The organism is Caloramator quimbayensis (genome assembly GCF_900167605.1).
Classification (GTDB): Bacteria; Bacillota; Clostridia; order Clostridiales; family Caloramatoraceae; genus Caloramator_B; species Caloramator_B quimbayensis.
The window spans coordinates 57,672-172,198 of record NZ_FUYH01000006.1; the positions used below are offsets into that span (position 1 = coordinate 57,672).

Annotated in this window: 111 protein-coding genes and 1 riboswitch (1 of these 112 only partly in view); of the genes, 78 read left to right on the top strand and 33 right to left on the bottom strand. The window is 31.0% G+C overall.

Annotated elements, in window-relative coordinates:
• Nucleotides 1–500: the 5' portion of a sulfite exporter TauE/SafE family protein gene (locus B5D15_RS05095; protein ID WP_078696043.1), read on the bottom strand. 403 nt of this gene lie to the left of the window's left edge; the window shows 500 of its 903 coding nt (coding positions 1–500); it begins with the start codon at nt 498–500; its stop codon lies off the left edge, out of view.
• 207 nt (nt 501–707) lie between these two features.
• Between B5D15_RS05095 and B5D15_RS05100 the strand changes: the two genes are divergently transcribed.
• Nucleotides 708–1,826 carry a DUF362 domain-containing protein gene (locus B5D15_RS05100; RefSeq protein ID WP_078696044.1) on the top strand — a complete coding sequence of 373 codons (1,119 nt, stop codon included), beginning with the start codon at nt 708–710 and terminating at the stop codon, nt 1,824–1,826.
• Between the two features lie 81 nt (nt 1,827–1,907).
• Here the strand turns inward: B5D15_RS05100 and B5D15_RS05105 are convergent, their stop codons facing one another.
• From B5D15_RS05105 to B5D15_RS05115, 3 genes are all read right to left on the bottom strand, one after another.
• Nucleotides 1,908–10,103 carry a GH36-type glycosyl hydrolase domain-containing protein gene (locus B5D15_RS05105; protein WP_078696045.1) on the bottom strand — a complete coding sequence of 2,732 codons (8,196 nt, stop codon included), beginning with the start codon at nt 10,101–10,103 and terminating at the stop codon, nt 1,908–1,910.
• 24 nt (nt 10,104–10,127) lie between these two features.
• Nucleotides 10,128–12,590 (bottom strand): sugar phosphate nucleotidyltransferase, encoded by a 2,463-nt coding sequence (locus tag B5D15_RS05110; RefSeq protein WP_078696046.1) that lies wholly within the window; start codon nt 12,588–12,590, stop codon nt 10,128–10,130.
• A 121-nt stretch (nt 12,591–12,711) separates the two neighbouring features.
• On the bottom strand, nt 12,712–13,143 hold the full coding sequence (locus B5D15_RS05115) for a DMT family transporter (RefSeq protein WP_078696149.1): 432 nt from the start codon (nt 13,141–13,143) through the stop codon (nt 12,712–12,714).
• Nucleotides 13,144–13,262: 119 nt separating this feature from the next.
• Between B5D15_RS05115 and B5D15_RS05120 the strand changes: the two genes are divergently transcribed.
• Nucleotides 13,263–13,835 carry a M15 family metallopeptidase gene (locus B5D15_RS05120; RefSeq protein ID WP_078696047.1) on the top strand — a complete coding sequence of 191 codons (573 nt, stop codon included), beginning with the start codon at nt 13,263–13,265 and terminating at the stop codon, nt 13,833–13,835.
• A gap of 37 nt (nt 13,836–13,872) precedes the next feature.
• Here the strand turns inward: B5D15_RS05120 and B5D15_RS05125 are convergent, their stop codons facing one another.
• The 5 genes from B5D15_RS05125 to B5D15_RS05145 all read right to left on the bottom strand — a co-directional run bounded on the left by B5D15_RS05125 (nt 13,873) and on the right by B5D15_RS05145 (nt 18,032).
• Nucleotides 13,873–14,049, bottom strand: coding sequence for a zinc-ribbon domain-containing protein (locus B5D15_RS05125; RefSeq protein WP_078696048.1), 177 nt, complete (start codon nt 14,047–14,049; stop codon nt 13,873–13,875).
• Nucleotides 14,050–14,218: 169 nt separating this feature from the next.
• Nucleotides 14,219–15,253, bottom strand: a complete 1,035-nt coding sequence (locus B5D15_RS05130) for a M42 family metallopeptidase (protein WP_078696049.1) — start codon at nt 15,251–15,253, stop codon at nt 14,219–14,221.
• 55 nt (nt 15,254–15,308) lie between these two features.
• Nucleotides 15,309–15,560: a hypothetical protein gene (locus tag B5D15_RS05135; RefSeq protein WP_078696050.1), complete on the bottom strand. Its 252-nt coding sequence runs from the start codon at nt 15,558–15,560 to the stop codon at nt 15,309–15,311.
• Between the two features lie 9 nt (nt 15,561–15,569).
• Nucleotides 15,570–16,787, bottom strand: a complete 1,218-nt coding sequence (gene tyrS / locus B5D15_RS05140) for a tyrosine--tRNA ligase (protein WP_078696051.1) — start codon at nt 16,785–16,787, stop codon at nt 15,570–15,572.
• An 81-nt stretch (nt 16,788–16,868) separates the two neighbouring features.
• Nucleotides 16,869–18,032, bottom strand: coding sequence for a cation diffusion facilitator family transporter (locus B5D15_RS05145; protein ID WP_078696052.1), 1,164 nt, complete (start codon nt 18,030–18,032; stop codon nt 16,869–16,871).
• Between the two features lie 136 nt (nt 18,033–18,168).
• On the opposite strand from B5D15_RS05145, the gene B5D15_RS05150 reads away from it, so the two are divergent.
• The 5 genes from B5D15_RS05150 (at nt 18,169) to B5D15_RS05170 (ending at nt 24,312) form a co-directional block, all read left to right on the top strand.
• Nucleotides 18,169–18,678, top strand: coding sequence for a flavin reductase family protein (locus B5D15_RS05150; protein WP_078696053.1), 510 nt, complete (start codon nt 18,169–18,171; stop codon nt 18,676–18,678).
• A 19-nt stretch (nt 18,679–18,697) separates the two neighbouring features.
• Nucleotides 18,698–19,966: a D-serine ammonia-lyase gene (locus B5D15_RS05155; RefSeq protein WP_078696054.1), complete on the top strand. Its 1,269-nt coding sequence runs from the start codon at nt 18,698–18,700 to the stop codon at nt 19,964–19,966.
• Nucleotides 19,967–20,015: 49 nt separating this feature from the next.
• Nucleotides 20,016–20,179, top strand: a riboswitch (Lysine riboswitch).
• 63 nt (nt 20,180–20,242) lie between these two features.
• A complete protein-coding gene (locus B5D15_RS05160) occupies nt 20,243–21,433 on the top strand; it encodes an aspartate kinase (RefSeq protein WP_078696055.1) in 1,191 nt (396 codons plus the stop codon).
• Nucleotides 21,434–21,508: 75 nt separating this feature from the next.
• On the top strand, nt 21,509–22,582 hold the full coding sequence (locus B5D15_RS05165; protein WP_078696056.1) for a polysaccharide deacetylase family protein: 1,074 nt from the start codon (nt 21,509–21,511) through the stop codon (nt 22,580–22,582).
• 254 nt (nt 22,583–22,836) lie between these two features.
• Nucleotides 22,837–24,312, top strand: a complete 1,476-nt coding sequence (locus B5D15_RS05170; RefSeq protein ID WP_078696057.1) for a DUF445 family protein — start codon at nt 22,837–22,839, stop codon at nt 24,310–24,312.
• A gap of 209 nt (nt 24,313–24,521) precedes the next feature.
• Here the strand turns inward: B5D15_RS05170 and B5D15_RS05175 are convergent, their stop codons facing one another.
• Entirely contained in the window at nt 24,522–25,604 is a 1,083-nt protein-coding gene (locus B5D15_RS05175) for a C40 family peptidase (protein ID WP_078696058.1), read from the bottom strand.
• Between the two features lie 172 nt (nt 25,605–25,776).
• On the opposite strand from B5D15_RS05175, the gene B5D15_RS05180 reads away from it, so the two are divergent.
• From B5D15_RS05180 to B5D15_RS05190, 3 genes are all read left to right on the top strand, one after another.
• On the top strand, nt 25,777–27,588 hold the full coding sequence (locus B5D15_RS05180) for a sigma 54-interacting transcriptional regulator (protein ID WP_078696059.1): 1,812 nt from the start codon (nt 25,777–25,779) through the stop codon (nt 27,586–27,588).
• A 210-nt stretch (nt 27,589–27,798) separates the two neighbouring features.
• On the top strand, nt 27,799–29,091 hold the full coding sequence (lysA, locus tag B5D15_RS05185; protein WP_078696060.1) for a diaminopimelate decarboxylase: 1,293 nt from the start codon (nt 27,799–27,801) through the stop codon (nt 29,089–29,091).
• A 336-nt stretch (nt 29,092–29,427) separates the two neighbouring features.
• Nucleotides 29,428–30,795: an alanine/glycine:cation symporter family protein gene (locus B5D15_RS05190; RefSeq protein WP_078696061.1), complete on the top strand. Its 1,368-nt coding sequence runs from the start codon at nt 29,428–29,430 to the stop codon at nt 30,793–30,795.
• Nucleotides 30,796–30,819: 24 nt separating this feature from the next.
• Here B5D15_RS05190 and B5D15_RS05195 read toward each other — a convergent pair whose 3' ends face one another.
• On the bottom strand, nt 30,820–31,854 hold the full coding sequence (locus B5D15_RS05195; RefSeq protein WP_078696062.1) for a GerMN domain-containing protein: 1,035 nt from the start codon (nt 31,852–31,854) through the stop codon (nt 30,820–30,822).
• A gap of 139 nt (nt 31,855–31,993) precedes the next feature.
• A complete protein-coding gene (locus tag B5D15_RS05200; protein ID WP_078696063.1) occupies nt 31,994–33,037 on the bottom strand; it encodes a GerMN domain-containing protein in 1,044 nt (347 codons plus the stop codon).
• A gap of 198 nt (nt 33,038–33,235) precedes the next feature.
• On the opposite strand from B5D15_RS05200, the gene B5D15_RS05205 reads away from it, so the two are divergent.
• Together B5D15_RS05205 and B5D15_RS05210 are read left to right on the top strand one after the other, a co-directional pair.
• Nucleotides 33,236–33,418, top strand: coding sequence for a hypothetical protein (locus tag B5D15_RS05205; RefSeq protein ID WP_078696064.1), 183 nt, complete (start codon nt 33,236–33,238; stop codon nt 33,416–33,418).
• 86 nt (nt 33,419–33,504) lie between these two features.
• The gene (locus B5D15_RS05210; protein ID WP_078696065.1) at nt 33,505–33,987 is read left to right on the top strand and encodes a LiaI-LiaF-like domain-containing protein; all 483 of its coding nucleotides are present in this window, start codon (nt 33,505–33,507) and stop codon (nt 33,985–33,987) included.
• An 87-nt stretch (nt 33,988–34,074) separates the two neighbouring features.
• On the opposite strand, the gene B5D15_RS05215 is transcribed toward B5D15_RS05210, so the two are convergent.
• From B5D15_RS05215 to B5D15_RS05225, 3 genes are read right to left on the bottom strand one after another with little or no spacing between them, the layout of a single operon-like run.
• Complete coding sequence (locus tag B5D15_RS05215; protein ID WP_078696066.1) at nt 34,075–35,076, bottom strand: isocitrate/isopropylmalate dehydrogenase family protein; 1,002 nt, start codon at nt 35,074–35,076, stop codon at nt 34,075–34,077.
• A gap of 10 nt (nt 35,077–35,086) precedes the next feature.
• Nucleotides 35,087–37,021, bottom strand: coding sequence for an aconitate hydratase (locus B5D15_RS05220; protein WP_078696067.1), 1,935 nt, complete (start codon nt 37,019–37,021; stop codon nt 35,087–35,089).
• 14 nt (nt 37,022–37,035) lie between these two features.
• Complete coding sequence (locus tag B5D15_RS05225) at nt 37,036–38,454, bottom strand: beta/alpha barrel domain-containing protein (protein WP_078696150.1); 1,419 nt, start codon at nt 38,452–38,454, stop codon at nt 37,036–37,038.
• A 234-nt stretch (nt 38,455–38,688) separates the two neighbouring features.
• Here B5D15_RS05225 and B5D15_RS05230 point away from each other — a divergent pair, with 234 nt between their 5' ends.
• Nucleotides 38,689–39,069, top strand: a complete 381-nt coding sequence (locus B5D15_RS05230; protein ID WP_078696068.1) for a desulfoferrodoxin — start codon at nt 38,689–38,691, stop codon at nt 39,067–39,069.
• An 11-nt stretch (nt 39,070–39,080) separates the two neighbouring features.
• On the opposite strand, the gene B5D15_RS05235 is transcribed toward B5D15_RS05230, so the two are convergent.
• The 3 genes from B5D15_RS05235 to B5D15_RS05245 all read right to left on the bottom strand — a co-directional run bounded on the left by B5D15_RS05235 (nt 39,081) and on the right by B5D15_RS05245 (nt 40,961).
• Complete coding sequence (locus tag B5D15_RS05235) at nt 39,081–39,899, bottom strand: aminotransferase class IV (RefSeq protein WP_078696069.1); 819 nt, start codon at nt 39,897–39,899, stop codon at nt 39,081–39,083.
• 75 nt (nt 39,900–39,974) lie between these two features.
• A complete protein-coding gene (locus B5D15_RS05240; protein ID WP_078696070.1) occupies nt 39,975–40,502 on the bottom strand; it encodes a hypothetical protein in 528 nt (175 codons plus the stop codon).
• 15 nt (nt 40,503–40,517) lie between these two features.
• Entirely contained in the window at nt 40,518–40,961 is a 444-nt protein-coding gene (locus B5D15_RS05245; RefSeq protein ID WP_078696071.1) for a cell wall hydrolase, read from the bottom strand.
• Between the two features lie 175 nt (nt 40,962–41,136).
• Between B5D15_RS05245 and B5D15_RS05250 the strand changes: the two genes are divergently transcribed.
• From B5D15_RS05250 to B5D15_RS05330, 17 genes are all read left to right on the top strand, one after another.
• Complete coding sequence (locus B5D15_RS05250; RefSeq protein WP_078696072.1) at nt 41,137–42,057, top strand: acyl-CoA dehydratase activase-related protein; 921 nt, start codon at nt 41,137–41,139, stop codon at nt 42,055–42,057.
• Nucleotides 42,029–43,126, top strand: coding sequence for an acyl-CoA dehydratase activase-related protein (locus B5D15_RS05255; protein ID WP_078696073.1), 1,098 nt, complete (start codon nt 42,029–42,031; stop codon nt 43,124–43,126). Before B5D15_RS05250 ends, B5D15_RS05255 begins: the two co-directional genes overlap by 29 nt.
• On the top strand, nt 43,107–44,063 hold the full coding sequence (locus B5D15_RS05260; protein WP_078696074.1) for an acyl-CoA dehydratase activase: 957 nt from the start codon (nt 43,107–43,109) through the stop codon (nt 44,061–44,063). Before B5D15_RS05255 ends, B5D15_RS05260 begins: the two co-directional genes overlap by 20 nt.
• Nucleotides 44,064–44,115: 52 nt before the next feature.
• Entirely contained in the window at nt 44,116–44,805 is a 690-nt protein-coding gene (locus B5D15_RS05265; protein WP_078696075.1) for a heparan-alpha-glucosaminide N-acetyltransferase, read from the top strand.
• 158 nt (nt 44,806–44,963) lie between these two features.
• On the top strand, nt 44,964–47,093 hold the full coding sequence (locus B5D15_RS05270) for a glutamine synthetase III family protein (protein WP_078696076.1): 2,130 nt from the start codon (nt 44,964–44,966) through the stop codon (nt 47,091–47,093).
• 161 nt (nt 47,094–47,254) lie between these two features.
• Nucleotides 47,255–48,526, top strand: a complete 1,272-nt coding sequence (gene hisZ / locus B5D15_RS05275; protein WP_179122202.1) for an ATP phosphoribosyltransferase regulatory subunit — start codon at nt 47,255–47,257, stop codon at nt 48,524–48,526.
• A gap of 14 nt (nt 48,527–48,540) precedes the next feature.
• A complete protein-coding gene (gene hisG / locus B5D15_RS05280) occupies nt 48,541–49,179 on the top strand; it encodes an ATP phosphoribosyltransferase (RefSeq protein WP_078696078.1) in 639 nt (212 codons plus the stop codon).
• Complete coding sequence (gene hisD / locus B5D15_RS05285; RefSeq protein ID WP_078696079.1) at nt 49,160–50,458, top strand: histidinol dehydrogenase; 1,299 nt, start codon at nt 49,160–49,162, stop codon at nt 50,456–50,458. The genes hisG and hisD overlap by 20 nt, the downstream gene beginning before the upstream one ends.
• Complete coding sequence (hisC, locus tag B5D15_RS05290; protein ID WP_078696080.1) at nt 50,442–51,500, top strand: histidinol-phosphate transaminase; 1,059 nt, start codon at nt 50,442–50,444, stop codon at nt 51,498–51,500. Before hisD ends, hisC begins: the two co-directional genes overlap by 17 nt.
• Nucleotides 51,493–52,080, top strand: coding sequence for an imidazoleglycerol-phosphate dehydratase HisB (gene hisB / locus B5D15_RS05295; RefSeq protein WP_078696081.1), 588 nt, complete (start codon nt 51,493–51,495; stop codon nt 52,078–52,080). Before hisC ends, hisB begins: the two co-directional genes overlap by 8 nt.
• Before the next feature lie 14 nt (nt 52,081–52,094).
• A complete protein-coding gene (hisH, locus tag B5D15_RS05300) occupies nt 52,095–52,700 on the top strand; it encodes an imidazole glycerol phosphate synthase subunit HisH (protein WP_078696082.1) in 606 nt (201 codons plus the stop codon).
• The gene (gene hisA / locus B5D15_RS05305; protein ID WP_078696083.1) at nt 52,697–53,431 is read left to right on the top strand and encodes a 1-(5-phosphoribosyl)-5-[(5-phosphoribosylamino)methylideneamino]imidazole-4-carboxamide isomerase; all 735 of its coding nucleotides are present in this window, start codon (nt 52,697–52,699) and stop codon (nt 53,429–53,431) included. The genes hisH and hisA overlap by 4 nt, the downstream gene beginning before the upstream one ends.
• Nucleotides 53,400–54,161: an imidazole glycerol phosphate synthase subunit HisF gene (gene hisF, locus B5D15_RS05310; protein ID WP_078696084.1), complete on the top strand. Its 762-nt coding sequence runs from the start codon at nt 53,400–53,402 to the stop codon at nt 54,159–54,161. The genes hisA and hisF overlap by 32 nt, the downstream gene beginning before the upstream one ends.
• A gap of 7 nt (nt 54,162–54,168) precedes the next feature.
• Nucleotides 54,169–54,783 carry a bifunctional phosphoribosyl-AMP cyclohydrolase/phosphoribosyl-ATP diphosphatase HisIE gene (gene hisIE / locus B5D15_RS05315; protein ID WP_207651451.1) on the top strand — a complete coding sequence of 205 codons (615 nt, stop codon included), beginning with the start codon at nt 54,169–54,171 and terminating at the stop codon, nt 54,781–54,783.
• A gap of 130 nt (nt 54,784–54,913) precedes the next feature.
• Nucleotides 54,914–55,096 carry a hypothetical protein gene (locus B5D15_RS05320; RefSeq protein ID WP_078696086.1) on the top strand — a complete coding sequence of 61 codons (183 nt, stop codon included), beginning with the start codon at nt 54,914–54,916 and terminating at the stop codon, nt 55,094–55,096.
• Nucleotides 55,097–55,118: 22 nt separating this feature from the next.
• Nucleotides 55,119–55,874, top strand: coding sequence for an EFR1 family ferrodoxin (locus B5D15_RS05325; RefSeq protein WP_078696087.1), 756 nt, complete (start codon nt 55,119–55,121; stop codon nt 55,872–55,874).
• Nucleotides 55,875–55,885: 11 nt separating this feature from the next.
• On the top strand, nt 55,886–56,839 hold the full coding sequence (locus B5D15_RS05330) for a flavodoxin domain-containing protein (RefSeq protein WP_078696088.1): 954 nt from the start codon (nt 55,886–55,888) through the stop codon (nt 56,837–56,839).
• 27 nt (nt 56,840–56,866) lie between these two features.
• Here the strand turns inward: B5D15_RS05330 and B5D15_RS05335 are convergent, their stop codons facing one another.
• Nucleotides 56,867–57,064, bottom strand: a complete 198-nt coding sequence (locus tag B5D15_RS05335; RefSeq protein WP_078696089.1) for a DUF378 domain-containing protein — start codon at nt 57,062–57,064, stop codon at nt 56,867–56,869.
• Between the two features lie 152 nt (nt 57,065–57,216).
• Between B5D15_RS05335 and B5D15_RS05340 the strand changes: the two genes are divergently transcribed.
• The 18 genes from B5D15_RS05340 to B5D15_RS05425 all read left to right on the top strand — a co-directional run bounded on the left by B5D15_RS05340 (nt 57,217) and on the right by B5D15_RS05425 (nt 74,907).
• Nucleotides 57,217–57,765: a hypothetical protein gene (locus B5D15_RS05340; protein WP_078696090.1), complete on the top strand. Its 549-nt coding sequence runs from the start codon at nt 57,217–57,219 to the stop codon at nt 57,763–57,765.
• 169 nt (nt 57,766–57,934) lie between these two features.
• The gene (gene pyrB / locus B5D15_RS05345; RefSeq protein WP_078696091.1) at nt 57,935–58,867 is read left to right on the top strand and encodes an aspartate carbamoyltransferase; all 933 of its coding nucleotides are present in this window, start codon (nt 57,935–57,937) and stop codon (nt 58,865–58,867) included.
• The gene (locus tag B5D15_RS05350) at nt 58,861–59,298 is read left to right on the top strand and encodes an aspartate carbamoyltransferase regulatory subunit (protein WP_078696092.1); all 438 of its coding nucleotides are present in this window, start codon (nt 58,861–58,863) and stop codon (nt 59,296–59,298) included. The genes pyrB and B5D15_RS05350 overlap by 7 nt, the downstream gene beginning before the upstream one ends.
• Nucleotides 59,295–60,497, top strand: a complete 1,203-nt coding sequence (locus B5D15_RS05355; RefSeq protein WP_078696093.1) for a dihydroorotase — start codon at nt 59,295–59,297, stop codon at nt 60,495–60,497. The genes B5D15_RS05350 and B5D15_RS05355 overlap by 4 nt, the downstream gene beginning before the upstream one ends.
• Nucleotides 60,484–61,350, top strand: coding sequence for an orotidine-5'-phosphate decarboxylase (pyrF, locus tag B5D15_RS05360; RefSeq protein WP_078696094.1), 867 nt, complete (start codon nt 60,484–60,486; stop codon nt 61,348–61,350). The genes B5D15_RS05355 and pyrF overlap by 14 nt, the downstream gene beginning before the upstream one ends.
• On the top strand, nt 61,334–62,074 hold the full coding sequence (locus tag B5D15_RS05365; RefSeq protein WP_078696095.1) for a dihydroorotate dehydrogenase electron transfer subunit: 741 nt from the start codon (nt 61,334–61,336) through the stop codon (nt 62,072–62,074). Before pyrF ends, B5D15_RS05365 begins: the two co-directional genes overlap by 17 nt.
• Nucleotides 62,067–62,969: a dihydroorotate dehydrogenase gene (locus B5D15_RS05370; protein ID WP_078696096.1), complete on the top strand. Its 903-nt coding sequence runs from the start codon at nt 62,067–62,069 to the stop codon at nt 62,967–62,969. The genes B5D15_RS05365 and B5D15_RS05370 overlap by 8 nt, the downstream gene beginning before the upstream one ends.
• Nucleotides 62,970–62,973: 4 nt before the next feature.
• Nucleotides 62,974–63,531 (top strand): orotate phosphoribosyltransferase, encoded by a 558-nt coding sequence (gene pyrE / locus B5D15_RS05375; protein ID WP_078696097.1) that lies wholly within the window; start codon nt 62,974–62,976, stop codon nt 63,529–63,531.
• A 131-nt stretch (nt 63,532–63,662) separates the two neighbouring features.
• Nucleotides 63,663–65,111 carry a MocR-like pyridoxine biosynthesis transcription factor PdxR gene (gene pdxR / locus B5D15_RS05380; RefSeq protein ID WP_078696098.1) on the top strand — a complete coding sequence of 483 codons (1,449 nt, stop codon included), beginning with the start codon at nt 63,663–63,665 and terminating at the stop codon, nt 65,109–65,111.
• A complete protein-coding gene (locus B5D15_RS05385; protein WP_078696099.1) occupies nt 65,112–65,873 on the top strand; it encodes an alpha/beta fold hydrolase in 762 nt (253 codons plus the stop codon). It begins immediately after the preceding gene.
• A gap of 1 nt (nt 65,874) precedes the next feature.
• Complete coding sequence (locus tag B5D15_RS05390; RefSeq protein ID WP_207651448.1) at nt 65,875–67,476, top strand: UDP-N-acetylmuramoyl-tripeptide--D-alanyl-D-alanine ligase; 1,602 nt, start codon at nt 65,875–65,877, stop codon at nt 67,474–67,476.
• Between the two features lie 13 nt (nt 67,477–67,489).
• Nucleotides 67,490–68,683: a D-alanine--D-alanine ligase family protein gene (locus B5D15_RS05395; RefSeq protein ID WP_078696100.1), complete on the top strand. Its 1,194-nt coding sequence runs from the start codon at nt 67,490–67,492 to the stop codon at nt 68,681–68,683.
• Nucleotides 68,684–68,700: 17 nt separating this feature from the next.
• Complete coding sequence (locus B5D15_RS05400; RefSeq protein WP_078696101.1) at nt 68,701–69,243, top strand: cupin domain-containing protein; 543 nt, start codon at nt 68,701–68,703, stop codon at nt 69,241–69,243.
• 332 nt (nt 69,244–69,575) lie between these two features.
• Nucleotides 69,576–70,787 (top strand): DUF819 family protein, encoded by a 1,212-nt coding sequence (locus tag B5D15_RS05405; RefSeq protein WP_078696102.1) that lies wholly within the window; start codon nt 69,576–69,578, stop codon nt 70,785–70,787.
• Between the two features lie 57 nt (nt 70,788–70,844).
• Entirely contained in the window at nt 70,845–71,819 is a 975-nt protein-coding gene (locus B5D15_RS05410; RefSeq protein WP_078696103.1) for a dipeptidase, read from the top strand.
• 80 nt (nt 71,820–71,899) lie between these two features.
• Nucleotides 71,900–72,934, top strand: coding sequence for a M20/M25/M40 family metallo-hydrolase (locus B5D15_RS05415; RefSeq protein WP_078696104.1), 1,035 nt, complete (start codon nt 71,900–71,902; stop codon nt 72,932–72,934).
• Entirely contained in the window at nt 72,927–73,922 is a 996-nt protein-coding gene (locus B5D15_RS05420; protein ID WP_078696105.1) for a M42 family metallopeptidase, read from the top strand. Before B5D15_RS05415 ends, B5D15_RS05420 begins: the two co-directional genes overlap by 8 nt.
• Nucleotide 73,923: 1 nt before the next feature.
• Entirely contained in the window at nt 73,924–74,907 is a 984-nt protein-coding gene (locus B5D15_RS05425; RefSeq protein WP_078696106.1) for a M42 family metallopeptidase, read from the top strand.
• Between the two features lie 74 nt (nt 74,908–74,981).
• On the opposite strand, the gene B5D15_RS05430 is transcribed toward B5D15_RS05425, so the two are convergent.
• Complete coding sequence (locus B5D15_RS05430; RefSeq protein WP_078696107.1) at nt 74,982–75,854, bottom strand: DMT family transporter; 873 nt, start codon at nt 75,852–75,854, stop codon at nt 74,982–74,984.
• Nucleotides 75,855–76,017: 163 nt separating this feature from the next.
• Here B5D15_RS05430 and B5D15_RS05435 point away from each other — a divergent pair, with 163 nt between their 5' ends.
• The gene (locus tag B5D15_RS05435; RefSeq protein ID WP_078696108.1) at nt 76,018–76,284 is read left to right on the top strand and encodes a DUF1294 domain-containing protein; all 267 of its coding nucleotides are present in this window, start codon (nt 76,018–76,020) and stop codon (nt 76,282–76,284) included.
• A gap of 80 nt (nt 76,285–76,364) precedes the next feature.
• Nucleotides 76,365–77,717, top strand: a complete 1,353-nt coding sequence (locus B5D15_RS05440) for a glucose-6-phosphate isomerase (protein WP_078696109.1) — start codon at nt 76,365–76,367, stop codon at nt 77,715–77,717.
• Nucleotides 77,718–77,726: 9 nt separating this feature from the next.
• Here the strand turns inward: B5D15_RS05440 and B5D15_RS05445 are convergent, their stop codons facing one another.
• On the bottom strand, nt 77,727–77,993 hold the full coding sequence (locus B5D15_RS05445; RefSeq protein ID WP_078696110.1) for a hypothetical protein: 267 nt from the start codon (nt 77,991–77,993) through the stop codon (nt 77,727–77,729).
• 368 nt (nt 77,994–78,361) lie between these two features.
• Here B5D15_RS05445 and B5D15_RS05450 point away from each other — a divergent pair, with 368 nt between their 5' ends.
• Together B5D15_RS05450 and B5D15_RS05455 are read left to right on the top strand one after the other, a co-directional pair.
• Nucleotides 78,362–79,753: a glycine--tRNA ligase gene (locus B5D15_RS05450; protein WP_078696111.1), complete on the top strand. Its 1,392-nt coding sequence runs from the start codon at nt 78,362–78,364 to the stop codon at nt 79,751–79,753.
• Nucleotides 79,754–79,770: 17 nt separating this feature from the next.
• Nucleotides 79,771–80,154: a DUF6762 family protein gene (locus tag B5D15_RS05455; protein WP_078696112.1), complete on the top strand. Its 384-nt coding sequence runs from the start codon at nt 79,771–79,773 to the stop codon at nt 80,152–80,154.
• Here the strand turns inward: B5D15_RS05455 and B5D15_RS05460 are convergent.
• A complete protein-coding gene (locus B5D15_RS05460; RefSeq protein ID WP_179122203.1) occupies nt 80,141–81,283 on the bottom strand; it encodes an AlbA family DNA-binding domain-containing protein in 1,143 nt (380 codons plus the stop codon). The genes B5D15_RS05455 and B5D15_RS05460 overlap by 14 nt on opposite strands.
• 298 nt (nt 81,284–81,581) lie before the next feature.
• Here B5D15_RS05460 and B5D15_RS05465 point away from each other — a divergent pair, with 298 nt between their 5' ends.
• From B5D15_RS05465 to B5D15_RS05475, 3 genes are all read left to right on the top strand, one after another.
• On the top strand, nt 81,582–81,983 hold the full coding sequence (locus B5D15_RS05465; RefSeq protein ID WP_242948693.1) for an adenine nucleotide alpha hydrolase family protein: 402 nt from the start codon (nt 81,582–81,584) through the stop codon (nt 81,981–81,983).
• Between the two features lie 232 nt (nt 81,984–82,215).
• Nucleotides 82,216–82,629: a hypothetical protein gene (locus B5D15_RS05470; RefSeq protein ID WP_078696114.1), complete on the top strand. Its 414-nt coding sequence runs from the start codon at nt 82,216–82,218 to the stop codon at nt 82,627–82,629.
• A gap of 74 nt (nt 82,630–82,703) precedes the next feature.
• Nucleotides 82,704–83,858: a class I SAM-dependent methyltransferase gene (locus B5D15_RS05475; protein WP_078696115.1), complete on the top strand. Its 1,155-nt coding sequence runs from the start codon at nt 82,704–82,706 to the stop codon at nt 83,856–83,858.
• Between the two features lie 17 nt (nt 83,859–83,875).
• Here the strand turns inward: B5D15_RS05475 and B5D15_RS05480 are convergent, their stop codons facing one another.
• The gene (locus tag B5D15_RS05480) at nt 83,876–84,538 is read right to left on the bottom strand and encodes an HAD family hydrolase (protein ID WP_078696116.1); all 663 of its coding nucleotides are present in this window, start codon (nt 84,536–84,538) and stop codon (nt 83,876–83,878) included.
• Between the two features lie 173 nt (nt 84,539–84,711).
• On the opposite strand from B5D15_RS05480, the gene B5D15_RS05485 reads away from it, so the two are divergent.
• Nucleotides 84,712–87,165, top strand: a complete 2,454-nt coding sequence (locus tag B5D15_RS05485) for a DsrE/DsrF/DrsH-like family protein (protein WP_078696117.1) — start codon at nt 84,712–84,714, stop codon at nt 87,163–87,165.
• Nucleotides 87,166–87,191: 26 nt separating this feature from the next.
• On the opposite strand, the gene B5D15_RS05490 is transcribed toward B5D15_RS05485, so the two are convergent.
• From B5D15_RS05490 to B5D15_RS05500, 3 genes are read right to left on the bottom strand one after another with little or no spacing between them, the layout of a single operon-like run.
• Nucleotides 87,192–87,968: a DUF2225 domain-containing protein gene (locus tag B5D15_RS05490; RefSeq protein ID WP_078696118.1), complete on the bottom strand. Its 777-nt coding sequence runs from the start codon at nt 87,966–87,968 to the stop codon at nt 87,192–87,194.
• A 46-nt stretch (nt 87,969–88,014) separates the two neighbouring features.
• Nucleotides 88,015–88,275 (bottom strand): EscU/YscU/HrcU family type III secretion system export apparatus switch protein, encoded by a 261-nt coding sequence (locus B5D15_RS05495; protein WP_078696119.1) that lies wholly within the window; start codon nt 88,273–88,275, stop codon nt 88,015–88,017.
• The gene (locus tag B5D15_RS05500; RefSeq protein WP_078696120.1) at nt 88,272–89,687 is read right to left on the bottom strand and encodes a hypothetical protein; all 1,416 of its coding nucleotides are present in this window, start codon (nt 89,685–89,687) and stop codon (nt 88,272–88,274) included. Before B5D15_RS05500 ends, B5D15_RS05495 begins: the two co-directional genes overlap by 4 nt.
• A gap of 76 nt (nt 89,688–89,763) precedes the next feature.
• Between B5D15_RS05500 and B5D15_RS05505 the strand changes: the two genes are divergently transcribed.
• From B5D15_RS05505 to B5D15_RS05520, 4 genes are all read left to right on the top strand, one after another.
• On the top strand, nt 89,764–90,441 hold the full coding sequence (locus B5D15_RS05505) for a metallophosphoesterase (RefSeq protein ID WP_078696121.1): 678 nt from the start codon (nt 89,764–89,766) through the stop codon (nt 90,439–90,441).
• A 36-nt stretch (nt 90,442–90,477) separates the two neighbouring features.
• Entirely contained in the window at nt 90,478–90,690 is a 213-nt protein-coding gene (locus B5D15_RS05510; RefSeq protein WP_078696122.1) for a heavy-metal-associated domain-containing protein, read from the top strand.
• 95 nt (nt 90,691–90,785) lie between these two features.
• Nucleotides 90,786–91,697: an AEC family transporter gene (locus tag B5D15_RS05515; protein ID WP_078696123.1), complete on the top strand. Its 912-nt coding sequence runs from the start codon at nt 90,786–90,788 to the stop codon at nt 91,695–91,697.
• Nucleotides 91,698–91,707: 10 nt separating this feature from the next.
• On the top strand, nt 91,708–93,051 hold the full coding sequence (locus B5D15_RS05520; protein WP_078696124.1) for a [Fe-Fe] hydrogenase large subunit C-terminal domain-containing protein: 1,344 nt from the start codon (nt 91,708–91,710) through the stop codon (nt 93,049–93,051).
• 8 nt (nt 93,052–93,059) lie between these two features.
• Here B5D15_RS05520 and B5D15_RS05525 read toward each other — a convergent pair whose 3' ends face one another.
• Nucleotides 93,060–93,596 (bottom strand): class IV adenylate cyclase, encoded by a 537-nt coding sequence (locus B5D15_RS05525; RefSeq protein WP_078696125.1) that lies wholly within the window; start codon nt 93,594–93,596, stop codon nt 93,060–93,062.
• A gap of 145 nt (nt 93,597–93,741) precedes the next feature.
• Here B5D15_RS05525 and B5D15_RS05530 point away from each other — a divergent pair, with 145 nt between their 5' ends.
• From B5D15_RS05530 to B5D15_RS05575, 10 genes are all read left to right on the top strand, one after another.
• Nucleotides 93,742–94,602: a DUF5685 family protein gene (locus tag B5D15_RS05530; RefSeq protein WP_078696126.1), complete on the top strand. Its 861-nt coding sequence runs from the start codon at nt 93,742–93,744 to the stop codon at nt 94,600–94,602.
• A complete protein-coding gene (locus B5D15_RS05535; RefSeq protein WP_078696127.1) occupies nt 94,586–95,194 on the top strand; it encodes a J domain-containing protein in 609 nt (202 codons plus the stop codon). The genes B5D15_RS05530 and B5D15_RS05535 overlap by 17 nt, the downstream gene beginning before the upstream one ends.
• Before the next feature lie 11 nt (nt 95,195–95,205).
• On the top strand, nt 95,206–95,712 hold the full coding sequence (locus B5D15_RS05540) for a hypothetical protein (protein WP_078696128.1): 507 nt from the start codon (nt 95,206–95,208) through the stop codon (nt 95,710–95,712).
• A 4-nt stretch (nt 95,713–95,716) separates the two neighbouring features.
• Nucleotides 95,717–95,965 (top strand): CPF_0552 family protein, encoded by a 249-nt coding sequence (locus B5D15_RS05545; RefSeq protein WP_078696129.1) that lies wholly within the window; start codon nt 95,717–95,719, stop codon nt 95,963–95,965.
• Between the two features lie 28 nt (nt 95,966–95,993).
• Entirely contained in the window at nt 95,994–96,491 is a 498-nt protein-coding gene (locus B5D15_RS05550) for a hypothetical protein (RefSeq protein ID WP_078696130.1), read from the top strand.
• Nucleotides 96,492–96,541: 50 nt separating this feature from the next.
• Nucleotides 96,542–97,714, top strand: a complete 1,173-nt coding sequence (locus tag B5D15_RS05555; RefSeq protein WP_078696131.1) for an LCP family protein — start codon at nt 96,542–96,544, stop codon at nt 97,712–97,714.
• A 28-nt stretch (nt 97,715–97,742) separates the two neighbouring features.
• Nucleotides 97,743–98,672, top strand: a complete 930-nt coding sequence (locus B5D15_RS05560) for a diguanylate cyclase (RefSeq protein WP_078696132.1) — start codon at nt 97,743–97,745, stop codon at nt 98,670–98,672.
• 134 nt (nt 98,673–98,806) lie between these two features.
• Entirely contained in the window at nt 98,807–99,163 is a 357-nt protein-coding gene (locus B5D15_RS05565; RefSeq protein ID WP_078696133.1) for a NifB/NifX family molybdenum-iron cluster-binding protein, read from the top strand.
• Nucleotides 99,164–99,179: 16 nt separating this feature from the next.
• Nucleotides 99,180–99,653, top strand: coding sequence for a Fur family transcriptional regulator (locus B5D15_RS05570; RefSeq protein WP_078696134.1), 474 nt, complete (start codon nt 99,180–99,182; stop codon nt 99,651–99,653).
• Nucleotides 99,623–100,063: a DUF134 domain-containing protein gene (locus B5D15_RS05575; RefSeq protein ID WP_078696135.1), complete on the top strand. Its 441-nt coding sequence runs from the start codon at nt 99,623–99,625 to the stop codon at nt 100,061–100,063. Before B5D15_RS05570 ends, B5D15_RS05575 begins: the two co-directional genes overlap by 31 nt.
• 38 nt (nt 100,064–100,101) lie before the next feature.
• Here the strand turns inward: B5D15_RS05575 and fba are convergent, their stop codons facing one another.
• The 3 genes from fba to B5D15_RS05590 form a co-directional block, all read right to left on the bottom strand.
• Complete coding sequence (gene fba / locus B5D15_RS05580; protein ID WP_078696136.1) at nt 100,102–101,034, bottom strand: class II fructose-1,6-bisphosphate aldolase; 933 nt, start codon at nt 101,032–101,034, stop codon at nt 100,102–100,104.
• Nucleotides 101,035–101,167: 133 nt separating this feature from the next.
• A complete protein-coding gene (locus B5D15_RS05585; protein ID WP_078696137.1) occupies nt 101,168–101,560 on the bottom strand; it encodes a DUF4363 family protein in 393 nt (130 codons plus the stop codon).
• A complete protein-coding gene (locus tag B5D15_RS05590) occupies nt 101,550–102,230 on the bottom strand; it encodes a DUF421 domain-containing protein (RefSeq protein ID WP_078696138.1) in 681 nt (226 codons plus the stop codon). The genes B5D15_RS05585 and B5D15_RS05590 overlap by 11 nt, the downstream gene beginning before the upstream one ends.
• Before the next feature lie 146 nt (nt 102,231–102,376).
• Here B5D15_RS05590 and B5D15_RS05595 point away from each other — a divergent pair, with 146 nt between their 5' ends.
• The 5 genes from B5D15_RS05595 to B5D15_RS05615 all read left to right on the top strand — a co-directional run bounded on the left by B5D15_RS05595 (nt 102,377) and on the right by B5D15_RS05615 (nt 108,540).
• Nucleotides 102,377–103,447: an SMI1/KNR4 family protein gene (locus B5D15_RS05595; protein ID WP_078696139.1), complete on the top strand. Its 1,071-nt coding sequence runs from the start codon at nt 102,377–102,379 to the stop codon at nt 103,445–103,447.
• On the top strand, nt 103,425–104,933 hold the full coding sequence (gene gltX / locus B5D15_RS05600; RefSeq protein WP_078696140.1) for a glutamate--tRNA ligase: 1,509 nt from the start codon (nt 103,425–103,427) through the stop codon (nt 104,931–104,933). Before B5D15_RS05595 ends, gltX begins: the two co-directional genes overlap by 23 nt.
• Before the next feature lie 96 nt (nt 104,934–105,029).
• A complete protein-coding gene (locus B5D15_RS05605; RefSeq protein ID WP_078696141.1) occupies nt 105,030–106,688 on the top strand; it encodes a nucleoside kinase in 1,659 nt (552 codons plus the stop codon).
• A 168-nt stretch (nt 106,689–106,856) separates the two neighbouring features.
• Nucleotides 106,857–107,663 carry a carbon-nitrogen hydrolase family protein gene (locus B5D15_RS05610; protein ID WP_078696142.1) on the top strand — a complete coding sequence of 269 codons (807 nt, stop codon included), beginning with the start codon at nt 106,857–106,859 and terminating at the stop codon, nt 107,661–107,663.
• A 25-nt stretch (nt 107,664–107,688) separates the two neighbouring features.
• Complete coding sequence (locus B5D15_RS05615; protein ID WP_242948694.1) at nt 107,689–108,540, top strand: YitT family protein; 852 nt, start codon at nt 107,689–107,691, stop codon at nt 108,538–108,540.
• Nucleotides 108,541–108,562: 22 nt separating this feature from the next.
• On the opposite strand, the gene pssA is transcribed toward B5D15_RS05615, so the two are convergent.
• On the bottom strand, nt 108,563–109,072 hold the full coding sequence (pssA, locus tag B5D15_RS05620; protein WP_078696143.1) for a CDP-diacylglycerol--serine O-phosphatidyltransferase: 510 nt from the start codon (nt 109,070–109,072) through the stop codon (nt 108,563–108,565).
• A 400-nt stretch (nt 109,073–109,472) separates the two neighbouring features.
• Between pssA and B5D15_RS05625 the strand changes: the two genes are divergently transcribed.
• Together B5D15_RS05625 and B5D15_RS05630 are read left to right on the top strand one after the other, a co-directional pair.
• Nucleotides 109,473–109,904, top strand: a complete 432-nt coding sequence (locus B5D15_RS05625; RefSeq protein WP_078696144.1) for a CBS domain-containing protein — start codon at nt 109,473–109,475, stop codon at nt 109,902–109,904.
• A gap of 65 nt (nt 109,905–109,969) precedes the next feature.
• Nucleotides 109,970–110,854, top strand: a complete 885-nt coding sequence (locus tag B5D15_RS05630) for a YegS/Rv2252/BmrU family lipid kinase (protein ID WP_078696145.1) — start codon at nt 109,970–109,972, stop codon at nt 110,852–110,854.
• A gap of 12 nt (nt 110,855–110,866) precedes the next feature.
• Here the strand turns inward: B5D15_RS05630 and B5D15_RS05635 are convergent, their stop codons facing one another.
• Nucleotides 110,867–111,496 (bottom strand): DedA family protein, encoded by a 630-nt coding sequence (locus B5D15_RS05635; protein ID WP_179122204.1) that lies wholly within the window; start codon nt 111,494–111,496, stop codon nt 110,867–110,869.
• Between the two features lie 5 nt (nt 111,497–111,501).
• The gene (locus B5D15_RS05640; protein ID WP_278305565.1) at nt 111,502–113,319 is read right to left on the bottom strand and encodes a YgiQ family radical SAM protein; all 1,818 of its coding nucleotides are present in this window, start codon (nt 113,317–113,319) and stop codon (nt 111,502–111,504) included.
• Nucleotides 113,320–113,486: 167 nt separating this feature from the next.
• Here B5D15_RS05640 and sleB point away from each other — a divergent pair, with 167 nt between their 5' ends.
• Entirely contained in the window at nt 113,487–114,158 is a 672-nt protein-coding gene (gene sleB / locus B5D15_RS05645) for a spore cortex-lytic enzyme (RefSeq protein WP_078696147.1), read from the top strand.
• Nucleotides 114,159–114,527: the final 369 nt, after the last annotated feature.

The window sequence follows — 114,527 nt, forward strand, 5'->3', positions numbered from 1 at the left end:
CCTGTGAGACCTTTTAGGTTTCCTCCTGCTGGGAAAAGATGCAATAGTCCGCCAAGAATAAAAATAGCAACAAAAATCAGTGCAAATCCCATGGAGATTTGAATAGCTCTTTTATTAAGTTTAGATACTATAGCAGCACCAAATATTGCTCCTAATACTGATGAAAAAATCATTGAAAATAAAGTAATAGGCTCAACTTTAATTGCAGTTAGAAAAATTAAAGCCTCAACAATTGTAGGTATTGTTGCTCCAACATTTAATGTTCCAGGAATAAGCCTATCATCAACAAGTTTAAAGTTTTTAAAGAAACCTGTCTCAATAGCAAAGCTTCCTATTCCTAAAGTATCGAAAAAGTTTGCTATAATACCAATAAAACTTAGAGCTAATGGGCTGCCTTTCTCTAAAGTATTATTTTTTAATTTTTTAGAGAGGTCTTTTGAAAGCATAAAAAGAATTATAAGGCCCAAAACTATCATTAAAATTTGTACTACTTTTAACATGTTAACCTCCTTAAAAGAATATATAATCGACAAAATAATACAATATTTTATCTTAATTTTCAATAATATTGAAGAAAAAATAACAATGTATTATTTGTAAAAAGATACATATGATGTTTTTATAAATTAGAAATAGTGGTATAATTTAATAGAATGATTTAATATTAAAAATTTTTAAAAGAAATTTTCTAATATGAGGTGGTTTATATGGAAAAATCAAAGGTTTATTTTACAGATTTAAGAACAAGGCCCGGACTTAATATGCTCGATAAGTTAGAAAAACTGATTAGAGCAGCTAAAATTGATAATATAGATTTTAAAAACAAGTATGTTGCAATAAAAATACATTTTGGAGAACCAGGAAACCTTGCCTATATTAGACCAAACTATGCAGCAAGAATTGTAAAAGTCATAAAAGACCTTGGAGGTAAACCGTTTTTAACAGATGCAAATACTTTATATACAGGCAGAAGGCATAATGCTCTTGATCATCTTGAAGCTGCATATGAAAATGGTTTTAATCCTTTAACAGTAGGATGTCATGTTATAATCGCTGACGGGCTTAAAGGAACGGAGGTAAGGGAGATAGAGGTTGATTTAAAACATACTAAATCTGCCAAAATAGGCTCAGCAATTGCTGATGCTGATATAATTATTTCAATGAATCATTTTAAAGGCCATGAAATGACAGGGTTTGGAGGAGCAATAAAAAATCTTGGAATGGGCAGCGGCTCGAGGGGAGGAAAGCTTTTTATGCATTCTTCCTCAAAACCCAAAATACAAATTAAAAATTGTGTTGGATGCATGATGTGTATTAAAAGCTGTGCTCATGATGCTATTAAGCTGAATGAAAGCAAAAAGGCAGTTATAGACTACGAAAAGTGTGTAGGATGCGGGCAGTGTATTGCAGTTTGTCAATTTAATGCAGCGCAGGTTAATTGGGATGAGGCAGCTTCTGTTGCAAGTGAAAAGATTAGCGAATATGCCTATGCAGTTATTAAGGATAAGCCAAACTTTCATATAAATTTCATAATGGATGTTTCACCAAACTGCGACTGCTGGTCAAACAATGATATGCCTATAGTACCGAATATTGGTATAATGGCTTCCTTTGATCCTGTTGCTCTTGATAAAGCAAGCGTTGATATGGTGAATGAGGCCCCAACTATTAAGGGTTGCGCTTATGAAGAGGTAGAACATATACATATTTGCGGGCAGGAAGATAAATTTATGAGTATACATGGTAAAACTGATTGGAGAGCTGCATTAGAACATGGCGAGAGAATAGGTCTTGGAAAGATGGAGTATGAGCTTATAAAAGTTTGACATAAGAGGTACATATAAAATTATAGAAAATAATGAAAAGAGCTGCTTAAATTTGAATAAGCAGCTCTTTCTTAAATTAAATTAAAGTATTATTGAGTTTTCAGAAATGCCCATTATTATTCTAATGTCATGAGCAGCGTTATCATCAATCAATTGGATTCTATTATCCCTCATTGTTCTGCCGTCAATTATAATTTGCTGAACACCAGAATTTAAGCTATATGGGTTTTGCACCTTAATATTGTAAACTGTATTTTTATATTTATATTTTATTGAAAACTCCTTCCAATCGGAGGGAATACATGGATCTATAAAGAGAATATCACCTTTTTTATTAAATCCAAGTATTTTTTCAAGCCCAACCTTATACATCCAGCTTGATGAACCAGTATACCATGTCCAGCCGCCTCTTCCTGTATGGGGCTTTACTGCATATACATCTGCAGCCATAACATAGGGTTCAACTTTATATTTATTGCATTCAAGCTGTGTTCTTGTATGATTTATAGGATTTATAAGGCTGTAAAGGTAGTGAGCAGTATCGCCGTCTTTAAGTTTTGCATAGGCATAGATTACCCAAGTGGATGCATGAGTATATTGACCTCCGTTCTCCCTGACACCTGGAACATAGCCTCTTATATAACCTGGATTTAAATCTCCTTTATCAAAGGGAGGAGTAAATAGCAGTATTAAGCCTTCCTCTTCTTTCACAAGATAGTCGTAAACCGATTTCATAGCTCTTTTAGCTCTTTCACTTAATGCAGCACCGGATATTACAGCCCATGATTGAGCAATCGAATCTATTTTACATTCAGAATTTATTGAAGAACCAAGGGGAGTACCATCATCAAAGTAGGAGCGTCTATACCACTGACCATCCCATGCGTTCTTTTCTATTGATGATGCAATCTGTATTGACATTTCTTCATAATACTTTGCTTTTATAGGATCTTCCATAAACCTGCAAAGAGGTATAAATTTTTTCAGGGTATCGTAAAGGAAGAAACCAAGCCAAATGCTTTCTCCTCTTCCTTTTCTGCCGACAGCATTCATACCATCGTTCCAATCTCCGCTTCCCATAAGCGGAATGCCGTTTGGTCCGAATTTAAGTGCTCTATCTATAGCTCTTACGCAGTGCTCATATATAGTTGATTTTTCATCAGATACTCGCGGTACTCCATACCTTTCATCTTCATCTTCTTTTAAAGGAGCATCTTCAACATAGCCTTCCACTACATTCAATATATCATAATCTCCTGTCTTTTCAACATATTCAGCAGTAACGTAGGGGAGCCATAATAAATCATCTGAAAATTTGGTTCTTATGCCTCTGTCAAATGCTCCTGAATGCCACCAATGCAGTACATCTCCTTCAATGAATTGATGAGAGGCATGAAGAAGAATCTGATGCTTTGCGGCTTCGGGCAGTGCATAAAGGATGCTTAACGAATCTTGAAGCTGATCTCTAAAACCAAAAGCTCCTCCCGACTGATAAAAGGCTGAGCGCGCATAGAGCCTGCATGCAATGGTCTGGTAGAGAAGATAATTATTAAGCATTATATTCATGGCTTCATCCGGTGTATCAACTTTTATTATATCTAATGTTTCCTTCCAGAAAGATATTGCCTTTTTAAATGCTTCATTACAATTAGATATTTTTTTATAATGTTGATATAACTTAAAAGCTTCATTTTTGTTAGAGCACTGACCAAGAAGAATAACAAATTCTTTTTCATTAAATGGAGAAATCTCTAAATTGTATTGGAGTACACAACATGTGTTAAATCCGCATCCAATTCTGTTAGAAAGCTTATCGTACATCATAGCTCTTGGACAATTAAGGCTTCCGTAAGGTCCTAAAAACTCCATTCTGTCAGTAGTACAGCCTTCAATATTTAAAGACGAACCTATAAAACAGACTCTATTAGGATGGTCAGTGTTATATGAATTAGTGAATAACATTACATTTAAATCTTCATTATATTCCGTTGAAATAAATTGCTCTGTTATTTGCTCTGAAACTCCCATAACTGGCCTTAAATAGTGAAATATTGAAAGTTTCCTTGGTATATTTGATATATTTTTTAATTTCAAATATCCTATTTTAATTTTATCATCAGCAGGAACAAATAAAGTAAGCTCACCATATATTCCGTGGCTTAAATGGCTGAATTTTGTATATCCAAGGCCATGATGTATGTAATATGTTTCCTTTTCTCTTATAGGAGATGGGGTAATCGTCCAATACTCTTTAGTGTCATCATCTCTTATGTAGATGACTTCTCCTAAAGTATCACAAACTGGGTCATTTGACCAAGGAGTAAGCTTGTTTTCTCTGCTGTTTTCTGCATAGGTGTATCCGCCGCCGCTTTCAGTTATGATAAAACCGAAATTCTTGTTTGATATTACGTTTACCCAGGGAGCAGGGGTATTAATGTCTTTTTTAAGCTTAATAACATATTCTCGTTTTTCTTCGTCAAAACCACCGTAGCCATTGAAGTACTTAAGATTAATATTATTTTCTATACTGCTTTGATACTTAACATCAAATTTATTTATGCTATTGTTAGTTTTAGTATCAGGTATTTTGTAAAAACTCATGTCGATTTGCTTTAATATGCTTCCAAGTTCAGCTCTTATAACAACTCTTGATGCAGAAAATAACAGTGTTATATCTTCTTTAGGCATATTAGAAGCATTTTTAATAAAAATTCCGCCCATACAGTCGAGAACATTTCTTGAACTTGATGAAAGTACCAAGTCTCTTAAAAGGTTTTGAAGAGGCTGAAGATAGCTTCCTTCATCCTCATTTAAAATCACAAGGTCACATTTAAATCCTCTGCTTTTCCAATATTCATGTGCTTTTAACATTTGTTTTACGATTTCGATAGAATCAGGTTTTTTAATAGTTACTAATACAATCGGCAAGTCTCCTGAAATGCCATAGGACCAAAGTGAAGACTGACCTTTTGTATTATTTTTAATAATATTATTATATTTTTGCCTTATAGGGCTTAAATAAATAACATGGGACAATAATTCATTAAATACTTTTAAGTCAGATTCTTTAAGATTTAAATACTTTGTTTCCATTAAACTTCTTATATATGCAAGTTCAAAGGTACGCTCAATGTTTGGAATTTCACTGTACTTGTTAGAAAGTTCCATAGCTTTTTCTCTGTTTTCTGCATAGCCTGTAATATATGAAATTGTTATGCTCTTATTAGGCTCTAAAACTGTTTTACATCTTATGCTCATTATAGGGTCAAGAACAGGTCCTGTAGTATTTGTTAAAGGATGCAATAATGAATTGGGATTTGACAAACTTTTATTTCTTCCTATAAATTTATATCTGTCGGTTTCATATTCTATATCCCTTATAACTTCACTGTGTGCAGTTAAAGTATGAAAAGCCCACAGGGGATTTTTATTAATTTCTCTCTGCCTTCTTGATGCAAGAATAGTATTATTGTTTTCTACCCATTCTGTACGTATAAAAAGATTATTAAATGCAGGGTGAGCAACATCCGCAGCCTGATGAGAAAGCACAACCTCAAGGTAGCTTGTTATCTCCATCGTGCGTATAGTGTCTGAGATATTTCTTAAAGTTACTTTTCTAATTTCGCAATTATCTTCTGGGGATACACATATTTCAATGTGAGTTTCAATTCCTTTATCAAGCCTTAAAAACTCTGCCTTATCCTGAGAAAATTTAGCGCTGTAATTTTCAGGTTTTGATTTTATTGGTTCAAAGGTTCCTGACCAAACTTCGTTAGAATCTAAGTCATGGAGGAAGAAAAATTGACCAGATCCCCTTGAAACTGTATCTTCTCTCCATCTTGAAATATTAATATCTGAAGCTCTGCTGTACCCTGAGCCTCCATTGTTTATCATCAAAGTATAGTAACCATTTGAAAGCATATGGCATTTTGGAAGTATAGTATCATATCCATATAGCTGAGAAGCTGAAATTTCAGATGTTTCAATTTTTTCAAAGGGTTTAATTTTTTCCTTATGCTCTTTAGTTATAATTGCCCTTACAGGTATTTTCTCTTGGAGCATAAATTCGCCGGCTTTAATTATTGGAGAAGAGTGGAACCTTCTAATCATAATATTGTCGTTTAAAAAATTGTTTAAGGATACTAAAATCATCCCCTGATGGTGAGCCATATAGCTTTCAACTATTGCAAAGCTTTTATCTAATGGAAGTCTTTCAGGTGTATAATCAATGGCTTCATACAAACCATATTTTCCTTCAATATCGTTTGATATAAGTTTTTTAAGATTTAAAATAGATTCCTTAGGATTAAAGGGAAGAGCGAGTATTGTCGAATATGGAGATATAACCATATCATTAGAAAGACCCCTTTTAAGCCCAAGATCTGGCACACCAAAAGCTTTATATTGATAATTTAATGCAAGATCGAAAGTATAAAATCCAGACTCTGATGTACCCCAGGGAACTCCTCTATTGTTTCCGTATTTAATCTGTGCTCTTATTGAAGTTTTATAAGTTTCAGATAGAAGGGTATTGTCATAATATTTCATAACGAGGGCAGGCATTAAATACTCGAACATAGTACCTGTCCATGACACAACACATTCATATTTATCAATGAGAGTAAGGGCTCTTCCAAGCTTAAAATAGTGGGAAACTGGAATTTCCCTTCTTGCAACAGATATATAACTGATAAGTCTTGCCTCTGATGCTAAAAGATCATAGTAGGAATTTGTAAGGTGGTCCTCTTCAGCGTTATAACCAATAGAAAACAAATCTCTTTTTTCATCATATAAATAAATAAATTTTGTATTTTCAATTATATTATCAATTCTATTGATTATAGAGACAATTGAATTTTTAATATTTAAATCGATTGACTTTGAGTTTTCAGATTCGAGAATACTTTTTAGGCCTTGATTTAATAGCATTAGATAGCCTATTAAATTTCCGCTGTCAACCGTCGAAATATATTTAGGTCTTAATACTTCAAGAGTTTTAGTATCATACCAGTTATAAAGATGTCCATTCCACTTTTCCATTTTCTCAACTGTAGTCAAGGTATTATCGATTTTTTTGACAAATTCATCTAATGAAATAAAATTAAAATCATAGGCACTAATCAATGAAATAAGAAGAAAACCTATATTAGTTGGAGAAGTCCTATGAGCAACTCTTTTAACAGGAGTTTCCTGATAATTATCAGGCGGAAGATAATTATCTTCTTTTCCTGAGAAGTTTTCATAAAATTCATAGGTTTTTTTAGCAATTCTAAGTAGAACTTCTTTATCTTCTTTGCTTATTTCATATTTTTTAGAAAGTATTGGTCTGCTTATATAAAAGGCTGCATAGGGTGATATAATCCAAACAAAAGATATAAAAAAGGCATAAATTAAATCCTTTGGGTGGAAAATTATAACAAAAATCAAAAACAATAAAGATATAATAAGCTGAAAATACATACTTTTATAATATCCTGAAATATCATTTTTAGATTGTTTTTCAGCATCAGCAGCAGTAACCCATTCAAGAAGGTTTTTCTTTGAAACAAAAATCCTGTATAATGCTTTAATAATAGCATCGCTTAGTAAAAAAGCATTATAAGGCAAAAACATGAAGGTCAATATATTTTGATATATTATTGATTTAAAACCATAAATTAAATTGCCGTTTAATCTCTTTTTTAAACTTTTATAATGTCCATATTTTAAATAGCCTAATGTAAAAGTAATTAGATTTAGAAAAATAATAATTAAGGCATAACCTGACCAAAAAATAATGCTTCCTGAAAAAACAGATGTACCAAGCAAAATAATAAGCATAAGAGAAACTGGATATAAACTTCTTCTCATGTTATCAAGAATTTTAATTTTTGAAAGAGAGGATAAAGGATTTTTTATTTTTTCACCTTTTTTATTTTTTATATATTTAAACAGCCATTGAATTATCTGCCAGTCTCCTCGAGTCCAGCGGTGAAGCCTCATGGAATATGAACTGAACTTTTCAGGGAAACTGTCAATAAGCTCAATATCGACAGCAAGGCCGCATCTTAAATAGCTCCCTTCAAGAAGATCGTGGCTAAGTACCATATTATCTGGAATAGAATCTGTAAGGCATTTTTTATATGCATAAAGGTCATAAATCCCTTTACCGGTGAAGGTGCCTTCTTTAAAAATATTTTGATAAATATCTGACATCGCTGAAGAATAGGGATCAATACCTGCACTATTTGCATATATGCAGGTAAATTTTGATTTTCCAATAGATTCTATGTTTATGCCTATTTTTGGCTGTATTATTCCATAACCATCTATAACTATATTTTTGTCCTCATCATATTCTGCAGCATTTAAAGGATGAGATATTGTACCTATAAGCCTGCTTGCGGTACCTATAGGCATAATTGTATCAGCATCGAGAGTTATAATATATTTTATATCTTTAAGATTATTTATATCTCCAGAAACAACAGAATAGGAGGTATTGCAGCTTTGGGTTATAAGATTATTAAATTCCACAATAGCTCCTCGTTTTCTTTCATAGCCCATCCATTTTCCTTCAGAAGGGTTAAAAGTTCTTTTTCTAATAAATATGTAGAATATATCCTTTCCTTTTGAATATTTATTGTTTAATTCATCTATTTTTTTTAGGGATAAATCAATTATTTTACTATCTGCTTCGGTTGTTTCTGTATTTGAATCCTTTAAATCTCCAACTAATGCAAAGTATATGTTTTCCTGACCGTTAGCAATATAAGTTACCTCAAGGTTTTCAATAAGTTCAAGGGTGCGTTTTTCATCGGAGAGTATTGTTGGAACGATTACCATAGTAGAGCTTTCTTTGGGTATTCCATTCTTTAAATCAAGTTTTGGCAGTAAATACGGGATACCACGGTTTAAAATAAAATTTATTAAATCTAATGCTGCTTGGCTTGCAGGGATTAAAACAACAATAAAACATAGCAGTGATAACAAAAATCCTTTATATTGATATACAAAATAAACAGGTAAAAAAGCAATAACCAAAGTGGCGATTATTAGGGAAAAGGAAAATTTAATACAAGAGTAATCATTATACCTTCTATTTTTCCCCAATTCTTTTAAAAGAATATTTTTTCCTTTACCAATTAAGTAATATCCAATATGGCATTCCTTTGAGCTTTTTTGCGACTGTTTTGCATTGTTTGCAAGTTCAATTACTTTTTTTGCAACGCTTGTTTCTGATTTTTTTGTACTTTCTGATATTATTTCAAGCACCTTTCTATAATAATCTCTGCTTTCAAAATCCTGTCTATTATAAACGCCTAATGGATCATCTTTTAAAATCTGTTCAACATAGGACAAAGACTCAAAAATTTCTCTCCAATCAATTGAGTTAGAGAGTCTTAAGCTTGAAATGCAGTTTCCCATCGTTACCTGATAGGAGGATTGCTCCTGATGCTCTCTTTTCACAACGCATTCAACGTCTAAGTCGAGTTCGCTAAGCTTTAAATTTAGATAATCGAGTATAGGATTAAGGTTAATATCTTTTCTCTTCAATATATTTAATATATGTTCAATGTAAGGAAAAATAGAAGGATTAATATTTTTTGTAGTTTTTTTAATAGATTCTAAAATTTCATCATAATCTTTTTCAATTAGTTTTTCAGATTCTATCCACTGCTTTTGAACAGATATTATTTTTTCGCAGGTATGCCTTATATTTTCTAAAAGTGATATTTTTATCATTAGAGAAAGGCTCCAAATTTCACCCATTGATAAAGGTGATATAGATTGATATGAGTTAATAAAATCAATAATTTGTTTTTTATCGATTCTGCCATCGGTATGAGATATTAATTCTACTGCCAAAATGAATACTCGAGGATAGTTTTTATAATAACCGTCTTTTAGTATATTTATTTTTTTCATAAATCTTGAACTGCTGCTTTGCGTTAATTCTCTATATTGCTCTTCAATTATGTAAAAGTTGTCAAGAAGCCAGTCTGCTCCTGCACATAAGGACTTACCGTCCTTTGAATATTCGTTTAAAGTTAAGTATGTTTTTGATATAAATCTAAAGTTTTCGTCAAGCCTTTTAAAAAGGAGCGAAGAGCCTTTCTTTTTTTTGCATTTTAGATGATTTTTTGCTATATCAGATGCGTGACGTAAAAGCTCTTCATTTGACAAAAGAGCATCGCTTACAATTAACTGACTGCTTTGAGTAAAATAATTATATCTTTCAACTATATTTATAATGATAAAAAAAGCTATTACAAAAATTATGATAAATATATACATAGTGCCTCCCTGTCCTTTCCATATTTAGTCTTTCTTTTTTAAAAGCTCATTTATTCTATCAGCTACAATTGAAGAAAGTTCATGAGCATATTCCTCGCAATAACCTTCAGTATAAATGCTTAAAACTGGTCTTTCGTTATCAGGCAGAACAAGAGCCCAGCCTTTATCAGTATTTATTTTTATACCTTCAAATAATTCTATGCTGCGGTTTTTTGATTCTTCTATGAGCATCCTTATTACCCTTCCTCTTTCATCAAAATTGCATTGAATTTCTTTTTTACCCATATAAAAATCAGGAATTTCATCAACCAGTTCACTAAGGGATAATGAATTTTCAATGAGATAGTCTAATATTCTTGTGATTGCAGATATACCATCGTAATTTAGTATATACTGAAGCATACCGCCTTCATTTTTATCTATCTTAAGCATTTCATTCATTATGCTTGATGTAGAGAGTTTTGTTCTTACAACACATGCTCCATATTGCTTTGCAATATCTTCAATTGCAGTAGTTGTGTTATATGGAACAACAATTTTTTTTGTTTTAGAAGATTTTAAAGCAATGAGAGCTGAAAGTATTACATATTTTTCTTTGTTTAGAATTCTTCCGAGATTGTCGATTAAAGTTATAGCCTCGCCAGTAGAACTAATTACAGCGCCCATATCAATTTTTTTATCTTTAACAATACTTGAAAGGTAATTTATATAATTATCAATTGTTTTATAATTTTTTGCTAAATAGCTGCACTCAACCTCGCAGCCTAATTGTTCAAGCAAAGATAATGAAATTGACAAGACATTATCTGATGGAGAAGATATAATTATTTTTGGCCTTTTACTTTTGATTTCAATTAGATTTTTAATGCTGTTTAAACTATTTAAAATGTAAAGTGATGAAAAGTTTTCAACGCTTATAACTGGTTTTATTAAATTAGAGTTGCATCGTTGAAAATCTTCTCTAATAAATAGCTGTTCTATTTTTTTTTCAGTATTTCTATCTATATTTCCGCCGTTTTCATTAACAAATTCAAGATGTATTAAATCTTTATTTACAAAATCCGAACTTATATGAACTCCTCCTGAGGCATTATAAAATTTAACTGCAAAACGATTTATTGGGATTATTGCATTATTAATATTTATTGTTCCTACGCCGGCAGAGGATATACCAGAAAGAAGAGAATTCTTTAAAAGATTAGATGTATCAGAACTATCAGAGCTAACTATGATAGGAGCATCCTTTTTAATTACAGATGCAAAGGCGGAACCAATTAGTGATGTAAATTCAGGAGTTATTTCAACATTAAAACTCCCAGATATGTCACGGTTCCCAAATAAGGTTTTTGATGCCCTTGTTCCCCAAACGAGGTTTTTACTGATTATAGCGTCTTCCTTAATTTTCTTAAAGGGCCAAATTTTAATATCCGGTTTTACTGTTACTCTTTCTGATATGTAGCACTCATGACCTATTACAGAACCTTCAAATAGGTTTGAACTATCCAGTATTTCAACTTTATTGCATACAATAGTTCCTCTGCACTGAACGTTTTTTCCTATATGCGAGTTATTCCATATTATACTTCTTTTAAGGCTTGCATTTTCTTCTATAACACAGTTATCACCTATTATCGTAAAACTATCTAAAAGAACATTGTTTTTTATGGTGCAGTTATTACCAATTAATACTGGAGGGTTTAATACAGCTGTATTTGATATCACTGTATTTTTTCCAATTAACACATTAGGTGATACTTCATTATAATTTTTCTTTACATCAACAAGATTTTTAAGTATATCAAAATTTGTTTCCCTGTAGGAATATAAATCTCCTATATCACACCAATATCTGTTTGTAATATATCCATACATAGGTACATTGTCTTTTAAAAGTTTTGGGAAAAGATCCTTGCTGAAATCAAAAGCTTCGCCTTTTTTATAATAATTAAAAACATAGGGTTCTAATATGTATATACCGGTATTTACAGTGTCGCTGAAAACTTCTCCCCAACTTGGTTTTTCAAGAAACCTTAAAATTTTTCCATTATCATCAGTTATTACAATACCGTATTCAAGAGGTATAGATTCTTTTTTCAATATTAAAGTTGCAGCTGATTTTTTTTCTTTATGAAAATTTATTGCTTCGTTTATATCGATATCTGTTAAAGCATCACCGCTTATAACTATAAATGTATCGTCAAGAAAATCCTTTGCATTTAAAACACTTCCTCCTGTTCCAAGGGGGGTTTCTTCAATAAAATAATGAAGGTTGATTCCAAATTCCTCTCCGCATCCAAAATAGTCTGTTATCGAAGATGGAAGATAATAAAGTGTTGCTGCAATATCTTTTATATCATACTTATTTAACAGATTTATTATATGCTCCATAACAGGTTTATTTATTATAGGTACTAACGGCTTTGGTATGCCGCTTGTAATAGGCCTTAGTCTTGTTCCTTCACCGCCAGCCATTATAACTGCCTTCATGGATTTCACCTTCCTATATAACTTATGCCTTTAAATGGACTATGCTTAATCGAATAGTTGTTAAGAGAATTTTTAATGGGTATTAATTATTTTTCCCTAAAAAAACATAAATTATTAATGATTAGCCTTTCCATTTAAAGACAACGATGCCAATAATCATTATTATTACGCCGAGTATTTTTGTAAAATGAAAATTACATCTTTCAGTTCCAAACAGCCCACAGCAATCGATAATGGCAGCAGTGACAAGCTGAGTTATTAAAATAATAGAAACAGCATAGGCAGGACTTAGCATTTTCATTCCTTTCATTACGGTGAAAATTATAAAAACTCCTAACAGCCCTCCAGAAAGGTATAATTTATTGACTTCTCCGATTCTTTTAATGTTTCCGTCTTTAAAAAATAAAAAAACTAAAAGAGTAATTAAAAAACCTGTTCCTTGAACAATCATATTTATTGTCCAAAGTCCAATTTTTTCTCCTACTCTTGTATTGAATACGCCTTGTATACTCATTAGAGCACCAGCAATTGCTGCAAATATAATTCCAAGCATGTTTTTGCCCAATATATCACCTCATGAATTAGTTTAACCAACTTTTAATTAATATATTTTAAATGATGAAGTATAATTGTTTATAAAGATTAGTATTAGTAAAAGGGGAGGAATACATAATGATTTTAAATAAAATAAAAATGATAGATGGACTTATAAATGTTAGAGATATTGATGATTCTATTATTATTGATTTGAGATATGCAACTGAAAACAATTTTTTAAATAAAAAAATATATGATATACCGGTATGTGTTCTTCAACTTAATACAGCACTAAAACTTTCAAAGGCAAATTCCTTTGCTAAGGATTTAGGATATAGGCTGAAGGTTCTTGATGCCTATAGACCCCTTTCAGTTCAAAAGATTATGTGGGATATTATTAAAAACGAGGATTTTGTTGCCCCATACTGGAGAGGCTCAAATCATAATAGAGGTGCTGCAGTTGATGTAACTTTAACCTTTGAAAACGGTGATGAAATTCTTATGCCATCGGATTATGATGAATTTTCAGAAAGAGCATCGATAAATTATAAAGATGCCCCAACAATAGCAATAGAAAATAGAGAACTTCTTTCAATGATTATGATTAAAGCAGGATTTTTAAGAATTGAAAGTGAGTGGTGGCATTTTAATGACAGTGAATATGAAAAGTATGGATTATATGATATTAGCTTAGAAAAATTTATATAAAGTAAAAGCTCCCTATAAGGGAGCTTATTTTGCGTCATTACTTTCTGAATGATCTGTTTTCGTTGTTTCTTCTTTGCTGCTTTCTTGCTTTTCTGCATTCTGGGCATCTTAATGGTTCATTTTCAAAACCCTTTTCTTTGTAGAAAGCCTGTTCTCCTTCTGTAAATATGAATTCTTTTCCGCAGTCTTTGCATACTAATGTTTTGTCTGCCATTTTCAAAAACCTCCTAAATTTGGGATTAGGGATTTAACGACTCAAAGACTCATACTCCCAAATTGAGGAGGATGGGGTCTTGGCTGGTTAAATCTCTATTAATTTATACTAATTAATTTTAGCATAAAATTCATTTATTTTCAATTATATAGTAAAAAATTTATGCTTTTTAGCTAAGAATATAGCACAATAAAAGCTTTGAAGTATTTAATATAGCATCCTTATGTGTTCTTTCATAGCTGTGGGATGCAAATACACCAGGACCTATAAGACCTGTTTTTAAATCATATCCTGAGGATAGGGCAGTGCTCGCATCAGAACCATAGTGGGGGTAAATATCTACTTTATAATCAATGTTGTTTTGAATACATATATTAACAAGTTTTTTCCTAAGTTCATAATCATAGGGCCCATGAGAATCTTTAGCGCATATACATGCAGCATATTCGCTCGAATTTTGTCCTTCTCCAGGAGCGCCCATATCTACAGCAATAAATTCTACTGTGTTTTCAGGAATGGAAGAAGCGGCTCCGTGGCCAACTTCTTCGTAATTGCTGAAGAAAAAATTAGTTGTGTATGGTAAAGAAATGTTATTCTCTATGATGTATTTAATAACTCCAAGAATTATTCCTGCGCTTGCTTTATCATCAAGATGCCTTGATTTAATGAAGCCACTTTCAGTGACTATTGTTCTTGTATCGAAGAATATAAAATCTCCAACGTTAATGCCAAGTTTTTCGATATCCTCTTTGCATTTTACTTTTTCATCTATTATAATTTCCATATTTTCAATTTTTCTTTCGATTTGGCCTGCATCGCCATGTATATGAACAGAAGGCTTTACAGTAAGAATTGTACCTGAAAATCTTTTCCCTTCACATGTTTCTATTATGCAGTTTTCACCCTCAATAGAGTTTAAAATAAATCCGCCTATTTTATCAAAGGATATTCTTCCATTTTCTTTTATAGATTTTACCATGGCTCCAAGAGTATCCACATGGGCAGATATTGTTCTTTGATTTTTATTATCATTGCCTTCTATAGTTGCAATAAGGGCACCTTTGTTTGTAATTCTATAGTTTATGCCTGAATTTTTTATGCTTTCTTCTATATATTTTACTGCCTTCATTGCATATCCGCTTGGACTTGGAATGTTTGTAAGATCAACTATGCTTTTTATAATATAATCTAAGTATTTTTCCATTTTATCACCCCTGATAAATATAAATTTTTATTAACAGCAAAAAGGCAAAGAATTTTTATTTCTTTGCCTCAATTTTAAATTCAAAGCTCATATCTATGCCTCCAGCAGCTACCTTTTCTACAAGAAGCTGAAGTTCCTTTGGAGTATTTATTTTAGCATGAATTATAAAAGCTTTGGTATCAATATCTCCGTTTATGGATTTTGATTCAGTATAGTATTTTATGTTATTTTCCTTTAATTCTTCTTCAATCATGTCTATGTCTTCTTTATATGAAGAAATCATTGAAGCCTTAATATAATCAAACATAAAATCACCTTATTCTATTATTATCTGGTTATAAGTTTTTTTGCCTTTTCTAACAAGCATCTTTCCATCTTTAAACATACTTTCATCAGCAACAGCATCTATGTCAGTTATTTTTTCATCGTTTACATAAAGTCCTCCCTGCTTTATGAGACGCTTTGCTTCAGCCTTTGAAGGAACTATTGAAGTTTCGAAAAGTATATCAACAAGCTTTGAGCCTATAAGGCTTGATGATATTGTTGATGTTGGAACGTGCTCTAAATCTCCGCCTGAGCCGAATAAGGCTTCGGCAGCTTTTTTAGCCTTTTCAGCTTCATCCTTACCGTGTACTATTTTAGTTATTTCGTATGCAAGAACTTTTTTAGCTTCATTTATTTCTTTATCCTTTAGAGAACCAAGTCTTCTAACTTCATCCATAGGAAGGAAAGTTAAAAGTGCAAGGCATTTTTCTACATCTGCGTCATCAATATTTCTCCAGTATTGGTAAAAATCATAGGGAGATGTTTTTTCAGGGTCAAGCCATACTGCGCCTTTTTCTGTCTTACCCATCTTTTTACCTTCGCTTGTTGTAAGAAGAGTAAAGGTCATTCCAAAGGCAGGCTTAGATTCCTTTTTACGGATTAATTCGACTCCTGCAATAATATTAGACCATTGATCATCTCCTCCAAGCTGCATTACGCATCCATATCTTTTGTTAAGCTCAAGAAAATCGTAACCTTGCATTATCATGTAGTTGAACTCGAGGAAAGTCAATCCTCTCTCCATCCTTTGCTTCACAGATTCTGCTGTGAGCATCCTGTTAACTGAAAAGTGAACACCAATTTCCCTTAAGAACTCTATGTAATTCAAATTTAAGAGCCAGTCAGCATTATTAGCCATTATAGCCTTGCCATCAGAAAAATCTATGAATTTTTCCATCTGCTTTTTAAAGCATTCAGCATTATGATTAATTTCTTCCTTAGTCAGCATTTTCCTCATATCAGTTTTTCCAGTAGGATCTCCAACCATTGCTGTACCGCCGCCTAAAAGCGCAATAGGTCTGTGACCTGCCTTTTGCATATGCGACATTACCATAAGCTGAAGAAAGTGGCCAACGTGAAGGCTGTCAGCAGTAGGGTCAAATCCTATATAGAAAGTTACCTTTTCCTTATCAAGAATTTCTTTTATTTCATCCTCATGGGTTAGTTGTGCGATGAATCCTCTTTCCTTTAAAACATCAAAAACAGACATTAATAAAACCTCCTGTTGAGTTTAAATAATTATTTCAGTATATTTTACCAGATAATCTTAAAAGTTTCAAATATAGATTTTTCAAGGATTGTAGTTTCTGTCAATATGTATTTTTATATTATAATTAGTATGAGATTGAAGTATCTTTTCCCTTATAGAGTTTAGTAGTTTTTCTTCATCTCCCTTTTTCACGTTTTGAGAAACTACGATATCGAACAATAAATTTCTATAATCACCATCACCTATAATTCTAAAGTCATGCATGGATAATACATCGGGGAATTCCTTTAATATATTGGATATTTCATTTTTAATTTCATTAATCATTTGATTATCAACATTTACAGGATCCATATGTATAACAAGTAGAATATTTAGTTTTTTTGAGATTTCATTTTCAGCTTTGTCTATTATTTCGTGGGCTTCCATAACGGGTATATTTGATGGTATTTCAGCATGAATGGATGCCATATATTTGTTAGCACCATAGCTGTGGATTATAAGATCGTGGGTTCCAATAACTCCTTTGTAACTTAAAAGCTCTTCAATTATTGAATTAACAAGTTCAGGTTCTGGAGCCTCTCCAAGAAGAGGACTTATAGTATCTTTAGTAAGATTGTATCCTGCAAACAATATAAAAAGAGATACGACAAGCCCCATATAACCATCTATGGGTAAAGAAATATATTTTGATAGTAAAAGGGATAGAGCAACAGTTGATGTAATAATTACATCGCTGAAGCTGTCGAGTGAAGTTGCATTAAGAGTATTAGAGGATATATGAGAGTTTAGATTTTTATAAAAGCTCCCCAGCCAAAATTTAACACCGATAGATAAAATAAGGACTAAAAATGATGTTAATTCAAAGGTTAACCTTACAGGATGCAGTATTCTTCCGATTGAGTCTTTTACAAACTGAAGACCAACAAATAAAACCATAAAGGATACCACAAGGCCTGCAATATATTCTCCTCTTCCATGACCAAAGGGATGATCCTTATCAGCAGGTTTGTCGGCGATTTTAAAACCTATTATTGTAACTATTGATGAACCTGTATCAGAAAGGTTATTGAAGGCATCTGCGGTTATAGCAACGCTGTTTAAAATAGTTCCAATAATAAATTTTACTGCGAAAAGCAGAATATTTACCAAGATACCAACAATTCCTCCGAGGTAGCCGTATCTTTGTCTATCGTCTTTTTTAGATTCTGGTATGAATTTTTTTATAATATAGTTGCTCAGCATATAATCACTCCAATTTTTTATATTTGAAAAATTAATAAATATATTATAACATATTATTCAAAAAATACTAATTTAGACTTAATACTAAATAAAATGCTTATTTTGTAGTATAATCAATATAATAGGAGGTGTTATTTTGTATAAAGACGTAGATTTTTTTGAATATTCAAAGGAAATTTTAAACCAAATAGAGAGGGGAGCTTTTCTTACTGTAAAGCATGGTGAAAAAGTTAACACTATGACTATTGGCTGGGGAAGTTTAGGAAGTATATGGCATAAACCTATTTTTATTGTTTTAGTTCGAGGTTCAAGATATACCTATGAATTAATTGAAAATGCAGAGGATTTTACAGTAAGCTTCCCATTAAAAGGACAGCTTGAAGAAGAACTTGTTGCCTGTGGGACAAAATCAGGAAGAGATATAGATAAATTAAAAGAATTTAATATTAAAATAAGGGAAGGCGTTTTAGTAAAAACCCCAATAATAGACGATTGTGATTTGCACCTCGAATGCAGAATTATATATAAACAGTTTATGGATGAGAATAAACTTTCAGATGAATGGATTAAGCAGACATTCTATAATAAAGGAGATTATCATTATGTATATTATGGAGAAATATTAAAATCATACATGAAAGAATAAATGGATGGGGGATTAAAAAATGGATTATGAAAAAAGGATATTAGAAGAAGTATTATCCTTAAGACCTGTATTTTGGGAAAATAAAAGAAAGCAGGATATCAGCATACTAAATAATATGGAGCTTTCCTATGATGATATAGTTGATGCCAAAAAGAGATTAGAACGTTTTGCACCTTTAATTAAAAAGCTTTTCCCTGAAACAGAGGACGGAATAATAGAATCCCCATTGATAGAAATATGTGATATGAGGGAAGAAATAGAGAAAACATATAATAAAGAAATAAATGGAAGATTGTTTTTAAAATGTGACAGTCATTTAAAAGTTGCAGGTTCAATAAAAGCGAGGGGAGGCATATATGAAGTATTAAAGCATGCTGAAAGCCTTGCAATTAAGGAGAATCTTTTATCTTTAGATGATGACTATTCAAAGCTATCGGATGAAAAGTTTAAAAAGTTTTTTTCAAATTATAAAATATCAGTAGGTTCAACAGGAAACCTTGGACTTAGTATAGGTATAATATCAGCAGCTCTTGGGTTTAAAGTAACTGTTCATATGTCGAGGGATGCAAAGGAGTGGAAGAAAAGCCTTTTAAGACAAAAAGGAGCAGTTGTAATAGAACATAGCGAAGACTACAGTAAGGCTGTAGAAAAAGGAAGGGAAGAATGCTTAAAGGATAAGAGAGCGTATTTTATTGATGATGAGAATTCAAAGGATTTGTTTTTAGGCTACAGTGTAGCAGCACTTAGACTTTTCAATCAGTTGAAAAAAGAAGGAATTTCAATAGATGATAAACATCAGCTTTATGTATATCTTCCCTGCGGTGTAGGGGGTGCGCCAGGAGGCATTACTTTTGGATTGAAGCATATTTTTAAAGATAATGTACACTGCTATTTTGTTGAGCCTACCCATTCACCATGTATGCTTTTAGGACTATTAACTGGTAAACATAGCAATATTCATGTTAAAGATTTTGGAATAGATAATATAACAGAAGCGGATGGTCTTGCAGTAGGTTCACCTTCAAAACTTGTATGTGAAATTGCAGATAAACTTATTGATGGTATTTATACTATAGAAGATGATGAACTTTTTAAACTTCTATTTTTAATAAATCAATCAGAAAAAATAAAGATTGAGCCTTCTGCAGCAGCAGGGCTTTTAGGCCCTGCAATGGTAGATTCTGATGAGAACGCAATTCATATAGCATGGGCAACAGGGGGACTATTTGTTCCTGAAGACTTATATTCTGATATGATTCAAAAAGGAAAGAAATTTTTGAATAAATAGTACTTGTAATGTATAAATATATATGTTAAAATCTCAATAATAAAATGAAACCTCAAGTAGAGGTGCTGCAATTAATAGTAATCTGTGGAGCTGGCTGCAAAGAAGCAGATGAAAGGAATTGTGGCCGAAGGGGATGGGAGCCGGACCATCTTGCCTGGCATTATGCAGAATATGCATAATGCTGTCACCAAAAGGTGGAGAGCTACAGGGGTTGTTTAAGTGCATTTATGCAGCTTAGGCAAGACCTAGCTGCTTATTTTTTTCAGGAGGTGTATTATGAGTACTATAGTACAAAAGTATGGAGGCAGTTCAGTATCAACGATTGAAAAGATAAAAAAAGTTGCAGATTGCGTAATTGAAAAGAGAAAACAGAATCATAAGGTTGTAGTAGTTGTTTCAGCAATGGGGGATACAACAGATGATTTAATATCTATGGCAAGGCATATTTCAGACCACCCAGATAAAAGAGAACTTGATGCATTATTATCCACAGGAGAAATGGTTTCAAGTTCGCTTCTTGCAATGGCAATTATTGAAAAAGGTTTTCAGGCGGTATCTTATAATGCTTTCCAGATTAAGCTCAAAACCGATGGAACATACGGAAAATCTTTAATCAAGGAAATTGATACTGGACTTATTGAAAAATCTCTTAATGAGGGGAAAATAGTTGTTGTTGCAGGGTTTCAGGGTATTTCCTATGAAGGCGATTTAACAACCCTTGGAAGGGGAGGCTCGGATACCACTGCAGTTGCATTAGCCGTAAAGCTCGATGGAATTTGTGAAATTTATACGGATGTGGACGGAATATATAGCGTTGATCCAAGATTATACAGTGATGCAAAAAAACTTGATAAAATCAGCTATGAAGAGATGCTTGAGCTATCAAGCCTTGGTGCTCAGGTAATGCATTCCCGCTCCGTAGAACTTGGGCAAAAATATTCAATTCCAATATATGTTGGATTAAGCTGCAGCGATATAAAAGGAACTTATATAATGGAGGTAAATGATATGGAAAGTAAACCAATAACAGGAATAGCAGTTTCGGATGATGATATTGCAATAACCATAAAAGATGTTAAATACGATATAAATCTTTTATCCTTGATATTTGAAACTATTGCAGAAAGAAAAATAAATGTAGATATGATAAGCCAGACTTCACCAATCAATGGATTTGTAAATATTTCCTTTACAATACCTAAAAATGATAAAGATGAATGTATTGATGTTTTAAAAGGGTTTGGATATAACAGTTTAGCTGTTGATGAGAATATCACGAAATTTTCTGTTGTGGGAATAGGCATGAAAACCACATCAGGAGTTGCGGCAAGGCTTTTTAAGATATTTTCAAACAATAAGATAGAGGTAAAAATGATTACAACTTCTGAAATAAGAATTACCTGTGCAATTAATAATGATGAAAAATTAAAGGCTGTTCAGCTTATAGCGAAGGAGTTTAATCTATAATTTTGTAGAAATATTAATAATAGTGCTGAAAAGTGATATAATATAGTTGCAGTAAGATTTATGGGAGGATAATAAATGATTAATAATTTAACAAAAGCAGCAGCAATAATTATATTATCAGCACTATTAACAGCCTGTTCGATAAATACTGAGGCTAAAACAGCAAATCAAGTAAAACAAGAGGAAAGTAATATTCAAAATATATCCCAGAATGTGGCTGAAAAGATTGAGGACAAGCCTGATAACAGTTCAATAATACCTAATGAAGCAGGAAAGATTATGATACTTATGTATCATGATATTGGGCAAAGGGAAGGAGAATGGGTAAGAACTCCTGAAAATTTCAGAAAGGACCTTCAAACTCTTTATGATAAGGGTTATAGATTAATAAGCGTAAAGGATTATATTAATGGAAATATAAATGTTCCTAAGGGAACAACTCCAGTTATTATTACCTTTGACGATGGCACATTAGGACAGTTTAATATGATAAAAACAAATGAAGGCTATACAGTAGATCCGAACTGTGCAGTGGGAATACTTGAAGATTTTAATAAGAAACATCCTGATTTTGGACAGAAGGCTACCTTTTATGTGTATTATCCTGTTCCCTTCAGACAAAAGGACTTAATAGATTTGAAGTTTAAACATTTAACAAATGATGGAATGGATATTGGAAATCATACCTTCAGCCATGAGAATTTAAGGAATCTCAGCAAAGAGGATATACAAAAGGCTTTAGGTAAAAATGTTCTTGAAACTAAAAAGTATCTGCCTGACTATGAGGTGGACAGCCTTGCCCTTCCCTATGGAATAAAACCAAAGCTTGAAAATTTGAAACAGTATGTTGTCAGGGGAGAATATTCAGATATAAAATATGAAAATAAAGCAGTACTTCTTGTGGGTTCTAATCCTGCATATCCAATTTATAGTACAAAAACTAAAACAGATGCTATACCAAGAATCAGGGCAAGCGAGATGAATACTTCAGGTACAGGACTTTATGACTGGTTAGAATATTTTGATAAGCACCCGAAGGAGAGATACATTAGCGACGGCGATGTGAATACTATAAGCATCCCTATTGATAAAGAGAAGGAAATAAATAAAGATAAACTTAATAGTAAAGAAGTCATTTTAATAAAATAGTTTATTTAAAATATATAAGCCCTTAATACTGGCAAAATCAATATAAAGTTTTTTACAAGGGAAAATATTGATTATGCAGTATTAGGGGTTTGTAGTTTCTTATAAATAAATCATAAAATATGATTTAAAAAAATTATTGTCATATAGATGCTTATAATATAAATTTTTTGTAAAAATATGAATTATGCTTTTTTATATTGATTTTTTGTTTTATAATTTTAATGGTAAATTCAACTTAGGAAGAGGTGCTTGAATTGAAGTTTATTATTCCAGCTTTAGTTGGCGCATTAATAGGTTACATAACTAATTATCTTGCAATTAAAATGCTCTTTAGGCCCTATGAGGAGGTTAAAATCTTAGGATTCAAAATTCCATTTACACCCGGTCTTATACCTAAAGAAAAAAACAGGATAGCTAAAAGCGTTGGGGAAGCAGTAGGAGTACATCTTTTAACTTCTGATACTATAGTGGAAACTCTGTTCAGCGAAAGAGTAAATGATGAAATTAAAAGTTATATAGAAAAAAAACTATTATTTATTAAGCAAAGTAATAAAAAAATAAAAGATGTATTGGGAAAATACAATGTTAAATGTGAAAATATTAAATTTAGCATAAGTAAAAGATTATCAGAATTTATTTTAAAAACAATAAAGAAAAATTATACAAGGGATAAAATAGGTTTTCTGGTTGAGAATTTTATTGTAAATAAATTTGATTATATAATTAACAGTTCATTTTTTGACAAAGCACTTACTAATATAAATATAATAATTGAAAAAGCAATAGATAAATCCAAAAATTATTTAAAATTTAAAGCAGTGCAATGGACAAACGGTCTAAAAAATGATGAAAGAATGGTAATACAAATAATACCATCAGATATAATAAACAATATAAAAATACTTATTTCCCAAAACAGTGATAAACAGGCTGAATTTTTAATTGATATAATAAGCAGACAGGATACAAGAGAAGAAATTAAAAAAAATATATCATCTATTATTGAACAGAATTTTGGGAAATTTGTTACTATGCTTATATCTGCTGATTATGTATCAGAAAAGATACTTTTATCCATTGAAAGTTTTTTAAGAGATACAAAGAATCATTCAAAAATTTCAGATTTAATTTTAGATGCTTTTGATAAAGTTCTTGAAATAAAAATATCTAATTTAATGTCCTTTGTTTCTGATGAAACTAATATTAAATTGGTAGATGAAGTAGTAGAAAAAATATCAGATTTTGCTTTAAACGAGGAAAGTAAAAATGTAATAAAAGAAACTTTAAGAGAAATTATTGCTTCAAATAAACAAGAAATAGGTACAGGGTTTAAAGATGCTATATGCGATATTATAGAAAGGCAGATAGAATCCTTGGAATTTGAAAATTTATTGAATAAATTAACTGTATATATAGTAGATTACATTTTTAATATTTCATTATCGGATTTATTCGCAGATGTAAATATAAGCATGATAAGTAAGTTTACTGACTTTTTAAGGGAGAATTTTGGAGAATTTATAAAAGATAAGGCAGCCACCATTGTAGAACTTATTGATATTCCATCTATGGTGGAGAGCAGAATAAACAGTTTTGATGCACAGTTTGCTGAAAAGGTAATTATTGAGGTTGCCAATAAGGAGCTTAAGGCGATAACGTGGCTTGGAGCGCTTCTTGGAGGTATAATGGGGATTTTGACGCCGTTTTTAAATTCTTTGATTAATAAATAAAATAAAGCTCATAAAACTGCACAGCCAATCTTTTCCGTTTATTTAGAAACTCTAAGACTTGCTTCCTTGAAAATTAAGAACTTTTGGAACTCGCTACGCTCAAACAACCAAAAGTTCTAAAATTTTCAGCGTCAGCTTCGTCAAGAGTTTCTAAAATTCACTTTATATTGGCCTTAGCAGTATTATGAGCTCAGCCTTATTATATGGTTTTATGGTATTCTCCTTGCACGGTTATAGTCGCTTCTGTTAAGAGGAGATATTTTAATAACGTCGCCGGTTCTTGGAGCATGAATGAAGCAGTTGTCTCCAACATAAATTCCAACATGATGGATAGGATTACCAAAGAATACAAGATCCCCTGGCCTTAATTCATTTCTTGAAACTGGTATACCTTGGGTTGCCTGATCCCGCGATACTCTGTATAAATTTTTCCCAAAATGAGCAAAAACATATCTTGTAAAACCAGAACAATCGAAACCATTTGGAGTCTCTCCGCCCCATACATATTTTACACCAAGGAATTTCATAGCATAGGCAACTACTGCTTCACCGCTGTAGCTTGCGGTGCTTTTATTAGCATATTTTTTTTTCAATTCTGCTATCTGTTTTTTAGTAGCTTCTATATCCTTTTGATACTGAGCAATTCTTGCAGCATAGTATCTTCTTTTTTGCTCAAGCTGAGCTATAAGTCTTTGCTGTTCATCTTTTTTAGCGTTTAAAGATTGGAGCTTATTTTGATTTTCTGCTTTTAATTCAGCGAGCTTATTTTTTTCATTAACGAGTTTTTCTTTTTCTATTACAATTTTTTCCTTTTTGTTTTTTAAATCGTTTATAAGATTGTTATCATAGACAACGATTTTTTTTATCATATCATATCGGGCAAGAAAATCGCTAAGGTTTTTTGAAGATAGAAGTATATATAAATAGCCCAAGTTGCCATTCATATAAAGAACTCTCATTCTTTGGTTAAATATCTGCTGCTCTTTTTCTATATCCTTTTGCGCATTCTTTATATTTTTTTCGGCAATTGAAATGTTTTTCTTTGTTTCATTTATTTTATTATTTAAATCACTTATCTGATTTAAAATATCTTCAATTTGACCGTCTAATATTTCAATGCTGCTTTCCATTTGATCCATTTGACGTAAAATATCATTGTATGTATTTCTGCTTTGCTGAAGCTGCCTTTGCTGAGTTTTTAATCTATTTGAAAGCGGATCAGCTATTGCTGTTGTTGATAAAAAAACAGACAATGTTAATCCAACAATAAAAGTTATATGAATTTTCTTCAAGCTTGTCCCATCCCTTCAGAAAAAAATATTATGTATAAAAAATCATAAACATGTCGTATAATTATATAAAATATTATAACATTACTATATAATAAAATCAAAATAGCAAATTTTGGTTTAATATGATAAATTAAAACTAACAAAGGTTAAAATTTATTTTTGGTGGTGTATTATGTTAAATGAATTACAAAGATGCGAAATTATAGAAAAGATTCCTGTGGGAGTTATTGTAGTAGATACTGAGAAAAAAATAATTGAGATAAACAGAAAGGCAAAGGATATATTTGGAATTAAATACAGAATTGATTTAGGACATGATGAAGGGAAAATAGAAGAGGGAGATATAGTTATTATTGGAGACAACTCTATTGGACTTGATGATGGAGGAATTGATAATAATGATTTTAAAAGCTTAGGGATAAAAGAGAAAATAAAAAAAGGTTCTGCTTTTGTTTACATAGGAAAATATAAAATTGGAGGAGAATATAAATGTAAAGATGTACAAAGCAGAGAAATTTTAAGCTTAGAAAAATATATTTCAGGTAAACAATGTAAAGTGGAAATAGATTTTTTAAGTAAGATGATAAATATTAAAGTTGATGAAAAACAATTTCCATATAAATATATTAAAGGAATTGGACATGTTGTTATTTTAGATAGAAAGAGTGGAAACATAAAATTTTATCAAAGCAAAGGATACAGCGTGAGGAAAGAAGATTTAAAAAGCATTTTAAACGGTAAAACTTTTATGAAAAAGTTTTCAGGTTTAGATATGGAAACTGATGTTATTGGAGAAAAAATAATAGATGTTTTAGGAACTTCAGCAGGAATTCAAACTTTAATAAAGGCTGTCGAAGGGAATGAAACGAATTTTGTTAATGAATATGATGAAATAAATGGAAGACCAGTGAGATGCAGTGTATATCAGATTAAGAAAAAGAATAAAATTGATGGTGCATTCATATTGGTTGAAGATTTATCAGAAATAAATAAAATAATAAATGAAAAGGAAGAAATACTAAAAAAGCTTCTTGAGATTGAAGATACGGTATATAATCCCTTTGATTCTATTATTGGCGAGAGCAAAATAATACAGGAATTAAAATGTTATGCCAAAAAAGCGGCACTTTCTAATTCTACTATTCTTCTTCTTGGAGAGAGTGGTACCGGTAAAAGTAAGCTCGCCCGTGCGATTCATGAATATAGCGATAGAAAAGAAAAGAGATTTGTTGAATTGAATTGTGGTGCTTTATCAGAAAATTTACTTGAAAGCGAGCTTTTTGGTTATGAAAAAGGAGCATTTACTGGAGCGAGAAAGGAAGGTAAAAAGGGATTAATTGAAAGTGCACAGGGTGGAACTCTTTTTCTTGATGAAATATCCGAAATGCCTTTGAATTTGCAGGTAAAACTGCTCCATGTTATTCAAAATAAAAAGTTTCTTCCTGTTGGTTCTATTGAACCTAAAGATATTGATGTAAGGTTTATATGCGCTTCAAACAGAGACTTAAAAAAGATGGTAGAGAATGGAGAGTTTAGAGAGGATTTATATTATAGAATAAATGTTATTCCAATACTAATCCCTCCACTAAGAAGCAGAAAGGAAGATTTATATCTATTAACTGAATCTTTAATAAGAGAAATAACAAAAAAAGAGAACATGGATTATAAAGTTTTGTCAGATGAAGCCTTTAATAAATTATATTCTTATGATTTCCCAGGAAATGTAAGAGAGCTTGAGAATATTTTGGAAAGAGCAGTTAACATTTGCGAAGGAAATACAATTACTGATAAGGAAATTATGCTCAATTATGATAAAAGTATTTCAACAAAAACCTTAAAAGAAATACTTGAGGATGCAGAAAAAAAAGCAATAGTAAACTGCTTAAAAAAATACGATGGTGATAAAAATATGGCTATGAAGGCTCTTGATATTAAAAAGACATCTTTTTATGAAAAAATAAAAAAATATGGAATCAAACTATAGTTCATAAATACGGAATACTATCCGCAAAAACGGAATCAAAATTCTATTATAATAAGGAATGATAATAGAATTTTGATTCCGTTTTTGCGGATAAAAAGTGTACATTGAATAGTAAAGCCCTATTATGCTGATTGAAAATTCTTCAGTATAATAGGGCTTTGTTTGGCATAGTATTTGCAGTAATAAAAATAAAAAACTTTGGAGGAAGCTATGTTAGGATACGATTTTATAGATTATAATGAAAAGGGAAATCTTACTATATCAGGATGCGACTGTGTAGAACTTGCAAAAAAATATGGAACCCCTCTTTATGTTATGAGTGAAGATGAGATAAGGAGAAGATGTAGAGAAATCAGAGAAAATCATATTGAAAAATATAATGGTTTTGCAGTTTATGCGAGCAAAGCTTTCTTAAATAAGGAGATGTGCAGAATTATAAAAAGCGAGGGGTTAGGACTTGATGTGGTTTCAGGAGGAGAGATATATACTGCTTATTCTGCTGAATTTCCAATGGATAAGGTTATTTTCCACGGAAACAATAAGACGATGGAAGAACTTGAGATGGCAATTAAGTATGGAGTTGGAAGAATAGTAGTAGACAATTTTTATGAAATAGACTGCCTTGAGGAACTATTAAGCGTTGAAGATAGAAAAATAGATGTTCTTATAAGGATTACACCAGGGATTGATGGTCATACTCATGAATTTATTAAGACAGGACAAGTTGATTCTAAATTCGGTTTTTCTATTTTTGATGATAGTGCAGACAGAGCTTTTCAAAGGTTATTAAATCTTAAAAATATTAATATAAAAGGATTCCATTCACATATAGGTTCACAGCTTCAAGAAAATGAAATATACAAAAAAGAAATTGAAGTTTTGGCTTCATATGTTAAAAAGATTAAAGATTTATATAACTTTGAGGTTGATGAATTAAATGTAGGAGGAGGGTTTGGAATATACTATGTTGAAGGCGATATAAGGAGGAACATATCGTTCTTTACTGATGTTATAAACGAAACAGTAATATCAGAATTTAATAGATTAAACCTTAAAAAGCCTCTTGTCATAATAGAACCTGGGAGATGGATTGTTGGGGAGGCAGGAATAACTCTATACACAATAGGATGCATAAAGGAGATTAAAGGTGTTCGAAAATATGTAAGTGTAGATGGAGGAATGGCAGATAATCCAAGACCACCCTTATATGATGCACAATATACTGCTGTTTTAGCAAATAAAATAAATAGAAACGATGAAGAAATAGTTACTATAGCAGGAAAGTGCTGTGAATCTGGAGATATACTTATAAAGGATATTAAGCTTCAAAAGGTTGAAAGCAAAGATATATTAGCAGTACTGAGCACAGGCGCATATAATTACTCGATGGCAAGCAATTATAATAGAATGAGAAAGCCAGCTGTAGTGATGGTTTTTAGCGGCAAAGACAGGGTGATTGTAAAAAGAGAAAGTTATGAAGATTTGATTAGATATGATGTTTAAAAAACAGATTTAAAAGCAGGGCAAAGCCCTGTTTTTTAAATTTTGTTAACATGTTAAATTATGGAATAAAAAAATTGAAGTATGTTAAGAAAATATCGCCAATTTTAAGAAAATTTCTAAAATACATTTACGAGCCTTATTATATTAATAGAAAAAAATTGCATAAATATACAGAAAAATTATATGGAATAACATAATATTCCATACATAGAAAATTTGAGAATGTAATAAATACAAGGATATGTTAAACTATTAGCAATTGCAAAACAATTCAAAACATATTATAATAATTTATGCTATATTATATTTATTCTATTTAAAGGAGGAGCTTTGTTTATGGAATCATTTGCAAAAATCATTTCAACAATCGACGGCTTTATATGGGGATGGCCGCTGCTTATTATGCTTCTTGGTACACACATATTCTTAACCTTTAGATTAAGGTTTATACAAAGGTATATCGGAAAGGCAATCAAGCTTTCAGTAACAAAGGATGATTATGGTTCAGGGGATGTAAGTCAGTTTAGTGCTCTTGCAACAGCTCTTGCTGCAACAATTGGAACAGGAAATATAGTTGGTGTTGCAACGGCAGTAGCATTAGGGGGACCTGGTGCAGTGCTTTGGACATGGCTTACAGGTGTATTTGGAATAGCAACAAAATATGCCGAAGGACTTTTAGCAGTTAAGTATAGAGTAAAAACCTCCGATGGCACTATGGCAGGAGGGCCTATGTATGTTCTTGAATACGGTATGAAAAAGAAGTGGCTTGGAGTATTATTTGCATTGTTTGCAAGTTTAGCAGCCTTTGGAATAGGATGTATGGTACAAGCTAACTCAATAGCTGTTATGGTAAATGAAACTTTTAAAATACCAACTTATATAACAGGTATTATAATGGCTGTATTAACTGCAGTAGTAATACTTGGAGGTATAAAGAATATAGCAAAGGTATGCGATATCCTTGTTCCATTCATGGCAGGGTTCTATGTTTTAGGATGCATTATACTTCTTATTATGGGTTATAAAACAATTCCAGCGACAATTGCGCTTATCTTTAAGTCAGCATTTACTGGACAGGCAGCCTTTGGAGGTTTTGCAGGTTCAACGCTTATGATGGCTATGAGATATGGTGTGTCAAGAGGACTTTTCTCGAATGAATCAGGTCTTGGAAGTGCTCCTATAGTTGCAGCAGCAGCACAGACAAGAAATCCTGTAAAACAGGCTCTTGTATCTGCAACAGGAACTTTCTGGGATACAGTGGTTGTATGCGCTATGACAGGTATAGTTCTTGTTAATTCAGGTAAATGGGCAGAAGGATTAAAAGGTGCAGCACTTACAAAAGCAGCATTCTCTCAGATACCTGTTGTTGGACCAATAGTTCTTACAATTGGACTTTTAACCTTCGTATTTTCAACAATACTAGGATGGTCATATTATGGTGAAAAATCAATAGAATATCTGCTTGGTAAAAAGGCAATACTTCCATATAGAGTATTATGGGTAATATTTGTATATTTAGGCTCAGTATTCTCACTTGGTTTAGTATGGGATTTATCAGATCTTGCAAATGGACTTATGGCACTGCCTAACCTTATAGCTTTAATAGCTCTGAGTGGGGTTATAGTTAGTGAAACTAAAAAGTATTTATGGGATGATAACCTTGAGGCTATTTCAGAAGAGTCAATACCAATAAGAGAAAAATAAAATAGGCACCCTTTTGGGTGCTTTTTATTTATATTCTTTTATATTTTTATAATCTACATAATAAATATTGCTGTTATTTGTTATAAAACAGCTTGAAATAAAAGTATTTCCTTCTATTGTTATGCATATCTTATCAGTATTAAAATAGTCTCCAAGAGTATTAATTATACTTTGTAATATTATTTTTTCATATAGAGCATTAAGCTTAAGCCAATTTAGAAAATCCTTTGAGAAGTCAACATAAACTGTATGTTCAGGATAATTAAAATAAAGTTTATTTATTTTGGTGTCGTCAGAAATTAGGTTTAAAGTATTAAAGGGAGCACTTTTAAAATTCTTTTCAATTATATCCTTTAATAAATCATTTGTCTTAAAGTATTCTTTGTTTTTTATATATATAATATTGCTGCTGTTATCAGGATAATAGAATTTTATTATTTGTATAAGCTTTGAACTGTTTTCTACTTTATCTATTACTGTTTCTGATATTGAGTTGTTATCTTTATATATTGTTTTTATTGGTCCAAAACCTAAGGCATAATAATCTATTTTTGTAGAGTCTTTAGATTTAGTAGTGACTTCGAGACATTTAAATCTGCCTATGGGAGTTTCAACATCCATATCTATACCTGAAATAAACCTTTTGCTTCCATTAGGCAAAGTCCAGCTGTTACCTAATTTTATAGGTTCTTTTAGTAATATTTCAGGCTCTTTGTTTACATAAGATGTTAAATCGTCAATATAATTAAATTCATCCCTTAAAGTTAATAATTTAAGTTCCCCATTATCGGATTCAATTACCTGACCTGTTACAGTTGAAGGAGTCACGATTCTAAGCTGAATTCTATTTCCTTTTATATAATCAATATAAACTGTTCTGCTGCTATAGTTATTTCCCAAGCTTTGATAGGATATTTTAAAGTTGCCTTTAAAAGTGAAAAAGTCGCTTATTTTATAATTTGAATTTTTATCTTTATATTTCGTTTCAATTGAAGAGGGCGAACATGAAGAAAAAAACAATAAGCAAATTAAAGATAAAAAAACAAGAAATCTTCTCACAATATCCCTCCCTTTATGTTATTAACAATATTATACAATAATATGGAAGGAATTAACATACATATATTTGTATTCATATAAACAAAATAATAATTTAAATTTTATTAATTCATTTAAAATATAATTATATTAAAGTGTTCTATTGATATTCTTTAACATTTTTATAATCGACGAAGAAGGGTTCTCCTTCTTTAACTTCAAAATGACCTGAAGAATATGGAATGCCGTCAAGTGTTATATATACCTTATCAACATTGTAATGATCACCTAAAGTGTTGGTTACGCTTTGAAGTATAAGGCTTTCCAAAGAAGAACCTGCGTTCATTTCAGAAACAAATTCCTTTGAAAAATCCACATAAACTTTATTTTCGGCTCTATTTAAGTATAGGCTGTTTATTTTAGTACTGCTGCTCATCAATTTAAAGTTTCCCTTAGGAGATTTTTTAAAGTACTTTTCAAATACATCTTTTAAATTATCGTTTGTTTTAAAAACAATTTTTTCCTTCATAAAAATCGTTCTATCATTATTAAAATCAGGATAGTAGAATTTGATAGTCTGATTTACTAAAGCATCTTTTTCAACCTTTGACAAATTTGTTTCTACAGTAAAATCCTTTGATTTGTAAAGAGTTTTAACATGACCTATATTTTGTACATAATAATCATAGGTTGTTGAATCAGGATATTCTGTTGTAACTTCTAAAGCTTTGAATTTTCCGTAGGGAACTTGAATGTCAACATCGGTATTTGAAATATATCTTTTATAACCATTGGGTAAGGTCCAGCTTGTTCCTTTTTTGAGAGGCTCTTTTAATAGTATTTCTGGATTACTATTATCATAGGATGTCAAATCATCACGGTTATAGAATTCTTCAACAGAAGCAATTAACCTTAATTCTCCATCTTTGTTTTCAATAACCTGACCAATAATAGTTCCTGGGTTCAAAACTCTTAGTTGAACTCTATTACCTTTAATATAATCAATATATGTTTCCTTCTCAGCATATTCATTTCCTATACCTTCATATTTCATCCTTATGTTTGGAGTAAAAGGAAAATAATCACTAATTTTAGGAGTAATTTCTTGAGATGGTTCATTAGAAATATTGTTTTGTTTATAAGGAACATTAGAACAGGAAGTCAATGAAAGTGTTAATAAAATTATAATAAATATTCTTTTCATTTTTACCTCCTTTTTACCGCTGTACTGCGATAAAAAATATAATAGTGTTTTAAATGAATTGATTACTAAGTTCTTTGTGATTATTATACTACTAATTTTAGTAAATTTATACATAATTATATTGATGGAGTTTAAACAAAAACTGCATATTATTTTTACTTTTGTAGAAAATAATCATTGAAAAAGGAGGAGATAAAATTGATAAATAAAGAGCAGCTTATGGCTGTAGCAGCAAGTTGCAGCGAATATAGTCCCAAAAAAAATGATAATTCATTTTTAAACTACAGCGGGGTTAGTTGTGAAAACTGTTCCCATTATGATGGAAATCGATGTATGATAAACGTTTATGACAAGGTTCTTAATGGATTGGACCAATCTTAATATTATTTTGTAAAAAAATATTGGATTTGCCGCCTTTTAGTATATAATGATATTAAGGATATTATATACTAAAAGGTGGTGTTATTTTGAATAGAAATATTTTTGTGGGGCTTTTACTCGTTGGAATAGGAATTATACTTATCATTCAAAGAACTCTGGGAATCGATATTAATATATGGAATTATTTGTGGCCTTTTTTTCTTATAGTATTAGGAATCATGATACATTATAATTTTTTTGCTGGTAGAGATAAATCAAACAGCTTGATTTTTGGAGGCATATTATTAACCTATGGGTTATTATTTATTTTTAATACTATAACTAATGGCATGTACCATAGTGACTTATATTTTGTTTATCCTTTGGGCATAGGCATAGGTTTTTTTGAAAACTATATTTTGGGGAATAGAGATAATAAGAGTCTGATGATATCGATAATTTTGATTGTAATTTCGATTTATATAGCTTTAAAACAAATATTACCAGAATTCTATAATATAAGGGATTATTTGTTTCCTGTATTTATTATAATATTTGGTATATATTTGCTTTTTAAAAATAAAAAATAAATGTAAGAATAAAAGTATAGCCCATAATATTGATAAATTCAGTATTACGGGCTACGTAAATTTAATAAAAATAGTGAATTAATTTTACTATTTCATATTTTCAACTACTGCCTGTGCAAATTCTGATGTTTTAGTATTTCCTCCAAGATCGAAAGTCCTGTATTTTGCATTTTCAAGTACAATTCTTAGTGCATTTTCAATTTTTGTGGCAGCAGAAAATTCTCCAATATATTTTAACATCATTACAGCAGAAAGTATGGCAGCAGTTGGATTTGCTTTATTTTTGCCTGCAATATCAGGTGCTGAACCATGCACAGGCTCAAATATTGCTGCATCTAAACCTATGTTTGCACCTGGGACCATCCCAAGACCGCCAACAAGACCTGCTGCAAGATCAGATAATATATCCCCATATAAGTTAGGCATTACAAGAACGTCGTATTTTTCAGGAGACAAAACAAGCTTCATACTCATTGCATCAACTATCATCTCTTCGTATTCAATTTCTGGGTAGTTTTGAGCTATTTTTCTTGTACAGTTTATAAAAAGACCATCGGTGCATTTCATTATGTTTGCTTTATGAACTGATGTAACCTTTTTTCTCTTTTCATTTACTGATAGCTTAAATGCGAAATCTGCAATTCTTTCACTTGCTTTTCTTGTAATTATTTTGATGCTCTCTGCAGCATCATCTCCTATCATGTGTTCTATACCTTTATATAAATCCTCAGAGTTTTCTCTAACGATTATTAAATCAACATCTTCAAACCTTGAGGGAATGCCCTTAAAGGTTTTTACAGGTCTTACATTTGCATATAAATCGAATATCTGTCTTAATGTAACGTTCACACTTTTAAATCCTGTTCCAATAGGGGTGGTTACAGGACCTTTTAATGCGATTTTATTCTTATTTATAGAATCAATTACATTCTGGGGGAGGGGAGTGCCGTATTTTTTTATTGCATTTTCCCCAGCTTCAACTACATCCCAATTAAAACCTATACCGCAATTTTCAAGAACAAGTTTTGCAGCGTTTATAACCTCAGGACCAATCCCGTCTCCGGGTATAAGTGTAATATTATAACTCATAGTATACCTCCTATAATCTGCTGTTTTGTTTTGTGTAATTTAATAATCCTCCATGTATTAACATTTCAATCTGTCTGTCAGTAATATTAAGAAGCATCTTATATTCTGTATTTTTTGTTTTGTTTTTAATTATAACAGTCTTATTTTTAACCTGACTGATTGAGGATTCTATAGATAAATCATCTAATTCATCTATATCGTCGTAGTCAGAAGGATTATCGAATATAAGAGGAAGTATTCCATTATTAATAAGATTTGCCATGTGTATTCTTGCAAAGGATTTAGCAAGAACTGCCTTTATCCCAAGATACAGAGGAACCAAGGCCGCATGCTCCCTGCTTGAACCCTGTCCATAGTTTTCCCCAGCTATAATAAATCCTCCATTGTATTTTTTCGCTTTTTCAGGGAAGGATTTATCACAGGGAGTTAAACAATATTCTGAAAGATAAGGTATGTTTGATCTATAAGGTAAAAGCTTTGCATTAGAAGGCATTATATGGTCAGTTGTAATATTATCACTAAGCTTAATAAGGACCTTTCCATATACATTATCAGAAAGGGGGAGCGCCTTTGGGAAAGGTTTTATGTTAGGACCTCTTTGTATTTCTATTTCATCAGGATTTTCCGATGGAGGTATTATCATATTATCGTTTATTATAAATTTATCAGGCATTTCAATTTTTATATTATTTTCAATATCAAGATTTCTTGGATCAGTTATATATCCAGTAATAGCTGATGCTGCAGCAACTTCTGGGCTTACTATATAAACCTTGGCAGATGAGGTTCCAGAGCGCCCTTCAAAGTTTCTGTTAAAAGTTCTTAAAGATACAGCATCCGTTGAAGGAGATTGACCCATACCAATACATGGGCCGCAGGCACATTCTAATATTCTTGCTCCTGCTGATATTAAAACTGACAATCCTCCATTTTGAGATATCATGTTAAGAACCTGCCTTGAGCCGGGTGAAATTACTAAGGATACATTTTCAGCAACTGTTTTTCCTTTAAGTATTTCAACTGCCTTCATAATATCTGTATAGGATGAATTAGTACAACTGCCTATTGCAATCTGATCAACTTTTATACTTTTTAATTCAGATACTTTTTTAATGTTATCAGGGCTATGAGGACATGCAGCTAAAGGTTCAAGGCTTAACAAATCCACTACTATTTCCTCATCATATTCAGCATCATCATCGGCTTTTAGTTCAATAAAATCTTTTTCTCTTCCTTGTGCTTTTAAAAACTTATAGGTCTGCTCATCTGATGGGAAAATAGATGTAGTTGCTCCAAGTTCAGCTCCCATATTTGCGATTGTAGCTCTTTCAGGAACTGATAAGCTTTTAACCCCATCACCTGTATATTCGAGTATTTTTCCAACTCCGCCTTTTACAGAAAGTCTTTTTAATATTTCAAGTATTATATCTTTTGCAGAAACGCAAGGATTAAGAGAGCCTGTTAGTTTAACATTGATTATTTTAGGCATTGTAATGTAATAAGGGCCTCCGCCCATTGCAACAGCTACATCAAGACCACCAGCGCCTATTGCAAGCATTCCTATTCCTCCACAGGTTGGTGTATGGCTGTCAGAACCAAGAAGAGTCTGTCCTGGAACTGCCCATCTTTCAAGATGTACCTGATGGCATATTCCATTGCCGGGCTTTGAAAAGAATATTCCGTGTTTTTTAGCAATAGTTCTTATATAAGCGTGGTCATCAGCGTTTTCAGGGCCTGTTTGAAGAGTGTTGTGATCAATATAGGCTACAGATTTTTTTGTTTTTACTCTATCGATTCCCATAGCTTCAAATTGAAGATATGCCATTGTACCTGTAGAATCCTGAGTCAATGTTTGGTCTATTTTTATTCCTATTTCACTTCCTGATATGAAATCTCCAGAAACCAAATGATTTTTAAGTATTTTTTTTGCTAAACATAATTTCATGTTTATTCCCCCAACTATATATTTTTTATCTTTAAATTTCTATTTATCTTTCTATTTTTAAATTTGTAATCTTTTTTAGATGCAGTATTATTGATTTTAGATAGCAAGTCAGGCATATATTTTTTTACCGATTCTTCAAGTTCGCTATTGCTTATAACTGTTGTTCTGCCCTTTTCGTACTCGCTGTCCACCCAATCCTTTATTTTTTGAACTATAGGATGTTTTTTGTCTATTTTATTATCAGCTAGTTTAAAATACGTATTAATCCATGCTGCTATTCCTGCAAGGCCTGAGTATTCATTTACTGCAACTATTAAAGGACGATTTAAAATTTTCCCAGTATCGAATATATTATATATTTCTTCATTTTTAAGTATACCATCAGCGTGAACGCCGGCTCTTGTAACATTGAATTCTTTGCCTACAAATGGGGTTCTCGGCGGTATAGAGTAGTTTATTTCCTTTTCAAAGTATTCTGCTATCTCGGTTAAAAGTTCAAGTCTCATATTCTTAGTGTTACCTCTTAATTGACCATACTGAATTAACATGGCCTCGAGGGGACAATTTCCTGTTCTTTCTCCTATTCCAAGAAGGGAAGTATTGACAGAAGATGCACCATATAGCCACGCAGCAGTAGAATTTGTCACTACACTGTAAAAATCATTATGACCATGCCACTCTAAATTCTCTGATGATAGATTACAATGATGCCTTAAACCATATACTATCGCAGGAATACTTCTTGGCAGTTCAACCCCAGGGAAAGATACCCCAAGACCTAATGTATCGCATATTCTTATCTTAAAAGGCATTTTTGCTTCCTGTGACAGCTTATTAAGTTCGTTGACAAGAGGAACTACAAAGCCAAAAAAATCTGCTCTTGTTATATCTTCAAGGTGGCATCTTGGTATTATACCATTTTCAAATGCATCGGAGGCAATTGAAAGATATTGATTTAAAGCCTGTCTTCTTGTCATGTTGAGCTTTTTAAATATATGATAATCTGAACATGACATAAGAATGCCGGTTTCCTTAACTCCTGCATCTTTAACGAGCTTAAAATCTTCCTTCTTTGCTCTAATCCATGTGGTTATTTCAGGAAATTTATATCCTTTAGAAAGACATATTTCCAAAGCCTTTCTATCTCTTTCTGTATATAAAAAGAATTCAGTTTGTCTTATTATTCCAGAATTATTATCCAGTTTATGAAGATACTCATATATCGTTACGATTTGTTCAGTAGTAAAGGGGGATATAGCTTGCTGGCCATCTCTAAAGGTTGTATCAGTTATCCATATTTCATCTGGAACGTATATAGGGATATTTTTATAATTAAAAGTTATTTTAGGTATCTCACTGTAGGGGAATATGTGTCTGTACAGATTTGGCGTATCAACATCTTCTATAGTATAATCATGTTTTTTTAGTTCCATTAAATTTGTTATATTATTTAATTCAGCCTTCATTGTTATACCTCCCTGTATAATTGTATACAAACATACATAAATACTATAATTGATATTATAATCTAAATATGAAGGTGTAGCAATATAAAATTTCAATTTTAAAAAATAATTTTCTGTAATAAAGCATGAAAGTTATTGCATTTAATTTTCTGTATATTAAAATATTATTAAAGGAAAATAATTATTAAAGGAGGGCTTTAAATGACAGAAAAAGGTCAAGTTTATAAATGTGAAGTTTGTGGAAACATAGTAGAAGTTTTACATGCAGGTGCAGGTCAGCTTGTTTGCTGTGGAAAGCCTATGACTTTGAAGAAGGAAAACACAGTAGATGCATCAAAGGAAAAACATGTACCTGTTATTGAAAAAAAGGATGACGGTATACTTGTAAAAGTTGGAAGTGTTGAACATCCTATGACAAAGGAGCATTACATAGAATGGATAGAAATTAATGTGGATAATATGGTTTATAAAAAGTTTTTAAGCCCTGATAATAAACCTGAGGCATTTTTTGATGTTAAAGGTGATGTTATTTTTGCAAGAGAATACTGCAACCTGCATGGGCTTTGGAGAGCAGAAAAATAGGCGCAAAGCGCCTATTTTTGTTTTGATATGTAAATTTTTATTTCTTCATCATAGAGATTCATTATTTTTAGAAGGAGTTTATTTTGTGTATTAAATGAAATATCATTGATTTTAGATATAGGTAGAACTTTAGGTGATGTACCGCTTATAAAAGCAGCATCATAACTTTCTATCTCATTAGCATATATTGGATATTCATAAATATTGATATTGTTTTTTTGACATAGGTTTAATATTTTTTGCCTTGTTATTCCCGGCAGTACTTTTGATAATGGGGAAGTATAAAGGGAATCATCTTTTATAAAAAATATATTTGAGCGGCTGCCTTCTGTAATCTCCCCGTTATTAACGAGAATAGCTTCATAATATTTTCCCTTATTTAAAATATTATTTATTTCATTTCTTAATTCTGCATTTATTATTTTGGCATTTGGATTTTCTCTAACAGCATGATAAAGGCAGGCTTTAACTCCTTCTTTGTACATCTTTGGCTCTGGATAAGTGCTTTTTATAAAATAATAATATTCGTTTAAATTTAAATTAAAATCGTTTAAAACAATCTTTATGTTGTAATTATCTACATAATTAAGTTCTATCATCTTATTTATATTTTCTTTAATACTTTCAATCGATAAGTTGAGTTTATAACCTATAATTTCAGCAGAATGTTTTAATCTTTCATAATGTTCTTCTAAAAATATAGGTACTTTATCTATTATTCTAATTACTTCATAAATCGAAGGGAATTTTTCTGAATAAATATTGTCAAATTCTGAAACATTATATATTTTATTATTATGTATAAAACTGTTTAAAACAGCCTCTGTCATAATAACACCTCCAATGTTATTTTAAGCTAAATATAAAAATAAATCCACAAAAAATAAAATAGGCGGCTTTGCCGCCTATAAAGTTTCTGAAGGGTCAAAATCAAGTCTTGGTCCCATGTAAGGCATTCCCATCATGCAGTATCCCGGTTGATTTTGCATATTTCCCATCATATTCTGAGAAGGCATAGGACTTTGAGGTTCAAAAATATCTACGAATTTTATTGCATATAAATCGCACAAAACCCTAATATTAGATTCTGGTACTTTTAAAACTATATAGCTTACTCCCACTTGGTCGAGTATTCCTACCCTGTCTGTTAAATTAGTTGTTCCAATGAGAAAAGTGATTCTAACTCTCTTTCCAATTTGTGTTTTCAAAAATGCTTGAGTATATCCAATATCGGTAAGTATAGGTTCTGTTGTAGATTGAAAGGATGTGTCAGGTGGCGGAGTATCAAGCATTCCAGGCTGTGTCTGCCTGTCATCGAAAGAAGCTTTATCACAATCTTCATCGCAGGGGTACCTGAAAATAGGTGGGCAGTAGTAACCAAAATTGTAGCCTGACTGTTCGTAAATGTTGTTTTCAAAGTTATCCTTTGACATATAATACCTCCTATATCATGTTTTCCAATATAATGATGTTGGATTATAAAAACAATGCTGAACAATCCTTGTGGTGTAAACACCGGATTTGTTTTTAGGAAAATAAGCAGCACAAGTAGGGCTAAAAGGATTATAGTACCATAATGCTAATTCTGAACCTGAAAGTTTATTTCCTGATAAAGCCCAATCAGCTATATCATAGTGTATTTGATCAGGATTCATATTATAAATGTTTTGAGGATTTGGCTGACCGTATACTTCCGTTAGAGCACATGTGAATTGATAGGGTTGAAGGATAACTTTCCTTAAATCCCCCTGACCTGTTCTTAAATATTCCCCTCCAGTTACATGAACTCTATTCATAACAACAGTAGCTACGGCTTTCATGCCGTTTTCTCCTTCACCTTCAGCTTCGCATTTGATTAATCTTGCTAAAAGCTCTCTGGCTGATAAAGACATGCTTTCACCTCTAAGTTTATCGATTAATATTAATATATACATAATAAAAAAGATATGTTACAAAAAATAAAAGTGTTATCAATATATTATATAAGACTTAATCACCATATATGAATAATATGGTGATTAACTGGAAAGAATACATAAATGTTAATAAAAAATATGTGGTGATATGATGAAAATAGGAATACCAAGAGGACTTTTATATTATAACTATCAAACTTTTATTGATAGCTTTTTCTATGAATTAGGATGTGAAATAATTTATTCTGAAAATACTAATAAAACTATTTTGGATAATGGGGTTAAATATTGTGTAGATGAGGCTTGCCTTCCTATTAAAGTTTTTCATGGTCATGTTTATTCTTTAAGAGAAAAGAGCGATATGATTTTTATACCAAGAATAATGAGGCTATATAAAAATGAATTTATCTGCCCTAAATTTTGCGGTCTGCCTGAAATGGTAAAAAATAGCATACCAAATTTGCCGCCTGTGATTCAAGATACTTTATATGCAGATTCAAAGACAGTATTAAAAAAATGGGCTTTTAGTATAGGAGAAAAAATAACCAATGATAGAAGAAAAATTGAAAATGCATTTTCTATTTCTTTGAAAAAGCATAAAGACAGCAAAAAAGGAATTAGAGATAAAAATTATAAAATCAATGTAGCCCTCTCGGGGCATCCCTACAATATATATGACAATTTTTTAAATATGAATGTAATAAAAAAATTAAATAGATTGAATGTAGGAGTTATAACTGAAGAAAAATTAAATGAGGAATACATAAACAGGCAGGTTTTAAATCTTTATAAAAAACCCTTTTGGACCTTTGCAAGAAATACCTATGGTTTTACTACATATTTAGCGGAAAATAGTCTTGTTGATGGAATCATATATATATCCTCCTTTGCCTGTGGAATTGATTCTGTTGTAATTGAACTTATTAAAGACAGGATAGGAAATTTTCCTTTTTTAATACTAAAAATAGATGAACATACAGGAGAGGCAGGATTTGATACAAGAATCGAAGCATTTGTTGATATGATTGAAAGGAGGAAAGGTATTGAAGATAACATTTCCGCATCTTGGTAACGTTTATTTTGCAGCAAAAGCACTTTTTGATGAACTGGGAATTGAATATGTAGTTCCTCCCCTGAGCAATAAGGAAGCACTTGAAATAGGAACACTATATTCGCCAGAAGAGATATGTCTTCCATTCAAAATTATGATAGGAAATTACATAAAAAGTATAGAAAATGGTGCTGATACCATAATTATTACTGGAAGCTGCGGCCCCTGCAGATTCGGAGAATATTGCGAGCTTCAAATGAATATACTCAAAAAATTAAACAAAAATGTTGATTTTATTGTAATGGACGTTCCTTCTGATATTGGAATAAAAGAAATTTTTAATAGAGTTGGAAAGATATCTTCAAATAGCAGTAAATCAAAGAAAGAAAAAATTAAAGCATTAGTTAAAGCTTTAAAGATTATTAATATGATTGATGAAATTGAAGCTGATGCTCATTATATTGCAGGTTATGAAAAAAATTCAGGCGATTCTAAAAGGCTTCTAAATAAATGTAAAAGAGATGCAATAAATTCTAAAAGTGCAGATGAAATGATAAATATTTTATCTGAATATAAAAGGAAAATAAATTTTATTGAAATAGATAAAGAGAGAAAGCCTCTTAAGATTGCAATTATCGGGGAAATTTATACTATAATAGAACCCTTTTCTAATCTTTACATTGAAGATAAACTTATGGATTATGGAGTTTCATCAAAAAGAACATTAAGTCCAAGCTGGTGGGTTAAAAACACAGCACTATCACCATTAAAAATAAATTCATTAGATATAAAAAAAGCATCAAAAAGGTACCTCTCATTATGTATAGGAGGTCATGCAAGGGAATGCGTTGGAGAGGCAGTTATTGCAAAAAATGAAGGATTTGATGGTGCAATTCAAATATTTCCTATGGGATGCATGCCTGAGATTGTTTCAAAAGCAATACTTCCAACTGTTTCAAAGGATTTAAATATACCTATTATGTCTCTTATAGTAGATGAAATGACTGGAGAAGCAGGATACATAACAAGAATAGAAGCTTTCATTGATTTACTTGAAAGGAGGAGAAAAAGTGTATTATTTAGGAGTTGATGTAGGCTCAGTCAGTACCGATATAGTCCTTTTAGATAAAAGTTTGAATGTTGTGGAAGAACTTTATTTAAAAACGAAAGGCAGGCCTATACAGGTAATACAGGAGAGTTTTAAAATTTTAAAATCGAAATATGATGATAAGCAAATAACAGCTTCTGGAGTAACAGGAAGCGGAAGGAATATTGCCTCCTTTTTAATTGGTGCAGATGCTGTAAAAAATGAGATAACTGCTCATGCTGTTGCAGCACTTAACATAGATAAAGAAGTTTCTACAATAATTGAAATAGGAGGGCAGGATTCTAAAATCATAATACTAAGGGATGGAATAGTTATAGATTTTGCTATGAATACTGTATGTGCTGCCGGTACAGGTTCATTTCTCGACCGCCAGGCTGAAAGGCTTGAGATACCAATAGAAGAGTTTGGAGATTATGCATTAAGAGCAAAATCTACAGTAAGAATTGCTGGGAGATGTGCAGTTTTTGCAGAATCGGATATGATACATAAGCAGCAGCTTGGTTATAAACAAGAGGATATTATAAAAGGGCTTTGTGAAGCTTTGGTCAGAAACTATCTTAACAATGTTGCAAAGGGAAAGGAAATAATACAAAAGGTTTTTTTCCAAGGAGGGGTTGCAGCAAATAAGGGAATGAAAGCTGCTTTTGAAAATGCACTTGGCTTTGAAGTTTGTGTTCCTGCTCATTATAATATGATGGGAGCAATAGGCGCAGCAATACTTGCATCCGAAGCTGTTAAAAAAGATGAAGGGACTAAATTCAGAGGATTTAATATTGCACAGAGCAATATAATAGCATCAAGCTTTGAATGTGATGGATGTCCTAATAGATGTGAGGTTATTAAATTAGAGGAGAATGGAATTATAATTGGATGCTTTGGAGACAGATGTGGAAAACACAGCGGCAAAATAGCTGTATAAAAATTATTTTAGTGATATAATTATACTAAAATAATAAAAAACAGGTGATTTTATGGGAAAAAATAGAATTATAGAGATAGATTTTATAAGAAGCTTAGCAATAGTTCTTATGGTTTCTTATCATATAGCTTATGATTTAAAAGAATTTGCAGGAATAAATATACCATATGAGTCTAATGCGTGGTTTCTTGTGGGGAAAACATCTCTTATTCTTTTTATATTTGTTTCTGGTATAAGTAGTATATTTAGTAAAAACACTACAAAACGAGGATTTAAGATTCTTTTTCTTGGTATGATAATTACGGCGATAACCTATATAATTTTTCCTAAAGATTATATAAGATTTGGAGTATTGCATTTTTTAGGGATATGCATTATTATAGCTCCTTTTTTAAAAAGAATTAATAACTATTTATTATTTATTACTGCCGCATTCTCATTAATATTAGGATTTTATTTTGATAATATAGTATCAAAAACGTGGATACTAATACCTTTTGGAATTTTATATGATGGGTTTAGTACTCTCGATTATGTTCCTTTATTTCCATATTTATCGGTATATATATTAGGTGTATTATTTGCAAAGAAATTTTATACTGAAAAAAAGAGTTTATTTAATTTAGATTTAGATTTTAGATTTATAAGCTGTATAAGTAAAAATTCCCTTTTAATTTATATAATTCATCAGCCAGTTATTTATTTTACTATATTTACTCTTACTAAAATCATTATAAAATAAAACAATTAACACTTTTTTAACAAAAACATATTGCTTTTTTTGTAATATACTATTAATATATTAATATAATTAAATCGATTTTGAAGCAACGGCGCTTCTAAAAACATGTATAACATGCTTTTAGGGGTGCCTTATCTTTTTTAAGGGAGGATATGTTTATGAAAAGTGAATCATGTTACAAATCAACTATTTCAGAAGTTTTCGGTGTGAATGTATTTAACGATTCGGTTATGAGAGAAAGACTGCCAAAGGAAACATACAAGGCATTAAAAAGAACTATTGAATTAGGCTTGCCTCTTGAAGCTAATGTAGCTGAGGTCGTTGCAAATGCTATGAAGGATTGGGCTATTGAAAAAGGAGCTACTCATTATACCCATTGGTTTCAGCCACTAAATGGAGTTACTGCAGAAAAGCATGACTCATTTATATCTCCAACATCAGATGGAAAAGCAATAACTGAATTTTCAGGAAAAGAGCTTATAAAAGGAGAATCGGATGCTTCGTCTTTCCCTTCAGGAGGTCTTAGAGCAACTTTTGAAGCAAGAGGCTATACAGTATGGGATTGTACTTCCCCAGCCTTTTTAAAAGAAGATGAAGGAGGGGTAACCCTTTATATACCAACTGCATTTTGTTCTTATACAGGTGAAGCTCTTGATAAAAAGACGCCGCTTCTCCGTTCAATGGAAGCATTATCAAATCAGGCATTAAGAGTATTAAAACTTTTTGGGAATACAACAGCAAAACGCGTTATTCCAACAGTAGGCCCAGAGCAGGAATATTTTATAGTTGATAAAGAAATATACAATAAAAGAAAGGACCTTGTATTTACAGGAAGAACTTTATTTGGTTCAAAGCCTCCAAAGGGTCAGGAACTTGAGGATCATTATTATGGAAGTATTAAAGAAAGAATAGCATCTTTTATGAGAGAACTCGATATAGAACTTTGGAAACTTGGAGTATCAGCTAAGACAAAGCATAACGAAGTTGCTCCTGCTCAGCATGAAATAGCAACTATATACACTGATGCGAATACAGCGACTGACCATAACCAAATTGTTATGGACACCCTTAAAAAAGTTGCTTACAGACATAATCTTGTATGCCTCCTTCATGAAAAACCCTTTGCGGGGGTAAATGGTTCAGGAAAGCATAACAACTGGTCTTTAAGTACAGACGATGGACAAAATCTTTTAGACCCTGGAAAAACACCCCACGAAAATGCACAGTTTTTAGTATTTTTATGTGCGGTTATTAAATCTATAGATAAATATGCTGATTTACTTAGAGTATCTGCAGCAAACGTAGGAAATGACCATAGGCTTGGAGCAAATGAGGCACCTCCTGCAATACTTTCTATTTTCCTTGGAGAACAGCTTACAGAAGTTTTAAATCAGCTTGGAAACGGAGTAGAAGCGAAGGCTGTAAAACAAAAGGAAGAACTTAAAATAGGAGTTACAACCCTTCCAAAGCTTCATAAGGACATAACAGATAGAAACAGAACATCACCCTTTGCCTTTACAGGAAACAAGTTTGAATTCAGAATGGTTCCATCATCAGCTTCCATTGCAGATGCAAATACAGTATTAAATACTATTGTTGCAGAAAGTTTAAAAGAAATAGCAGACAGACTTGAAAAAGCCGATGATTTTAACGCAGAAGTTGAAAATATTTTAAAGGAAATAGTTAAAAATCACAAAAGGATTATATTCAATGGAGACGGCTATTCTAATGAGTGGATTTTAGAAGCAGAAAACAGAGGACTTGCTAATATAAAGTCAACAGTTGAGGCATCAAAGGCTCTTATAACAGATAAGGCTATTGAACTCTTTGAAAATCATAATGTATTGAGCAGAGATGAATTATATTCAAGATATGAGATATTGCTTGAGTCCTATATTAAACAGATAAATATTGAAGCTTTAACTATGCTTGATATGGCAAAAAGGCAGATACTGCCTGCAGCAATTAAGTTTACTGGAGAGATTGCAAAGACTATTAATGAGATAAAAAATACAGGCATATCAGTTGATATCAGCGTTCAAGAAGAACTTTTATGTGAATTATCAAAGGTTTTAACTTCCTTCAAAAACAATATTGCTGTACTGGAAAATACAAATTTAAAAGCATCAGAAATTGAAGAAAATATCTATGAAAAAGCATGTTTTTATAAGGATAAAGTATTTACTGCTATGCAGTCTTTAAGGGAAGATGCTGACAAGCTGGAAACTATGGTAGATGAAAAGTTATGGCCAATCCCAACCTATGGAGAATTGTTATTTAATATATAATTTTGAAGTTTATTTTCATGGAGTAAACTATTAATAATAAATTTTTTGTAATTAAGGGCTTTTTAGCCCTTTTTTTATTGACACGAGCTTACATAATGGTGTATTATTTTATTAACAATTTAACGAATTAAAGTGATAAAATAATAAAGTGAGGGATGGGCTTGGAAAAATTATGTGAAATAATTCCAGAAGGTGTTGAAGATATATTTTACTATGAATACGAATTAAAGGAATGGTCAGTATCTAAAATTAAAGAACTTTTTAGAAGTTATGGATATAGACCTATTTCTACTCCAAGTTTCGAATTTTATGATTTGTTTTATGGAATGGATACTATAACCGATAGAGATGAAATGTTTAAAATTATAGACGAAAACGGAAAGATACTTGTATTAAGACCAGATATGACAATACCTATTGCAAGAATCGCAGCAGCAAATTTTAATAAAATTTCAGGGAGCTTGAAATTATCCTATGTAGTAAATGTTTTTAGAAGAAATAGTAGCATAGGCTATGGGAAAAAGGAATTTATGCAGGCAGGGGCTGAATACTTCGGAAGGTTTGAACCGGATTCAGATGCTGAAATAATTGCACTTGGTATTAACAGCCTTATTAATTGTGGAATTACAAACTTAATAATTGAAATAGGGCATGTGGGTTTTTTTAAAGGAGCTTTAAAAGACTGCTGCATAAATGAAGCAAAATTGAAGGAAATAAGAAAATATATTGAGAGCAAAAATTATTTTGAACTTAAAAATATTCTTGATGAAATAGATATACCTGAAAAAAACAAAGAAGTTTTATTAAAATTGCCAAGATTATATGGGAAGCCTGATGAAGTTATATCAAAGGCAAAGGAATTAGTTTTAAATAGTCAAATGGAGGAGTCTATAGAAAATATTAAGCAAATATATAACATAATTATGCAGTATGGCTATGAAGAATATATAGTATTTGATTTAGGATTAGTCAGCAATATTAACTATTATACTGGAGCAATTTTCAAAGGATATGTAGATGGACATGGAAGGGAAGTTATAAGCGGAGGACGTTATGATAATCTTACTCAAAGGTTCGGCAATTTAATTCCTGCAACTGGTTTTGGATTAAATGTAGATGAAATTATGGAGGTGCTGAGAATGAAACAAATGAATGAAATGTTTAAAACAGATTATATTCTGATTTATAAGGAAGATATGAGAGAATATGCATTAGGTTTAGCAAAGGCTTTAAGACGAAATAATTTTATAGTTGAAACACAGTTATATGATGAACATTTGAAGGAGTTTAAAGGCAAGGCAAAGGAAGTAGTTTATGTTTTAAAGGATGTTTTTAAAATCAACTCTATAGATAGCGGGATTTTTTATACCTGTAAAGAAAATAAATTTTTAGAGCATGCTTTATTAAATAATAAAATTACACCAATTCATTAACGGAGGAATTTAAAGTGGATTATATAACAATAGCTGTTGCAAAAGGGAGAATAGCAAATATAACAATAAAAAAATTAGAGGAAAATGGTTTAATTTTCAGCGATTTTAAAAATTCAAGAAAGCTTATATTTGAAGATGATAATTCTAAAATAAAAATAATACTTGTGAAGGCGGATGATGTTCCGATTTATGTTGAATATGGGGCTGCTGATATAGGTATTGTAGGGAAAGATACTCTTCTTGAAACAGACTGTGATGTCTATGAAATATTTGATTTAGGATATGGAAAATGTAGATTTGCTATAGCTTCTTTAAAGGATTTTGAGTATAAAAAGGGTAAAAAATTAAGAGTTGCAACAAAATATCCAAATGTTGCAAAGGATTATTTTAATAAAAAAAAGGAGCCAGTAGAAATTTTAAAACTGAATGGCTCGGTGGAACTTGCTCCTATTGTAGGTATTTCAGATGTAATAGTTGATATAGTTGAAACTGGTACAACCCTTAAAGAGAACGGCCTTGTAATACTTGAAGAAATTTGTCCTGTCAGTGCAAGACTTATTTCAAATAAAGCAAGCTATAAAAGCAAATCAGACAGGATATATGAAATAGTCGATTGTTTTAGGAGGCATATGAATGAAAACGATATATGTTAATGAAACAAATTATAAAGAAATAATTAAAAATTTAAACAGCAGAAAGGAAGATTTTTTAAGCGATATAGATTATACAGTATTAAAAATAATAAATGACATTAAAGAAAAGGGGGATAAAGCTCTTTTATATTATACAAAATGCTTCGATAAAGCAGAGCTTAAAGAATTAAAGGTTAAAGATGAGGAAATTAAAGAAGCTTTAGAAATTGTAGATGATAAATTTATTTCTATAATCGAGGAGGCCAAAAAGAATATATATGACTATCATTTAAAAACTCTTCAAAGCTCATGGATGATTTTTAAAAACGATGGTATTATGCTTGGGCAGAAGGTAACACCTATTGAAAGAATAGGTATATATGTTCCAGGAGGTAAGGCTGCATATCCATCGACAGTACTTATGAATGCTGTACCAGCAAAAATAGCAGGAGTAAAATCCATAGCTTTAGCATCACCTCCAGATGAAAACGGTAAAATAAATCCTTATATCTTAGCAGCTGCAAAAATATGCGATATAGATGAGATTTATAAAATAGGTGGAGCTCAGGCAATAGCTGCACTTTCTTATGGTACTGAGTCAATAGAGCCTGTAAATAAAATAACAGGCCCTGGAAACATATTCGTTGCAAGGGCGAAGGCTTTAGTTTACGGTAAGGTAGATATAGACATGATTGCGGGCCCAAGTGAAATATGCATTATAGCAGATGATAGTGCAAATCCTAAGTTTATCGCAGCAGATATGCTCTCACAAGCTGAGCATGATGAAAATGCGGCATCGATTTTAATAACAACGAGCACTAAAATAGCTGCAGAGGTCATAGAAAATATAAAAATTCAAAAGGAAAATTTAAGCCGAAGAAATATAATTGAAAAATCTATTGAAAATATGTGTTTAATTTTAATTTCCGATAACCTAAAAACTTCTTTTGATATTTGTAATGAAATTGCTCCTGAACACCTCGAGATTATGGTTGAAAATCCCTTTGAAAAGCTGCCGCTAGTTAAAAATGCAGGAGCAGTTTTCTTAGGTAAATATTCTCCAGAGCCTTTAGGGGATTATTTTGCAGGACCTAATCATACTCTTCCCACATCGGGAACAGCTAAATTTTCATCAGCTCTTAATGTTGAGAGCTTTATGAAAAAATGTAGCATCATATTTTATGATGAAAATAATTTAAAAAAGGTACAAGATAAAATTGCTTATTTTGCAGAAAAAGAGGGGCTTGATGGACATGCAAATTCTATTAAGGTGAGGTTCGAAGATGGAAAATCTAATTAAAAAAAGTGTAATGGAGCTTAATGCTTATAAAGTAAATGATGATATTTTTGAAATAAAACTCGACGCAAATGAAAACCCCTATGACTTATTTAAAAATTACTGCGACATATTTATGAAAGAAATTTCTAAAATAAATTTAAATAGATATCCTGATGCCAATTGTAAGTCCTTAAGACGCAAACTTTCTCAATATACTATGATAGATGAAGACAATATAATATGCGGAAATGGCTCAGATGAAATAATACAAATGATATTAAATGTTTTTATAAGTAAAAATGATAATATAATAATTCATGTTCCAACATTTCCTATGTATAAAATATATGCAGATATTTTAGAAGCAAAGGTCATTGAAGTAAGCTGCGATGATGAATTTAAAGTTAATATAGCTGAAATTATAAAAAAGGCAAATGAATATAATGCAAAGGTTATCTTCCTATGCAATCCTAATAATCCAACAGGAACTTCTATTAAAAGGGAAGAAATTTTAAAGGTACTTCATGAAACAGAAAGTATTGTTGTTGTCGATGAGGCTTACTATGAATTTTTGGGAGAAACTGTTATCGATAAAATATACGATGAAAAAAGACTTATTGTTTTAAGAACATTATCAAAGGCTTTTTCTCTTGCTGGAGCGAGAATAGGATATGCAGCAGCGGCAGGGAATATAATAGATGCCTTAAACAAGATAAGATCACCTTATAATGTAAATTCCTTTTCTCAAATTTCAGCAGCTATTTTACTTGATAAGGTTGATGATGTTAAAGATAGCATTAAAAAAATTAATAAAGAAAAAGAATATATTCAAAAAAGTCTTAAAGATATTCCTGGTATTAAGGTTTACAAAGGATGTGCTAACTTTTTACTTGTTAGATTTGAAAATTTTGAAGAAACTATTAAACTTCTTTTAGAGTATAAAATATCTGTGAAATCCTATATAAAAGGTGAACTTAAAAACTGTATAAGGGTGACGATAGGCAGCAGATATGAAAACGATAAATTTATTGAAGCAGTAAAGAGAGTGGTGAACTGTGAATAGAGAAAATAACATAACAAGAAAAACAATGGAAACGCAGATAGACATGTTTTTAAATATAGATGGAAGCGGCAAATCAAAAATAGATACTAAAATAGGTTTTTTAAATCATATGCTTAATCTTTTTTCAAAACATGGACTTTTTGATTTAAATATAAAAGCAATAGGAGATATAGATATTGATAATCATCATACAGTTGAGGATATAGGGATAGTTTTAGGGCAGGTATTTTTAAAATGCTTAAATGATAAAAAAGGAATAGAAAGATATTCTACTGTATTTACACCTATGGATGAAGCGTTGTCAATGGTTTCGGTTGATATAAGCGGGAGAGGTTATCTTGTATTTAATGTTCCTTTTAAAACTGAGTTTATAGGAAATTTTGAAACTGAATTAATTAAGGAATTTTTCTACGCCTTTGCAATAAATTCAAATATTACTCTTCACATAAATCTAATGTATGGTGAAAATTCACACCATATCGCAGAGTCAATATTTAAAGGGTTTGGAAGGGCTCTGTACAGCGCTTCAAGAATTAATGAAAATATAGAGGGAGTAATGTCTACAAAGGGAAGTTTATAAATTTGGAGGAAGATATGATAGCAATTATAGATTATGGAGCAGGCAATTTAAAGAATGTTTTTAGAGCTATGAAGGATTTAGGATTAGAGGCAAAAATAACATCGGCAGCTAAGGATATAAATGATAGCAGAGCAATAGTACTTCCAGGCGTCGGAGCTTTTAAAGGAGCTATAGATAATCTTAATAATATGGGACTTTCTGACGTTGTAAAGGAAAATGCTAAAAATGGAAAAACAATACTTGGAATTTGTCTTGGACTTCAGCTTTTTTATGAAGTAAGTTATGAGGATGGATGCCATAAAGGCCTTGAAATTTTAAAGGGTGATGTTGTAAGGTTCGATGGCAAATTAAAGGTTCCACACATGGGATGGAATAGTCTTATTGCAAATAGAGAAGATGATATTTCAAAAGGAATTAACAGTGAAGATTATGTTTACTTTGTTCATTCCTATTATGTTAAGCCTGAAAATTTTAATGACGTGGTTTTATATTCGGATTATGGAGTTAAAGTTCCAGCACTTATTAGAAAAGACAACATAATAGGAATGCAGTTTCATCCCGAAAAAAGCGGTAGAGTAGGAAGCATGCTTTTAAAGAATTTTAAGGAGTTGATAAAGTGATAATATTTCCAGCAATAGATATTAAGGACGGTAAATGCGTAAGGCTTATGCAGGGAGATTTAGAAAAAGAGGAAGTTTTTTATGATGACCCAGCAAGTGCTGCAGCTATGTGGGAAAGTATGGGGGCAGAATATATACATGTTGTCGATCTTGATGGAGCGTTTAACGGTAAAATAACAAATAATGATGTTGTTGCAAGGATTATAAAATCTATTAACATACCAATTCAGATTGGTGGAGGAATAAGAAATATAAGCGATATTGAATATTTTTTTGATTTAGGAGCAGACAGAGTTATTTTAGGTACAGCGGCATTATTTGATAAAGAATTAATAGAAAAGGCACTTAAAAGCTTTGGCGATAAAATCGCAGTTTCCATAGATGCTAAAAATGGATATGCAGCTTCTAATGGATGGGCAAGAATTAGCAATATCAATTCATTAGATTTAGCTAAAGAGCTTGAAAAATCAGGGCTTAAATATTTGATATATACAGACATATTAAAAGATGGAATGCTTTCTGGACCAAACTTTAAGCAGATAAGTATTTTACAAAGAGAGACAAATTTAAAAATTATAGCATCAGGAGGAATAAGCTCAGAAGAAGATATTTATAAGCTGAAAGAATTGGGTGTATATGGTGCAATAGTTGGGAAAGCACTTTATACGGGAAAGATAAAGGATTTAGGGGGGATAATATTTGCTTGCAAAGAGAATTATTCCTTGTCTTGATGTTAAGGATGGACGAGTAGTAAAGGGAAGAAAATTTAAGGACTTAACTGATGTTGATGACCCTGTGAAGCTTGCAGTATTTTATAATAATGAGGGAGCAGATGAGATAGTATTTTATGATATTACCGCTTCCTTTGAAAAAAGGAATATTTTTTTAAATGTTGTAGAAAAGATAGCGGAAAGTATAAATATACCCTTTACCGTTGGAGGAGGAATAAAAACTATAGAAGATTTTAGAATGGCACTTTTAAAGGGTGCTGATAAAGTTTCTATCAATTCTGCAGCAGTTAGAAACCCAAAGATAATAAAGAGTGCTTCAGAAAAATTCGGCAGACAATGCGTTGTTTTATCTATGGATGTTAAAAAGATAGAAAACGGAAGTTATAAGGTTTTTATTGATGGGGGAAGAGTTGAGACAAATCTTTATGCATTAGAGTGGGCTAAATTAGGAGAAAGCCTTGGAGCTGGAGAAATAGTTTTAAACAGCATAGACTGCGATGGTATAAAAAATGGATATGATTGTGAAATTACATCTTTGATTTCTGAAAATGTTAATATACCTGTTGTAGCCTCAGGAGGAGCAGGAAATATGGAACATTTTGAAAAGGTTTTTAAATATGGAAAGGCAGATGCAGCTCTATCGGCATCGATTTTTCATTATGGAGATGTTAAGATAAATGATTTAAAGGAATATTTATCCTGTAAAGGAGTAAACATCAGGAGGGTATAATATGGTTATGAAAATAAAATTCGATGATAAAGGATTAATTCCTGCGATTGTTCAGGATGTTCAAAGCAAAAAAGTTTTAATGTGTGCATATATGAATGAGGAATCAATAGAGAAAACAATGACAACAGGAAACACTCATTTTTACAGCAGAAGCAGAAAGTGTCTTTGGAATAAAGGAGAAACTTCGGGCAACTATCAAATAGTAAAAAGAATGAGTCTCGATTGCGATTTGGATTGTATGCTTATAGAGGTTGAAACCTTGGGAAATTCATGCCATACAGGAAGTGAAAGCTGCTTTTTTAATGAAGTATATGTTAATAGAGATGAATATTTAGATAAAGAAGACATAATTATAAGGCTATATGAAAGGATAATGAGCAGAAAATATAATCCTAAAGAAGGCTCATATACTAATTATTTATTTGAAAAGGGAGCTGATAAAATATTAAAAAAGGTAGGAGAAGAAACAAGTGAAGTTATAATAGCAGCCAAAAATGATGATAAAGGAGAAATGATATATGAGATTTCAGATCTTTTATATCATGTACTGGTCTTGATGGCAGATAAAGGTATATCAATTGAGGATATAAAAAGAGAAATTAAGAAAAGATATGATAAATAAAATAAAATCCATTATACTGCAAATATTCTACCTGCAGTATAATGGATTTTTTAAATCTGGATAATTTTATAAAAACATATAATAAATTTGTGATATAATTATTGTAAAAACAGAAAAGCAGGGGATAAAAATGAGTAAGATTATAAACAGCAATTGTAAAAGATGCCCATATTATTCTAAAAACTGTAATGGAGATGACAGCCAATGTATATGCAGATTCTGCCCAAGAAATATTTCAAACTGTGTTACAGTAAGGTGGTGCAGAGAAACTGAATCACCCTTTGTTGTTGAAATAGATGAAGAAAATAAATAATAGTAAAAATGGGGGAAGATTATTGAAAGGAGCAGCAGTTTATTTTTCTGGAACTGGCAATACAGAATACATAGTCAGGCTTTTTAGGGATGAATTTAAGAAGGATGGAATTGAGTGTGCTCTTATAGACGTTAGTAAAAAGAGAACACTTAATGATGATTACAATTTTTTTATATTTGGATGTCCTATTCATGCTGATTTTTTTCCAGATTATTTTATGGGTTGGATAGAAAAAAATATTAAAAACGGCAATAATAGAAAGTGCATTGTTTTTTCAACACAGGCAGGACCTGCGGCGGCAGGAGCAGAGTATCTTTGTGAAAAGCTTAAAGAAAAGGGCTTTAAAATTGAAGTAAATACTATGATACAAATGCCTCAGAATTTTTATGTAAATGGTTTGTTTAAAAAAACTCCTGAAGATAAATGTATAATTTTAAAAGAAAATTCAGCAAAGATTGTAAAAACGATTGTAGATAAATTTTTAAAAGGAGAAAATGTAATAAATAATGTATCAAGATTTAGAGTTCAAAGCGGCAGAATAATTTATAAAATGTTTAAAAAGTATGCTCTAAATTGGGCAGATAAAAATTTGAAAGTAGATATGTCTTTATGCGTTAGATGCGGAAAATGTGTAAAGAATTGCCCTACTAAAAATATAATATTAGAAGAGGAAATAAAGTTTAAGGCACGATGCCTGTGCTGTCAAAAATGCCTTCATGGCTGCCCGGTTAATGCCTTTAGATATAAAAATAAAAAAATTAGCCAATATAAAATATAGGGGGCCTTATTATGATTAAAACTCTTATAATATATGAGAGCCGATATGGCACTACTAAAAAAATTTCAGAATATATGGGGCTTATTTTAGGACCTGCCAATATAATAAATGTAAAAGAATTTAATGAAGAACATAAAAAATATGATTTTATTATTTTAGGCTCTCCAATTTATATTGAAAGCTTTGAAGAGAGCATGATAAGGTTTGTAGTTGAAAACAGGGATTTTCTTATTAATAAAAAGGTAGTATTATTTTGCACTTGTCTTAATAAAAATAATAATATTAATTATTTTAAAGAGATAAAATCATTACTTGGTAGTGAATGCATAGTTATGGCAAAAGCTCTTGGAGGAAAATTAAAGTTAAATGAATTGAAGGATGAAGATTATAAAATATTGGATAGCTTTTCAAAAGAAACAGGAATAACATTAAAAGATGCCGACATATTTAATTTAAAGGAGATAATAGAATTTGCATTAGATGTTAAAAGGTATAAGGATAGCTTAATACCTGCTGCTCCTGTTTCAAAGGTAAAATTTTTATTAGAAGAGTTTTTAAACTGTCATAATACATGTACTTTATCAACAGGCTGTGATAAAAGGGTGAGAGGAACCCCTATTGAATATATATATAAAGAAGGGCATATATATTTTTTTAGTGAAGGCGGAGAAAAATTTGCAAATATACTTTTAAACGAAAATGTATCGATTTCTATATATGATAACTATGAAAATATGACAAAGCTTGCAGGAGTACAAATTTCAGGGAAGGCATCCATAGTAGAATACGGAGAGAAGGAATACTGCAAAATAGCACAGATGAAGGGATTTAAGGTAGAACAGCTGCTGCAGCTCCCTATAAAGATGAATATAATTAAAGTTAAATTGGAAAGGGCAGAAGTCTTATATTCAAAATTTAAAAATATGGGATATGATTCCAAACAGATATATGAATTTAATCAATAAACAAAAAATGAGGATGGCTTGCCATCCTCATTTTTTGTTTGCAAGTAAATCGTAGATAAGATATAGTCCGGATAATCCAACAAGAGAGTAAATGATTCTTGAGATTATCCCTTCCATACCTCCAAAAATAGTAGCAACGAGGTCGAATTTAAAAAAACCTATAAGTCCCCAGTTGATTGCACCAATGAGCACCAGAATAAATGCAGCTTTTGATAATTTTTTCAATTTCAACCCTCCAAAAATTTCTCTATATAAATAATATTTTGTATAGCAAAGGTTTATGCTATCAAAGCAAAATAATTTTTTGTATAATGAAGTTATAAAGCTATTTTGCAGATTATATATTTATAAGAAGAAGGGAGGAGTTAATAAAATCTATGAAAAAAATATTTAGCATAGTTTTTTTCTTTATTCTTATATATGTAATATTTAACTTTTATACACATACAGAGCTGAAAAATGGACTAACAATAGATTCATTAAATAAAATAGCTGTCAATAAAATTGATAAACTCGAAGGAGATAAAATACTAAAGAATATAAATAAAATAGACTGGACAAAGGTTGATGATAAAGCAAAGGAAAATATATTAAAATTCTTAGAGGGGCAAAATTTGATTAACTATAATGGACTTGAAAATTTAATAAAATATTCTAAGGAGTTTACGGGAAATGCAAAAGAACTTTATTATAAAATATTATATAATAACTATTCAAAAAATCCTTCAGAATTCATAAAAGTTATTTCGGATTTTAAAAGCGAGGATATTTCCAAAATATTGAAGACATTTACAGATAAATATATTGAAAAACCTAAACTTATTTCTGATTTGCAAAATATAATAAAAGAAGACAAATTAAATAATCAGCAGAAGAAAAGGATAAATGATTTTGTGGAAGAATTAAAGAATGATATTGACAAATAATAGATACCATGATAGTATATAAAAAATGCCTTTAAGCTGGTACTGAGATACTGGGAAGGATAAATAATAAGCAATGCTATGATTGTGTATATTTATGCCTTCCTATTGGAAGGCTTTTATTATGTAAACTTTTAAATTTGCCCTGTGAGGCAAATAAAGGAGGAATAATATGTTAAAAGGAAGACATCTTATTGACCCAATGGATTTTTCAGTTGAGGAAATTGACAGCATATTAAATCTTGCAGACAAAATTGTTGAAAATCCAGAAAAATATGCTCATGCATGCGATGGTAAACTAATGGCAACTCTTTTTTATGAACCAAGCACAAGAACAAGATTTAGTTTTGAAGCAGCTATGCTAAGGCTTGGAGGGAAAATAATAGGATTTTCAGAGCCAAATTCAAGTTCAGTTGCAAAGGGAGAAAGCGTTGCAGATACTATAAGGACAATTTCCTGCTATGCTGATATTGCAGTGATGAGACATCCTAAAGAAGGAGCGCCTAAAATTGCTTCTTTGTATTCGCAGATTCCTGTTATTAACGCAGGGGATGGAGGCCATCAGCATCCAACTCAGACATTAACAGATCTTTTAACTATAAGGTCAGTAAAGAAAACACTATCAAATCTTACAATAGGCCTTTGCGGCGATTTAAAATTCGGAAGAACAGTTCATTCACTTATAAAATCCATGTCAAGATATGAAAACAATAAATTCGTTCTTATTTCCCCAAAAGAGCTTAAAGTTCCAGATTATATAAGAAAAGAAGTTTTAGAAAAAAAGAATATTGATTTTATTGAAGTTGAGAGAATAGAAGAGGTCATAGATACCCTCGATATACTTTATGTTACAAGAGTGCAGAGAGAAAGATTTTTTAACGAAGAGGATTATATAAGGTTAAAGGACAGCTACATTCTTGATATGAAGAAGATGAAGATGGCAAAGGATGATATGATTGTAATGCATCCTCTTCCAAGGGTAAATGAGATAGCCTATGAAGTTGACAGCGATCCTAGAGCTTATTATTTTAAACAGGCAAAGTACGGAATGTTTGTAAGGATGGCGCTAATTATGAAGCTATTGGGGGTTGATGAGATATGTTAACAATAAACAGTATAAAAAAAGGTATAGTAATAGATCATATAAAAGCAGGCTGCGGCATTAAGATATTTAACTATCTTGGACTTGATAGGGCAGATTTCAGGGTGGCCTTAATAATGAACGTTGAGAGCCAAAAACTTGGAAGAAAGGACATTATAAAGATAGAAAATGTAATAGATATTGACTATACAGTACTTGGACTCATAGATCCTAACATTACAATAGATATAATTGAAGATGAAAAAATTAAAGAGAAGATAAAATTAAAACTTCCCGAAAAGGTTGTAGATGTTATTAAATGTAAAAATCCTCGATGTATAACTTCTATAGAAAAATATATACCCAATGTATTCTATCTTGTAGATGAAGTAAAGGGAGAATACAGATGCGAATATTGCGATGAAGTTCATACCCTCGAGGAGGCTGAAGTATGAATCTTCTTATAAAGAATGTAAGAATAGTTGACAGCCAAAAGGATTTTATTGGAGATGTTTATGTAAAACAGGGAGTAATTGACGAAATAGGGCAAGGAATTGAAAAAGACAGCAATATTATAGATGGGAAGGGACTTGTCCTTATGCCTTCCTTCGTAGATATGCACAGCCATTTCAGGGATCCTGGACTTACCCACAAAGAGGATATTAAATCAGGAAGCCTTGCAGCTGTATGTGGCGGATATACTGCAGTTAATCTTATGGCAAACACAAAACCCGTTTGCTCTGATATGGATATGGTTAACTACGTTTTAAAAAAGGCTGAGGATATAGCACTTGTTGATGTTCACCAATGCGTATCAGTAACTAAAGGCATGAAGGGTGAAGATGTAAACCACCTTAAATATATAGAAAAACCCGTAAAATTCATATCTGAGGATGGAAAAGGTATTTTAAAAGATGAAGTTATGCTTATGGCTATGAGCATTGCAAGGGATAAAGGATTTACAGTGATATCCCATGCAGAGCATGAAGAATATGTAAAGTGGGACAGCAGACTTTCGGAAAACTATATGACTATGAGGGATATTGAAACAGCAAAAAAGACAGGATGCAGCCTTCATATTGCCCATGTAAGCACAAGAGAAGCAATGATGATGGTTAAAAATGCAAAAAAAGAAGGATTTAATATAACCTGTGAAGTAACCCCTCATCACATAGCCCTGAGTAGTAATACAATGTATAAAGTAAATCCTCCTTTAAGGCTTATGGATGATATTAATTTTTTAATAGATTCAATTAAAGAAGGATATGTTGATGCTATAGCAACGGACCATGCACCCCACAGCTTTGAAGATAAATTAAATGGTGCACCGGGCATATCGGGAATTGAAACAGCTTTTTCTGTATGCTATACAACGCTTGTAAGAAATGGGCATATTACCCTTAATACCTTATCAAAACTAATGTCAGAAAAGCCTTCTAAAATGATGGGATTAAATAAGGGAAAAATAGAAAAAGGATATGATGGTGATTTAGTTCTTGTGGATATAGATAAAAAGTTTAAAGTGGATGCAGTAAAGTTTAAATCAAAAGGCAAAAATACTCCTTTTGACGGTATGGAGTTTTATGGAGTTATAGCTATGACTATAAAAGGCGGCAAAGTAGTTTTTAGGAGTGATTATTATGATAATAGATAATCTTTACGAAAGCGTTAAAAATAAAAGCTGTATATGTGTTGGGCTGGATACTTCAATAGATTATATACCTTATAATTTAAAAAAGGGATGCAGCTCTATATTAGATGCTGTATTTAACTTCAATAAGAAAATAATAGATGCAACCTATGATTTAGTATCCTGCTACAAAGTGCAGATAGCCTATTATGAAGCTTTAGGAATTGAAGGATTATGTGCATACATGAAAACTTTAAAATATATAAAATCAAAGGGCGGTATTTCAATAGGAGATATTAAAAGAGGGGACATATCAAGTACAGCAAAGATGTATGCTAAAGCTCATTTTGAAGGGGATTTTGAATGTGATTTTATAACCTTAAGCCCCTATATGGGATTTGACAGCATTGAGCCCTATCTCGAATATGTTGAAAATAAGAATAAAGGGTTATTCGTACTTTTAAGGACATCAAACGAAGGTGCAAAGGATATACAGTATATAGAAAGCAAAGACAATAAAAAGGTTTTTAATTATGTAGGTGACAGGCTTTATGAAATATCGAAAGATTATAAGGGGAAATACGGTTATAGCAGCATTGGTGCAGTTGTTGGATGTACTCATAATAAAGAATCAATGGATATTAGGAAAAGCTATAAAAATATGTTTTTTCTAATACCAGGCTATGGAGCTCAAGGAGGAAGTGCTTCGGATGTTGCCCTTTATCTTAATAATGGTAATGGTGGAGTTGTAAACTCATCAAGGGCAATACTACTTGCATATAAGAATTATGAAAACGGGGATATAAGGTTTGATGAATGTGCAAGGCTTGAAGTATTAAAAATGAAAGGGGAGATTGAAAATGCAGTTAAGCTATAAAAGCTGCAAAGTAGCAGAAAATATTAATCTCTCAGAGGATATATATAAGCTTAAAGTTGAAGGGGACTATGATATAAAGGCAGGACAATTTTTTATGATAAAAAGTCTAAATGAAGAGCCTATTTTGCCAAGGCCAATAAGTGTACATGATTTTGAAGAGGGATATGTAAGTTTTTTGTATCAAAAAAAGGGAAGGGGGACAAGTATTATGGCAAAGCTTAATGTTAATGATGAAATTAAATTAACAGGCCCCTTAGGAAATGGATTTGATGCTGAAAATATAAAGGGAAAGATTGCAGTTGTTGCAGGTGGTATTGGAATAGCCCCAATGCTTTATACGGTTAAAAGTCTTAAAAACTGTGATATAGATTTATATGTAGGATTTAAAGATGAAGTTTATGAAGTAGATGAATTTAAAAAATTTGTTTCAAATATATATATTGCAACTGAAAGCGGCAAATACGGTTATAAAGGTTATGTAACAGATATTTTCAGTCCCTTTGAATATAATGCGGTGCTTTGCTGCGGCCCTGAGGTTATGATGGAAAAGGTAGTTAAAGTATGTAGAGATTATGCAACACCTATTTTTGTATCTATGGAAAAACATATGGCCTGCGGAATAGGGGCATGCCTTGGATGCACCTGTGAAACAAAGGATGGGAATAAAAGAGTTTGCAAAGACGGTCCAGTATTCTATGGCAGGGATGTGTTTATTAATGCTTAAGACAAATATATGCAAAGTAGAGTTTAAAAATCCTGTTATTGCAGCCTCAGGAACCTTTGGATTTGGAGAGGAGTATTCAGCCTTTTATGATGTAGGAAGACTTGGAGGGATATGCACAAAGGGGCTTACGTTAAATAAAAAAGAAGGAAACAAAGGAATAAGGCTTCATGAAACAAGGGCAGGGCTTATAAACAGCATAGGACTTCAAAACCCGGGGATTGATTGCTTTATAGAAAACGAACTTCCTAAAATGAAAAAAATGAATACAGTTATAATTGCAAATCTTGGGGGAGGAAGCATTGAAGAATATGCTGAAGGAGTTAAAAAATTAAGCGAAAGTGAAGTTGATATGATTGAGCTTAACATATCCTGCCCAAATGTAAAAAGTGGAGGTATGGCCTTTGGAATTAAATCAGAAACTGCCTTTGAAGTTGTATCAAAGGTAAAGGGGTACTGTAAAAAGCCTTTAATTGTAAAACTTTCTCCTAACGCAGAAAATATCGTTGATATGGCAGTAAAATGCTGTGAGGCTGGGGCAGACGCGCTATCTCTAATAAATACCTTTAAGGCCATGGCTATAGATATATATAAAAGAAAACCAGTTTTTGATAATATATTTGCAGGTCTTTCAGGGCCCTGCATAAAACCTATTGCTTTAAGGATGGTCTATGAGGTATGCAAAGAAGTTAATGTTCCTGTCATTGGTATAGGAGGTATAGAATCCTTTAAGGATGCAATTGAATTTATTATGGCAGGTGCTACAGCAGTTGAGGTTGGGACGGCTAATTTTATAAATCCAATGGTTTGCCTTGAAATAATAGATGGCATTAAAAAGTTTATGGAAGATGAGGGAATTAAAAATATAGAAGAAATAAGAGGGATTGCAAGGAGGTAGATTTATGGTTATAGATATTTTAAGGGAATGTGATGCTCTACTTGAAGGACACTTTCTTTTATCATCAGGAAGGCACAGCAATAGATATATACAGTGTGCAAAACTTTTGCAGTATCCAGATAAGGCACAAAAAGTTTTAAATGTAGTATGTGAAAAAATAAAGGATATTGATTTTGAGGTGGCAGTAGGACCTGCTATGGGTGGAATAATAGTTGCCTATGAAATAGGGAAACAAATGGGAAAAAGAGCAATATTCACGGAGAGAGAAAACAATATCATGACCTTAAGAAGGGGGTTTGAAATTAAAAAAGGTGAAAAGGTTTTAATAACTGAGGATGTTGTTACAACGGGAAAATCCTCCCTCGAAGTTGCAGAGCTTATAGAAAGTATGGGAGGGGTAGTTGTTGGTATAGCATGTATAGTAGATAGAGGAAGCGTGCCTTTAAAATATCCGGTATATAGCTGTACAAAGCTTGATGTGGAAAGCTACGAAAATGACGATTGCCCCCTTTGCAGGAAAGGCATACCTTATGTAAAGCCTGGAAGCAGGAACATTAAATAGTATAGATTATAAAAAAAGCTGAATAAAATGATATTCAGCTTTTTTTTCTGACACATATGCAAAAAAATAATAAGGAACTGGTTCTTTTAAAATAATATTTTTTGTGCCACAATATAATTAGAGGTGTAAATATGTTTAAGGATATAAAGCTTTGCGAAGATAGGCCCTATTATCTTCAGATAAAGGATTATGTAAAAGAGCTTATATTAAAAGGGGTATATATAAAGGATGATAAGCTTCCTTCAACGAGGGAACTGTCATTAATTTTAGATGTAAGCAGGAATACTGTAATTGAGGCTTATAAATATCTTGAGGATGAAGGGTTTATTAAAAACATTCCTAATAAAGGAGCATTTGTTTCTTATAATAGTATAATCTATGATGAAGGGTTTAACGTTAAGTGGGAAGATAAAATAACAGATTATGCAATTTTATCGGATGAGCTTGATACTTATAAACACGATATAAAATGGAAAAAGGGTATGATTTCATTTAAAAGCATATCACCAGATGATAATCTTTTTGATATGGATGATTTTAAGAAATCTTTTTTAAATATATTGTCAACTGAAGAGAGAAAAATTTTAAATTACGGTTATGCAAGAGGCTATAAGCCCCTTATTGATTATCTTCTAAAGTACATGGAAAATAAGGGAGTTAATATTAAAAATAAGGATATACTTATAACCAATGGCTTTACGGAAGGATTTGATATTACTTTATCGGCTCTTACAAAAAGAGGAGACAGAGTAATATGCGAAAATCCAACTCACAACACCTCAATTAAGATAATGAATCTTCACGGGCTCTATATAGATGGTGTTAAACTTAATGAAGATGGTATAGATACTAATATTTTAAAAGATAAATTAGCTGAAAGTAAAGCAAAGCTTGTTTTTTTAGTACCATCCTATCACAACCCCACAGGGATTGTTATGTCCCCTGAAAAGAGAATAGAAGTTTACAATATAATAAAGGAATTTAATGTTCCTGTTATAGAAGATGGATTTAATGAGGAGTTAAGATATTCGGGATCCCATATTGCACCCCTATCAGCCTTTTGTGGAAGCGGAAATGGAGTGATATACATAGGAAGTTTTTCTAAGATACTTTTTCCAGGTCTTAGGATAGGGTGGATTTTAGCTGATAAAGAGCTTATAAATTATCTTGAAAGCATAAAAAGAAGCCGCAATATACACACATCCTTTCTTGACCAGGCAGTGCTTTATGAATATTTAAGGGGAGGAAATTTTGAAAAATATATAAACAAGGTAAGAAAGGTTTATAAAGAAAGATACGAATTTATAGTATACTGTATAAAAAAATATATACCCTATAAAAAACTATATGGAGAAGGAGGGCTTCATGTTTTCCTTGAGCTTGACGGTATAAATTCACGGGATGTATTAAGTGAAGCTTTTAAAAAAGGAGTTATTTTTACTCCCGGTGATATATTTTATACTGATGGAGGCGGAGAAAATGCTTTAAGAATAGGATTTTCAAGGGTTGATATTAAAGATATTGAAAAAGGAATTAAAATATTAGGAGATATAATAAAAAATATGAGAAAGGGAGATTAGATGTTTGTAAATATTGATGGAATAAACATATTCTACAAGCATGAAGGATGTGGTAAAAAAATAATACTTCTTCATGGCTGGGGAGGAAACAGCGACAGCTTTCTTCCTGTTTTTAACTATTTAAAAACAAAGTTTGAAGTATATTCTATAGATTTTCCTGGGTTTGGGAAATCATCACCTCCAGACAGGCCCTTTGATGTTACTGATTATATGAATTTATTATATAAATTTTTTAAAGCTCAAAATATTGAAAAGGCAAGCCTTGTTGGCCATTCCTTTGGAGGGAGGGTATCTATACTTTTTTCTGCAACTCATCCTGAATGTGTAGATAAGGTGGTTCTTGTTGATAGTGCAGGAATTATACCGAAAAGAACTTTAAAATATTACTATAAGGTCTATAAATTCAAACTTTTAAAAAGGCTTTATATGATGTTTACAAAGGGTAGCAAGGACAAAAAACTTGAAGAATTTTACAAAAAATACGGTTCAAAAGATTACAAAGAATCGGGAAATATGAGGCAGACCTTTGTTAAAGTTGTAAATCAAAATTTAAGACCTTACCTTAAAAATATTAAAGCTTCAACTCTTTTAATATGGGGGGAAGAAGATAAAGACACTCCCCTTTATTTTGCAAAAATAATGGAAAAGGAGATACCAGATGCGGGGCTTGTGGTATTTAAAGGGGCAGGACATTTTTCATACCTTGATAAAATAAACGATTTTAATATCATTATAACAAGATTTTTTGAGGGGAATGAGTGACATGAATAATATATTATATATATTTTCTATATTATTTTTTATATTAACTGCGTATAAAGAGATTATAAAACAGCTGCATATGGCTCAGCTTGAAGGCTATAGACCGAATCAATATTTCACTTTTTTGAAACACAACTTTAAATCAAATTATATAAAAGGCAACGAGGGATTTATTATATCATTTATTATTTTGATTATACTAAATTTTATATCTAAAAATAATTATTTGTTACAATGTGTTTATGTAGCAGCTTGTCTGTTTGTATTATACAAAAATGAAAATAAAAAAGTAAAAGCTAAAAAACCTCTTGTTTATACAAGCAGAGCAAAAAGACTTTTAAGTTGTAATGTTATCGTTATTGGTTTATTATTATATGTTATTTTTAGATTTTCAAGCTTTGGTATATTCATACTATCATTAATTTTGATTCGAATAATTCTCTCTATTATTATGCTTTTGTCTACAATTATTATGTATCCTATTGAAATGCTTATTCAATACAGGTATTTCAGGGAAGCACAGATTAAAATAAGAAGGATGAAAAACTTAAAGGTAATAGGAATTACGGGAAGCTATGGTAAAACCAGTACAAAATATTTTATTAAAACTATACTTTCTGAAAAATATAATACCCTTATGACACCTGAAAGCTTTAATACTCCAATGGGCATAACTAAAGTTATAAGAGAACAGTTAAATGAGGAGCATGAAGTTTTTGTCTGTGAAATGGGAGCAAGATATATGGGAGATATTAAAACCCTCTGCAGACTTGCAAACCCTTCAATAGGGGTTTTAACATCTGTTGGAAGGCAGCATCTTGAAACCTTTAAATCAATAGAAAATGTAGCAAAGACAAAATACGAACTTATTGAATCTCTGCCTGAAAGTGGAGTTGCAGTTTTTAACGGCGATAATGAATACTGCTTAAAACTATCAGAAAAAACAAAAGTTAAAACATATCTATATGGAATAAAAAACGCTGATAAAAATGTATTTGTATATGCAAAGGACATAGAAACTACTAAAGAAGGTTTAAGATTCAGAGTATGCGGCAATAATGGCATTAACTTTAGTTGCAAAACATCTCTTCTTGGAAAGCACAACATAAGCAATATACTTGCAGCAATCTGTGTTGCTTTTGAATTGGGGCTTAATGAAAAGGAGATTATTAGCGGAGTTTCAAAGATAAAGCCAGTACCTCACAGGCTTCAGCTTGTTGATACTAATAATGGGGTTACTGTTATTGATGATGCTTTTAACTCAAACCCTGTTGGAGCATCGGAGGCTCTTGAAACTTTGAAAGAGATTCCTGGAAACAAAAAAATTATTGTAACCCCAGGAATGGTTGAACTTGGTGAAATAGAATATGAGGAAAATAAAAAGTTAGGAGAAAAAATAGCACAGTGCTGCGATTATGCTATACTTGTGGGTATTAAAAGGAGCAGACCTATAAAAGAAGGATTATTACAAAAAGGCTTTAATGAAGATAAAATATTTGTTGTTTCAAATCTTGATGAGGCGACTGCAAGACTTTCAAGCATAGTATCATTAGGAGATGTTGTTCTTTTCGAAAACGATTTGCCAGATAATTATAATGAGTAAAGGAGGATTTAATATGTCAAAAAAGAAAATAGGGGTTATTTTTGGAGGACGTTCAGTTGAGCATGAGGTATCGGTTATTACAGGTATTCAGGTAATTGAGAATATCGATAAAAACAAGTATGATGTTGTACCAATATATGTTTCAAAAAGCGGCGACTGGTATACAGGAGAAGAGCTTTCTGATATTAAAAATTATAAGGATATAAATAATTTGTTATCAAAAGCTAAGAAAGCATTTTTATCTCCTGTACCTTCGGTAAAGGCACTTATAGTTTTGCCAGAAAAAAAAGGATTTTTCAAAAAAGATGTTGAATATATACCAATAGATGTTATATTCCCAGCTTTCCATGGTGCCCACGGGGAAGATGGAACTATGCAGGGATTATTTGAACTTTGCGATATTCCCTATGTTGGAAGCGGAGTTACAGGTTCAGCGGTTGGAATGGATAAAATAATAATGAAGGATATATTTAAGTCAAATAATCTTCCCATAGTAAATTATATATGGTTTACGAGAGATGAATATGAAAAAAATAAAGAAGATATAATTAAAAAAATAGAAGTTCAAATAGGATATCCTGCTTTTGTAAAACCAGCAAATTTAGGTTCAAGCATTGGAATTGGGAAAGCTAAAGATAAAGATGGGCTTTTAAATGCTATTGAAGTTGCAGCAAAATATGATAGAAGGATAATAGTTGAAAAATCAGTTGAAAACTGTATTGAAATAAACTGTTCAGTAATTGGATTTGACAACGATTTTATATCTTCAGTTTGTGAGCAGCCAATATCTTTAGAGGAGTTTTTAAGCTTTGATGATAAATATATGAGAGGAAGCGGGTCTAAGGGCATGAAGAGCACTGTTAGAAAAATACCAGCTCCAATTCCTGAAGAGACATCACAAAGTATAAAGAATCTATCTATAGATGCCTTTAGAGTTCTCGACTGCAGCGGAGTTGCGAGGATTGACTTTTTAGTTGAAAAGGACTCAATGAAGGTATATGTTAATGAAATTAATACTATCCCAGGTTCAATTTCTTTTTATCTGTGGGAGGCTTGTGGTATTAAATTTAGTACTCTTATTGATAAGCTTATAGAAATTGCAATAAAAAGGCATTATGAATACAGCAGCAATATTTATACCTTTGATACGGCACTTTTAGCAAAGGCAAGCATGGGAGCAATAAAAGGAGGAAAAACAAGTAAATAGAAACAGGGTGATAAAAAATGCAACTTGGAAGTAAAATAAGGGAATTAAGACAGGCTAAAAACATCAGTATTGAACAAATGTCAGAAAAAACAGGACTTAGTACAGGGCTCATAAGCCAGATAGAAAGGGATATTACAGGTCCTTCAGTAGCTTCGCTTTGGAAGATAGCAAAGGCTCTTGATGTATCAATGAATTATTTTTTCGATGAATCACAAGAAGAAAATCCTATTGTAAGAAAAGACCAAAGAAAAAAGATTATGCTTCCAAATTCAAATATAAGCTATGAACTTTTATCTCCTGATCTTAAGGATAGAAAGATGGAATGCCTTTTGATTGAGATAGATGTTGGAGAATGCAGCACAGAGGAGCTTATAAGTCATGAAGGCGAGGAATGCGGTTATGTTATCAGTGGAACCCTAAAGGTTAAGTGGGGAACAAAGGAGTATATATTAAATGAAGGAGACAGCATTTATTTTGACAGTACAGTTCCTCATAGATATGTAAATGCAGGAGATAAAAAATGTATTTCAATATGGTCTATGGTACCGCCAAGTTTTTAATTTTAAGAGGCAGCTTTTGCTGCCTCTTTCATTATATTGAATACAATGCATTGCAACAAAATATGTATAAATAAAAAATTCAATAAAATGAAATAATGAACTATTTAAAGAATAATGAACCAACATAAAGAATATTCAGACAAAACTCGAAAAACGACATAATATGAGATTTATTAAATGTAAAAAGTACATGATATAATATTAATATAAAATTTCAATAAACTGAAATATCTAACGATAACCAGAAACTAATTATAAGTATATTGAAATTTCAATATAAAAATCTTACAAAATATTCAAAAAATAATATTTACGAAAAGGAGTGATTTTAAATGACATTTTTTAAAGCTGATGACACATGGGCATTATGGACTATTCTAATAGCATGGGCTGCTGTCAGTATTTACCTTGAACAAAAATATAACTGGGCAGCCAAAATCAGCGGTGCAATTATAGCTTTACTTGGTGCACTTATTCTTGCAAATTTAAAAATTATTCCAACAGATGCTCCAGTTTACGATGCAGTATGGGGATATATTGTTCCTCTTGCAGTTCCTCTTCTTCTATTTAAAGCAGATTTAAAAAAGATATGGAAAGAAAGCGGGAGAACCTTTTTGGCATTTAATATAGGTGCAGTTGGGACAATCCTTGGAGCATTTATAGCATGTTTTCTTTTATCAAAGTTCATACCCGAAATCCATAAAGCTGCTGCTATGATGACGGGGAGCTACATTGGCGGAGGAGTTAATTTCGTTGCAATGTCAGAGGCTTTTAAGGCGTCGAAAAATCAGGTTAATGCCTTGATAGTAGCTGACAATTTAAACATGGCAATATATTTTATGATTTTAATGGCAATTCCAGCATCGTCTTTTTTCAAAAAGCATTATGGACACCCTTATGAAGATGCTGTGGAAAAGCAGGACAAGGCATCAGCAGGCAGTGAAGGACAGAATAAAGCTGCAAGCTATTGGGGAAGGAAGGAAATATCTTTGCTTGATATTGCCGAAGCCCTTGGGATGACATTTGTCATTGTATTTTTATCAGTTAAATTCTGTGCGTGGGTTAATGCAACAAATGTATCTCCAGTTATAAAATCTATATTGGGTCAAAAATATTTTGTTATAACAACTTTAACGGTTGTACTTGCAACTCTTTTCCCAAAATTCCTTGGGGAAATCAGAGGGGCTCAGGAGATTGGAACATTTATGATATATATATTCTTTGTTGTAATTGGTGCTCCTGCTGACCTTAAGGTTATTATATTGAACAGCCCAATACTTCTTGTACTTTGTTTGATTATGGTTATTGTAAACATGCTTGTAACTTTTTCAGTTGGAAAGCTTTTGAAATTCAATGTTGAGGAGCTTTGCATAGCATCTAATGCTAATATTGGCGGCCCTACAACAGCTGCAGCTATGGCAATAGCAAAAGGCTGGACAGAACTTGTATTGCCAGCTATGCTTGTTGGAGTTTGGGGTTATGTAATAGGAAACTATCTTGGAATATTTACAGGAAATATATTGGGAAAATTATTTGGAATGTAAGAGAGTATATAAGCGGATGGGTGACCATCCGTTTAATTAAAATCAGGAGGCATAAAAATGAATATATTCGATGGACACTCCGACATATTAACAGATGTAACAATTAGAAGGCTTAATGGAGAAAAAAATGTTTTTAAAAGAAAACATATTGAAAGGCTTAAAAATGGAGGAATAAATGGAACAATACTTGTTGTATGGGTTGATCCTCCCTATGATGAAAATCCGACAAAAAGAATGCTTGAAGTCCTCGGCGCTGCATGTGAGGAAATAGAGGATATGAAAGATTGTGCAAAAGTTGCTTTGAACTTCGATGATATGAAAAAAATAAGAGAAGAAGGTCTTCTCCCTATATTTCTTGGAATGGAAGGATTAAGCGGCCTTAAAGGAAATGTCAGCTTAATAAATATGCTCTATAGAATTGGTATAAGACATGCTATGCTTACATGGAATGAAGAAAACGAATTTGCAACAGGGGTAGTAAGTCCAAATAAAGACAGAGGAGTTACTGAGCTTGGCATAAAAGCATTAAAGAAGATGGAAGATTTGGGGATAATAATTGATGCATCCCATGGAAATGAAAAAACATTTTGGGATATATATGAGAATACTACAAAACCCTTTATTGCTTCACACTCTAATGTGTATAATTTATGCAAAGTTCCAAGAAACCTGAAGGACGAGCAGATAAAAGCAATCGCAGAAAGAGGCGGAATTATTGGTATGAATTCTTGGCCTGATTTTATTGACGAAAAAAATCCTACGATTGAAAATCTTGCTAATCATATAGATTATATTGCACAGCTTGTAGGAATAGATTATATTGGCTTTGGCTTTGACTTTTGCGATTTTTTAAATGGGGATACTACATCAAGTTTTCAATCTGGACAGTCAACAGCAGCGATAGGACTTGAAGATGCAACTAAAGTACCTGACTTAATAAATATTCTGCAAAAAAGAGGATATAAAAAAGAGGATATAGAAAAAATAGCATATAAAAATTTTGAGAGAGTTATAAAGGAAATATTAAAATAACTGCTTTTTAGCAGTTATTTTTTTATCACATTAATAGTGATATAATGGTAATAGCTTTTGACTGAATAAGGAGGGATTGTATGGAGGGAAAAGAGTTCTTAGTAAAGCTTAGCAACAGCGTTGCAATTTCAGGATATGAGAATAATCTTCATCCGATTCTAAAGGAGTATTTTAAAAATTATGTTGATGAAATAAAATATGGTACCCTCGGAGATTTTATAGGTATTAAAAAGGGCAAAGGTGGACTTAAAATAATGATTGCCGCTCATATGGATGAAGTAGGACTTATGGTAACTAATATTAATGAAAGAGGATTTGTAGAGTTTAGAAGTATAATAGGAGTAGATTCTAAAATTCTTCCTGCACAGGAGGTTATTATCCATGGAAAAAAAGAAGTTTATGGAGTTGTTGGAGCAAAACCTCCTCATGTTCTTACTAATGAGGAATTGAAAAAAGCAATAGATACTGACGATATGCTTATAGATACAGGATTAAAACGAGAAGTTTTAATGGATTTAGTATCTCCTGGGGATTTAATATCTATTAAAAGAGATGCATCAAATCTTTTAGGAGATTTTATAACAGGAAAAGCTCTTGATGATAGAGCAGGTATATGTGCAATGTTTGAGTGCGCAAAAATATTAAAAAACACAGAACATTATGCGGATGTTTATTTTGTAGGAACTGTTATGGAAGAAGCAGGCCTAAGAGGCGCAAGAACGGTTGCTAATATTATAAATCCTGATATAGGAATTGCTATTGATGTAACAAGTGCCGATAAATATGCAAAGGATGATATACAGGTTGAATGCGGTAAAAATATTAAAATAGCAGTAGGTCCTAACATTCATCCTGAACTCGTCGAAAAGCTTATAAAAACAGCTGATAAAAATGATATACCTTTTAAGATTGTTGCAGAACCGGGAAGAACGGGAACAGATGCTTGGGCTATTCAAGTATCAGGCGAAGGGGTTGCAACGCTTCTTATTTCAATTCCAATAAAATATATGCATACTTCTACTGAGGTTATAAATTACTCTGATGTAGAAAAGGCAGGGAAATTAATAGCATCATTTATTGCATCTTTAAAGGATTGGGGTGATATATATGCTTAAAGAATATGCAAAAGCCTTTGGTGTTTCAGGGTGTGAAGGTGAAATAAGAGGCATAATAAAAAATAATGTTAAAGAAATAGGAGATGTTTTAATAGATAGAATAGGAAATCTTATTGTACATAAAAAAGGAAATGGCAAAAAGGTTATGATTGCAGCTCATATGGATGAAGTTGGATTTATCGTTACTAACATTTTAAATGATGGAAGAATTAAATTTTCTCCAGTAGGCAGCATTGATTCGAGAATACTTCCTTCAAAAAGGGTGACATTTTATAAGAATAATATTAAAGGAGTTATCGGAGCAAAACCAATACATCTTCAGCCAATAGATGAGAGAAAGAACCCATTTTTGTTAAAGGATTTATTTATTGATATTGGAGCTGATTCCTTTGAAGAAGTCTCAAAGTATGTAAGAATAGGTGATTATGCAACCTTTGAAAGTGAATATATAGAATTAGAAGAAATTATTAAATGCAAAGCTCTTGATGATAGAGCAGGCTGCGCTTTAATAACAGAAGCTATTAAAGAAAATTATGAATTGGATTTGTATGCGGCATTTACAGTACAGGAGGAGGTTGGATTAAGAGGTGCGGAGGTTGTATCAAAGGTTATAATGCCGGAAATTGCTATAGTAATAGAGGGCACAACCTGTGCGGATATTGCAAAGAATGAAAGAGATTTTGTAACGGCATTAGGGCTTGGACCTGCGATTTCAATTATGGATAGAACTTCGGCAGCTGATATTAATTTGGTTAAAAGAATTGTGGAAATAGCTAAAAATAATAATATTCCTTTTCAATATAGAAAAGGGAATGTAGGAGGAAATGATGCTGGAATAATACATAAAACTGGAAAAGGATGTATAACAGCGACTATTTCAGTTCCTACAAGATACATACACTCGCCTGTAAGTATGATAAGTAAGAAAGATTTTGAAAATACTTTAAAACTGTTAAAATTAGTATTGCATAGTTTGGAGGAGGATTAAAATGGAATTGATTAAAAAGCTTACTTCTGCCTTTGGACCATCAGGCAGCGAAGAAGATGTTGCGAATATTATTATAGAGGAGATTAAGGATTATGCTGATGATATAAAAAGAGATAATCTTGGAAATGTTATTGCCGTTAAAAAAGGAAATGGAAAAGGAAAGATTATGTATGCATCTCATATGGACCAGATAGGCATTTTACTCCTCGAAATTGAAAAAAATGGTCTTTTAAGATTTGCAACGGTTGGGGTAGTAAATCCATTATCTTTGCTCAATCAAGTTGTAATTTTTAGAAATGGAGTATGCGGAAGAATAATGGTAGAAAATATGTCGGAGAACAAAAATGTGAAAATTAAAGACATGTTTATTGATATAGGAGAATCGGATTATGAAAAAGCTAGCCAAAAAGTATCTATTGGTTCCTTTGGTGTTATAAAGTCTGATTTTATAGTTAATGAAAACAGGATAATAACTGGAGCACTTGATAATAGAATTGGATGCTTTGCTTTAATTGAAAGTTTAAAAAGATTAAAAGGTAACGAATGCGATGCGTATTTTGTATTTACAGTTCATGAAGAAACCTATTTAAGCGGTGCTGCAGTTTCTGCCTATGCCGTTGAGCCTGATATGGCAGTAGCTGTTGATGTAACCTTTTCAGGAGATTCCCTTGAAGGCATTAGAACGGTTGTTAAGCTCGGAGAAGGAACGTGCATAACAATTATGGATGATGGACTTATAAGCCATCCTGATGTTAAAAACTATCTTATAGATACTGCAAAGAAATATGGCATAAAGTATCAGTTCGATATTGCAAAGGGAGCGACTGATGGGAGTGTTATACATACTACAAGGGCAGGTATTAAAACGGCGGCTGTTTCTATACCGTTAAGATATATGCACACATCCTATGAAATTGTGGATATGAAAGATGTAGAGAATACGATAGAATTACTTTTAAAGGCTGCCATAGATTATAAAAAATAATCAGCTATCCCCGCTATTAAAGGCGGGGATAGCTTTATTAAAGTTTCAAAAAAGATTAGATTAGAGGTATGAATTTAATCTTCTTCCTTTTTGAGTATAATAACGCAATAAATAACTATTACGATTCCAATTATTTGAAGCATGGAAAGTTTTTCGTTTAAGAATATATAGGAAAGAAGTGCTGCTGAAGGAAGCTCTAATGTTCCTATTATGGAAGTTGAAACTGGTCCAATATATTTAATTGCAGCATAAAGCAAAGTTAAAGGAATTATTTCACAAAAGAAAGCTAATAGTCCTGCATTTAAAATAGATGCATTTGATATATAAGGAAGCTTCAATATAAAATTAAAATTGAATATAATTAATACTATAAGTGAAAATAAAGTTGTATAAAAGGTTATTACTACGGGATGGATATCTTCTACAATTTTTTTGGCATATATATTCATAAATGTATAGAAAACAGCAGAGAGTATTCCAAAGGATATGCCTGTTAAAGAAATATTTTTTAAATTATTAGAGGAAATATTTAATACCATAATACATCCTGTAAAAGTTCCAAGAATAGCTATAGCTTTTGATTTTGTAATTTTATCCTTTAGAAATATAAAAGAAAAGGCTGCAACCATTGCAGGATATGTGTATAAAAGCATTGTAGCGATAGAAACATCAAGATATTTAAAGGATGAATAAAAAAATACTGTCATTAAGGTATTCGCAAAGGCTCCTTGGATTATAAGCTTTTTTAACATTTCCTTTGAAATTTTTAGTTCTTGCTTATATTTAATAATGCATATAAATAAAAGTATTATTCCTGCTATTATATATTGAAGCATTAAAATATCTGTAGGAGTGAAGTTGTCGCTATATCCATTTTTTACAAATATACCTGAAGTGCCAAAAAATATTGCTGAAACTATGGCAAATAAATAACCTTTTAATTTCATTTTAACCCTCCTCCCAATAAGAATATTATAACAAATATTGATATATTTTTAAGGTATGATAAAATCTATTACGTACTTTTATAATCAATAGGGTTCTTTAAAGTCCTTCAAACGTATTTAAAGTTAATTATTCATTTATAATCGATAAAAAGCAGGTGGGAAATTGAAGATTATTATTTGCTATTTATTTTTAATAAATCTTTATGCATTTTTTATTATGTATTTTGATAAAACTAAATCTAAAAAGAGGCAATTTAGAATTTCTGAAAAAAAACTTTTTCTTACTGCTATTTTGTTTGGAAGCATAGGAATATATGCAGGAATGTATTTTTTCAGGCACAAAACAAAGCATAAGAAATTTACAATAGGTATTCCATCAATAATTTTAATTCAGTTGTTTGTTTTTTTGAAAATTATAGGGAAAATATAAATGATCATTCCATTGAAATTTTATATTTATTATATTAGAATTAAATGGATAATTTATTTTTTAACATAGGAGGGATAATTATGGAAAGGATTACAGTTGATTATTCTAAAACTTTAGGCTTTTTAAAAGAAGAAGAGATTGAAAACATTAAAAGCCAGATAATAGATGCTCATGATAAGCTGCATAATAAGACAGGAGCAGGCAGCGATTTTTTGGGGTGGGTTAATTTACCTTATGATTATGATAAGGAAGAGTTTGAAAGAATAGTTGAAGCTTCAGAAAGAATAAAGAAAAATTCAGATGTATTTATTGTAATTGGAATTGGAGGTTCATACCTTGGAGCAAGAGCTGCAATTGAGATGTTAAACCACAGCTTTTACAATGTGCTTTCTAAGGATAAGAGAAATGCTCCACAGATTTTTTATGTTGGAAACAATATAAGCCCAGTATACCTTCAAGATCTTTTAGATGCAATAGATGGGAAGGACATATCAATAAATGTTATTTCAAAGTCTGGAACTACAACTGAGCCGGCAATAGCCTTTAGAATTTTTAAGGACTATTTAGAAAAGAAATATGGTAAGGAAGAAGCAAAAAAGAGAATATTTGCTACAACCGATAAAGAAAGGGGAGCTTTAAAAAAGCTTGCTGATTCTGAAGGATATGAAACCTTTGTAATTCCTGATGATGTTGGGGGCAGATACTCAGTACTCACTGCTGTTGGACTTTTGCCTATTGCAGTAAGCGGTGTAGATATAAGGGAAATAATGAGAGGAGCAAAGGATGCTGCTGATGAATACAAAAATATTGATATATTAAACAATTCTGCATATCTTTATGCTGCTTTAAGAAATATACTTTACAGAAAAGGAAAAACAACAGAAATACTCGTTAACTATGAACCATCGCTGCACTTTTTCAGCGAGTGGTGGAAACAGCTTTATGGGGAAAGCGAAGGAAAGGATAACAGAGGTATTTTCCCAGCCGCAGTTGATTTTTCTACGGATTTGCATTCTATGGGGCAATATATTCAAGAAGGTATGAGAAATATATTTGAAACAGTTATAAACGTAGAAAAGGCAAAATATGATGTTGGAATATATGAAGATAAGGACAACATTGATGGACTTAACTTTTTAAGCGGTAAAACTATGGATTTTGTAAATAAGAAAGCCTTTGAGGGTACGGTTCTTGCACATAACGACGGAGGAGTTCCTAATATTATAATAAATGTTCCAAAGATTAACGAATACTATTTTGGAAAGCTTGTATATATGTTTGAAAAAGCCTGTGGAATAAGCGGATATGTTCTTGGAGTAAACCCCTTTGACCAGCCAGGTGTAGAAGCTTATAAAAAGAATATGTTTGCACTTCTTGGAAAACCGGGTTATGAAAGTCAAAAGGAAGAATTGGAAAAGAGATTAAGAAAATAGGGCTATGCCCTATTTTTCTTCTAATACAACTATTTCAAAACTATCAAAGTCTATCTCTTCTATAAAATTTTCCTGTGTAAAGGATGTCTTTTTGTAATTGTTATATTCTTCAAGATTCTTTTGAAGAAAGTAAGGCTTTTGTATATCTAATTTGCTGCAAATTTCCGTTATGCATTTTTTAAGCTGAAGCTGATAGTCTATGTTTTCATTGCAGCAGTATTCTTCATGGAGTATTATTTTGTGGTTTTTAATAATTTTTCCCCAAAGTCTAATCATTTGCACCATCCCATCAATATTTTATACAATGGATAGTATATCAGATATAAGATAGGTTTAAAATATTTATAGAGATTTTTTTGAAAAAATTTAATTGATTTTTATTGACAAAAAAAAATTTTTTGGTATCATAACATTAAAAGTCATATATGGATACTATGAGAGGAAGGAGTAATCCTATTCCATTTTCAGCGAGCTGGTGATGGTGTAAGACCAGCAATGGATAACGATGAAGGGCGTCCTTGAGTATCTTTTATAAAGAGGGCTTTTGCCAATAAGGGTGGAACCGCGGAAGTTGACCTTTCGTCCCTTAACAGGGATGAAAGGTTTTATTTTTGCAAAAAATAAAAAGGTCAGGAGGTTTTAATATGTCAGTTGAAAAAACAATGGATAAAATCGTTGCTCTTTGCAAAGGAAGAGGATTTGTATTTCCAGGGTCTGAGATTTATGGAGGACTTGCTAATACTTGGGACTATGGTCCACTTGGAGTAGAATTAAAAAACAATGTAAAAAAAGCATGGTGGAAAAAATTTATACAAGAATCTCCATATAATGTTGGACTTGACTGCGCTATACTTATGAATCCAGAGGTCTGGGTAGCTTCAGGACATGTTGGGGGCTTTAGCGACCCGCTTATGGACTGCAAAGAATGTAAATCAAGATTCAGAGCAGATAAATTAATAGAAGATTATATGAAATCTCAGGGAGTTGAAAATCCACTTGTTGACGGATGGAGCAATGAAAAAATGATGGAATTTATAAAGGAAAATAACATAAAATGCCCTGAGTGTAACGCTCATAATTTTACTGATATAAGACAGTTTAACCTTATGTTTAAAACATTTCAGGGAGTTACAGAAGATTCAAAGTCACAGATTTATTTAAGACCAGAAACGGCTCAGGGAATATTTGCTAATTTCAAAAACGTTCAAAGAACAACAAGGAAAAAGCTGCCTTTTGGAATAGGACAAATTGGTAAATCCTTTAGAAACGAAATAACTCCAGGAAACTTTACTTTTAGAACGAGAGAATTTGAACAGATGGAACTTGAGTTTTTCTGCAAGCCTGGTGAGGATATTAAGTGGTTTAATTACTGGAAGGAATATTGTAAGAATTGGCTTTTAAGCCTTGGAATGAAGGAAGAAAACATGAGGTTAAGGGATCATTCAAAGGAAGAATTATCACATTACAGCAATGCAACAACTGATATAGAGTATAAATTTCCATTTGGATGGGGAGAACTTTGGGGTATTGCAGATAGAACTGATTTTGACTTAAAACAGCATATTAATCATTCTAAAGAGGATTTATCATACTTTGATCCTGATACTAATGAAAGAATTGTACCATACTGTATTGAGCCATCTGTAGGTGTAGACAGGGTTGCCCTTGCATTTTTAATCGATGCATATGATGAGGAAGAACTTGAAAACAATGACAGCAGAGTAGTTTTAAGGCTTCATCCTGCTTTATCACCAATAAAAGCGGCAATACTTCCTCTTTCTAAAAAACTTGGAGAAGGTGCTCAAAAGGTATATGAAAAGCTTTCAAAGAAGTTTATGGTTGACTATGATGAATCAGGAAGCATAGGTAAAAGATATAGAAGACAAGATGAAATAGGTACACCATTTTGTATAACCTATGATTTCGACTCATTAAATGACAATTGTGTAACAGTAAGAGACAGGGATACTATGCAGCAGGTAAGAATATCAATAGATGATTTAGAAAATTACATTGAAGAAAGAATGCAGTTTTAAGTGCAGAAGGAGGCCATATGGAAGGCAGCAGTATTGTTTTAATGGAAAAACAAGATGGTATACTTTCAAAAGAACTTGGAAGCTATGAAATAGAAACAGGAATTGAGTATATCTATAAAGCGTACGTTGAAGATGAAATTGTCTATCTTTTTTTAACTACGAATGTAGATGTTGATGATGAAAATTATAACGATATATTTGATGAATATGATTTTGAAGGTCATATTAACCTTGGATGCCAAGTTGAAGAGGTTGAAGAAGAATACAATCCTGTATGGCTTATAAAAACTGATTTTATTAATCAGCACGATGATATGAAAAAAAAGTTAAACGATATTATTAAATATCATGCAGAAGAAATCAAAAGAATATATGAAAAGTTAGGAATCAATCCGCTTTAAGCGGATTGATTCCTTTGATTTTTGTAATAGGAATTACAGCTTTAAAAAGATTTCTTGATAATATGTTGTAGAATTTTACTGATCTATATTCTTTAATATTATATTGATTATTAAAATACCTTTTATCTATATCTATTGATAAAAATTTTAGATAAAGCCACATGTTTCTTTTTGAATATACATCCTTGCTTTTTCCAAACCCTTTTGTTGAAAACCCAGGATTTATTATTTCAATGCTGCTTTTATTTAGATTAACTTCAACGCAGTTATAAATTTCAAAATAGTCTCTATAAATTACAGCTTTAGCCAGTAAATTTTGAATTAGTTCCTTTGGAAAATGGTATTCATTTAAACAATCAAAAATAAATTCACAGGCACTATCAAGCATTTCGATAATAGTTCCAATGGAAATATGATTTTGAGGGTAAGAAAAATTTATATTGTTATGAATTTTTATAAGAGAGAAAGGCAAAAAGTTTTGGGGATATTTACCAAACAAAAGCATTCCTCCGCAGGAAGGATGATATTCCCCAGATTCTTTATCAATAGTAATAATACCTGTACTTGAAAGAATGTCTTTATTTATTTCAATAGGAAGATTTGAATTTAAAAGAAACTGCTTTATTTTATTTTCACTTAAATCTTTTATTGCAGCTTTTGCAACAGGCAAAAGCTCAAAGGTTATAAGTCCATTATCCTGCATCATGGAAGCTATTTCTTCCTTATGCATAATATCTGTCGTAGAACCCCTTCTTATATAAAAGCTTCCAGTATCTCTTATTTGATGAGGCTTTTGCTCAGTGCTGTAAATAGTTATAATTCCAATATCTTTTCCTTGAAAATTTATTATTTCAACTGAAATAGGAACAGGGGGGACTGTTCTTGTGCTTACTATCTGCTGAATCTGTTCTTCGTCGAATTCTTCTTTATTAATTCCTACTATTCTTTTCGTTTTATCTTCTATTCCAAATAATATATATCCTCTTCCGCCTCTCGAATTAGCGATTGCACAGACATCTTTTGATAATTCTTTTTTACTGCTTTCTGTATCAGTAAAAAGTTTTAATTTAAAATCAAGTTTTGGTCCTTCTTCCTTAGACAACAGCTGTATTAGTTTTTGTATGTCCATAATATACCACCTAATAGAGTTATTAATTAAATTATACAAAAATAAAAGCAACATTTCATTAATATATATAATATATTTTATGCTAAAAATTAAAAATAGATAATAAAGCATAAATAAATTGGATTTTTAATCAATACAAAGAAATTGATAGATAAACAGTAAAAATAATAATAGCTTTAAGTTAAATCGAAGTTGCAAATGCTAAATATTATTGATAAAATGATGTTCTCGGGATGCAAATTAAAATCGATTATATAGTATAATATAATATAGAAATAATATACCCACGAAAGGGGTTATGAAGGTGTATATGACTGATGATATAATGGTATGTGTTACACAACAAAGAACCTGTGAAAGATTAATTAATAAGGGGGCAATTTTAAAAGAGAAATATGGGAGCAATCTCTATGTTATCCATGTTGCAAAGGAAGGCACAGATATTTTAGGCAGTAAAGATGAAGGTAATGCATTAGAATATTTATTTGATATTTCAAAGGGGGTAGGGGCAGATCTTACTGTATTAAAATCAAGAGACATTGTTGAAGCAATAGCTGAATTTGCAGTTAGAAAAAATATTGGACATATAATATTAGGAGAACCTCCAAAGGAATATAAGAATGAAGGAATAATAGCAGAATTAAAATCTAAGCTGCCTTTATGCAGGTTTTATATTATTCCGGCAAATGAATTAGTATAAGTATAAGAAGCCCTGACTAAGTCAGGGCTTATATTATAAACATTATAAAAAAAGTTATGGGCATGGGAATTTAAATTATTGTTAAAAAACTTAGAAAACTATGAATAAATAGAGAAAAACAGTGAATAATACAAAATGTAAGGGTTAAAGAAGTTTTGGTGAAATTGAAAAAATTTTCTGAATAAAGTAATATAAAAATATAAAATAAAATAAATTATATGGGGTGATTAACATGATTCAAGTACTTGCCGGAGAAAAGGGTTCCGGAAAGACAAAAAGACTTATTACTATGGCAAATGAACTTGTATCAGATTTAAAAGGTCATGTTGTTTATGTTAGCACAAATATGGAAAGCATTTTTGATCTTAATTCTTCAATTCGTCTCATTGATGTTTCTCAATTCCCCATTTCCTCAGTTGATTCTTTTGTAGGCTTTATCTATGGTATTCTCTCAGAAGATTATGATATAGAATGTATAGTGATTGATAATTTAAGTAATATTCTTAAGGAGGACAATGCCTCGCTGCCAAGATTTTTTGAGCTGACTAAAAATATCGGAGAAAATTACGGCATAAAGTTTATTGTTGGAATAAGAGGTTCTGTTGAAACACTGCCAAAACTCGAAGCTGAATATATTGCCGTTTAATATAAAAGGGGCTAAGCCCCTTTTTAATTTTTATGGTATAATCTTTTTAAAGTATACTTGAAAGGATTGAGACGATGAAAAAACAATCTGTTGAAAAAATAAATTTTATGCTTCAAGGAATGATTAATAGAGCTTTTGAGAACGAAGATTTTTTAAAAAAAATCTATTTTAGTTTCAAGTCAGGTTTAAAGGAATACAAAGGGATATATGATATTGAGAAAAAAATTATAAGTTTTAATGGTAAAAATGAAAGAATTGAATTTTCAAAGCTGTCATCATATATCTGCGATGAAGCTTTAAAATATGATTCACTTGAGTTCTCAGTTGAAGAGCGAGGAAAAACTTCTATATTGTATGCTGATAATAAAGGTATAAAAATAAAGCAAAGCGATGATAAAGAATTTAAAAAAAATGAGGAAGAATCAGCTACTTCTCAAATTTTAAATAGAAAGTATTATATAAACATTTCTGAAGCTTCGCCACTTCTTAAAGAAATAGGAATTCTAACAAGCGAAGGCAAAGTTAAAAATGATATGATAAGAAAATATAATCAGATTGATCATTTTGTTGAACTTATAGATGAGATAATAGATGATATATCTGACACTGATGTGATAAATATAGTAGACTGCGGCTGCGGTAAGTCTTATTTATCCTTTGTACTTAATTTTTATATTAAGGAAAAGAAAAAGAAAAATTGTTATTTCATAGGAATTGATAGAAGTGAAAAGGTTATACAAGCATCGAGGGATATTGCAAAGAGGCTTGGATATAAAAATATGGAGTTTATATGTGAAGATATAAATAGTTACATACCGGACAGAAAAGTTGACATGGTAATAAGCCTCCATGCCTGTGATATTGCAACAGATATGGCACTCGGCCTTGCAATAAGAACAAAGGCAAGATCCATAGTATGCGTTCCCTGCTGTCATAAGGAGCTTTTAGAGCAATACGAATTTAAGACAATTGAACCTATTATAAAGCATGGAATTTTTAAAGCAAGATTTGCTGATATTTTAACTGATGGAATAAGAGCACTTCTTCTTGAAGGGCAAGGCTATAAAGTTTCTGTTGTAGAATACATTTCTCCCCTTGAAACTCCCAAAAATCTTTTAATAAGGGCAAGGAAGGTTTCTGAAAAAAATATAAAAGCTGTGGAAGAATATAAGATTCTCAAGAAAACACTAAATATATATCCCTATCTTGAAAGGTATATAAATATATAAGGAGCATGAATATGCTCCTATTTTTTACAGTAATTATTAACGATACATTCAAAATCCTCAATTAAAAGTTCTGTTGCATTTGAAAGCTCTTCTGGTGTACAGGTTCCATAGCAATCGTATACTCCGACAACCCTCATTCCTGCAGATTTTGCACCCTTTACAGCAGAAATAGTATCCTCAAATACCAGACATTCATCAGGAGAAACTTTAAGTCTTTTGGCAGTCTCTAAAAAAACATCTGGATAGGATTTATCCTTTGGAACTTCACATGTAGTTACAATAGTATCAAAGTACTGAAGCAAATCATTTCGCTTTAAAACTGAATTTACGAGTTCAATATGGTTGCTTGTTGCCATACCGACTTTATAGTTGTGTTCTTTTAAAAAAATTAAAAATTCCTTTACTCCTTTTTTAGCTTCTATAACAGATTCATAGTATTCCTTAACCATATCAAGCCATTCATTTTTTATTTCATCAATACTTTCTTGTATATAAAATCTATTTTTAAAATAAATTGCTGTTTCAGTAAAGCTTAGACCCTCAATAGTTTTTTGAAGGTCATCAGGAAGAGGTATACTTCTTTTTTTTAAATAATCTATATCAACCTGCTTCCAAACCCACATAGAGTCAATTATCGTTCCATCCATATCTAATATTACAGCCTTAACATTTGACAGCATAAGTACCTCCAATTAAATAATTATTTTTTATATAAGTATAGCAAATTGTTAGACTAAGTCAATTTATAAAATAAAAATACCACATGGGGGTATATTGACTTTGATTAATTTTTAGCATATTATTAAAGTATGTAGGGAATGATAAAAATGTAATAAATGAAGGGGAGGATATAATGTCAAAGAAAGTAATAATTGTTGGAGGAGTTGCCGGCGGTGCCAGTGCTGCTGCAAGATTAAGAAGGCTTGATGAAACAGCACAGATATTGATGATAGAGAGAGGAGGATATATCTCCTTTGCTAATTGTGGGCTTCCTTATTATATTGGAGGTACCATTAAGGAAAGAGATAAGCTTTTAGTTCAGACAGAAGAAGGCATGGAAAAACGTTTTAATATTGATATTAGAGTAAACAGTGAAGTTACAAAAATAGACAAAAATAAAAAAGAAGTAGAGATTGTTTCGGGTGGCAAAACATACAAAGAAAGCTATGATTTTTTAATACTTTCTCCTGGAGCTAATCCTGTTGTGCCACCTATACCGGGTATAGAAAGAGAAGAAATAATGACTTTGAGGAACATGGAAGATGTTGACAAAATAAAGGGGTATATACAAAAAAATAGGCCAAAGAGTGCAGCAGTTATAGGCAGCGGATATGTCGGAGTTGAAATGGCTGAAAATTTAAAGGAACTTGGAATGGATGTATTATTGATTGAAGCTACTGAACAGATACTTGGGGTATTTGATGTTGAAATGGCAAGAATGCTTGAAAAGCATGTAGTGGATAATGGAATTAAACTTATAACTAAAGATGCGGTTGAAAGATTTGAAGGAAAAAATAAAGTTGAAATAGTGCTTAAAAGCGGAAGAAAATTCAGTACTGACATGGTAGTATTATCGGTAGGCGTAAGGCCTGAAAACAAACTTGCAAAGGATGCGGGTCTTGAGCTTGGTGAAAGAGGCGGAATAAAGGTAGATGAACATATGAGAACCTCAGATCCATATATCTATGCAGTAGGTGATGCAATAGAAGTTAAGGATTTTGTTACTGGAGTAAATACCCTTATACCGCTTGCAGGGCCAGCAAATAAACAAGGAAGAATTGCAGCTGATAATATTTGCGGAAAAGAGAGCATATACAAAGGAACTCAGGGTACAGCTATACTTAAAGTTTTTGATCTTACTGCGGCATCAACAGGCAGCAATGAAAAAACTTTAAAAAGAATGGGAATACCCTATTTAAAATCTTATACTATTTCAGGTTCTCATGCTGGATATTATCCAGGAGCTTTTACTATGCAGATAAAGCTTCTATTCTCACCTGAGGACGGGAGAGTATTAGGTGCACAAATTGTAGGAAGAGATGGTGTAGATAAAAGAATAGATGTTTTAGCTGAAGCAGTAAGGCATAATTTTACAGTTTATGATCTTGAAGAACTTGAACTTGCTTATGCACCTCCATATTCATCAGCAAAGGATCCTGTTAATATGGCAGGCTTTGTTGCAGCTAACATTTTAAAGGGAGATATGAAAGTCATACATTGGGATGAAATTGAAAATATTAATAAAGATGAGTATTTCATATTAGACGTTAGAACTCCTGTAGAATATCAGGGAGGACATATTGAAGGTGCTGTTAATATTCCTGTTGATGATCTTAGGCAGAGGCTTAATGAAATACCAAGAAATAAAAAAATAATCGAATACTGCAAAGTTGGACTTAGAGGTTATTTAGCATATAGAATTCTTATTCAGAATGGATATGAAGTTTATAATTTAAGCGGAGGATATGATATATATTCTGCTGCAACTTCAAAAATTAATAGTAAAATTGAATTAAACGATGAGATGACACATATTGAGAAGAAAACTGAAGAAACAAAATCAGAAAAAAAAACAATAAAAATTGATGCCTGCGGACTTCAATGCCCAGGACCAATTATGAGGGTTTCTAAAGAAATTGAAAACATACAAAAAGGTGATGTGCTTGAGGTTCATGTTACTGACGCAGGATTCACCAGCGATATTAAATCATGGTGTGAAAGAACTGGAAATACTTTAATTGGTGTTGAAAAAAGCTGCTGCGATTATACTGCTTATATTATGAAGGGTAAAGAAAATTCAAATAATACTGGTGAAAATAATAAAGTTATAGAAATGCCTGAAGGAAAAACGATTGTTGTATTTAGTGGAGATTTAGATAAGGCAATAGCGTCATTTATAATAGCAAATGGGGCAGCAGCTATGGGAAGACCGGTAACCATGTTCTTTACATTCTGGGGCCTTAATATGTTAAGAAAGGATGTTGCACCAAGGGTTAATAAAAACTTCATTGAAAAAATGTTTGGGGCTATGATGCCAAGGGGAAGCAGAAGATTAAAACTTTCCAATATGAATATGGCAGGTATTGGACCTAAAATGATAAGAGGAATAATGAAAAAGAAGAATATTTTATCCCTCGAAGAACTTATTGAGCAGGCAAAATCAAATGGTGTTAAACTTATTGCATGTTCAATGTCAATGGATGTAATGGGTATAAAAAAGGAAGAGCTTATAGATGGAGTTGAAATCGGTGGAGTTGCAACCTTCCTTGGTGAAGCAGAAAAATCAAATATGAATCTGTTTATTTAATAAAGCGGCTGAAAGCCGCTTTTATTTTAACTATTTTTTATTAAATCTTTTTGATCCCTTGCAAGTTCCTTAAGCCTTGGACTTACATTAGTTGAAACTATAACTTTGCTAAACCAAAGCAGAGCTTCAGGATTATCACCAAGCCTTCTTGAAAGTTCTCCTAATAAATACATTAAAGTGAATTTATCCATACCGCATATAGGAAATGCTTCCTTTTCATAGGCCTCTTTAAATCCTATGAAGGCTTGCTCAAGGAACTTTTTCTCATCTTCCTTAGAATCCTTTAATCTATAAAGCCATGCAGTTTTTAAGCATATGTAAGCTTTTTCACTGTTTTTTGCATTTTTAACAACAGAATTTAAAAGTGCAAGTTTATATCTTTCAATTGCAGTATCTAAATCGTAAATATCAGGATATATTTTTGCTTTAAATTTCGATGATATTTTTAATCTAATAAGATCTGCCTGATCCTGTTTTATTTTATCAAAATATCTTATTAATGCTGAATAACCGCATCTTGGACATATTACTACATCATAAAACAGAGGGTTAATGTTTTCGTATTTTGGCATTAAATCTGTATCCTTTGATATTAATCTTGCCTTTCCTATTTTAACGGTTTTTTCCTTAAAGTTATTTCCACAAACTGGGCAGGCATAGGATTTATCATATAAATATTCTTGTATTTTTATCTCTTTTTTTTCAGTAGGAGCATCTTCAGAAATATTATCACTTTTATATATTTCTACATCCTTTAAATCGTTAAAACCAAGATTTTCAAGTCCTGAAAAAATTCTGTCCATAATTATCATCCTTTCCCAATATCATGCTAATTCATTATAACAAAAATTACTCTCTTTTTGTATCATTTATGCTATATATGTAGGCAATAATTTCTGCAACTGTTTCATAGAGTTCTGAAGGAATATAATCATTTATTGAAAGGGAGCACAGAGTATTTGTAAGTTTTTCATCATTAATAATAGGAACATTTGACTCATTTGCTTTTTCAATTATTTTTTCAGCTATTTGTCCAAAACCAATTGCAGTTATCTTTGGAGCTAAAGAGGTTTTATCATATTTTAAAGCGGCGGCTTTTTTCCTTTTCATACCTTCACATCCAATTCTCTAAAAGAATAGTCATTAAAAAAGTTTGATAGATTTATTAAATCGTTTTTTATTTCCAATTCTATAACAGATATGCTTATAAAATCATATCCTCCTAGTGCTTTAATATTTTCCTCAAGCAATTTTATTTTGCTGCTAAATAAATTTTTAAATTTTTTATCAATTTTAAAATTAACAAAAAGATTAGAGCTGTTTTTAGTTATAAAGCTTTCAACTCTTCCAATATATGGTGTATCCACGGATATAAACACTTTAACATTATTTATATCTGCCATATTAGAATTTTTGTATTTCTTTTTTATTATTATATTGTTTTTAAAAAGTTCATTTTGATTATAACCATTAAAAAAAAGAATATAATAATTATTATTAATCTGCTTTAGAATTTCTAAATTACTTTTAAAATTCTTAATTAAACTATAATTAATATTATCCAATAATTTAGGATTTTCTTTTAATAAATCTAAAATTTTAGACAAAGATAAAAAATAAAATTTATCTTTTTTGATTAAGCTACTAATTTTTTCACATAATTTATTAAAAAAAACAGATTCTTTATCATTTCTTTTGTCATTAAATTCATAAATTATTTCTTTTGAAATATCTGTATCAATATTAATAGATGATTTTTCAATTAAATTTTCATCAATTAATTCAAATAAATCTTTTATTTCTGAATTATAAGGTATAATATTTTTATTACAATATTGTTTGCTATAATTATTATCAATATTTTTCTTTACTAAATCGATTATGTTATTTATATCTTCATATGAATCTATAAAGCTTTTTAATTTCAATATATTATTTATATCTATATTTAAATTATTTTCCTTTAAAAATGAGAGAAAATCTATATCTATATTCTTTAATGTATTTATAATATTATTATAAATTTTATTTGATTTAACTAAATCTAAAGAAGTTTTGTCTCTTAATTTTAAAGAAGAAATAAAAGCATCATAGTCGATATTTTTTAGAGAATTGATTAGATTTAAATCCTGATAAATTTCTAAAATTTCTTCATTCCTTGCTGGTAAACCGAATTTTAGCAGACTTAAAATAATATCTTTTCCTTCTTTTAGTGGTACATTTAATTCAGAAAGAACTCTATCGATGGAAGTTTCTTTTTTTACATCATCATGATTAGAAATCATCTTTAAAATTAATATGTTGTTTTTAATATCTTTAATTTGAAATTTTGAAAAGGTATCCTCATTAAAATCATCATAGGATATAAATATTGCTGGCAAAATAGTTCCGTCTACTAATTTTAAAGCTAAATTTTCATCGGAATATTTTACTATCTTACCATATAATATAGAGCCTTCTTTTATGCTTCTTTTAACATCAAAACCGCTGCTTAGTAATTGCTCAATATTTTTAATATACATAAACATCACCTATTAATTTATCGGAAAAAATATTATAAAATAAATAGAGGTATTACAATAGATTGGATGTGATTTTATGGCTTTATATGCGATAGGGGATTTACATCTTTCCTTTGGAACGCAAAAACCTATGGATGTATTTGGAGAACTTTGGAATAAACATTATGAAAAAATAGAATTTAACTGGAATGATAAAATTAAGAAAGAGGATATCGTTCTAATACCAGGAGATATATCCTGGGGTATGAAACTTAGTGAAGCTTTGCCGGATTTAGATTTTGTACATAAATTAAATGGTAAAAAAATATTTATTAAGGGTAATCATGATTATTGGTGGGGATCTATTACTAAATTAAACAGTCTTTATAATGATATGTACTTTATTCAAAACACCTGTTCAGGATATCAGGATTATGGGATTTGTGGAACAAGAGGATGGATAAGTATAAATGGCGAGGAGCAGGATGAAAAGATATATAAAAGAGAGCTTTTAAGATTAAAGATGTCTCTTGACTTGGCAATAAAAAATGAATATAAGAAGATTATTGTTATGATGCATTATCCACCGGTTACAAAAATTTCTAAAAGCATAGAGTTCCTCGACCTGCTTTCAAATTATCCGGTAGAAAAATTAATATATGGTCACGTTCATAATGATTCAAAGGAAATATGCATCAATGGTATTTATAGAAATATAGAATATATATGTGTATCCTGTGATATTATTAATTTTAATCCTGTTAGGATATTATAATATAAATTGCAAAAAATAAATGCAGGAGGGATAGGCGTGAAAACGTATTCTTTTATGATACCATCTATGCATGATGAAACTTCTGCAAAGGATGTAAGAAGTATTATTACAGGAATTCGTGGAATTGAAGATATTAATGTTGATTATGAGGATGGAACTGTTGATGTTTATTATGATGAGAATCAAGTAGTTATTGACAAAATAAGATATGCAATAGAGAAACAGGGTTATACTATAAGAAATTTATAAACGAAAACTTGCAATCTTTGATTGCAAGTTTTTTTTGTAAATCAATTCTTTTTATTATAAAATATTATATTATGATAAGTTTTGGGAGGAATGAAATGAGTAGTTCAAAAGTAATAGGACAAGTCTTGATTTTATTTTTTATTATTGTTATTGGGTATATTGCAAGGAAAACTGAAATTATTAAAGAGAATATGAATAAAGGTTTATCTGAAATGCTTTTAAAAGTCACGCTGCCATGTCTTATAATATCATCATTTAATATTAGCTATTCAAAGGATGCAGCATCAAATGCTTTTAAGTTATTATTATATTCAACATTAATTCATTTTGGATTATTTTTTGTTAGCGATATATTCTATAAAAAATATGATAAACAAGTACGAAGTGTTTTAAGATATGCAACAGTTTTTTCTAATTGTGGATTCATGGGAATACCCGTTATAGAGAGCTTATACGGTAAAGAAGGAGTGTTTTATACTTCTATATTTAATATTCCTTTTAATATTTTGATTTGGGTTTTAGGAGTTTATCTTTTTTTAGGCAAAAGTGATTTAAAAACATTAAGAAAGGCAATAATAAATCCAGGACTTATTGCAACAATTATTGGTTTTTTGATGTTTGTTTTTTCTTTAAAATTTCCTGAACCTATATTGAAAACCTTTGAAAGCGTAGGATCAATGACTACTCCTCTATCTATGCTTGTTATAGGTTCAATGATAGCACAAATGCCTTTAAAAGAACTTTTTATGAGTAAAAATATATATTATTATTCTTTTATAAGGCTTATTATTATTCCAATTTTTATTCTTTATGTACTTGGATTTTTTAAAGTAAAAGGGATGCTTCTTGGCATACCGGTTTTAATAACAGCAATGCCTGCTGCTGCTAATACAGCTGTTTTTGCAGAAATATATAATGGAGATACAGCTATAGCCTCAAAATGTGTTTTAATTTCTACCCTTTTTTCTATAATAACAATTCCTTTAATTTTAATGTTATTAAAATAATGATAGGAGGATGAAAAAAGTGCCTAATGATTATTATATCGACATATTTCGTAAATTAGTAAAAGCATACAATGAAGGCACTTTAAAAGAAAAATATGAAGAGCTTATAGAAAAGGCTGAGGATGAAAATGCTAAAAAATATATTTTCGCAGCTATGGGATTAGATTATATAAAAAATGCTTCCTTTGAGGATATTAAAAAAGCAATGGATATGAAAAAGATGAAGGGGAAGATAGTAGTTAAAGTTGGTGACTGTGGAATAAGATGTATTGATAAGGATGGCTTTACATCGTGTCAAAAGGCCTGCCCCTTTGGTGCTGTGGATGTTTTATTAGAAAAGAATATATCTGAAATCAATGATAAATGCATAGACTGCGGAAACTGTATTGCTGCCTGTGATAGGGGAAACCTTATTGATAAAATCGAGTTTTTGCCTATTGTGCAATATCTTGAAAGCAAAGAAGATGTATATGCTATTATAGCACCTGCATATATTGGACAGTTTGGAGAAAATGTAACTGTAGGGAAGCTGAGAAAGGCTTTAAAAGCCATTGGCTTTAAGGATATGATTGAAGTTGCACTGTTCGCTGATATTCTAACTTTAAAAGAAGCAGTTGAATTTCATAAACATGTTAATAAGCAAAAGGATTTTATGATTACAAGCTGCTGCTGCCCTATGTGGGTTGCTATGATTAAAAAACTTTATTCTGAACTTGTTGTGCATGTAGCGCCATCAGTTTCTCCAATGGTTGCATGCGGTAGAACCATTAAAAAGCTCCATAAAAATTCAAAGGTAGTATTTATAGGTCCTTGCGTTGCTAAAAAGGCTGAAGCAAAAGAAAATGACTTAAACGATGCTGTAGACTTTGTTTTGACTTTTAAAGAGCTTCAGGAAATATTTGATATATTAGGTATAAATCCTGAAAATTTCTGTGAAGATGAAGGAGAGCACGCATCACGGGCAGGAAGAATATATGCGTATACAGGAGGAGTTAGCAAAGCTGTCTATGATACGGTAAATAAGCTTTTCCCTGATAGAAGTATAAAGGTAAAAGCTGTGCAGGGAAATGGGGTAAAGGAATGCAAAGATATGCTTCAAAAAATATTAGATGAGAAATTGGAAGCCAATTTTCTTGAAGGTATGGGATGTGTTGGAGGCTGTGTAGGGGGGCCAAAATCGATACTAAGCAAAGATGAAGGAAGAAAAAATGTTCAGGAATATGGAAATCAAACAGATATGATAACACCTATTGATAATCCCTGCGTATATGCGGTTTTAAAAGAAATAGGGATTAACGACATATATGAACTTGTTGATGAAGATAAGGCTCAAATTTTTGAAAGAAGATTTTAAAATGGGACTTATATAAGCCCCATTTCTTTTTTTATCTCTTCAAGGCTTTTTGATGTAGCTTTGTTTTTATTTATATTCAGCTTACTAAGCAAATTAAAAATATCTTCTTCACAGGCTGCTTCGATTTCAATATATGGCTCAGGGAAAACATCCTTATCCCATGTATCTATTTCAATAAGAGAATTATCAATGCTATAACTTTCTCTATGTTTATTTTCTGATTTAATATATGATAATTTCATAGCTTCTAAGAAGAGGGTACATTCCTTAAAATTTGAAACTTCAAATTCGTGCTCATCGCAGGTTCTATATTTTTCCTGTGAGATTAATGTTTTTATGCACAATAGAATTTTTCTGCTGCCATCTAATAAATTATGAACTTTTCTTATTCTGATATATCCTTTTTGATTACTTAGACTTTCAGGAAGCTTATAATAGTAATTTTCCTGAAATTCTTTTTTTATCAATTTTCCTCCTAAATTTATAATATCCTCTCTCGTTTTTTCTATATCTATTTTTAGCACTTTAACTTCAATCTCTTTCATAATATAGCCTCCCTAAAATTTATGATAAAATTATATAACATAAAAATATTTTATCATAAAACCTTTATTATGTCGGTTCAATAATGTAAAATATCATATATAAAAAGATTATGCTTAAAAATAAATCTAATAATGAGGTTTTTAAATGTTTGGATATGTTGTGCCCTTTAAGCCTGAACTTAAGATTAGAGAATATGATTTATATAAAGCATATTATTGCGGGCTTTGCAGAGAAATAAGCAAAAAATCAGTTCTATCAAAATTTATGCTCACTTATGATATGACTTTTTTATCCTTATTGCTTTCATCAATATATGAAAAAGAAAGGGAAGAAATAAAAAAATATTTTTGCCCATATAAAGCAAAAAATATTTTTTCAATAGATTCAAATCAATATTTAAAATATGCTGCTGATATGAATATAATTTTGAGCAATAGAAAATTAATTGATAATTATTTTGATACTAATAATCCTATTTATAGTTTTATAGCTAATTTCATTAGAGCTAAACAATATACAGAAATCGCAAAAAATAAGATTAGCAAAATAGATTATTATTTAAAACAACTTAGAAATCTTGAAAAACATAGATGCAATAATATAGATGAAATAGGAAATAATTTTGCGGAAATAACATCAGAGATATTAACAATAAATGATGACAAATACAGTAAAATAATGAGGCAGTTTGGATATAATTTGGGGAAATGGATTTATACAATTGATGCCTTTGATGATCTTGAAAAGGATATAAAATATAAAAATTATAATCCTATTCTTTATAGATTTAATTATAAAGGAGAGAATCCTAAGGAATTCAAACTAAGTATTAAAGATAATATGGAATTTACCCTTATTAAATGTTTAGATGAAATATCTAAGGCCTTTGAACTTTTAGAATTTAAAAGAAATAGAGGTATAATTGAAAATATAGTATATATTGGACTTGAGAGGAAGACAAAGAGTATAATAGAGGGAGGATGCAAAAGTGAAAAATCCATATGAAGTTTTAGGGATTAAAGAAGGAGCAACGAAGGAAGAGATAAGGCAGGCTTATAGAGAACTTGTAAAAAAATATCATCCTGACAGATATTCTGATAATCCCCTAAAAGATCTTGCTGAGGAGAAAATGAGAGAGATAAATGAAGCCTACGATTATTTAATGAAAAATCAAGATGAAAGCTTTAATTATAGAGGAGATAACAATAGTTACAGCTATAACAGCAGTTATAATGACAGCTTTAAAAGAGTTAGAAGTTTTATTCAAATGAATAATATAAGAGCAGCTGAGGATGAATTATCGAGGATAAATATGAGAAACGGTGAATGGTACTATTTAAGAGGAATTATATCAATGAAAAAAGGCTGGTATAGCGAAGGGTATGAGGATTTGCAAAGAGCAGTACAGATGGATCCTTCAAATCTTGAATTTAGAGAAGCTCTTAATAGAGCAGTTTCAGGAAATAGAGCATATAAAGATAGTTCCTATTATAGAAGAGGAGGGTCAGATAATGACCTTTGTACCACTTGTGCATGCCTTTTGTGCAGCGATCAATGCTGTGAATGCATGGGTGGAGATTTAATCAGCTGTTGTTAGGAGAAATAAAAATGTATAAGGATAGAACTAAAAATATTGTTTTATCTGGTTTTATATCCGCTTTAATGATAATAAGCCTTTATGCAGGATGTATTATAAGAAATAATAGAATATTTTTTATGGCATTATCTACATATTTTGAATCTATACCGATTATTATAGGGGGAGTAAAGGTGGGCTTTTTATGTTACATAGCATCATCATTGCTTTCTCTGATTTTACTGCCGGATAAAATTTATGCTTTTATTTTTTTAATTTTTGGAGTATATCCTATAATTAAATATTTTTGTGAGAAAGAAAGCATTATTAAGGAATATATTTTTAAATATATTTGGTTTAATTTCTTCATGGTTTTAACGTATTTTTTATATAAAAAAATAATCATTATAAATAGTGAAATGATTAAAAATAGCATATTAATGCTAATAATAATACTTGAGGTATTGTTTTTTATTTATGATTATGTATTTACTAAATTTATAACTTATGTAAAATATAGAATTTTAAAAGAGGAGTGATTTTATGGAATTCACTATTATGGCAATAGTAGTTGAAGGGAGAAACAACAATGCACCTAAAGTTCAGGAGGTTCTTACAAAATATGGGTGTATTATAAGAACAAGGCTTGGTTTACATGAGTCAGCGAAGGATGCATGTTCTGAAAAAGGACTGATACTTCTTGAATTATTTGGTGATGACACAGAAATTGAAAAACTTAAAAATGAAATTATGAATATTGAAGGTATAAGAATAAATACTATGAAGGTATGATAAAGTCATACCTTTTAGGAGGGATAAAATGGACAAGTTCTATGAACAGCTTTTGACAACAAAAAAAAATATAGCGTATTATATTTTAAATATTTTAATGTATGTATTTGCTGTACTTATATTTTTATCTTTAATATTTTCAATTATTACTTTTAGTTTAGGATATATGATTTTTTCATTGGCATTAATTGTAATATTATTTTTTACAAGATACCTAAGGGATAATCAATATAAAGAATTTGAATATATATTTACTAATGGAAATTTTCAAATAGATGTTATATTCAACAAAAAAAGAAGAAAAACTTTGATAGATGAAGATATTAAGAATTTTGATGTGTTTGGAAAAGAAAATGAAGTTAACATTGAAAGTATATCAAAAAAAATAAATTGTATTCCCTATGATAATAAAGGAAACAGATATGTTTTTGTAATAAAAAATGATTGTAGAAAAGCTGTATATGTAGCACCAAACGATGAAATGCTTAAAATGATAAATCTTTATTATATTTCAAGAAGGAGATAAGAAACTAATTCATTAAATGCTGCTTATAAAGAGTAAAGAGGTGGTTAGGTTTGAAGAAATTAAAATTCTTATATATATTAATTCCTATCTTATTTTTAGTGGGTATTGGAGCAGGAGCATTTTTTTATGTAAATAATAAAATATATGTTCCAACTCCTCAAAACTTTTTTACAAGTGAAAAAGAAAAAAACGATGCAAAATATGAAGAAGAGCATGGTATAATTAACGTACTTTTAATAGGCGTTGATAGTAGGGGAAAATATGAAGATGCAAGAACTGACTCTATGATTTTAGCTACTCTTGATTTGAACAACAAGAAAATAAAACTTACTTCTTTTATGAGAGATATGTATGTTCCTATACCTAACCATGGCTTGAATAGAATAAATAGTGCGTTTTTTCTAGGAGGACCTGAACTTTTAATAAAAACAATAAATCAAGATTTTAATCTTAATATACAATATTATGCATCAGTTGATTTTAAAGCATTTCAAAGCCTTGTAGATACCCTTGGAGGAATTGATGTTGAAATTAAGGATTACGAAGTTGAGCAGATAAATTACTATATAAAAGAAGCCAATTGGAATAATCCAATATATATAAAAGGTCCTGGATATCAGCACTTAAACGGGCAGCAGGCGCTATCTTACTGCCGTATTAGAAAAGTTGGAAACGGAGATTATGAAAGAACAGAAAGGCAAAGGAAGGCACTTTCTTTGCTTGCAGAAAAGGCAAAAAAAATGGGAATTATTAAATTGCCAGAGCTGTTTTCGGCATTGCTTCCATATGTAAAGACAAATATACCTGCTTCAAAAATTATGAGTTTTGCGTATTCTGCCTTCAAAATGGGCAACGCTCCAATAGAGTCGGCAAGAATTCCAGCAGATGGAACTTTTGAAAACATGATAGTTAATGGAATGGACGTGCTTGTACCAGATTTATCCAAAAACATAAAATATCTTGATAGATTTATTTTTACAAGTGGAGCAGGGGATTCTTCGAATATGCCTGTATATATGTTAAATAATTTTCATTTAGAAGATGAACCAATTGATAAGCGAGGGAAAAATAAGAAAATAATAAAAATAGAAATACCAAAGGAAGCTATTGGTAATAAAGTTGACGAAGATATAGACAATGTAGATAACGTTCAAATCGATAATAACAATCCTTATCCAAGCAATGATAATGATAATAGTGAAAACGTACCTGTAACGCCATAATAAATTTAAGTACCCTTGGAGGTTAGCTATGTATGAGGCAAATGTACTTGTCGTTGAGGACAGTAAATTTCATGGAGTAATAATAAAAGATATATTAATTAAAAATGGATACAGCGTAACGTGGGTAATGACAGGTGAAGAGGCTGTAGATATTTACGAAAAATTTGATTTGATTTTACTCGATGTAATGCTGCCGGGTATTAGCGGATATGAGCTTTGTGAAATTGTAAAGAGCAAGGCTCCTATTATTCCTGTTATTATGCTTACAGCTATGGATGACGAAAAGAGTATGATAAAGTCTTTAGAATCAGGTGCTGATGATTATATAAAAAAACCCTACAGCGTTAATGAGCTTCTTGCAAGAATAAAAGTTCAATTAAGGACGAGAAAACTTCAGATTGAATTAATAAATAAAAACCAAGAACTTCAAAATGCGTATAACATGATTAAAAAGCTGTCAATAACTGATATGCTGACAGGAGCATATAATAGAGGATATATAAATGAATATATTGATAAAGCTGTAAAGGATACAAGCTATAATAGTGTAAAAATTGCTTGTATTATGATAGATATTGATAATTTCAAAAAAGTAAATGATAATTATGGACACCTTACAGGAGATAAAGTTTTAAAGAATGTAGCTTTAATTTGCAAGGAATGTGTAAGTAATTATGGTAAAGTTATAAGGTTTGGAGGAGAGGAATTCTTAATTATTATTGATAAAGATGTTGAAAAATCTGAAATTATCGCAGAGAAAATTCGATATAAATGCGAAGAAAGCAGATGCTGCGGATTTATATATACTGTAAGCATAGGTGTAAAAATTTTTGATTCAGATAAAAGCAATTTTTATAAGGACTTAGAGGAGGGCATTAAAGAAGCAGATAAGATGCTTTATGCTTCAAAAAATAGTGGTAAAAATAAAGTATGTGTAAGTAAAACTCATAGTTTATAGCAGCTATGAGTTTTATTTTTTAGATGAAAAATAAAGATAATAGATTATAAATTTATAATTGTCATTTGACAATTATAAATAATAGATGTATTATAATATTAGCAAATGCCAACAATAAATTTGGAGGGATTAAAATGAAAATAGCAATAGCTTGTGAAGGAAATTATGTTAGTGGACATTTTGGCCATTGTGAAGGATTTACAATTTATGAATTGGATAAGGATAAAATATTGGGCAAGAGTTTTGTTGAAAATCCAGGACATAGACCAGGTTTTTTACCTGTATTTTTAAAAGGATTAGGAACGAACGTTATAATAGCAGGAGGAATGGGAGAAACTGCACAGCAGCTGTTTAATGAAAATGATATTGAAGTTATAGTTTGTGCTCAGGGATTATGCGATGACGTTATTGAGAAATATATAAAGGGAGAGCTTAAATCCTCAGGAAGCATATGCAGAGAACATGAGCATCAAGGCCACTGTAATGACTAATTTTTAGGATGATATTATGGAAAATGATTTATCCTCTATTAGAAAGATTTTAGAACACAACGGCTATGAATTTACAATACAAAAGCATTTGATTTTAAATGTTCTTTTAAAGAGCGATGTTCATCTAAGTGCAAAGCAAATCTATGATAAGGTTAAGGAAAAAAACATTGGGCTTGCAACTGTATATAGGTCTTTAAAAATTTTTAAAGACCTTAAAATAGTTAAAGAAATCAATGATAATGGTATAAATTATTATGAAATGAAGATATTCAGCAAAAAACCCCTACATATACATTTTAAATGCTTAAAATGTAATAGTATAATTGATATAGATAGTAAAGATGCAGATATTGAATATATCAAACTTAATAAAAAAATAGAAGAACAAAACAATATTGACATATATGATTCTAATATTATTTTTATTGGCTTATGTAATAAGTGCAGGGAGGAGTTAAAATGCCAAGACCAACTAAGTTCAGAAGAGTAGAGTTTTTTCCAGAAGATACTTATTTCATTCCTTGGGGAAAACCAAAGTGCGAGATTGAAGAAATAGCCTTGAAAGTTGAAGAACTTGAAGCAATGAGATTAAAGGATATCGAAGAATTAAATCAAGAGGAATGTGCTGAGAGGATGCAGGTTTCAAGGCAAACATTTCAAAACATTATAGATAGTGCAAGAAAGAAAGTGGCAATAGCTCTAACTAAGGGCAATGCAATTAGAATCGAAGGTGGAAATTATAGAGCTACCTTTTGTAAGTTTAAATGCTTAGATTGCGGAAATGTATATGAAATAAATTATGAGCAGGACAAATATATTTGCCCTGCTTGTGGATCTAATAAGGTCATATGCAGCAAAAAAGCTGATATATGTCATAAATGGTGCAAACATGATAAATAATAGGCTATGGTAAAACTACCATAGCCTATTATTTATCATTATAGTATGCTGTTGCTGCATCCAAGAACGTTTTTAATCTTATGCTGAACCATCTGCTTAATTGCATCTCTTGCTGGTCCTAAGTATTTCCTTGGATCGAATTCTTCAGGATGATTTACAAAATACTCTCTTACAGTAGCTGTCATAGCTAATCTTAAATCTGTGTCAATGTTTATTTTACATACTCCCATAGTAGCAGCTTTTCTTAGCATGTCTTCAGGTACTCCCTGTGCTCCTGGAAGTTTTCCGCCATATTCATTACATTTTGCAACAAATTCTGGCATAACTGTTGATGCACCGTGAAGAACGAGAGGGAATCCTTCAAGTTTCTTTGTTATTATTTCAAGTCTTTCAAAATCAAGGGAAGGAGTTCCTTTAAATTTATATGCTCCATGGCTTGTTCCTATAGCAACAGCTAAGGAATCAACACCAGTTCTTTCTACAAATTCAACCGCTTGCTCTGGATCAGTATATGTAGCATCTTTTTCAGATACTTTAACAGCATCTTCAACTCCTGCAAGTTTTCCGAGTTCTGCTTCAACTACAACACCCTTTGAATGAGCGTATTCAACAACTTCCTTTGTTATTCTGATATTCTCTTCGAAAGGATATTTTGAACCATCGATCATAACTGAAGTAAAACCGCTGTCGATACAAGCTTTACAAATATCAAAGTTTTCACCATGATCAAGATGTAAAACTATGGGAAGATTGGAATCTTCTACTGCAGCCTCAACAAGCTTTTTTAAATATATTGGATTAGCATATTTTCTTGCTCCTGCTGATACTTGAAGTATTAACGCTGATTTTTCTTCTTTGGCAGCTTCAACGATTCCTTGGATTATTTCCATGTTATTAACGTTGAATGCGCCAATTGCGTATCCTCCCTTATAAGCCTTATTAAACATTTCTTTTGAAGTAACAAGTGGCATTATTAACCCTCCTTAAATATTTGTAATATTATTTATTATTTTTTAATATATCATATGATTATATGGACATGTATTGTCCCAGTGGGACAAAATAGACACAATATAATTATATTATAATTTAAGGATATTGCAACTAAAATATGTTTTCAAGCAGTAATTTTTCCATTTTAGGTATATGGCTAATAAAATGTTTTAAATTTTCGAGTGATGAAAGTGCATCGGGCTTTTCAGCGGAATCAATAAATTCTTTGGCGCTCTTTAATGAAACAGTTATGTTGTCAATTTCATGATGATTAGTAATAAGAGCCCACTTTTCTTCAATATTATTCCATCTATCACAGGTATCATAGATAATACTTTTAGCGTTATTCCATTGCTCATTTTCTACATATTGTTTCGCTTTTTCAATTTGCGAAATAAGTATACTGCTCGTTTTTTTTAAATATATATTTATAAATATTTCTAATATTATTATACCAATAAAAACAATTAAAGAAAAAAATATTATTTTTTTTTCATTCTTCATTTTTCTTCCTCCTTTGTATAAAGAGTTCACCCTTTGTGTCAAAAATGGCTATGAATACATCTTCGATTTTGTCTATTTTATTTTCTTTTAATTTCTTGTTTAACCAATCTATATTATATCCTGAAGCATATAAGTTTTTCATATTTAAAACTCCATCTAATATTATACTTATAGGCAATTTTAATTCAGCTTTATTTATATTCATGTCCTCCTTTGTAACAGGAGATTGTTTTATTTTTGGTATTATGCTTAATTTTCCATTAGTTTCAAGTATAGCATATTCTATATCTGATATATTAAAATAACCTGAAATTCTTAGCTCCTCCATTAAATCGTTTATGTTAAATCTTTGTTTTCTCATCTCATCTTCGAGTACTTTACCATTTTTAATAAGTATACTTGGCTTTCCACAAACTATTTTTCTAATACCTTCAAATTTAAGGGAAATTATTGATATAGTTATTTCAAGAAGCATAAGAGTAAAAATAGGAATTAAACCGTTTCGTAAGGGTATTCCAGTATCCTGCATTGGTACTGCAGCAAGTTCGGAAAGCATAATTGCAATAACTAATTCGAAGGGCTGCAATTCACCTATCTGCCTTTTCCCCATAACTCTCATTACAAATACGACAAATATATAAAGAATAATTGTTCGTACAAAAACAACCATAAAATCACCTCAAATCTATTATTTCTTATATGAAAAAACATTATAAATAAGTTTTTAAATTTTATATATTATAGTCTTTCCTCTTGAGATAACTTTCTATTAAAGGTATAATTTCAATAGTATATCATTAAGAAAGGAAACGACCTATGAATAAAGTAAGATTCGAAAAGTTTGAAATGAAATATGGAAGTTATCTTCCAGAGGATTTCAAAAGGTTTTTGATAAAATATGGAGGAGATGCTCAGTTTGGAAGCTGCAGATTTGAGTATGCCGAAAACATTATAAATAATATTTTAAGAGTGCCTGGAGAAATGGATTTCCATCTGATTCCTTTTGGAGATATAGGCAATGGAGATTATTATTGCTTTTATAAATATGGGCCCTTTGCTGATGATTACTACGTAGGCATATGGCTGCACGAAACAAGAAATTTCGTAATTTTAGCATCAAGCTTTAAAAGCTTTATATATAAATGTTTACTCGATGATTATTTATCTACGTTAATACCTAATGAAAGCCTTTCTGAAAGCGAAAATGCTGTTTCATGCGAAGAAAGTCTTGAAAGATGCAAAATACTATCTGAAGAATACAACTTTGATTTTAAAAAAGTAAAGAATATGAAAAATGAATTTGATTATCATAGATTTATGCTTGAATATGATGAAAAGGCATTGCAAAGCCTTTGCTTTGTAGGCAAATCGCTAATGAATAAAAAGGATTTAAAAGGCTTTAATATGCTTGAAAATGCAATTAAGCATTGCTATTTTTATACTGCTCCATATTATTTGTTAGGGAAGATGTTTTATAACACAGGAAAAGATGGCAACATGTATTTTAAGCAGGCTTTAAAAACATCCCTTGGAATTACAGGATATAGTTATTGGGAAGAAGACTATTTGGAAATCCCTTTAGATGTTCATAGAGAAATAGCTTTATATGTAGACAATGCTCTTGGAAAATCAAAGGATTTCATCCACATTAAAATATATAATGGCGAAGATCCCTATGATTACAAATTCAGGCTTTCTATTGCAAGAGAATATATAAAAAATAACGATTATGATAATGCTATGATTGAATATAATAACGCTTTATTTTGCTGTGAAGATAAAAGTGCTTTGAAAGATATATTGAAGGAAGCTTGCAATGCTGCAAAAGAAGGAGGGCTTTTATATTTAGCTGGTATAATAGAAAATGATGTTAGAAAAATTAGATAAAAGGAAGGATGATACTATGAAAGAGGTTAGAGTTAGAATAGCACCAAGCCCCACAGGGAACTGCCACGTTGGAACTGCAAGAAATGCACTTTATAATTACATATTTGCAAAAAAAAATAATGGTAAAATGATATTAAGAATAGATGACACAGATATGAAGAGAAATTCAGAAGAATCTGAGAAGGGAATCTTTGAAGGATTAAGATGGATAGGGATAGATTGGGATGAAGGACCTGACGTAGGAGGGCCCTATGGACCTTACAGGCAGTCAGAAAGGCTCGATATATATAATAAATATATTGAACAATTGATAAATGAAGGAAAGGCCTATTATTGTTTCTGTACTGAAGAGGAAATAGAAGCCGAAAGACGTGAGCAGGCATTGAAAAAAGAAACAGTTAAGTATTCAGGAAGATGCAGAAACTTGTCAAAAGAAGAGGTTGAAAAAAAGTTAAGTGAAGGATGTAAGTATGTAGTCAGATTTAAAGTACCTGAGAAGGTAATAAGGTTTCGTGATATAGTAAGAGGAGAGCTGACTTGGGATGGAAGTATAATGGGGGATTTTGTTATCAGAAAATCTGATGGTGTTCCTACGTATAATTTTGCAACTGCTGTTGATGATTGGATTATGAAAATTAGTCATATAATGAGAAGTCAGGAACATATTCCTAATACTTTTAACCAGGTATTAATACTTGAAGCTCTTGGGGCTGAAATTCCTGAATATGTTCATTTTCCGCTTCTGCTTAATGAGGACAGAACTAAAATATCTAAAAGAGATGGTGCTTTATATATTGGTGAATATAAAGATATGGGATATCTTAAGGAAGCTGTAGCAAATTTTATTGTTTTGCTTGGATGGCATCCTGCTGATGATGAAGAATTTCTTTTAATGGAAGATATGATATCTAAATTTTCATTAGAAAGAATTAATAATTCCAATGTAGTTTTTGATTTTAAAAAACTTGAATGGTTTAATGGAATTCATATTAGAAATAAAACTGTTGAAGAACTTTCACAGCTTGTTATTCCATTTCTTAAATCTACTGAATACTATGAAGAGGTAGTAAAAAATCCTGTTAAACTTGAAAAAATAGTTGAGGTAGAAAGGGAAAGAATTAAAAGGCTTGATGAAGTAGGAAAAGTTTTCAAAATGTTTTACATAGAACCGGAAGTTTATGATATTGATGAGATAAAGGAATCGGTTAAGAAGGTTGAAGTTGCTGAAATGATAAATATGATAGATGAAGCTGTTGTAGAATTAAAAAATATTGAGAAATGGGAAAAGAATATACTTGAAGATTATATGAGAAAGCTTTGTGATAGAATTAATACAAAACCAAAGATACTTTTTATGCTGCTAAGAATTGGAGAAACTGGGTCAAGAATTTCTCCGCCTCTTTTTGATACTTTTGAGATAATAGGAAGAGATTCAACTATTAAAAGGCTTGAAAACTTTAAAAACTTTCTAATTAAATCAAATTAAATGTAAGAAACTTTTTATTCTAATTTTCATATAATAAGATACAACTTTTAAATCCATATTTTGTCTATATAAAATTATATAAAGGGGGGATAGATAGTGGACGGAAAAATAAAAGTAACAGTGTCTGATGGTAAAATAAAAGAATGCAATATTGGCAGTACAATTCTTGAGGTGTTAGGCAGCGGCAAAGAAATAGGAGAGCCTTTGATTGCATTAGTTGACGGAGAGGTTCAGGAACTGTCCAAAAGGCTTCATTATGACGTTACGCTTACCCCGATTAATATTTTTAATCCCCTTGGCCTTAGAACTTATCTAAGAAGTTTAACTTTTGTTTTAATAAGGGCAGTTGAAGATGTTTTAAAAGGAGCGAGGGTTACTATTGAGCATTCATTAAGTAAAGGATTATATGGTGAAATACATTATAATAGAAGAATAAATAAAGATGATATTAATTTAATTAAAAAAAGAATGTTTGAAATTGTTGAAACGGATGAGCCGATAGAAAAAATAAAGGTAAAAAAAGAAGAAGCAGTTAGAATATTTAAAGATTATGGTATGGAAGATAAACTAAGACTTCTTAAATATATTGAGTTTCCTTATATTAATCTTTATAAATGTGGGTATCTTTATGATTATTTTTATGGTCCGATGGTACAATCAGCTGGTTATCTAAAAGTATTTGACCTGATATATTATGATCCTGGATTTATATTATTGTATCCTTCCCAAGAAAATCCTCATATTGTACCTGAGTTTAAGGATCTTCCAAAACTTGCAAAAGTTTTTAAAGAAACTGAAGACTGGTCTAAAATACATGGAGTATACGATGTAGGTCTTTTAAACGAAAAGGTAGAATCTCAAGAATTTAAAGATATTGTGCTTGTTGCTGAAGCACTTCATGAAAAAAAGATTGCAAATATAGCAGATAAAATATATGAGAATAGAGACAGAATAAAGATAGTGTTGATTGCAGGTCCTTCATCATCAGGAAAAACTACCTTTGCAAAGAGATTATCAATTCAATTGAAAGTTCTTGGTATGAAACCCTATGCAATTTCTTTAGATGATTATTTTGTAAACAGACAATATACTCCAAAGGATGAAAAAGGTAATTATGATTTTGAATCAATAAGAGCTTTAGATATAGATCTCTTTAATAAGAATCTATTGGATTTGTTAAATTACAAAGAGATTGAGCTGCCAAGTTTTAATTTTATAAAAGGGGAAAGAGAATGGCTGGGATATAAATATAAAATGGATAAGGATTCTATATTAATAATCGAAGGAATACATGGACTTAATGAAACACTTACAAGTTCTATTCCAAAGGAGAATAAATATAAAATATATATCAGCGCTTTAACTCAGCTTAATATAGATGATCATAATAGAATTCCAACTACAGATGTGAGGCTTTTGAGAAGGATTGTAAGGGATAATATGAGCAGAGGAAGAGACGCTCAGGCAACTATCTTATCTTGGCCGCAGGTAAGAGAAGGAGAGGAGAAGAATATTTTTCCTTATCAAGAGGAAGCAGACATAATGTTTAATTCAACACTCGTGTATGAAATGAGTATATTAAAAAAGTATGCGGAGCCGCTGCTTAAAAATGTTGATGTTAAAAGCACAGCCTATATTGAAGCAAGAAGGCTGCTGCTATTTCTTTCATATTTTAAAGAATCATTAGATGATAATATAATACCATTAAATTCTATTCTTAGGGAATTTATAGGAGGGAGCTGCTTTTATAATTAATTTAGGATATATAAATTTTAATATTTAATGGTATTGATGCCATGAATAGATTGCAAACGATATATACTTAATCTGTTTGCTTTCTTACATGGCATTTTAGTTTTATTTTAAATTTTAATACTGTATAATTAATATAAAGCAAAAATAATTTTTAAAGGTGATTTAATTATGTTTAAAATTGCTTTGTGCCAAATTAAGGTTGAAGATGATTTTGAGAAAAATATTGATAAGGCTTATAAAAAGATAAATGAGGCGTCAAATAAAGGTGCAAAAATTGTTGCTCTCGGAGAAATGTTTAATTGTCCTTATAGTGGTAAATATTTTTCAAAATATGCAGAAGAAGAAAACAATAGTAAAACTTTAGATATGCTTAGGAATGTCAGCAGAGAAAAAGGAATATACATAATTGGAGGATCAATACCGGAAAAAGAAGAAGGCTCAATCTATAATACATCCTATGCTATTAACCCTGATGGTGAGATAATTGCAAAACATAGAAAGATACATTTATTCGATGTTGATATTGAAAATGGAATAAGGTTTTGTGAATCTGATTATCTTACAAAAGGAGAGAATATAACAGTATTTGATACTGAACATTTAAGAATTGGGATTTGCATTTGCTATGATATTAGATTTCCTGAGCTGATACGAAAAATGACTTTAATGGGAGCAAAGCTTATATTTGTTCCAGCAGCATTTAACATGACAACTGGACCTGCCCACTGGAATATACTATTTAGAACCCGTGCCCTCGACAATCAAATATATATAGCAGGAATATCTCCTGCAAGGGACTATGAAGGTGTTTATACAGCCTATGGACATTCACTAGTTGTAAACCCATGGGGTGAAATTATTGCGCAGGCTGATGAAGGAGAAACAATAATCTATGCAGATATTGATATTAATTATATTGAAAAGATAAGAAAGGAATTGCCTCTTTTAAAACATAGAAGAATAGAGATTTATTAAAAAATATTATTATGGGGGGACTATTTTGTTTAAAAGAAACGATAAAATAAAAAGAATTATAATGGTTTTGATTGGAGCACTGATGTGTTCTATAGCATTAAATGCTTTTATAATTCCTCATAAACTTTTAAGCGGAGGAGTTTCAGGCATATCTATAATAATACAATATTTAACAGGTATTTCAGCTGGATATTTGATATTTATTTTTAATATTCCTATATTTTTGCTTGGAATGAAAGAAGTAGATAGAGACTTTATTGTTTTCAGCCTAATTGGAATGATATCTTTTTCAATATTTTTAGTAGCTACAAAAAACTTAACTGAATATATAAAAATTAATGACATTCTTTTATCTGCAATATATGGTGGAGTTGTAAATGGAATTGGTATGGGTATTACATTTAGAAACAGAGCTTCTCAGGGAGGTACAGATATAATAGCAGTTGCTGTAAAGAAGAAGTATGGAATAAATATATCGACAGTATCTTTTTCAATAAATGGTTTAATTGTATTATCTGGAGCTTTAATAAACAACTTTGAAGCTGCTTTGTATACACTTATTTCTATGTATATTGGTTATTATATAATGGATAAAGTTATTGAAGGATTTGACAGAAAAAAGATGCTTTTTATAGTAACAGAAAAAGAAAAAGAGGTATCAGAAGCAATAATGCAGGAAATCGGCAGAGGAATTACGCTAATATATGGGGAAGGTGCTTATACAGGAGATTCCAAAAAAATAATATATTGCATTGTAACCTCAACTCAACTTGCTAAAACTAAAAAAATAGTTGAAGATATTGATGATAAGTCTTTTATGTCTATTATAGATGCTTCTGAAGTACACGGCAGAGGATTTAAAAGACCGGCATTATAAAGATAAGCCCTAATTTAAGGGCTTATCTTTTTTGTATCTTGATTTTACTTATCATAAGATATGATAGTATTACTATTAAAACAGCTGAAAAAAGATTATGCTTAATGAAATATATGTTTATTAAACAATCAACTGCGACTAATCCACCTGCAATTGTTATAGGTATTCCCATATAAACATTGTCAAACTGTGTAACATTAAACCTTGCAAGCCTGTATGCTCCAGCGATAGGATAAAGAATAGTAATTATATAACCTATAATTCCAAACTGATTTAAAAATAAGTTCCAGCAAAGTACTGCAGGAGCAGCTCCAAATGAAACAAGATCTGAAAGGGAATCAAGCTCTTTTCCAAAGAGAGTTACTGCATCTAATTTCCTTGCTATTTTACCATCATATCTATCAACAATAACTGATAATAAAATCATTAATGATGCAAGTTTTGTATTATTAGTAAGTGTAAATAGTATTGAAAGCATACCAAAGGATAAATTAGAAAAGGTTAGCAAACTTGGTATAATATTAAAATTCATTATTTAATCACCTCCTACGATAGTTATACATTCTTACTATGTCTATAGTTAATATAAGAACTTTCTTTGGCATATGACTTATATATTTATAATTACTTGCCATTTATATTGAGCTAAAAAATTTTTACTGAATAATCTATGGTTTTGAAAAAGTACATGGTATGCCTTCTGCTTTGATTGAAATTTTTGACATAACTAATATTCTTTTATTATTTCTACATATTAGATATTATAACTATAAATAATATATTTTACAAGGAATCTAAGGCTTAAATTAAATATATAATAAAAATTCTATAGAATTTAATTAGGTTTAAATAGATATCTTAACTTAAAAAATAAATAAAAGAATAATAATTGTATTTAATGATGGAGAAAATAATTTTAGGAGGTTGATTAGGTGAAAGTAAATGAATTTATGAGCAAAAATGTTATTTCAGTTGCTCCTGATACGTCAATTATTGAAATTGCAAGGATTATGAAGAATAATAATATTGGCTCGGTTCCTGTTGTTAAAGAGAGTAAAGTTATTGGAATCGTAACAGATAGAGACATAGTTTTAAGAGATATAGCAGAGGGAAAAGATATAAAAAAAGTTACTGCAAAGGATGTTATGACTACAGGAGTTACAACCGCTACACCAGAAATGGATATACATGAAGCTGCTAAAATAATGTCTGAAAAGCAGGTTCGAAGACTGCCAGTTGTAGAAAAAAATAACCAAATCGTTGGTATGCTTGCTCTCGGAGATATTGCTGTATATTCTAAACTTGAAGATGATGCAGGAGAGGCTTTAAGCGATATTTCTAAACCAACTAATACTATGTATTAATTAAAGTTCCTGCTATTGCAGGAACTTTTTGCATATGATAAAATTTATGCTTATGGGGGGATATTATGAAAAAAGCAAGGCTTATATATAATCCGTATTCAGGAGACAGATCTTTTAGGATGAGACTTGATTTGGTTATTGATAAACTTCAAAGAGGCGGTTATGAGGTAATACCTCATAGAACAATGTCTGTGGAGGATATTTATTTAAGCATATCAAATTCTGATTACTGTGATTGTATTATCGTTTCGGGAGGAGACGGTACTATAAATCATGTAATAAATGCTATGCTGCAGAAGGATTTAGATGTTCCTATAGGTATAATTCCATCAGGTACTTCTAATGATTTTGCAGCCCATTTAAACATACCAAAAAGGGTAAGTCATGCCTGTGATATAATATCTAATGGTAATATATTAGAAATAGATGTGGGAAAGATAAATGAAAGGTATTTTGTTAATGTTGCTGCAGGAGGACTTTTGACGGATGTATCTCAAAAGATAGATATTAACCTAAAAAACACTCTTGGCAAAATGGCTTATTATATTAAAGGAATTGAGCAGCTGCCTAATTTTAGAGCAATTCCTATAACAATAGAGCATGAAGATAATATTATTAATGAGATGGTTTATTTATTTGTTATACTTAATGGTTCTACAGCAGGAGGATTCAAACTTGCTCCTGATGCGACTGCCCATGATGGAAAGCTGAATTTAATAGCCGTAAAATCCTGTAATTTGATGGAACTTTTTAATTTGTTTATCAAGATGCTCAAAGGTGAGCATCTTGAAAGCAGTAATATAATTTACTTGAAAGGCGAAAAATTCAGCATAAAATGCAATGAAAATATAGAAACTGATATTGATGGAGAAACAGGACCGCTTTTCCCTCTTAACGTTTCAATATCAAATAAAAAACTGAAAGTGTTTACTCCAATTAACCATATTTAGAAATTTAAATTATCATTTTGAGTTTGCGTATTTATTTTTGTAAAATAATTTCACATATGAATAAACTACAAAAATAATTATAACAGCTATAACTATTACTTTATTATATTCTTTTAGAGTCTGCTTTATTAGAATAATATTATCTCCTGTAAGCCTTCCGGCCATTATTATAATAGTGTTATGTATAATTGTCGCTATTCCTATAGATATAAAAGCAGAAATAGGGGGCAGCTGAAAAAGTCCTGCTGTAATAAATGTTAAAGAACCAATACCGGGAAGAAATTTATTTATGATTATTGCGAAAGAACCATATTTTTCAAACCACATCTCTGCTTTGTCTATCTTTCTAAGATTAAAATATTTTTCAATGAACTTGTTTAAAAAAACTGATTTACTGAATTTGAAACCAATAAAATATAATAATAAACTGCTTACATATGTTCCAAGAAGAGTAGAAAAAGTTACAAAATAGATATTTAAATAACCTTTACTTGTTAAATAGCCTTGAAAAATTGTTAAGGTATCTCCTGGGTAAGGAGGAAAGAGAATCTGAAGTACTGCATTAATAAATGAAAAAGCGTATACATAAAAGGGATTAGTTAATGCAGTACTTTTTATATATTCTAATAAATATTTTTCCAAAGTTATCACCTTTTCCCTTTAGCTGCAGTTTTAACTTTTGGAGGAATAAGACATTTTTTTCCATAACCTATGAGATCCTGCCGTCCTGCTTTTATTAATGCTTTATAAACAAGAGAATAGTTTTTAGGATTCCTAAATTGTAAAAGGGCTCTTTGCATAGCTTTTTCTTCAGAAGTTTTAGGAACATAAACCTTCTCTCCTGTAAGAGGATTAATTTCGGTATAATACATAGCAGTTGAAAGACTGCCAGGAGTAGGATAAAAATCCTGTACCTGTTCTGGATTGTATCCCATTTCTTTAATATATAGAGCAAGTTCAATAGCAGCATTTAAATCGCTTCCAGGGTGGCTTGACATTAAATATGGTACGAGGTACTGATTAAGTCCAAATTTTTTGTTTGTTTCAAAATATTTTTCTTTAAATCTGTCATAAATTTTTCTTGAAGGTTTTCCCATAAGCTTTAAAACCTTATCGGATACATGCTCAGGCGCAACCTTCAATTGGCCGCTAATGTGATATTTAACAAGTTCATTAAAAAACTCTCTGTTTTTATCATAAAGCAAATAGTCATATCTAATACCAGATCTTATAAAAACCTTTTTTATTCCTTCAATCTTTCGAACTTTTCTTAATAAATTTAAATAATCTGAATGGCTTACTTCAAGATTAGCACAGGGTTCAGGAAATAAACATTGTCTATTTTTGCATACTCCATATTCTAATTGTCTCTTGCATGAAGGATTTTTAAAATTTGCTGTAGGTCCTCCTATATCATGAATATATCCTTTAAAATTAGGAAGCTTTGTTAAAGTTTCTGCTTCTTTTAATATTGATTCATCGCTCCTTGATTGAACTATCCTGCCTTGATGGAAATTAAGGGCACAGAAAGAACAGCCTCCAAAGCAGCCACGGTTTGATGTTATGCTGAATTCTACTTCTTTTAATGCAGGAACACCTCCCATTTTTTTATACATAGGATGAAAAGTCCTCTTGTAGGGGAGAGAGTATATTAAATCTAATTCCTCTGTATCTAAAGGGAAAGATGGAGGATTCTGAACAATATATTTTCCTCTGCATTCCTGAACGATTGTTTTTCCTCTGATTGGGTCCTGCTCTTCATATTGTGTTTTAAAAGCAGAAGCGTAAGATTTTTTATTGTCTGATACTTCTTTAACTGAAGGAATTAAAGTAAAATCCTTTAAATTATTGATATCATCTGCAACATAGCAGATTCCTTTTATATCTTTTATTTCATTTATTTTTTTACCGTAGCTTAAAAGATTTGCTATTTCCATTATAGGTCTTTCACCCATACCATATATTAAAATATCGGCACTGCTGTCAATTAGAATAGGATTTCGTACTTTATCATCCCAATAATCGTAATGTGCAAAACGTCTAAGGCTTGCTTCTATGCCTCCTATAATAATTGGAATATTACCATAGGCTTCCCTAATTTTATTGCAATAAACTATAACAGCTCTATCAGGCCTAAAACCTGATTTCCCTCCAGGAGAATATGCATCATCGTGTCTTCTTTTTTTTGCAGCTGTAAAGTGGTTAACCATAGAATCGATGTTTCCTGAGGACAATAGGAAAGCAATTTTCGGTTTCCCGAGAACCATAAAACTATCTTTATTTTTCCAATCAGGCTGTGGTATTATTCCAACTTTAAAACCCATAAATTCAAGTAATCTTGAAATTATTGCATGACCGAAGGAGGGGTGGTCTACATATGCATCTCCAGAAACGAATATAAAATCAAGTTCATCCCATCCTCTTTTTTTCATATCTTCCTTACAAACGGGTAAAAATTCTGTCACATTATCACCTCAATAATATTATTACCTAAAATAATATATAAAAAAGTAAAAAAAAACAACTCAATTGTTATAATGCATTAATAAATAAAAAAATGGTAAATAATTTGTTACTCAATGAATTAAATAAAAATAAAAACAAAAAATATAGAAGAAGGAGGAATAAAAAAATGAAAAAAGTGTTTTTATTTAGCTGGTTTGTTTTTATTTTTTATTTTATTTATGCAATATTTATTATGAGAAATGCTACATATTTTGCTGCAAACTATCAATATGGTTCAAAGGGGCAGACTGTAATTCAAATACAAACAAAACTAAAAAATTGGGGATATTATGATGGCCCTATAGATGGCATATATGGATATAAGACCTATAGTGCTGTTAAATATTTTCAGCGAAAAAATGGATTATATCCTGATGGAGTTGTTGGTCCTAAAACCCTTGCTGCTTTAGGAATTAATGAAAGTAAAAGCTCAGGAAGCGACAGTTACAGCTCAAATCAACGATTGCTCTCAAGGGCAATTTCAGGTGAAGCGAGAGGAGAGCCCTATGTGGGTCAGGTAGCAGTTGGAGCAGTAATTATAAATAGGACGAGGGATCCTCGTTTCCCAAGTACAATTCCTGGTGTAATATATCAGCCAGGAGCTTTTACAGCAGTATCCGATGGTCAGATAAACTTAGAACCAGTAAGCAGTGCAGTCAAGGCATCTACTGATGCTTTAAATGGATGGGATCCTTCTGGAGGAGCGGTGTTTTATTATAATCCAGAAAAAACAACTAATAAATGGATATGGTCACGCCCAGTCATAAAAGTTATAGGGAAACATGTATTTTGTAAATAAATTTAATAAAAATCATATAACAGAGATTTCGCACTTGAAAATTTTTAGGGCGATAAGCCCGTTGATTTATAATGGTTAAGAAATAGTAAGTAGAAATTAGGTATTTTCCGATTTTTACTGGAAAATATAGAGAAAAAAATTGCATAAAGAAAGCATCCTTTTTATAATAGTTTTACCACAAACAAACATAAAAAGGATGCTGATGAAATGAACAAAAGTTATTTAAAACAAATGCTCACTTACTTTTCTAAAGTATATCATCTTGGAGAAAAAATCAATACCTTAAATAAAAAAAGAGTGAAATCCCCATTTGAAATTTCAACGATTACATTTGTAGTTTTGTTTGCATTTATGCTTCAAATAAGAAGT

What these genes read in the sequence shown, in the direction of transcription:
- B5D15_RS05100 (WP_078696044.1), top strand. Translation starts at nt 708, where the DNA reads ATGGAAAAATCAAAGGTTTATTTTACAGATTTAAGAACAAGGCCCGGA.
- B5D15_RS05105 (WP_078696045.1), bottom strand. Translation starts at nt 10,103, where the DNA reads ATGTATATATTTATCATAATTTTTGTAATAGCTTTTTTTATCATTATA.
- B5D15_RS05110 (WP_078696046.1), bottom strand. Translation starts at nt 12,590, where the DNA reads ATGAAGGCAGTTATAATGGCTGGCGGTGAAGGAACAAGACTAAGGCCT.
- B5D15_RS05115 (WP_078696149.1), bottom strand. Translation starts at nt 13,143, where the DNA reads ATGCTTGGAATTATATTTGCAGCAATTGCTGGTGCTCTAATGAGTATA.
- B5D15_RS05120 (WP_078696047.1), top strand. Translation starts at nt 13,263, where the DNA reads ATGATTTTAAATAAAATAAAAATGATAGATGGACTTATAAATGTTAGA.
- B5D15_RS05125 (WP_078696048.1), bottom strand. Translation starts at nt 14,049, where the DNA reads ATGGCAGACAAAACATTAGTATGCAAAGACTGCGGAAAAGAATTCATA.
- B5D15_RS05130 (WP_078696049.1), bottom strand. Translation starts at nt 15,253, where the DNA reads ATGGAAAAATACTTAGATTATATTATAAAAAGCATAGTTGATCTTACA.
- B5D15_RS05135 (WP_078696050.1), bottom strand. Translation starts at nt 15,560, where the DNA reads ATGTTTGATTATATTAAGGCTTCAATGATTTCTTCATATAAAGAAGAC.
- tyrS (WP_078696051.1), bottom strand. Translation starts at nt 16,787, where the DNA reads ATGTCTGTTTTTGATGTTTTAAAGGAAAGAGGATTCATCGCACAACTA.
- B5D15_RS05145 (WP_078696052.1), bottom strand. Translation starts at nt 18,032, where the DNA reads ATGCTGAGCAACTATATTATAAAAAAATTCATACCAGAATCTAAAAAA.
- B5D15_RS05155 (WP_078696054.1), top strand. Translation starts at nt 18,698, where the DNA reads ATGGATTATGAAAAAAGGATATTAGAAGAAGTATTATCCTTAAGACCT.
- B5D15_RS05160 (WP_078696055.1), top strand. Translation starts at nt 20,243, where the DNA reads ATGAGTACTATAGTACAAAAGTATGGAGGCAGTTCAGTATCAACGATT.
- B5D15_RS05165 (WP_078696056.1), top strand. Translation starts at nt 21,509, where the DNA reads ATGATTAATAATTTAACAAAAGCAGCAGCAATAATTATATTATCAGCA.
- B5D15_RS05180 (WP_078696059.1), top strand. Translation starts at nt 25,777, where the DNA reads ATGTTAAATGAATTACAAAGATGCGAAATTATAGAAAAGATTCCTGTG.
- lysA (WP_078696060.1), top strand. Translation starts at nt 27,799, where the DNA reads ATGTTAGGATACGATTTTATAGATTATAATGAAAAGGGAAATCTTACT.
- B5D15_RS05190 (WP_078696061.1), top strand. Translation starts at nt 29,428, where the DNA reads ATGGAATCATTTGCAAAAATCATTTCAACAATCGACGGCTTTATATGG.
- B5D15_RS05200 (WP_078696063.1), bottom strand. Translation starts at nt 33,037, where the DNA reads ATGAAAAGAATATTTATTATAATTTTATTAACACTTTCATTGACTTCC.
- B5D15_RS05215 (WP_078696066.1), bottom strand. Translation starts at nt 35,076, where the DNA reads ATGAGTTATAATATTACACTTATACCCGGAGACGGGATTGGTCCTGAG.
- B5D15_RS05220 (WP_078696067.1), bottom strand. Translation starts at nt 37,021, where the DNA reads ATGAAATTATGTTTAGCAAAAAAAATACTTAAAAATCATTTGGTTTCT.
- B5D15_RS05225 (WP_078696150.1), bottom strand. Translation starts at nt 38,454, where the DNA reads ATGGAACTAAAAAAACATGATTATACTATAGAAGATGTTGATACGCCA.
- B5D15_RS05230 (WP_078696068.1), top strand. Translation starts at nt 38,689, where the DNA reads ATGACAGAAAAAGGTCAAGTTTATAAATGTGAAGTTTGTGGAAACATA.
- B5D15_RS05235 (WP_078696069.1), bottom strand. Translation starts at nt 39,899, where the DNA reads ATGACAGAGGCTGTTTTAAACAGTTTTATACATAATAATAAAATATAT.
- B5D15_RS05240 (WP_078696070.1), bottom strand. Translation starts at nt 40,502, where the DNA reads ATGTCAAAGGATAACTTTGAAAACAACATTTACGAACAGTCAGGCTAC.
- B5D15_RS05245 (WP_078696071.1), bottom strand. Translation starts at nt 40,961, where the DNA reads ATGTCTTTATCAGCCAGAGAGCTTTTAGCAAGATTAATCAAATGCGAA.
- B5D15_RS05250 (WP_078696072.1), top strand. Translation starts at nt 41,137, where the DNA reads ATGAAAATAGGAATACCAAGAGGACTTTTATATTATAACTATCAAACT.
- B5D15_RS05265 (WP_078696075.1), top strand. Translation starts at nt 44,116, where the DNA reads ATGGGAAAAAATAGAATTATAGAGATAGATTTTATAAGAAGCTTAGCA.
- B5D15_RS05270 (WP_078696076.1), top strand. Translation starts at nt 44,964, where the DNA reads ATGAAAAGTGAATCATGTTACAAATCAACTATTTCAGAAGTTTTCGGT.
- hisD (WP_078696079.1), top strand. Translation starts at nt 49,160, where the DNA reads ATGAAAACGATATATGTTAATGAAACAAATTATAAAGAAATAATTAAA.
- hisC (WP_078696080.1), top strand. Translation starts at nt 50,442, where the DNA reads ATGGAAAATCTAATTAAAAAAAGTGTAATGGAGCTTAATGCTTATAAA.
- hisH (WP_078696082.1), top strand. Translation starts at nt 52,095, where the DNA reads ATGATAGCAATTATAGATTATGGAGCAGGCAATTTAAAGAATGTTTTT.
- hisIE (WP_207651451.1), top strand. Translation starts at nt 54,169, where the DNA reads ATGAAAATAAAATTCGATGATAAAGGATTAATTCCTGCGATTGTTCAG.
- B5D15_RS05320 (WP_078696086.1), top strand. Translation starts at nt 54,914, where the DNA reads ATGAGTAAGATTATAAACAGCAATTGTAAAAGATGCCCATATTATTCT.
- B5D15_RS05330 (WP_078696088.1), top strand. Translation starts at nt 55,886, where the DNA reads ATGATTAAAACTCTTATAATATATGAGAGCCGATATGGCACTACTAAA.
- B5D15_RS05340 (WP_078696090.1), top strand. Translation starts at nt 57,217, where the DNA reads ATGAAAAAAATATTTAGCATAGTTTTTTTCTTTATTCTTATATATGTA.
- pyrB (WP_078696091.1), top strand. Translation starts at nt 57,935, where the DNA reads ATGTTAAAAGGAAGACATCTTATTGACCCAATGGATTTTTCAGTTGAG.
- B5D15_RS05350 (WP_078696092.1), top strand. Translation starts at nt 58,861, where the DNA reads ATGTTAACAATAAACAGTATAAAAAAAGGTATAGTAATAGATCATATA.
- B5D15_RS05355 (WP_078696093.1), top strand. Translation starts at nt 59,295, where the DNA reads ATGAATCTTCTTATAAAGAATGTAAGAATAGTTGACAGCCAAAAGGAT.
- pyrF (WP_078696094.1), top strand. Translation starts at nt 60,484, where the DNA reads ATGATAATAGATAATCTTTACGAAAGCGTTAAAAATAAAAGCTGTATA.
- B5D15_RS05365 (WP_078696095.1), top strand. Translation starts at nt 61,334, where the DNA reads ATGCAGTTAAGCTATAAAAGCTGCAAAGTAGCAGAAAATATTAATCTC.
- B5D15_RS05370 (WP_078696096.1), top strand. Translation starts at nt 62,067, where the DNA reads ATGCTTAAGACAAATATATGCAAAGTAGAGTTTAAAAATCCTGTTATT.
- pyrE (WP_078696097.1), top strand. Translation starts at nt 62,974, where the DNA reads ATGGTTATAGATATTTTAAGGGAATGTGATGCTCTACTTGAAGGACAC.
- pdxR (WP_078696098.1), top strand. Translation starts at nt 63,663, where the DNA reads ATGTTTAAGGATATAAAGCTTTGCGAAGATAGGCCCTATTATCTTCAG.
- B5D15_RS05385 (WP_078696099.1), top strand. Translation starts at nt 65,112, where the DNA reads ATGTTTGTAAATATTGATGGAATAAACATATTCTACAAGCATGAAGGA.
- B5D15_RS05390 (WP_207651448.1), top strand. Translation starts at nt 65,875, where the DNA reads ATGAATAATATATTATATATATTTTCTATATTATTTTTTATATTAACT.
- B5D15_RS05395 (WP_078696100.1), top strand. Translation starts at nt 67,490, where the DNA reads ATGTCAAAAAAGAAAATAGGGGTTATTTTTGGAGGACGTTCAGTTGAG.
- B5D15_RS05400 (WP_078696101.1), top strand. Translation starts at nt 68,701, where the DNA reads ATGCAACTTGGAAGTAAAATAAGGGAATTAAGACAGGCTAAAAACATC.
- B5D15_RS05405 (WP_078696102.1), top strand. Translation starts at nt 69,576, where the DNA reads ATGACATTTTTTAAAGCTGATGACACATGGGCATTATGGACTATTCTA.
- B5D15_RS05410 (WP_078696103.1), top strand. Translation starts at nt 70,845, where the DNA reads ATGAATATATTCGATGGACACTCCGACATATTAACAGATGTAACAATT.
- B5D15_RS05415 (WP_078696104.1), top strand. Translation starts at nt 71,900, where the DNA reads ATGGAGGGAAAAGAGTTCTTAGTAAAGCTTAGCAACAGCGTTGCAATT.
- B5D15_RS05420 (WP_078696105.1), top strand. Translation starts at nt 72,927, where the DNA reads ATGCTTAAAGAATATGCAAAAGCCTTTGGTGTTTCAGGGTGTGAAGGT.
- B5D15_RS05425 (WP_078696106.1), top strand. Translation starts at nt 73,924, where the DNA reads ATGGAATTGATTAAAAAGCTTACTTCTGCCTTTGGACCATCAGGCAGC.
- B5D15_RS05430 (WP_078696107.1), bottom strand. Translation starts at nt 75,854, where the DNA reads ATGAAATTAAAAGGTTATTTATTTGCCATAGTTTCAGCAATATTTTTT.
- B5D15_RS05440 (WP_078696109.1), top strand. Translation starts at nt 76,365, where the DNA reads ATGGAAAGGATTACAGTTGATTATTCTAAAACTTTAGGCTTTTTAAAA.
- B5D15_RS05445 (WP_078696110.1), bottom strand. Translation starts at nt 77,993, where the DNA reads ATGATTAGACTTTGGGGAAAAATTATTAAAAACCACAAAATAATACTC.
- B5D15_RS05450 (WP_078696111.1), top strand. Translation starts at nt 78,362, where the DNA reads ATGTCAGTTGAAAAAACAATGGATAAAATCGTTGCTCTTTGCAAAGGA.
- B5D15_RS05455 (WP_078696112.1), top strand. Translation starts at nt 79,771, where the DNA reads ATGGAAGGCAGCAGTATTGTTTTAATGGAAAAACAAGATGGTATACTT.
- B5D15_RS05460 (WP_179122203.1), bottom strand. Translation starts at nt 81,283, where the DNA reads ATGGACATACAAAAACTAATACAGCTGTTGTCTAAGGAAGAAGGACCA.
- B5D15_RS05465 (WP_242948693.1), top strand. Translation starts at nt 81,582, where the DNA reads ATGAAGGTGTATATGACTGATGATATAATGGTATGTGTTACACAACAA.
- B5D15_RS05470 (WP_078696114.1), top strand. Translation starts at nt 82,216, where the DNA reads ATGATTCAAGTACTTGCCGGAGAAAAGGGTTCCGGAAAGACAAAAAGA.
- B5D15_RS05475 (WP_078696115.1), top strand. Translation starts at nt 82,704, where the DNA reads ATGAAAAAACAATCTGTTGAAAAAATAAATTTTATGCTTCAAGGAATG.
- B5D15_RS05480 (WP_078696116.1), bottom strand. Translation starts at nt 84,538, where the DNA reads ATGCTGTCAAATGTTAAGGCTGTAATATTAGATATGGATGGAACGATA.
- B5D15_RS05485 (WP_078696117.1), top strand. Translation starts at nt 84,712, where the DNA reads ATGTCAAAGAAAGTAATAATTGTTGGAGGAGTTGCCGGCGGTGCCAGT.
- B5D15_RS05490 (WP_078696118.1), bottom strand. Translation starts at nt 87,968, where the DNA reads ATGGACAGAATTTTTTCAGGACTTGAAAATCTTGGTTTTAACGATTTA.
- B5D15_RS05495 (WP_078696119.1), bottom strand. Translation starts at nt 88,275, where the DNA reads ATGAAAAGGAAAAAAGCCGCCGCTTTAAAATATGATAAAACCTCTTTA.
- B5D15_RS05500 (WP_078696120.1), bottom strand. Translation starts at nt 89,687, where the DNA reads ATGTATATTAAAAATATTGAGCAATTACTAAGCAGCGGTTTTGATGTT.
- B5D15_RS05505 (WP_078696121.1), top strand. Translation starts at nt 89,764, where the DNA reads ATGGCTTTATATGCGATAGGGGATTTACATCTTTCCTTTGGAACGCAA.
- B5D15_RS05515 (WP_078696123.1), top strand. Translation starts at nt 90,786, where the DNA reads ATGAGTAGTTCAAAAGTAATAGGACAAGTCTTGATTTTATTTTTTATT.
- B5D15_RS05520 (WP_078696124.1), top strand. Translation starts at nt 91,708, where the DNA reads ATGAAAAAAGTGCCTAATGATTATTATATCGACATATTTCGTAAATTA.
- B5D15_RS05525 (WP_078696125.1), bottom strand. Translation starts at nt 93,596, where the DNA reads ATGAAAGAGATTGAAGTTAAAGTGCTAAAAATAGATATAGAAAAAACG.
- B5D15_RS05530 (WP_078696126.1), top strand. Translation starts at nt 93,742, where the DNA reads ATGTTTGGATATGTTGTGCCCTTTAAGCCTGAACTTAAGATTAGAGAA.
- B5D15_RS05540 (WP_078696128.1), top strand. Translation starts at nt 95,206, where the DNA reads ATGTATAAGGATAGAACTAAAAATATTGTTTTATCTGGTTTTATATCC.
- B5D15_RS05545 (WP_078696129.1), top strand. Translation starts at nt 95,717, where the DNA reads ATGGAATTCACTATTATGGCAATAGTAGTTGAAGGGAGAAACAACAAT.
- B5D15_RS05550 (WP_078696130.1), top strand. Translation starts at nt 95,994, where the DNA reads ATGGACAAGTTCTATGAACAGCTTTTGACAACAAAAAAAAATATAGCG.
- B5D15_RS05560 (WP_078696132.1), top strand. Translation starts at nt 97,743, where the DNA reads ATGTATGAGGCAAATGTACTTGTCGTTGAGGACAGTAAATTTCATGGA.
- B5D15_RS05565 (WP_078696133.1), top strand. Translation starts at nt 98,807, where the DNA reads ATGAAAATAGCAATAGCTTGTGAAGGAAATTATGTTAGTGGACATTTT.
- B5D15_RS05570 (WP_078696134.1), top strand. Translation starts at nt 99,180, where the DNA reads ATGGAAAATGATTTATCCTCTATTAGAAAGATTTTAGAACACAACGGC.
- B5D15_RS05575 (WP_078696135.1), top strand. Translation starts at nt 99,623, where the DNA reads ATGCCAAGACCAACTAAGTTCAGAAGAGTAGAGTTTTTTCCAGAAGAT.
- fba (WP_078696136.1), bottom strand. Translation starts at nt 101,034, where the DNA reads ATGCCACTTGTTACTTCAAAAGAAATGTTTAATAAGGCTTATAAGGGA.
- B5D15_RS05585 (WP_078696137.1), bottom strand. Translation starts at nt 101,560, where the DNA reads ATGAAGAATGAAAAAAAAATAATATTTTTTTCTTTAATTGTTTTTATT.
- B5D15_RS05590 (WP_078696138.1), bottom strand. Translation starts at nt 102,230, where the DNA reads ATGGTTGTTTTTGTACGAACAATTATTCTTTATATATTTGTCGTATTT.
- B5D15_RS05595 (WP_078696139.1), top strand. Translation starts at nt 102,377, where the DNA reads ATGAATAAAGTAAGATTCGAAAAGTTTGAAATGAAATATGGAAGTTAT.
- gltX (WP_078696140.1), top strand. Translation starts at nt 103,425, where the DNA reads ATGATGTTAGAAAAATTAGATAAAAGGAAGGATGATACTATGAAAGAG.
- B5D15_RS05610 (WP_078696142.1), top strand. Translation starts at nt 106,857, where the DNA reads ATGTTTAAAATTGCTTTGTGCCAAATTAAGGTTGAAGATGATTTTGAG.
- pssA (WP_078696143.1), bottom strand. Translation starts at nt 109,072, where the DNA reads ATGAATTTTAATATTATACCAAGTTTGCTAACCTTTTCTAATTTATCC.
- B5D15_RS05630 (WP_078696145.1), top strand. Translation starts at nt 109,970, where the DNA reads ATGAAAAAAGCAAGGCTTATATATAATCCGTATTCAGGAGACAGATCT.
- sleB (WP_078696147.1), top strand. Translation starts at nt 113,487, where the DNA reads ATGAAAAAAGTGTTTTTATTTAGCTGGTTTGTTTTTATTTTTTATTTT.